Origin of the sequence: Gemmiger formicilis, from assembly GCF_018784445.1 — a bacterium.
Taxonomy (GTDB): domain Bacteria; phylum Bacillota; class Clostridia; order Oscillospirales; family Ruminococcaceae; genus Gemmiger.
This window is the reverse complement of sequence record NZ_WQOH01000100.1, coordinates 1-115,343: the sequence shown is the minus strand read 5'-3', so window position 1 is coordinate 115,343 and position 115,343 is coordinate 1. Positions and strand designations below refer to the sequence as shown.

The 115,343-nt window shown below is 57.3% G+C and carries 93 protein-coding genes and 1 pseudogene; 54 read left to right on the top strand and 40 right to left on the bottom strand.

The features are described 5' to 3' along the window. Window positions 1–62 precede the first annotated feature (62 nt). From GPK89_RS15845 to GPK89_RS15825, 5 genes are all read left to right on the top strand, one after another. Window positions 63–275, top strand: a complete 213-nt coding sequence (locus tag GPK89_RS15845) for a helix-turn-helix domain-containing protein (protein WP_176858031.1) — start codon at window positions 63–65, stop codon at window positions 273–275. A gap of 15 nt (window positions 276–290) precedes the next feature. Beyond that, the gene (locus tag GPK89_RS15840) at window positions 291–2,186 is read left to right on the top strand and encodes a Dam family site-specific DNA-(adenine-N6)-methyltransferase (RefSeq protein ID WP_215694639.1); all 1,896 of its coding nucleotides are present in this window, start codon (window positions 291–293) and stop codon (window positions 2,184–2,186) included. A 13-nt stretch (window positions 2,187–2,199) separates the two neighbouring features. After that, entirely contained in the window at window positions 2,200–4,212 is a 2,013-nt protein-coding gene (locus tag GPK89_RS15835; protein ID WP_215694637.1) for an AlwI family type II restriction endonuclease, read from the top strand. 45 nt (window positions 4,213–4,257) lie between these two features. Next, entirely contained in the window at window positions 4,258–5,997 is a 1,740-nt protein-coding gene (locus GPK89_RS15830; RefSeq protein WP_215694635.1) for an AIPR family protein, read from the top strand. Window positions 5,998–6,339: 342 nt separating this feature from the next. Continuing rightward, on the top strand, window positions 6,340–7,470 hold the full coding sequence (locus GPK89_RS15825; protein WP_215694633.1) for a 3D domain-containing protein: 1,131 nt from the start codon (window positions 6,340–6,342) through the stop codon (window positions 7,468–7,470). Between the two features lie 65 nt (window positions 7,471–7,535). Here the strand turns inward: GPK89_RS15825 and upp are convergent, their stop codons facing one another. From upp to tsaE, 4 genes are read right to left on the bottom strand one after another with little or no spacing between them, the layout of a single operon-like run. Then, on the bottom strand, window positions 7,536–8,165 hold the full coding sequence (upp, locus tag GPK89_RS15820; protein WP_147610596.1) for a uracil phosphoribosyltransferase: 630 nt from the start codon (window positions 8,163–8,165) through the stop codon (window positions 7,536–7,538). Between the two features lie 55 nt (window positions 8,166–8,220). Continuing rightward, window positions 8,221–8,673: a ribose 5-phosphate isomerase B gene (gene rpiB / locus GPK89_RS15815; protein ID WP_215694631.1), complete on the bottom strand. Its 453-nt coding sequence runs from the start codon at window positions 8,671–8,673 to the stop codon at window positions 8,221–8,223. Beyond that, a complete protein-coding gene (gene tsaB / locus GPK89_RS15810) occupies window positions 8,663–9,373 on the bottom strand; it encodes a tRNA (adenosine(37)-N6)-threonylcarbamoyltransferase complex dimerization subunit type 1 TsaB (RefSeq protein WP_215694629.1) in 711 nt (236 codons plus the stop codon). The genes rpiB and tsaB overlap by 11 nt, the downstream gene beginning before the upstream one ends. A 16-nt stretch (window positions 9,374–9,389) precedes the next feature. After that, window positions 9,390–9,803 (bottom strand): tRNA (adenosine(37)-N6)-threonylcarbamoyltransferase complex ATPase subunit type 1 TsaE, encoded by a 414-nt coding sequence (gene tsaE, locus GPK89_RS15805; RefSeq protein WP_215694627.1) that lies wholly within the window; start codon window positions 9,801–9,803, stop codon window positions 9,390–9,392. Window positions 9,804–9,957: 154 nt separating this feature from the next. On the opposite strand from tsaE, the gene GPK89_RS15800 reads away from it, so the two are divergent. Then, entirely contained in the window at window positions 9,958–11,121 is a 1,164-nt protein-coding gene (locus GPK89_RS15800; protein ID WP_215694625.1) for an FtsW/RodA/SpoVE family cell cycle protein, read from the top strand. 37 nt (window positions 11,122–11,158) lie between these two features. On the opposite strand, the gene GPK89_RS15795 is transcribed toward GPK89_RS15800, so the two are convergent. The 8 genes from GPK89_RS15795 to GPK89_RS15760 all read right to left on the bottom strand — a co-directional run bounded on the left by GPK89_RS15795 (window position 11,159) and on the right by GPK89_RS15760 (window position 18,489). Next, on the bottom strand, window positions 11,159–11,368 hold the full coding sequence (locus GPK89_RS15795) for a DUF378 domain-containing protein (protein ID WP_215694624.1): 210 nt from the start codon (window positions 11,366–11,368) through the stop codon (window positions 11,159–11,161). A gap of 324 nt (window positions 11,369–11,692) precedes the next feature. Continuing rightward, window positions 11,693–11,884, bottom strand: a complete 192-nt coding sequence (locus GPK89_RS15790) for a hypothetical protein (protein ID WP_016147249.1) — start codon at window positions 11,882–11,884, stop codon at window positions 11,693–11,695. Window positions 11,885–11,942: 58 nt separating this feature from the next. Then, on the bottom strand, window positions 11,943–12,755 hold the full coding sequence (locus GPK89_RS15785; protein ID WP_215694622.1) for an alpha/beta fold hydrolase: 813 nt from the start codon (window positions 12,753–12,755) through the stop codon (window positions 11,943–11,945). 93 nt (window positions 12,756–12,848) lie between these two features. Continuing rightward, window positions 12,849–14,216: a PFL family protein gene (locus GPK89_RS15780; RefSeq protein ID WP_215694620.1), complete on the bottom strand. Its 1,368-nt coding sequence runs from the start codon at window positions 14,214–14,216 to the stop codon at window positions 12,849–12,851. Between the two features lie 12 nt (window positions 14,217–14,228). After that, on the bottom strand, window positions 14,229–14,498 hold the full coding sequence (locus GPK89_RS15775) for an ACT domain-containing protein (RefSeq protein WP_215694618.1): 270 nt from the start codon (window positions 14,496–14,498) through the stop codon (window positions 14,229–14,231). A 236-nt stretch (window positions 14,499–14,734) separates the two neighbouring features. Then, on the bottom strand, window positions 14,735–16,270 hold the full coding sequence (locus tag GPK89_RS15770; RefSeq protein WP_215694617.1) for an ATP-binding protein: 1,536 nt from the start codon (window positions 16,268–16,270) through the stop codon (window positions 14,735–14,737). A gap of 3 nt (window positions 16,271–16,273) precedes the next feature. Then, window positions 16,274–17,587 carry a vWA domain-containing protein gene (locus tag GPK89_RS15765; RefSeq protein WP_215694614.1) on the bottom strand — a complete coding sequence of 438 codons (1,314 nt, stop codon included), beginning with the start codon at window positions 17,585–17,587 and terminating at the stop codon, window positions 16,274–16,276. A 2-nt stretch (window positions 17,588–17,589) separates the two neighbouring features. Beyond that, entirely contained in the window at window positions 17,590–18,489 is a 900-nt protein-coding gene (locus GPK89_RS15760; RefSeq protein WP_215694612.1) for a leucine-rich repeat protein, read from the bottom strand. A gap of 75 nt (window positions 18,490–18,564) precedes the next feature. On the opposite strand from GPK89_RS15760, the gene GPK89_RS15755 reads away from it, so the two are divergent. Beyond that, window positions 18,565–19,929 (top strand): MATE family efflux transporter, encoded by a 1,365-nt coding sequence (locus GPK89_RS15755; protein ID WP_215694610.1) that lies wholly within the window; start codon window positions 18,565–18,567, stop codon window positions 19,927–19,929. Between the two features lie 36 nt (window positions 19,930–19,965). Here the strand turns inward: GPK89_RS15755 and GPK89_RS15750 are convergent, their stop codons facing one another. Then, window positions 19,966–21,132 (bottom strand): S8 family serine peptidase, encoded by a 1,167-nt coding sequence (locus tag GPK89_RS15750; protein WP_215694608.1) that lies wholly within the window; start codon window positions 21,130–21,132, stop codon window positions 19,966–19,968. 164 nt (window positions 21,133–21,296) lie between these two features. After that, a complete protein-coding gene (locus tag GPK89_RS15745) occupies window positions 21,297–22,958 on the bottom strand; it encodes a glutamine--tRNA ligase/YqeY domain fusion protein (protein ID WP_215694606.1) in 1,662 nt (553 codons plus the stop codon). A gap of 226 nt (window positions 22,959–23,184) precedes the next feature. Here GPK89_RS15745 and GPK89_RS15740 point away from each other — a divergent pair, with 226 nt between their 5' ends. The 8 genes from GPK89_RS15740 to GPK89_RS15705 all read left to right on the top strand — a co-directional run bounded on the left by GPK89_RS15740 (window position 23,185) and on the right by GPK89_RS15705 (window position 33,428). Next, the gene (locus GPK89_RS15740; protein WP_215694604.1) at window positions 23,185–24,342 is read left to right on the top strand and encodes a GDSL-type esterase/lipase family protein; all 1,158 of its coding nucleotides are present in this window, start codon (window positions 23,185–23,187) and stop codon (window positions 24,340–24,342) included. A gap of 11 nt (window positions 24,343–24,353) precedes the next feature. Next, window positions 24,354–25,619 carry a 5-bromo-4-chloroindolyl phosphate hydrolysis family protein gene (locus tag GPK89_RS15735; RefSeq protein WP_215694602.1) on the top strand — a complete coding sequence of 422 codons (1,266 nt, stop codon included), beginning with the start codon at window positions 24,354–24,356 and terminating at the stop codon, window positions 25,617–25,619. A gap of 65 nt (window positions 25,620–25,684) precedes the next feature. After that, window positions 25,685–26,482, top strand: coding sequence for an ABC transporter permease (locus GPK89_RS15730; RefSeq protein ID WP_215694601.1), 798 nt, complete (start codon window positions 25,685–25,687; stop codon window positions 26,480–26,482). Between the two features lie 12 nt (window positions 26,483–26,494). Then, complete coding sequence (locus GPK89_RS15725) at window positions 26,495–27,235, top strand: ABC transporter ATP-binding protein (RefSeq protein WP_215694599.1); 741 nt, start codon at window positions 26,495–26,497, stop codon at window positions 27,233–27,235. A 50-nt stretch (window positions 27,236–27,285) separates the two neighbouring features. Continuing rightward, a complete protein-coding gene (locus tag GPK89_RS15720) occupies window positions 27,286–29,070 on the top strand; it encodes a hypothetical protein (protein ID WP_215694597.1) in 1,785 nt (594 codons plus the stop codon). A gap of 3 nt (window positions 29,071–29,073) precedes the next feature. Then, window positions 29,074–30,828 carry a hypothetical protein gene (locus GPK89_RS15715; protein ID WP_215694595.1) on the top strand — a complete coding sequence of 585 codons (1,755 nt, stop codon included), beginning with the start codon at window positions 29,074–29,076 and terminating at the stop codon, window positions 30,826–30,828. A gap of 177 nt (window positions 30,829–31,005) precedes the next feature. Then, the gene (locus GPK89_RS15710; RefSeq protein ID WP_215694593.1) at window positions 31,006–32,229 is read left to right on the top strand and encodes a hypothetical protein; all 1,224 of its coding nucleotides are present in this window, start codon (window positions 31,006–31,008) and stop codon (window positions 32,227–32,229) included. Beyond that, a complete protein-coding gene (locus tag GPK89_RS15705; protein WP_215694591.1) occupies window positions 32,226–33,428 on the top strand; it encodes a hypothetical protein in 1,203 nt (400 codons plus the stop codon). Before GPK89_RS15710 ends, GPK89_RS15705 begins: the two co-directional genes overlap by 4 nt. 144 nt (window positions 33,429–33,572) lie before the next feature. On the opposite strand, the gene GPK89_RS15700 is transcribed toward GPK89_RS15705, so the two are convergent. The 10 genes from GPK89_RS15700 to GPK89_RS15655 all read right to left on the bottom strand — a co-directional run bounded on the left by GPK89_RS15700 (window position 33,573) and on the right by GPK89_RS15655 (window position 42,925). Then, a complete protein-coding gene (locus GPK89_RS15700) occupies window positions 33,573–34,034 on the bottom strand; it encodes a threonine/serine exporter family protein (RefSeq protein ID WP_215694589.1) in 462 nt (153 codons plus the stop codon). Continuing rightward, window positions 34,034–34,807, bottom strand: a complete 774-nt coding sequence (locus GPK89_RS15695) for a threonine/serine exporter family protein (protein ID WP_346344868.1) — start codon at window positions 34,805–34,807, stop codon at window positions 34,034–34,036. Before GPK89_RS15695 ends, GPK89_RS15700 begins: the two co-directional genes overlap by 1 nt. After that, complete coding sequence (locus GPK89_RS15690) at window positions 34,800–35,561, bottom strand: cytidylyltransferase domain-containing protein (RefSeq protein ID WP_215694587.1); 762 nt, start codon at window positions 35,559–35,561, stop codon at window positions 34,800–34,802. Before GPK89_RS15690 ends, GPK89_RS15695 begins: the two co-directional genes overlap by 8 nt. Window position 35,562: 1 nt before the next feature. Beyond that, a complete protein-coding gene (locus GPK89_RS15685; protein ID WP_215694585.1) occupies window positions 35,563–36,513 on the bottom strand; it encodes a Gfo/Idh/MocA family protein in 951 nt (316 codons plus the stop codon). Window positions 36,514–36,577: 64 nt separating this feature from the next. Then, a complete protein-coding gene (locus GPK89_RS15680) occupies window positions 36,578–37,555 on the bottom strand; it encodes a Gfo/Idh/MocA family protein (RefSeq protein ID WP_215694583.1) in 978 nt (325 codons plus the stop codon). Continuing rightward, the gene (gene neuC, locus GPK89_RS15675; RefSeq protein ID WP_252261719.1) at window positions 37,552–38,751 is read right to left on the bottom strand and encodes a UDP-N-acetylglucosamine 2-epimerase; all 1,200 of its coding nucleotides are present in this window, start codon (window positions 38,749–38,751) and stop codon (window positions 37,552–37,554) included. Before neuC ends, GPK89_RS15680 begins: the two co-directional genes overlap by 4 nt. Further along, on the bottom strand, window positions 38,741–39,736 hold the full coding sequence (gene neuB, locus GPK89_RS15670) for an N-acetylneuraminate synthase (protein WP_215694581.1): 996 nt from the start codon (window positions 39,734–39,736) through the stop codon (window positions 38,741–38,743). Before neuB ends, neuC begins: the two co-directional genes overlap by 11 nt. A gap of 136 nt (window positions 39,737–39,872) precedes the next feature. After that, the gene (locus tag GPK89_RS15665; protein ID WP_215694579.1) at window positions 39,873–40,922 is read right to left on the bottom strand and encodes a nucleotidyltransferase family protein; all 1,050 of its coding nucleotides are present in this window, start codon (window positions 40,920–40,922) and stop codon (window positions 39,873–39,875) included. 206 nt (window positions 40,923–41,128) lie between these two features. Next, on the bottom strand, window positions 41,129–42,292 hold the full coding sequence (locus GPK89_RS15660) for a LegC family aminotransferase (RefSeq protein ID WP_215694577.1): 1,164 nt from the start codon (window positions 42,290–42,292) through the stop codon (window positions 41,129–41,131). Window positions 42,293–42,436: 144 nt separating this feature from the next. After that, on the bottom strand, window positions 42,437–42,925 hold the full coding sequence (locus GPK89_RS15655; protein WP_215694575.1) for a hypothetical protein: 489 nt from the start codon (window positions 42,923–42,925) through the stop codon (window positions 42,437–42,439). On the opposite strand from GPK89_RS15655, the gene GPK89_RS15650 reads away from it, so the two are divergent. Beyond that, a complete protein-coding gene (locus tag GPK89_RS15650) occupies window positions 42,893–43,981 on the top strand; it encodes a DUF3810 domain-containing protein (RefSeq protein WP_215694573.1) in 1,089 nt (362 codons plus the stop codon). The genes GPK89_RS15655 and GPK89_RS15650 overlap by 33 nt on opposite strands. A 195-nt stretch (window positions 43,982–44,176) precedes the next feature. Then, window positions 44,177–46,297, top strand: a complete 2,121-nt coding sequence (locus tag GPK89_RS15645) for a GH25 family lysozyme (RefSeq protein ID WP_215694571.1) — start codon at window positions 44,177–44,179, stop codon at window positions 46,295–46,297. Window positions 46,298–46,405: 108 nt separating this feature from the next. Here the strand turns inward: GPK89_RS15645 and GPK89_RS15640 are convergent, their stop codons facing one another. The 3 genes from GPK89_RS15640 to proC are packed head-to-tail and all read right to left on the bottom strand — an operon-like array spanning window position 46,406 to window position 49,285. Beyond that, window positions 46,406–47,698 carry a glutamate-5-semialdehyde dehydrogenase gene (locus tag GPK89_RS15640; RefSeq protein WP_215694569.1) on the bottom strand — a complete coding sequence of 431 codons (1,293 nt, stop codon included), beginning with the start codon at window positions 47,696–47,698 and terminating at the stop codon, window positions 46,406–46,408. A gap of 12 nt (window positions 47,699–47,710) precedes the next feature. After that, window positions 47,711–48,475, bottom strand: coding sequence for a glutamate 5-kinase (gene proB, locus GPK89_RS15635; protein WP_215694567.1), 765 nt, complete (start codon window positions 48,473–48,475; stop codon window positions 47,711–47,713). 3 nt (window positions 48,476–48,478) lie between these two features. Continuing rightward, on the bottom strand, window positions 48,479–49,285 hold the full coding sequence (gene proC / locus GPK89_RS15630; protein WP_215694565.1) for a pyrroline-5-carboxylate reductase: 807 nt from the start codon (window positions 49,283–49,285) through the stop codon (window positions 48,479–48,481). A gap of 202 nt (window positions 49,286–49,487) precedes the next feature. Between proC and GPK89_RS15625 the strand changes: the two genes are divergently transcribed. The 5 genes from GPK89_RS15625 to GPK89_RS15605 all read left to right on the top strand — a co-directional run bounded on the left by GPK89_RS15625 (window position 49,488) and on the right by GPK89_RS15605 (window position 58,171). Beyond that, window positions 49,488–50,501: an aldo/keto reductase gene (locus tag GPK89_RS15625; protein WP_215694563.1), complete on the top strand. Its 1,014-nt coding sequence runs from the start codon at window positions 49,488–49,490 to the stop codon at window positions 50,499–50,501. 231 nt (window positions 50,502–50,732) lie between these two features. Further along, on the top strand, window positions 50,733–51,890 hold the full coding sequence (locus GPK89_RS15620) for a cysteine desulfurase family protein (RefSeq protein ID WP_215694561.1): 1,158 nt from the start codon (window positions 50,733–50,735) through the stop codon (window positions 51,888–51,890). A 211-nt stretch (window positions 51,891–52,101) separates the two neighbouring features. Then, on the top strand, window positions 52,102–53,295 hold the full coding sequence (thiI, locus tag GPK89_RS15615; RefSeq protein WP_215694559.1) for a tRNA uracil 4-sulfurtransferase ThiI: 1,194 nt from the start codon (window positions 52,102–52,104) through the stop codon (window positions 53,293–53,295). Then, complete coding sequence (locus tag GPK89_RS15610; protein WP_215694557.1) at window positions 53,292–54,593, top strand: competence/damage-inducible protein A; 1,302 nt, start codon at window positions 53,292–53,294, stop codon at window positions 54,591–54,593. Before thiI ends, GPK89_RS15610 begins: the two co-directional genes overlap by 4 nt. A gap of 20 nt (window positions 54,594–54,613) precedes the next feature. Then, entirely contained in the window at window positions 54,614–58,171 is a 3,558-nt protein-coding gene (locus GPK89_RS15605; RefSeq protein ID WP_215694555.1) for a SpoIID/LytB domain-containing protein, read from the top strand. Window positions 58,172–58,360: 189 nt separating this feature from the next. Here GPK89_RS15605 and GPK89_RS15600 read toward each other — a convergent pair whose 3' ends face one another. After that, window positions 58,361–58,834 carry an NUDIX hydrolase gene (locus GPK89_RS15600; protein ID WP_215694553.1) on the bottom strand — a complete coding sequence of 158 codons (474 nt, stop codon included), beginning with the start codon at window positions 58,832–58,834 and terminating at the stop codon, window positions 58,361–58,363. 67 nt (window positions 58,835–58,901) lie between these two features. Here GPK89_RS15600 and GPK89_RS15595 point away from each other — a divergent pair, with 67 nt between their 5' ends. The 5 genes from GPK89_RS15595 to dnaJ all read left to right on the top strand — a co-directional run bounded on the left by GPK89_RS15595 (window position 58,902) and on the right by dnaJ (window position 64,688). Beyond that, entirely contained in the window at window positions 58,902–59,435 is a 534-nt protein-coding gene (locus GPK89_RS15595) for a stage V sporulation T C-terminal domain-containing protein (protein ID WP_215694551.1), read from the top strand. Between the two features lie 279 nt (window positions 59,436–59,714). Continuing rightward, window positions 59,715–60,728 carry a heat-inducible transcriptional repressor HrcA gene (gene hrcA, locus GPK89_RS15590; RefSeq protein ID WP_252261718.1) on the top strand — a complete coding sequence of 338 codons (1,014 nt, stop codon included), beginning with the start codon at window positions 59,715–59,717 and terminating at the stop codon, window positions 60,726–60,728. Window positions 60,729–60,749: 21 nt separating this feature from the next. After that, the gene (locus GPK89_RS15585) at window positions 60,750–61,343 is read left to right on the top strand and encodes a nucleotide exchange factor GrpE (RefSeq protein ID WP_215694549.1); all 594 of its coding nucleotides are present in this window, start codon (window positions 60,750–60,752) and stop codon (window positions 61,341–61,343) included. A gap of 81 nt (window positions 61,344–61,424) precedes the next feature. After that, complete coding sequence (gene dnaK / locus GPK89_RS15580; protein WP_215694547.1) at window positions 61,425–63,257, top strand: molecular chaperone DnaK; 1,833 nt, start codon at window positions 61,425–61,427, stop codon at window positions 63,255–63,257. A 252-nt stretch (window positions 63,258–63,509) separates the two neighbouring features. Beyond that, window positions 63,510–64,688 (top strand): molecular chaperone DnaJ, encoded by a 1,179-nt coding sequence (dnaJ, locus tag GPK89_RS15575; protein ID WP_215694545.1) that lies wholly within the window; start codon window positions 63,510–63,512, stop codon window positions 64,686–64,688. Window positions 64,689–64,947: 259 nt separating this feature from the next. On the opposite strand, the gene GPK89_RS15570 is transcribed toward dnaJ, so the two are convergent. From GPK89_RS15570 to GPK89_RS15540, 7 genes are all read right to left on the bottom strand, one after another. After that, on the bottom strand, window positions 64,948–66,165 hold the full coding sequence (locus tag GPK89_RS15570) for a hypothetical protein (protein WP_215694543.1): 1,218 nt from the start codon (window positions 66,163–66,165) through the stop codon (window positions 64,948–64,950). 378 nt (window positions 66,166–66,543) lie between these two features. Then, entirely contained in the window at window positions 66,544–67,947 is a 1,404-nt protein-coding gene (locus GPK89_RS15565) for an NAD(P)/FAD-dependent oxidoreductase (protein WP_215694541.1), read from the bottom strand. A gap of 168 nt (window positions 67,948–68,115) precedes the next feature. After that, window positions 68,116–68,793 (bottom strand): HdeD family acid-resistance protein, encoded by a 678-nt coding sequence (locus GPK89_RS15560; protein ID WP_215694539.1) that lies wholly within the window; start codon window positions 68,791–68,793, stop codon window positions 68,116–68,118. Between the two features lie 22 nt (window positions 68,794–68,815). Further along, on the bottom strand, window positions 68,816–69,424 hold the full coding sequence (locus GPK89_RS15555) for an AAA family ATPase (RefSeq protein WP_215694537.1): 609 nt from the start codon (window positions 69,422–69,424) through the stop codon (window positions 68,816–68,818). A gap of 200 nt (window positions 69,425–69,624) precedes the next feature. Beyond that, the gene (locus GPK89_RS15550; protein ID WP_215694536.1) at window positions 69,625–70,518 is read right to left on the bottom strand and encodes an SPFH domain-containing protein; all 894 of its coding nucleotides are present in this window, start codon (window positions 70,516–70,518) and stop codon (window positions 69,625–69,627) included. A gap of 27 nt (window positions 70,519–70,545) precedes the next feature. After that, window positions 70,546–70,995 (bottom strand): NfeD family protein, encoded by a 450-nt coding sequence (locus tag GPK89_RS15545; RefSeq protein ID WP_215694535.1) that lies wholly within the window; start codon window positions 70,993–70,995, stop codon window positions 70,546–70,548. A gap of 108 nt (window positions 70,996–71,103) precedes the next feature. Further along, complete coding sequence (locus tag GPK89_RS15540) at window positions 71,104–71,547, bottom strand: DUF523 domain-containing protein (protein ID WP_215694533.1); 444 nt, start codon at window positions 71,545–71,547, stop codon at window positions 71,104–71,106. Between the two features lie 213 nt (window positions 71,548–71,760). Between GPK89_RS15540 and GPK89_RS15535 the strand changes: the two genes are divergently transcribed. Beyond that, window positions 71,761–72,918, top strand: coding sequence for an AI-2E family transporter (locus GPK89_RS15535; protein WP_215694531.1), 1,158 nt, complete (start codon window positions 71,761–71,763; stop codon window positions 72,916–72,918). Between the two features lie 73 nt (window positions 72,919–72,991). After that, entirely contained in the window at window positions 72,992–74,170 is a 1,179-nt protein-coding gene (locus tag GPK89_RS15530; RefSeq protein WP_215694529.1) for an AI-2E family transporter, read from the top strand. Between the two features lie 136 nt (window positions 74,171–74,306). Here the strand turns inward: GPK89_RS15530 and mfd are convergent, their stop codons facing one another. The 4 genes from mfd to GPK89_RS15510 all read right to left on the bottom strand — a co-directional run bounded on the left by mfd (window position 74,307) and on the right by GPK89_RS15510 (window position 79,684). Then, the gene (mfd, locus tag GPK89_RS15525) at window positions 74,307–77,747 is read right to left on the bottom strand and encodes a transcription-repair coupling factor (protein ID WP_215694527.1); all 3,441 of its coding nucleotides are present in this window, start codon (window positions 77,745–77,747) and stop codon (window positions 74,307–74,309) included. A gap of 6 nt (window positions 77,748–77,753) precedes the next feature. Continuing rightward, window positions 77,754–78,281: an SH3 domain-containing protein gene (locus GPK89_RS15520; protein ID WP_215694525.1), complete on the bottom strand. Its 528-nt coding sequence runs from the start codon at window positions 78,279–78,281 to the stop codon at window positions 77,754–77,756. A 14-nt stretch (window positions 78,282–78,295) separates the two neighbouring features. Further along, on the bottom strand, window positions 78,296–78,883 hold the full coding sequence (gene pth / locus GPK89_RS15515; RefSeq protein ID WP_252261717.1) for an aminoacyl-tRNA hydrolase: 588 nt from the start codon (window positions 78,881–78,883) through the stop codon (window positions 78,296–78,298). Between the two features lie 66 nt (window positions 78,884–78,949). Beyond that, window positions 78,950–79,684 (bottom strand): UDP-N-acetylglucosamine diphosphorylase, encoded by a 735-nt coding sequence (locus GPK89_RS15510; RefSeq protein ID WP_215694523.1) that lies wholly within the window; start codon window positions 79,682–79,684, stop codon window positions 78,950–78,952. 270 nt (window positions 79,685–79,954) lie between these two features. Between GPK89_RS15510 and GPK89_RS15505 the strand changes: the two genes are divergently transcribed. The 8 genes and pseudogenes from GPK89_RS15505 to GPK89_RS15470 all read left to right on the top strand — a co-directional run bounded on the left by GPK89_RS15505 (window position 79,955) and on the right by GPK89_RS15470 (window position 88,781). Continuing rightward, the gene (locus GPK89_RS15505; RefSeq protein WP_215694521.1) at window positions 79,955–80,269 is read left to right on the top strand and encodes a hypothetical protein; all 315 of its coding nucleotides are present in this window, start codon (window positions 79,955–79,957) and stop codon (window positions 80,267–80,269) included. A gap of 269 nt (window positions 80,270–80,538) precedes the next feature. Then, complete coding sequence (ppdK, locus tag GPK89_RS15500; RefSeq protein WP_215694519.1) at window positions 80,539–83,205, top strand: pyruvate, phosphate dikinase; 2,667 nt, start codon at window positions 80,539–80,541, stop codon at window positions 83,203–83,205. Window positions 83,206–83,491: 286 nt separating this feature from the next. After that, window positions 83,492–84,391: a ParB/RepB/Spo0J family partition protein gene (locus GPK89_RS15495; protein WP_215694517.1), complete on the top strand. Its 900-nt coding sequence runs from the start codon at window positions 83,492–83,494 to the stop codon at window positions 84,389–84,391. 85 nt (window positions 84,392–84,476) lie between these two features. Continuing rightward, window positions 84,477–84,860 (top strand): annotated as a pseudogene (locus GPK89_RS15490) (replication initiator protein A); the annotation flags it as partial. Between the two features lie 128 nt (window positions 84,861–84,988). Further along, window positions 84,989–85,966 carry a DUF3991 and toprim domain-containing protein gene (locus GPK89_RS15485; protein WP_215694513.1) on the top strand — a complete coding sequence of 326 codons (978 nt, stop codon included), beginning with the start codon at window positions 84,989–84,991 and terminating at the stop codon, window positions 85,964–85,966. Then, complete coding sequence (locus GPK89_RS15480; protein WP_215694511.1) at window positions 85,963–86,802, top strand: ParA family protein; 840 nt, start codon at window positions 85,963–85,965, stop codon at window positions 86,800–86,802. Before GPK89_RS15485 ends, GPK89_RS15480 begins: the two co-directional genes overlap by 4 nt. Next, window positions 86,750–87,715 carry a ParB/RepB/Spo0J family partition protein gene (locus GPK89_RS15475; RefSeq protein WP_252261716.1) on the top strand — a complete coding sequence of 322 codons (966 nt, stop codon included), beginning with the start codon at window positions 86,750–86,752 and terminating at the stop codon, window positions 87,713–87,715. Before GPK89_RS15480 ends, GPK89_RS15475 begins: the two co-directional genes overlap by 53 nt. Window position 87,716: 1 nt before the next feature. Next, window positions 87,717–88,781: a YodL domain-containing protein gene (locus GPK89_RS15470; protein ID WP_215694509.1), complete on the top strand. Its 1,065-nt coding sequence runs from the start codon at window positions 87,717–87,719 to the stop codon at window positions 88,779–88,781. A gap of 64 nt (window positions 88,782–88,845) precedes the next feature. Here the strand turns inward: GPK89_RS15470 and GPK89_RS15465 are convergent, their stop codons facing one another. Continuing rightward, window positions 88,846–89,523: a hypothetical protein gene (locus GPK89_RS15465; protein ID WP_215694507.1), complete on the bottom strand. Its 678-nt coding sequence runs from the start codon at window positions 89,521–89,523 to the stop codon at window positions 88,846–88,848. Window positions 89,524–89,578: 55 nt separating this feature from the next. Here GPK89_RS15465 and GPK89_RS15460 point away from each other — a divergent pair, with 55 nt between their 5' ends. From GPK89_RS15460 to GPK89_RS15385, 17 genes are all read left to right on the top strand, one after another. Beyond that, window positions 89,579–89,917: a TnpV protein gene (locus GPK89_RS15460; protein WP_215694506.1), complete on the top strand. Its 339-nt coding sequence runs from the start codon at window positions 89,579–89,581 to the stop codon at window positions 89,915–89,917. Between the two features lie 50 nt (window positions 89,918–89,967). Beyond that, complete coding sequence (locus GPK89_RS15455; RefSeq protein WP_252261715.1) at window positions 89,968–96,321, top strand: DEAD/DEAH box helicase family protein; 6,354 nt, start codon at window positions 89,968–89,970, stop codon at window positions 96,319–96,321. 57 nt (window positions 96,322–96,378) lie between these two features. Next, the gene (locus GPK89_RS15450) at window positions 96,379–96,702 is read left to right on the top strand and encodes a hypothetical protein (RefSeq protein WP_215694503.1); all 324 of its coding nucleotides are present in this window, start codon (window positions 96,379–96,381) and stop codon (window positions 96,700–96,702) included. Between the two features lie 38 nt (window positions 96,703–96,740). Then, window positions 96,741–97,430, top strand: a complete 690-nt coding sequence (locus tag GPK89_RS15445; protein ID WP_215694501.1) for a CAP domain-containing protein — start codon at window positions 96,741–96,743, stop codon at window positions 97,428–97,430. A gap of 10 nt (window positions 97,431–97,440) precedes the next feature. After that, the gene (locus GPK89_RS15440) at window positions 97,441–97,770 is read left to right on the top strand and encodes a BlaI/MecI/CopY family transcriptional regulator (RefSeq protein ID WP_215694499.1); all 330 of its coding nucleotides are present in this window, start codon (window positions 97,441–97,443) and stop codon (window positions 97,768–97,770) included. Between the two features lie 126 nt (window positions 97,771–97,896). After that, window positions 97,897–103,959, top strand: coding sequence for an MSCRAMM family protein (locus GPK89_RS15435; protein ID WP_215694497.1), 6,063 nt, complete (start codon window positions 97,897–97,899; stop codon window positions 103,957–103,959). A gap of 82 nt (window positions 103,960–104,041) precedes the next feature. Next, window positions 104,042–104,446 carry a recombinase family protein gene (locus GPK89_RS15430; protein ID WP_215694495.1) on the top strand — a complete coding sequence of 135 codons (405 nt, stop codon included), beginning with the start codon at window positions 104,042–104,044 and terminating at the stop codon, window positions 104,444–104,446. A gap of 65 nt (window positions 104,447–104,511) precedes the next feature. After that, window positions 104,512–104,958, top strand: coding sequence for a PcfB family protein (locus GPK89_RS15425; protein ID WP_215694493.1), 447 nt, complete (start codon window positions 104,512–104,514; stop codon window positions 104,956–104,958). Beyond that, window positions 104,955–106,745, top strand: a complete 1,791-nt coding sequence (locus GPK89_RS15420) for a VirD4-like conjugal transfer protein, CD1115 family (RefSeq protein WP_215694491.1) — start codon at window positions 104,955–104,957, stop codon at window positions 106,743–106,745. The genes GPK89_RS15425 and GPK89_RS15420 overlap by 4 nt, the downstream gene beginning before the upstream one ends. Before the next feature lie 15 nt (window positions 106,746–106,760). After that, a complete protein-coding gene (locus GPK89_RS15415) occupies window positions 106,761–106,967 on the top strand; it encodes a hypothetical protein (RefSeq protein ID WP_215694489.1) in 207 nt (68 codons plus the stop codon). A 41-nt stretch (window positions 106,968–107,008) separates the two neighbouring features. Further along, a complete protein-coding gene (locus tag GPK89_RS15410; RefSeq protein ID WP_215694487.1) occupies window positions 107,009–107,806 on the top strand; it encodes a VirB6/TrbL-like conjugal transfer protein, CD1112 family in 798 nt (265 codons plus the stop codon). Between the two features lie 23 nt (window positions 107,807–107,829). Beyond that, window positions 107,830–108,303 carry a PrgI family protein gene (locus GPK89_RS16435; protein ID WP_252261714.1) on the top strand — a complete coding sequence of 158 codons (474 nt, stop codon included), beginning with the start codon at window positions 107,830–107,832 and terminating at the stop codon, window positions 108,301–108,303. Then, complete coding sequence (locus GPK89_RS16710) at window positions 108,188–110,629, top strand: VirB4-like conjugal transfer ATPase, CD1110 family (RefSeq protein WP_346344869.1); 2,442 nt, start codon at window positions 108,188–108,190, stop codon at window positions 110,627–110,629. Before GPK89_RS16435 ends, GPK89_RS16710 begins: the two co-directional genes overlap by 116 nt. Window positions 110,630–110,652: 23 nt before the next feature. Beyond that, window positions 110,653–113,313, top strand: a complete 2,661-nt coding sequence (locus GPK89_RS15400; RefSeq protein WP_215694483.1) for an NlpC/P60 family protein — start codon at window positions 110,653–110,655, stop codon at window positions 113,311–113,313. 12 nt (window positions 113,314–113,325) lie between these two features. Then, window positions 113,326–114,291, top strand: a complete 966-nt coding sequence (locus GPK89_RS15395) for a hypothetical protein (RefSeq protein WP_215694481.1) — start codon at window positions 113,326–113,328, stop codon at window positions 114,289–114,291. A 129-nt stretch (window positions 114,292–114,420) separates the two neighbouring features. Next, on the top strand, window positions 114,421–114,762 hold the full coding sequence (locus tag GPK89_RS15390; RefSeq protein WP_215694479.1) for a plasmid mobilization protein: 342 nt from the start codon (window positions 114,421–114,423) through the stop codon (window positions 114,760–114,762). Between the two features lie 16 nt (window positions 114,763–114,778). Further along, a complete protein-coding gene (locus GPK89_RS15385; protein ID WP_215694477.1) occupies window positions 114,779–115,213 on the top strand; it encodes a DUF3846 domain-containing protein in 435 nt (144 codons plus the stop codon). Window positions 115,214–115,343 lie beyond the last annotated feature (130 nt).

Below are 115,343 nucleotides of genomic sequence, written 5' to 3'. Positions count from 1 at the left end.
ATCAGCGATCGCTGAAATAAATTCACAGATGAGAGATTTTGTATAAATCATAAGGGTGTAAAATGGCTGTAAGTTATAAAAAGCTATGGAAACTGCTAATTGACCATGATATGAAAAAGAAAGATTTGTGTATGGCTGCCGGAATTAGCCATGCATCAATGGCAAAACTTGGGAAAAATGAAAATGTCACTACCGATGTTCTGGTGAAAATATGCACAGCATTACACTGTGACATTGGAGATATTATGGAATTGGTTCCTGAGACGCAGCAGTAAAGGAGGTGTGAGTATATGGCAGAATTAGCACTTAAAGAAGAAATCCTTCCAAAAGCAAAACCTATTTTGAAATGGGCCGGTGGAAAAACGCAAATGTTAGGCGATCTGCTTCCTAAAGTTCCGCGTTCATATGGCCGTTATATAGAACCATTCTTCGGTGGTGGGGCAATGTTTTTTGCTCTTGAGCCTGAGAACGCTATCATTGCAGATAGCAATCCGGAACTGATCAACATGTATCGACAAATTGCAAACAATGTTGAAGAAGTAATTGAATATTTGCAACAGTATAAAAATACAAGTGAAATGTTCTATGAGGTGCGTGGTTTGGAATGGACCACTTTGCCAAAAGCGGAGGCAGCGGCGCGGACGATTTTTTTGAACAGAACATGCTTTAATGGTCTTTACCGTGTTAATAAGCAAGGCAAATTTAATGTGCCTTATGGAAAATATAAGAATCCAAAGATTTGTGATGAAGAAAATCTTAGAGCAGCATCAAAAGTGTTGAAAAATGCTGAAATCTTATGTGGAGATTATTTGCTGATCTTGGAACATTATGCACAACCGGGAGACTTTGTTTTTTTAGATCCACCGTATTTGCCTATATCCGAATATTCCGATTTTAAGCGGTATACAAAAGAACAGTTTTACGAAGAAGATCATGTGGAACTGGCAAAAATGGTTATGACATTGCATGAACGGGGATGTTATGTCATTTTGACAAATTCTAACCATCCGTTGGTGCATGAACTGTATGCACCATTTACCATTGATGTGGTGCAGACAAAAAGGCACATTTCATGCAATGGAAAGACCAGAAAAGGTGAGGATGTTATTGTTACGGTTCCGCCTAAGCAACAAACTTTGATTAGATTGGCACCGAAGCCATTACCGGAGCAAGTGTCACTATACCCGCCAACGAGATTTATGGGGTCAAAGAGTAAACTACTCTCTGAAATATGGTCCGTTGCCTCACAGTTTGAGGTTGATACGGTAGTAGACTTGTTTTCTGGATCTGGCATTGTGGGTTATATGTTTAAGACACAAGGCAAAGCTGTTATTAGTAACGACTATATGACAATGTCGGCAACATTTACCAAAGCGATGGTTGAAAACAATAATGTCACATTGCCTATGAGCGAGGCAAAGAAGCTACTAGAAAAGAAAAAGGAGTCGGATCATTTTGTTGAAACTACTTTTGAGGGACTTTATTATTCTGACGAAGAAAATGTTCTAATTGATACATTGCGTACTAATATTGCCTCAATTCGTGATCCGTACAAACATGCTATTGCAATGAGTGCGTTAATCAGAGCGTGTACAAAGAAACGACCGCGAGGAATTTTTACGTACACCGGGCATCGATACGATGACGGAAGAAAAGATTTACAAAAATCTCTTTCGCAGCAGTTTTTAGAGGCGGTTGAAGCAGTAAATCGTGCAGTTTTTGATAACGGCAAAAGAAATAGCTCAAAAAATGGGGATGCAATGGATTTGCGGGTGGATCATGCAGACATGGTGTATATCGATCCGCCGTATTACTCGCCGCTTTCTGATAATGAGTATGTGCGGCGCTATCACTTTGTAGAAGGCTTGGCACGAGATTGGAAAGGCGTAGAGATCCAAGAGCATACGCAAACAAAAAAATTCAAATCGTATCCGACACCATTTTCTACAAGAAAAGGCGCTGCGGATGCGTTTGATAAACTCTTTAAGAAATTTGCCAATAGCATCCTGATTGTATCTTATTCGTCAAACAGTTTGCCTACACAGGATGAAATGGTGGCAATCATGGCTAAGTATAAAGAACATGTTGAAGTGATTCCAATAGATTATAGATACTCATTCGGAAATCAAAATGAGGCGAAAACACACAGAAATTCTGTTCAAGAATATCTGTTTGTTGGATACTGATTGAAGGTGTGATATGAAAGAGCAGATCGATATCTGGTTGGTAGGCAATACAGGTTTGCGCAATCCCAATCGTATTCAAGATGGTTTCAAAGTTTTTGCAGGTTCTCCATTTGTAGGCAATCTCCATGGAAAAGATAATGAGATCGGCTTTATGAATCTTTTGAATGAAAAAGGTATTATTCAAAATGAAGAAGGCAAAGATGAATCAGGAAGCCATGCAAGAAAATGGAGATTGATGTTTGCCAAAAACGGATTTATTTATCCACAGATAAAGAAGAAAGATGGAATGCAAGAGGATCTTGGCCCGGTGGATAACATTACGCCATTTGGGAGAATGTTCCTAAAAGCAGATACCTATGCAGCAGTACAAGAATGCTATTTGCGAGCAATGAGCGTAGAACAGTTTCCAATGCCGGATGGAAAGCGCTATTTCTCACCGTTAAGATGGCTGCTTGCGATTATGCTTGAGCTTGAAAAGCGTACAGGTTCATCTGAACTTAGCAGAATAGAATTTGCACTATGGGGGCATACAACAAATCCGAGCTATAATCTTTCGGAAGTTGTCGATCATATTCTTGATCTTAGAAGACGCAGATCTGTTGCTACTGCGAAACGCACTTTTGATCGAAAAGAAATTGTTGAACGCGGAAAATATTATGACAAAAAGTCTGACAATTTCTTGGATTACAGTGACATGAATATGCGTTATCTTCGCATTTCAGGCGTTCTCCAGCGTAAAGGGCGTGGGCTGATTATTGTACCTGCAAAACACGTATTGGCGGAAAAATTAGCAAAGAGTACGGCCAGTGCAGAAGTGCTTATTGAACAGTATAAGATACTTTGCAAAGGTGCGCCGCTTCCAACAGACGATATTACAATAGCACGAACAATTTTGGATGACCTTATCAAACAGATGAAAGATCGGCATATTGTGTTTGATATTTCGGATTTGCCATTAACCACACCCACAGAGGTTAATATAGCAAGGCAACGACTGGAAAGTATCCTTGCACAAACCGATGAAATTCAATATGCAGCTGATCAATGCAACCAGTGGAAAGAAATTTCTGATTATATGGAATTGCTCATTAAGGGCGGTGGTAAAACCGTTTATGATGAGGATAGTGCTATTGAAGTACCAAAAGATGAAACGCCAGTCTATCTTGAATGGACACTATGGCGCGCTGCACTTGCAATTGATCATATGTTGAACAAACCTTATGAGGTTAGAGGATTTAAGCTGGATTCTGACTTTATGCCGGTTTCTGCTGCGGGAGGCGGTCGAGGTGATCTTTATTGTGAATTTAATGATTTTACAATTTTGACAGAGGTTACGATGTCTACTTCGTCACGCCAAGAGGCTATGGAAGGTGAGCCGGTCAGACGCCATGTATCAGATGCTGTTTTGAAGTACAATAAGCCGGTATATGGTATGTTTATTGCCATTAAGATTGACACTAATACGGCGGAGACGTTCCGCCATGGCATTTGGTATGCAAAAGGGGATGTAAAGCAGCGGCTTGATATCGTTCCGCTGACATTGGAACAGTTTAAGAGCTACTTTGTGGCAATGTTTGAAAAACAACAGGCTAAACCGGAGCATCTGCGTGATCTAATTTTGGAATGCGAAACGAAGAGAGATGTTTTGAATGCACCAGATTGGAAACAGTATATCAATGCAGTTGTGATGCAAAGGGAACAAGAAATTCGAGCAAAGAAAATGAATATAAAATCCCACATGGCACCAGTTGTTTCAGCAGGGGCAATTGTTAAGCATATTGCTTTTGGCAATGGCCAAGTCGTTGGAATAGAGGCATCATTTCCGGAAAAATATAAGGGAACCATAAAGATACCATATCTGGTTGGATTGCCGGATGAAATCTCTATGGATCCTAATGGGAAGACATTACATCATATGCGTTTTGGCAAAGGTGAAATTTATGCCTATATAGTTGTCTTTGAAAAGATGATTATGGAAATATCCTATCCAAAATTCTTTTTGGACGGAACAATCAATGTCGAATGAGCGTGATATGAAAGTGAAAATAGCGATCAAGGGAGGAAACTGTTAGTGAATTATATAGCGGATTTTCAAGCAAGAACAGATTTGACTGAACGGTATGGAAATAACGCATTACTGCTCTATGCTCTACAGCTTAGATTTGAAATTACAGATATTATATCTGTGGCAAGCGATGCATTAACTGATGGTGGCGATGATAAAAAGTGTGATTTAATCTATATCGATCCAGATACAGGCGTGGCAGTAATTGCACAAGGTTATATGAAGCAAAGTCCAGCAGAAACGGATTTGGCTCCATCTAATAAGGCAAGTGATCTAAATACAGCTGCGGCGTGGGTGTTTACGCAAAATCCGGAAGATGTTCCAGAACGGATTCGAGAGCAAGTGCAATCAATACAATCAGCCATTGAGAATAACTCCGTGAGTGCTATTTATTTCTGGTATGTACATAACCTAAATGAACGGAATGGCTCTCAAGTCAAAGAGGAGTTAGGGGCGGTGCAAGCGACAGCAAGGACACTTCTAAAAACTCTTTATCCTCAAAATGATGTTGAATTGTTTGCGATTGAGGTTGGAAATGAAACGATTGAAAAGTGGTATAATGCGTCCAGTAAACGAATCTCGATAACAGATAGACTTGAAGTGGACACACCTCTTGTTGGCTACGAACTTGTTGAAGAAAAGTGGAAAGCATATGTCACAGCTGTCTCGGCAAAATGGCTACAGCAAAAGTATATTACATATAAGGATGACATTTTTTCTGGAAATCCGCGAACATATCTTGGATCAGGCAAGAAAAAGAATAAAATCAACTTAGGCATTAAAGAAACCATCGATCAACAACCGAAAAATTTTTGGACATATAACAATGGAATAACAGCACTAGTAAATAATTATGAAATTACGAAGAAAGAAGGAAAAGAAAACTTATCAATCGATGGAATTACGATTATTAATGGGGCTCAAACAACAGGAGCAATTAGCAGTGTGGAAACGCTAAAAGATGCGTGGGTACCAATTCGCTTTATTGTTTGCAATGATGCACAAATTATTGACGATATAATCAATAATAACAACAAACAGAATGAGATATTGCCATCTGATTTGCGGAGCAATGATAAAACACAAAATAGGCTAAGAGAAGAATTTAAGCCGTATACGGGGCTCTACTACAGTGGCGGCCGAAGGGGCGATGTTAGACCTTCGCGCAGCAAAGAAATTTTGGATCCTTACGTTGTAGCACAAGCGCTTTTGGCATTTCATGGAGACTGCGTTACGGCATACAACTCAAAAAACGAGTTGTGGAGTAATGACCATTTATATAGTGTGATATTCCCAGAAAACTTGACTGCCGAACATATAATTTTCACATATGCACTTTCCAGAGCAATTGATAATTATAAATTAGAACTTCAAAAAAAGGGCGATAATCGAACGGACAATGAAGAAAGGCAGCATAAGTATTTATCCAAGCGTGGTTCTAAAATGCTCCTACTTTATGCGATTTCCAAATGTATGGAAGTTATTGTCGGAAGAAAGGTGCATGATAGCTGGGCATTTTCGTTCAAGAATAATACAGATTTTGATGAATTAGCAAACCTATGGAATAGCGTTATTAAAGCGATCCTTCCGGTTGCGTGTGCACCGCTAGAAGAAGCGCTAAAAGATGGATTGAAAAATAAGGAATTGGCTGAAAAGGCATCAAATACGGTAAGTGGTCTTTTGACTTCAGTACAGGATATGCTGCAAGGACAACTTCGCCCGTTTGTTGGAGCGGCAAATGTGTAGGAAAATGTAGAAGTCCTCCCGAAGTAAAAATGAGCCTTGCCGTCTTTGCTTGTTGCCCACAGCCCTGAGCTGCCATGGGTAAGAAGCACAAAAGAAGCAAGGCACATAGTCGATTTTTGTTACAAGTGCGGCTATTTTGTCAAAAGACTTGCAAAACTTACGATTTTGTGTTATTATTTCAATCCGAAAACGCAAAGACTGAAATATCAATAACACATCATCTGCGCCGCATAAGTTCAGCAAGCGCTGATTACCCGCTGCGCAGCGAAAGCCTTATCCCACAGCAAAACTGGCGCTGGTCCTTGTGGGCCGGCGCCTTTTCTATAGCAAAAAGGAGAACCCATGGCCTTATCCGTAAAAACGAAAGAGCATATCCGCCGCTGGGCGGCGCGGGTGCTGCCCAAGTGGGGCGCACTGGCGTGCGGGGGCGCCGCATTGGCGGCGGCCATCGCGTTTACCGGCACGGCGCTGCACTTTACCACCGTCAACGACACCCACGGCGGCAGCGTGCGCATCCTGACGGCATCCACCGACTTGGACACCGTGCTGGAGCAGGCCGACACCCCGCAGCTGCGGGAGCATGACCGCGCCGTCTGGACGCACACCGACGACGGTGAACAGCTCGACGTTCTGCGCGCTTACACCGTGCCCATCACGGCGGATGGCACCACGCAGGAGATCATCACCACCGGGGCAACGACGGCGGAATTGCTGGCCCAGGCCGGGCTGGCCTGGACCGAGGACGATATCCTGAGCAGCGGCCCCGACGAGATCACCCCCGAGGGCGGCAGTATCACACTGCAGCGGGTCAGCTATGTGGAGTACACCCAGGACGAGGTCATCCCCGCTGCGGTGGAGGATATCCCCACCAGCCTGTTCTACCGCAAGCAGGACAAGACGATGACCCTGCAGGAGGGCGTGGACGGCCTGGACACCGTGACCTACCGCGAGACCTGGATCGACGGCCAGTGGACAGCCACCGATGAAATCGACCGTGTGACCCAGGCTGGCATGGTGCCCACCATGGAGAAGGTCTACGGCGAGGGCGCGCCTGTGTCGCAGTTCGTTGGGCCGGAGATCGTGGACGGCGTCCCCGCTGAAGGTGTGGCTGAGGCCTACACGAACCAGCGTTCCACCGGCTACTCGGCATCGGAAACGGCCAAAGGTGCCAGCGGCCGCCGCCTGACCTACGGTACGGTGGCCATCAATCCCAACATCATTCCTTACGGCTCGCTGATGTACATTACCAGCGCCGACGGCAAGTTCGTCTACGGCTATGCCTACGCCGCCGACACCGGCACGGCCATGATGGCAGGCTCGGCCTTCATCGATCTGTACTACGAGACCTATGACGAGTCCGTGATGAGTGCGGTCATCCCGGTGAACGTCTACGTGCTGGACGACGAGACCGCCGCCAAGTACAAAGAGCAGAACGATGCGATCCTCGCGGCTGACACGGTGGTCGGCAGATAAAGCAGCAGACAAAAAATAACAGGGTCGTGAACCGCTGCGGTTCACGACCCTGTTATTGTACAATTTTACTTCGTGCCGAAAATACGGTCGCCGGCGTCGCCCAGGCCGGGGACGATGTAGCCGTTGTCGTTCAGCTTCTCGTCCAGGGCACCGACATAGATGTCTACATCGGGGTGGGCCTCATGCAGGGCCTTCAGGCCCTGGGGCGCGGCCACCAGGCCGATGAACTTAATGTGCTTGGCACCGCGCTTTTTGATCTGGCCGATGGCGTCACAGGCACTGCCGCCGGTGGCCAGCATCGGGTCCAGAACAAAGACCTCGCGCTCGTTGATGTCGTTGGGCAGCTTGCAGTAGTACTCGACCGGCTCCAGCGTCTCCTCGTTGCGGTACATACCGATGTGGCCGACCTTGGCGGCGGGGATCAGGTTCAGCATACCGTCCACCATGCCCAGGCCTGCGCGCAGGATGGGCACCAGGGCCAGCTTACGGCCGGCCAGGACCTTGGTGCGGGCCAGGGCAACGGGGGTCTCGACCTCGACTTCCTCGGTGGGCAGGTCGCGGGTGGCCTCATAGCAGAGCAGCATCGCGATCTCGCTTACCAGGTCACGGAACTCCTTGGTGCCGGTGTTGCGGTCGCGCAGCAGGCTGATTTTGTGCTGGATCAGGGGATGGTCAACAATTTCAACAACGCTCATGGTATGATCTCCTTGCAATTCAAAAATATTCAGCCTGCCGTGCAGGCAACGAAACTTAGTGATTTTCCAGTGCCATCATCTTGTCGATGCGCTGCTGGTGGCGGCCGCCCTCGAACGCAGCGTTCAGGAAAGCGTCCACGATCTGGCAGGCCAGTCCCGCACCCACCACGCGGCCGCCCAGGCACAGGGCGTTGGCGTTGTTGTGGCGGCGGGTGAACTCCGCGCTGAAGGTGTCGCTGCAGCAGCAGGCACGGATGCCCTGCATCTTGTTGGCGCACATCGACATACCCACGCCGGTGCCGCAGCACAGGATGACCAGCGCACAGCTGCCGTCCTGTACGGCCTTGCAGCCCTTGGCGGCATAGTCGGGGTAGTCCACGCTGGCGGTGGAGTCGGTGCCAAAGTCGGTGTAGGCAATGCCCAGCTCGTTCAGGTGTGCCTTGATGGCCTCTTTCAGCTCATAGCCGCCGTGGTCGGCAGCCAGTGCGATCGGTTTGTCAAACTTCATTTTGTTTCCCCTCTGTTTTTTCACGTTCCGCGCGCTCCCGCTCGGCCTGGCTCAGCCGGTGGTAATCCGGCAGCAGGGCGGCGGGGGGCACACATTCGCCCTTTTCCCACATGGCCTTAGAGGCCAGCGCTACGCCCGCACCGCGCAGAACCTGCAGCGGCTGCGGCACAGCGGCCACGCCCGGAACGCTCTTATATGTATTGTAACACAAAGTTGCGCCGTCGCCAACAAAAAACAAAGGTTTTTTACAGCTTTGTACAAAATTTTCCAGCGCAGTGACCGGCTCGGCGGCGTCTGGGGTCAGGCGGTCATGACTGGCAAGGTCAAACGCGCCCCAATACACCTGCCCGCGGCGGGCGTCCTGTGCGCCGATGACGGTGCCTTCGCCCGAAAGGCCGTAGGCCAGTGCGGCCATCGTGGAGACGCCCGCGCAGGGGATCTGTTTGGGCAGGGCCAGCCCCTTGACGACGGCCAGCCCGATGCGCAGCCCGGTAAAGCTGCCGGGGCCGTTGGTCACACCCAGCACGTCCAAATCGTCCACGGTCAGGCCGCAGGCTTTCAGCGCGGTATCGATCATGGGCAGCAGTGTCTCACTGTGGGTCAGGCCGTTGTTGCACTGGGCCTCGTACAGCAGGGTATCGTCCCGCAGCACCGCCACAGCCGCCGTTTTGCCGGCGGTGTCCAAAGCCAATAAATTCATTGAAATCACCTATTTATCATTCAATCGTAATCTTCCGCGTCGTCTCATCCACACGCTCAATGTGGATTTTGATGGGATTTTCCAGCGCCAGCAACTCCGTGCAGTTCTCGCTCCACTCGCAGGCAACGACGGCTCCCATGTCGAGGTAGTCATAGAACCCGGCGGCGGCCAGGTCGTTTTCGGTGTGGATGCGGTACAAGTCAAAATGTGCGAACGGCCGCGGGCCGCGGTAGTAGTTGACAATGGCAAATGTCGGGCTGGATACCGGGTCGGTGCAGCCCAAGCCCTCGGCCAGGCCCTGGCAGAAGGCGGTCTTGCCCGCGCCCAGGCCCCCGGTGAACGCGATCAGCGCCCCCGACGGCAGCGTCTTGGCAAAATCCCGCCCGGCGGCGACGGTTTCTTCCCGCGAATGGGTCGTAAATTCCTGCATAGGCAAACTCCCTGCCTGCGGCCGAATAGAACAGTGGCCGCACTCGTATATATTATAGTACACAAAAACCGATTTGTAAAATTTAATCTGTAACTTGGCAAAAACCGTCGAAATGCGGTATAATACAAATACTATCAGGGGAAGGAGTCCGCCCATGTATCCGCTTATCCGCCGGTATCTGCGCCGGGTCGATGTGTTCTATCTGCTGCTCTGCGCGGCGTGCTCGGCGCTCAGCGTCGTGGTGCTGGTGTCCATCGGCCAGACGCAGCTGGGATCCAACAACAAGGCGTCGGTGCAGCTTATCGCCAGCCTGCTGGGGCTGATGCTGGCGGTGGTGTTCTCCACTGCGGATTACCACGCGCTGGCCCGGGCCTGGCCGCTGCATGCCGTGGTGGCCTGGGGGCTGGTGCTGCCCACCCTGTTTTTGCACAACGTCAATACGGGACTTGTCACGATCGGGTACGACGCGGGCGGCACCTCCAATTACAGCTGGTACCGCGTCGGCGGCATGACGTTCCAACCCGCCGAGCTGGCAAAAATCAGCTTTATTTTGACATTGGCGCTGCATTTGAGCAACGTGCGCGGCCAGGTCAATAAGCCGAAAAATTTGTTGCTGCTCCTGCTGCACATCGGGCTGCCTGCGGCGGCCATCCATGTACAGGGCGACGACGGCACGGCACTGGTGTTTTTAGGGATAGGCCTCGTCATGCTCTTTGCGGGCGGGCTGTCCCACTGGCTGGTGGCGGGCGGCCTGGCGGCGGGGGCTGTGGGCGGTGCGGCGCTGCTGGTGCTGCGGCCCGGCATTTTAAAAGGCTACCAGTTCAAGCGCATTCTGGCCGTGCTTACGCCCGACGACCCCGCGCTGGCGGACATCACCTACCAGCAGAACAAGGGTGCCATGGCCATCGGAACCGGCGGGCTGACTGGGCAGGGGCTGTTTTCCGGTGAACACATCTTTGTGCCCAACGCCTGGAACGATTTTATCTTTGCGTACCTCGCCAACGTGCTGGGCTTTATCGGTGCGGCGGTGGTGCTGTTGCTGTTGCTGGCGCTCTGCCTGCGCACGCTGCAAACCGGTCTGCGCTGCCCTGACGCGCTGGGGTGCAATATCTGCGTGGGCATTTTTGCGGCGCTGTTTTTGCAGTGTGTCATCAACCTGGGCATGAATTTGCAGGTGCTGCCGGTCATCGGCGTGACGCTGCCGTTCTTCTCGGCGGGCGGGTCCAGCGTCGTGATGATGTATCTCTGCGTCGGCATTGTGCTGAGCGTCGGCATGAACACCCGCCGCAGCAAGCTGGATATGCAGCGGATCATATAAGTAAAACGGGAGCGGCGGAAAGCTGCTCCCGTTTTTATCATTCTGCGGTTTTGGGGTCGGGCATGAACAGCCCGGGGATCAGGCAGACCGCCGACGCACCGACGATGATGAACACGGTGCGGGACAGCCAGCTCATGCTGCCGCCCAACAGCCACCCCACAGCGTTAAAGCCCCAGATGCCGTAGATGCCCCAGTTGATGCCGCCGATAATGGCCAGCAAAAGTAAAAGTTTTTTGAAACAAGACATGGATGATACCCTCCTTTGTGGGAGAGTATGTGCGGGGATGTGGGAGTTTATGCGCGGCTGAAGCGGGACCCGCGACTTACCGCCGCATCCCTTTCACGGTTCATCCGCAGGGAAAAAGCCTGCCCCTCTCGCGGGGCGTCGAGGACGCCGCCCTCTACATTCCTTGTCGTAAACCTTCCGCCTATTTGTAGGGGCCGCATACAGGCGGCCCGCCAACCTTAACGCCATATCCGGCTTACGCATCGCCACTCTGTAGGGGCCGGGCATGCCCGGCCCGCAGTTTTGCCATAAGTACCCGCTTATCCTTACAAACTGGAATTTCACTTACTTAGATAATGGCAATGTCAATTTTCCTGATAATAAAAAATACAGCAGAAGTAAACCAACTATAATTAGAATACCGCCAACCACTTTAATGCCAATTCGATTAACCTTGTTATTTTTTATAATTTTATTTGCAAAAACCAATAGTAGCGCACCAACTACTATAATAAAAACAGATATTAACGGATACATGAGTTTTCTCCTTTCAAATTCCGATTTTGCGATTACATAATCTGGGAGTTGTCTGTTATTAAATACCTGCGGCAAATTCTTCTATTAAACTGTTTATCAATTCCGGTTTATCTGTATTAGAATTATGTCCAGCTCCTTCAATCCACTTCAAAGGAATTTTGCTCTTTTGGTGCCATGCTTTGTTATACCTTATACATGAACCAGCATGGTCTTGAGTTCCACATATTAACAGAGATGGGCACTTCAGTTCATATGGCAGATTCTTTTCCATTGCCTCTGCCAAAATACGAAAACCATGCCCAGCAATTTGCGCATAACGCTTTTGGTCACCATCATAGACCAGCATCATTTCACGCATTAGATTTCTGCCATAATCAGACGTGGCAACTCCTTCCGTCCCCGATTTCAAAAGCAATTTCCACGGATAATGAGCATATACTGGTTCCATTCGCTTCAGAAGCCAGAGTTCAACCGCAGTCACATAGTTTCGTTGCAACGGTGCAGAGTCAATGGAGACAAAACCTGTTAATCGGTTTGGATAGAGCTGTGCATAAGCCTGCCCAACATATCCGCCCATAGACTGCCCAACAATGACCGGTTTGGCAATTTTATCTTGATTTAAAATATCGTTCAGCCATTTTGCCTTATCGAACAAATCGAAATCAAACCGAAACGGCCATGAAGCGGCGTGTGCCGGTGCATCCCATACCACAACATTATACTTCTCCTTGAAATGTTGAATCTGCTTATCAAACAATCTATGATCGGCAGTCAATCCGGGCAGAAAAACAAGGGTAATTTCATCCGGGTGTGAAACGTTTGTCCAATAGTGGATTGTTCCGCAAGGAGTCTGATATGTTTTTTCTTCCATTAATTTTCTCTCCAAAACTTCCGATTTGTCCTCCTAATCATATCACAAAAAGCGCCCATGCCAAAACCCGGCATGGGCGCTGCCTTTACTGCTTTAGTTTTTCAGTGCCTGCATCGGGGCGGGGATGCGGCCGCCGCGGTGGATCATGACCGCAGGGCTGAACTTGCTGATGGGCATGATGGGCGCGTGGCCCAGCAGGCCGCCAAAGTCCAGCACATCGCCGGCCTTGTGGCCGATGGCGGGGATGACGCGCACCGCCGTCGTCTTGCTGTTCACCATGCCGATGGCAGCTTCATCCGCAATCAGGGCACTGATGACCTCGGCGGTGGTATCGCCGGGGATGACCACCATGTCGATACCGACCGAGCAGACCGCCGTCATGGCTTCGAGCTTTTCCAGCGTCAGGCTGCCGCAGTTGGCGGCGTTGATCATGCCGTCGTCCTCCGACACCGGGATGAACGCGCCGGACAGGCCGCCGACATGGTTGGACGCCATGACGCCGCCCTTCTTGACCGCGTCGTTCAGCAGGGCCAGGCAGGCCGTGGTGCCGCAGCAGCCGCAGCTTTCCAGGCCCATCTCTTCCAGAATGTTCGCAACGCTGTCGCCGATGGCGGGCGTCGGGGCCAGCGACAGGTCGATGATGCCCGCAGGCACGCCGAGACGCTCGCTGGCGAGGTTTGCCACCAGCTGGCCCAAGCGGGTAATTTTGAACGCCGTGCGCTTGACCAGCTCGGCCACCTCGTCCATCGGGGCGTCCTTCGGCAGCTTGGCCAGCGCGGCACGCACCGCACCGGGGCCGGAAACGCCGACGTGGATCTCGCAGTCCGGCTCGCCCGCGCCGTGGAACGCGCCCGCCATGAAGGGGTTGTCCTCAGGCGCATTGCAGAACACGACGAGTTTTGCGTCGCCCATGCACATATTGTCCTTGGTCAGCTCGGCGGTCTCGCGCACGACCTGGCCCATCAGTTTGACGGCGTCCATATTGATGCCGGACTTGGTGGAGCCGATATTGACGCTGGAACATACAATATCGGTCTCGGCCAGCGCACGGGGGATAGCCTCGATCAGGCGCTTGTCGCCCGCCGAAAAGCCCTTGTGTACCAGCGCGCCGAAGCCGCCGATGAAGTTGACCCCCACGGCCTTGGCCGCGCGGTCCAGCGCCTTGGCGTACTGCACCGGGTCGGCATCAGGCGCAGCGCCCAGCAACATGGCAATCGGCGTGACGCTGATGCGCTTGTTGACGATAGGGATGCCGTACTCGGCGCTGATGCCGTCCACGACCGGGACGAGATTGCCCGCCAGACGGACGATCTTGTTGTAGATCTTTTCGCAGGCTTTGTCGCCGTCCGGGTCGATGCAGTCCAACAGACTGATGCCCATGGTGACGGTGCGCACATCGAGATTTTCTGCGGTGAGCATCTCGATGGTTTCCATAATGTCGCGGCTGTTGATGATTCTCATACTGCCGCCCCCTTAAATGGTGTGCATGGCGTCAAAGACTTCCTGGCGGGTCACAGTGACCTGCATCTTCATCTCTTTGCCCAGCTCGGCGAAGCGGTCGCGCACAGCGGCGGCCTCGGCGGTCGATTTGCTCAGATCCACCAGCATGATCATGCAGAACATCTCCTGCATGATGGACTGGGAGACGTCCTCAATGTTGATATTCAGCTCGGCACACACCGCGCTGACCTTGGCAACGACACCCACGGTGTCCCGCCCAATGACCGTGATAACTGCTTTCATAGTATGACCCCCTCAAAATGTCCGGTGATAAACGGAATACTGCCATTATAACAAAATTCTGCAAAAGAGTAAAGAATTTAACGAAAAGTGATACTTTTTCAAATGGGCGAACAGCCAACAAGCTGCCGCTTTGCAGGGGCCGCACAGGTGTGGCCCGCAACTGTACGGCGGACATCCGCTTGCCTTTCACGCGCGGGCCGGCCATGCCCGGCGGCCCCCACAGGGCGTCGGAAATGTCAAAACTCCGCCGAATGTTCCGCGCCGCGCACATCATCCCGCTGCAATTCGGCCAGCAGTTCATCCTCGCCGCCGTGGAGCAGCAGCTTCTCGCTGTACTGCTCAAACCGCTCACACTCGTTCTCGGCCAAGAACGGCGCGGAGTCGGGGCCGAGGGCCAACTCGTTGACAAACACGACCATCTCCTGGCCGTCTTCAAACGCCTGCTCCATAAAGTCAAAGGCGCATTCCAGCGCGTCGCCCGCAGTGGAAACCGCTTCCTCCCGGCGGCGCACCTGTGCATTGAACGCCCCGCGCACCGTGTCAAAGGCGTCGTCAGCATTCAGGGCGCTGTCCAGGTGCCTGCTCCATTCTTCCAGCAGGGCCAGCGTGCGGGTGCGGGCGGCGGCTTCATCGGGCAGCAGTGCCCCGGCAGCCTTGTCGGTGTCCAGCCGGGAGCGGTAATTCTCGCACTGGGCGGCAAACAGCGCAGCGGGGTCGGCGTCATCCTGCTGGGTCAGTGTGCGCTTAAAGCTGCGCAGCTGCTGGTAGCAGGCATCCGTCACCGCACCGGTGGCCGTGGCGGCGGCAAAGCGGGTGTTCAGCCCCGCCAGCAACAGGCTGACCAGGCTGATGCGCTCGTCAAAGCTCGCGTTCATGGCGCGGGCCACCACCGTGTCAAAGGGCTTGCCCTGCAGGATATCCTCGACGCCGTAGTCCTGGTGGTACTTGCGATAGAGCACCCAGTAGGCCGCAAAATCCCGCGCGACCTCCGGGTGGCGCAGGTATTGCCCGATGACGCCCTCGTCGATGGGCAGATTCAGCTTGTCCGCCGCCTGCAAGAAGGCGGACAGATCCTCCCACCCGCGGGCGGTCACAAACTGTACGCCGTCCACATCGTTCTCGATTTTGTAAAAGTGCTGGGGGCGCAGTTCCAGATAGGCCGTCACGGCGGGGTGCAGCCGGTGGGCGCGGGCGTAGTCCTGCCAGACGCTCAGCTTCGGCTCAACGTCGATGCGCCGCACGCGGTCCAGCGTGACGAGGTCAAATTCCCGCACACTCTTGTTGTACTCCGGCGGGTTGCCCGCCGCCACAATGACCCAGCCTTCCGGCACGGCCTGGTTGCCGAAGGTCTTGCACTGCAAAAATTGCAGCATCGTCGGGGCCAGCGTCTCGCTGACGCAGTTGATCTCGTCGATGAACAGGATACCGTTTTTCTTGCCGGTGCGCTCCATGGCCGCGTAGACGCTGGCGATGATCTCACTCATCGTGTACTCGGTCACGCTGCGGGTCTTGCCGCCAAAATCCCGCTCCCGGATGAAGGGCAGGCCCACGGCACTCTGCCGCGTGTGGTGGGTGATGGTATAGGCCACCAGCGCAATGTCGCATTCCTGCGCAATCTGCTCCATAATTTGGGTTTTGCCTACGCCCGGCGGGCCCATCAGCAAAATGGGGCGCTGGCGGATGGGCGGTATCAGCGGGCGGCCAATATCGTCTGTGGCAAGGTAGGCTTGCACAGAACGCTTGATTTCCTCTTTGGCACGTTGAATATCCATGGTTCATCGTCCTTTCGGGTCAAATTCTTCCGGCTGCAAAACAAGGCGCATGGCCCAGGGCGGCACATCGGGCGGGGCGGTGCCGTCCTCCAGAAACAAAAACGCAACATCGAACGCCGGGCGGCGTGTGGGATAGACACCCTTGCCGTCGGTGAAGTATAAAACACCCTGCAAGTCTCGCAGTGCGCCGTCCTGGCGCAGTTCTTCAATGCGGGCGAATGCGGGGCGGAAGTCCGTTCCGCCGCCGCCCACCAGTGTAAACTGGGCCGTGTAGCGGTCGAGGGCGTCCAAATCGTTCAGCCAGGTTTCGTCCCGCACGGCGTTGTCCGCCTGCATGACCAAAATGCGGCACTGGCGGAAAAAGCTGTCCTGGCTTTTTAACAAGGTGAAGGTCTCTTTCAAAAACGCCTTGACCAGCTCGCCCGCGGTGGACTCGCTGGTGTCCACCACAATGACGAAGTCGCGGATCTTTTTCACCTCGCGGCTTTCCAGCGGCTCAATTAAGGGCATATTGCCGTAGGTGCGCAGGCCGTAGCTGTAAAAGCCCAGGTCAAATTCCTCGGGGTCAAGGTGCGGCTCCTCATGCCAGACGGCGAAGCGGCGCAGAAAGTCGCGGTAGGTGCGGCGGCTGCGCCCGGCCTGCACCTGGGCCTGTAAAGCCTGGGCGGCGGTGTCCTGCCCAGCGCGCTGGCCGTTTTCCTCCATGCTCAATTCGGTCTGGCGGCCCAGGTTTTCCCACTGCTTGCCGCGCATCTGGGCCTCGGGGCTGGTAGGGTCGGCAGGCCACAGGCGGTGGCTGTCGGTGTAAAACTCCCGCTGCCACTTGTTCAACGTTTCGGCGTCGGTCTTAGTCAGCACACGGTAGATTGGCCCGGCGGCCAGAAATTTGCATGACTGCCGCAGTTGTGTATAACATTGCTGCCGCACCCAGCCCACCGGGCGCTTCGTGGCGGCGGTGTTCAGGGTGTCCAGCGTGCTTTCCACGGCAATGTCACAGGCCAGGCCCCACAGGTCGGGGTCGCGCTTGTCCCGCAGCCACAGGTGGCGGAAGATGCAGTGGAACAAACTGTGCAGATAGGCCCGGGGCAGGTAGCGGCGGTTTTTGCGGTAGGTGTCCAGCACCCAGGGCGCAGGGTAGTAGAGCGCCCCGCCGTCGGTGGCAAAGCTGCCGCCGCTCTCCGTCTGTGCGGCGGGCAGTGCCCCCAGCGCCGCCGTCAGGTAGCGCTGGTCCAGATACAACTCCCCGCGCAGCTGTTCCATGACCCGGCGGGCCATCGTCTGTTCCCATTCGGTTTGGGTTTGGATGTGTTTGGGCATTTTTACAAATCCTCAAAATCATAGGTCTTTTTCACCCGCCTGGGGCGGCCCAACAAAATGGCTGCCCCGGCGCTCCAACCGGCGCGGGAACAATAGACGGCGGCGTCGGCGGTGGGCAGGCCTAGGCCCACCAGCAGCCGCAGCGCGGCTTCGTCCCGGGTGTCGATGGCCAACTTGAACGCATCCGCCGGGTGGGCGGTCAGATACAATTCATAGTCTGCGCGGGCGTTGTCGCTAAGGCCGAACGGCTGCACCAGCCGCCCCAGCGCCAGGCGGCAGAGCGTATCTGCGCTCTCGCCGACGCAGGCCTGCGTGAACGATGCGTCAAACGCCGCGTAATCTACTGCGCCGCCGGGCGTAAAGCACTGCCGCATCCGGTAGCCCTCGCCCTCAATGCTGTGATTGAAAATATGCGCGGGGGTGTTCTCGTCCAAAAACTCCGAATACTCGGGGTAAAACAGCCGCGCACCATCCAATTCTGCCGTGATATCGGCGCTGACGGCCCCCAGCAGCTTTTTCAGCCCGGTGGGGGCGTCCGCTGCGGCCCGCAGCGTAAACACCCGTAACTGGTGGCAGTTCGTGAACAAATCGCTGCCCAAGGATTCCACCCCGGCCCCCAGCGTGACCCGGCGCAGCTTGCGGCAGTTGTAAAATGCCGCGCTGTGCAAGACCCGCACCGTGTCCGGCAGAGTGACTTCCTCCACAAAATTGCCGGTGATCTCGTGGGTGTCGGTGCCGGTGCATTGCGCCCCGGGCCTGACAGGCCTTTCCGCAAAGCAGTAGGGGCCGATCTCCACAACGGGCAGACCGCCAATAACGCCGGGCACGGCGGGGCAGGGGGTATCCCCCAGCAGGCGCAGCACCCGTACGCCGCCCGCGCATGGCTCCCAGAAAACCGTCACAAAAAAGCCCCCTTTACATTACCGCCATTATAGCATAAAATAGGGACGCGAGAAACAGAAAAGTGAGAGAAATCTATGAGAAGTGTCAAGCAAACGGATATTTTGACCGGCAGCATCCCCAAACAGCTGCTGCTGTTCTTTCTGCCCATCTGGTTCGGTACGCTGTTCCAGCAGCTGTACAACACGGCAGATACTCTGATCGTCGGCAACTTTGTGGGCACCAACGCGCTGGCAGCGGTGGGCGCAACCAGCTCTTTTGTCAATCTGTTGGTGGGCCTGTTCGTCGGCCTGTGCAGCGGCGCGGGCGTTGTCATTGCCCAAAGCTGGGGCGCCCACGATGCCGACGCCGTTGACCGCCAGGTACACACGGCGCTGGTGCTCAGCGTGGCCATCGGTGCGCTGCTGACGGTGCTGGGCCTGCTGACCGCTGAGCCGATGATGCGCCTGATGGGTACGCCTGCGGAAATACTGGACGATGCAGCGCTGTATCTGCGCATCTACTTTTTGGGCATGATCCCCCAGATGCTCTACAACATGGGCACAAATATTCTGCGTGCCATCGGCGATTCCAAGCGGCCGCTGTACTTTTTGATGGCGGCGTCGCTCGTCAATATCGCGCTGGACGTTGTGTTTATCGCGGTGTTCGGCTGGGGCGTGGCGGGCGCGGCGTGGGCCACGGTACTCAGCCAGGTAGCCAGCGCGGCGCTGACGCTGCGGTGCATCGTCGGCTCCCAGGGGATGCCCTGGCACGTCCGGCCCGAAAAACTGCGGCTGCACGGCGATGTGTTCGCGGCCATCTGCACCATCGGCGTGCCCGCTGCAGCCCAAAGCGCCATGTACAACATCAGCAACATTTTCATCCAGAGCAGCATGAACAGCTTCGGCACCAGCACGATTGCGGCGTGGGGTGTCTACGGCAAGATCGATTTTGTGTTCTGGATGACGATCAACTCGCTGGGCATCGCCATCACGACCTTTGCGGGGCAGAACTTTGGCGCACGGCAGTACGACCGCGTGCGGCGCGGCGTGCGGGTCTGCCTTGCTATGGCGGCGGGCATCACGCTGTTCATCAGCGTTACGTTCTACAACCTGGCGGAGCCGCTGTTCCGGCTGTTCAGTCAGGACGATGCGGTCGTTGCGGTGGGCGTGGGCATGATGCATGTGCTGACGCCGGTCTACATTACCTATATCAGCATTGAGGTGCTTTCCGGTGCGCTGCGCGGCTGCGGCGATGTGCGGGTGCCGACGCTGATCACGGTGTTCTTTGTCTGCGGCTTGCGTGTGTTATGGCTGACCCTGATGGTGCCGCGGTATCATACCATTGCCACGGTGGAGCTTAGCTACCCGCTGACATGGACGCTGGCCTCGCTGCTTTTTATCCTTTACTACAAGCGCGGCGGCTGGCTAAACCGCTGCAAGGCAGCGAAGGGACTGGAGTAAGTAAAACAGCCGACCTCTTTGTGGGGTCGGCTGTTGTTATGCGCCGCGCTCGGTCTGCAGCGTTTGGATAAACTGCACCGGGTCAATGATGCGGCTGCCGTCGGTGCCGGTGGCGGCGGTGGAGAGCAGATACTGCATCATTTCCTCGCCCGTCAGGGTGGGGTCCACCTGCCAGCCCAGCGCCATGACCCCGGCGCAATAGGGGATGCCCCAGCTCAGGCCGCCGTGCCCATCGTGGGTGTAGCCGTACTGCCCGGCGGTGTATTCCTCGGCCACCGTGCGGTAGGAGCAGGGCAGCGCAAGGGTGTTGCTGCCGGTTTCTGTGCGCTCGTCACTGTCCGCAAGGCCGGTCCGGCAGGCGGCGGGGTTGTCCCGGTCATTCCGGGCAAGGACGGCAGGGTAAGGTATAAAGCAGGTCTTTTCCACGCCTGCGCCCTCCACGGTCAGGACCAGAAGCCCGGCCTGCTCGGCTCGCGCCACGGCGGCGTCCCAGAGGTCGGCGTTTTGGAACATCTCTGCGTTGCCCGGCGCGGCGGAAACCGAAACGACCCGGATCTTCTCGCCGTCGGGCAGCGCTTCGTTCTGCGCAACCACCCAGTCCAGCGCCTCGGCGGCATAGCGGCTGTCCATCAGCCAGGAGGGCCAGGCTGCATAGTAAAGGGTCGTGTCCGGCGCAATGCCGATGGATTCGCCTGCGAACAGGCTGGCCACGGCCGGGCCGTGCATCGAGGCGGTCTGCCCCTCGCAGCCGGTATCATAGTAGGCGGCGATGCGCCCGGCCAATTCGGGGTGGTCGGTCAGCAGCGGCTGGTCGATAATGGCAGCACGCACGCCCTTGCCGGTGATGCCCTGCGCCTGCAGGCCGCGCACCCCCAGCCCGGGGTCCTTATCTTCCTCCAGAAGTGCGGCGGCCTCGTCCTCGGCCCCCGCAAAGACGGTGCCGGTGTTGTAGGTGTAGGTATACAGGTCCTCGGCCGTGTATTCGCCCGGCTGGTAGGTTTGTTGGGCGTACTCGTCCAGCCAGGGCAGATAGCGCAGGTCGCTGTACGGCGCAGCCGGTTCGGCGGGCGGGGCGGGGGTTTCGGCGGGTGTCGGCTCCGGCGCAGCGGTGGGCGCGGCGGCAGGGGCTGCTGACTCGGCAGTGCCGCAGGCCGTCAGCCACAGTGCCAGCAGGCAGAGCGGCAGCATTGCGGTGCGGTTCATGGTGTGACCTCCTTCTATACGCAGGCTGCAAAAAACTTTCCCGGAAAATGCGCTGCTGCGCAAGGGTGGCGGGCGGCCAATGGCCGCCCCTACAAGTTCTGTTTGTTGCAAAAAGCCCGGTCTGCTCCCGGAAAGCGGGGGCAGACCGGGCTTTATTACAGGGCTTACAGCTTGAAGCTGTCCTTCAGCGTGACAATGCGGTTGTACACGCCCTCGTGCTTGCTGTCCGGCGTAAAGTAGCCGTTGCGCACGAACTGGAAGCGGTCGCCGGGCTTGGCGTCCTTCAAACTCTCCTCGAGCTTCGCACCCTGCAGTACCTTGACGCTGTCCGGGTTCAGGTAATCCTTGAAGTCGGCATCGTCGGGGATGCTGTTCATGTTGGACTCGGTGAACAGTTTGTCGTACAGCTCAACCTCGGCATCCAGGCAATGGGCGCAGCTGACCCAGTGGATGGTGCCGCGCACTTTGCGGCCGTCGGCGGGGTTGCCGTTGCGGGTCTCCAGGTCAGCCTCGGCGTGGATCGCCACGACCTTGCCGTTCTCATCCTTGTCCACGCCGGTGCAGCGGACCAGGTACGCACCCATCAGGCGGACTTCGCTGCCCAGGGTCAGGCGCTTGAACTTCGGCGGCGGCACCTCAAAGAAGTCGCTGTTCTCGATCCACAGCTCCTTGGTGAAGGCGACCTTGCGGGTCGTCGAGTCGTTGGCATCGCGGTTCGGGTTGTTGGGCAGGTCAAAATACTCGCACTGGTCGGCGGGGTAGTTGTCGATGATGAGCTTGACGGGGTCCAGCACGGCCACGCGGCGCTGGGCGTTCAGCTCCAGCTCGGCACGCAGCACGGCCTCCAGCTGGCGCATATCGACGAGGTTGTCCGCCTTGGAGATACCAGCCTCTTTGACAAACGTGAAGATGCTCGTCGGCGTGTAGCCGCGGCGGCGCAGGCCAGACAGGGTGGGCATACGGGGATCGTCCCAGCCGTCCACGATGTTTTTCTCCACCAGCTCACGCAGGTAGCGTTTGCTCATGACGGTGTTCGTCACGTTCAGGCGGGCAAATTCGCGCTGCTTCGGGAACTCTTTGCCGAACAGGTTGGTGATGACCCACTCATACAGGGGACGGTGGTTCTCAAATTCCAGGCTGCACAGGCTGAAGGTGATACCCTCGATGGCGTCCTGGATCGGGTGTGCGAAGTCGTACATCGGATAGATGCACCACTTGTCGCCCTGGCGGTGATGCTCGACGTGCTTGATGCGGTAGATGGTCGGGTCGCGCATATTCATGTTCGGGCTTGCCAGGTCGATCTTGGCGCGCAGCGTCTTTTCGCCGTCGGCAAACTCGCCCGCGCGCATACGGCGGAAGAGGTCGAGGTTTTCTTCCGGCGTGCGGTCGCGGTAGGGACTGGGGCGGCTGGGCTTGCCGGCGTCGTTGCCGCGGTACTCCTGCATCTGCTCGCGGGTCAGGTCGTCCACATAGGCCTTGCCCTCCTTGATGAGCTGCTCGGCGTACTCGTAGCAGCGCTCAAAATAATCACTGCCGTAGAAAATGCCGCCGTTCGGCTCAGCACCCAGCCATTTCAGGTCCTGCAGGATACTCTGCACGTACTCGTCACCCTCGCGGGCGGGGTTCGTGTCGTCAAAGCGCAGGTTGAACAGGCCGCCGTAGTGCTTGGCGATGGTATAGTTGATGAAGATCGCCTTGGCGGAACCGATGTGCAGGTAGCCGTTCGGCTCCGGCGGGAAGCGGGTATGCACAACATCGACCTTGCCCTCAGCGAGGTCGGCGTCGATGATATCCGTCAAAAAGTTGGAAAATTTTTCGTCTGCCATGATTACACCCCAAATTATATGCCGCAGCGCCACACCGCAGGGGCGGATGCTCGCATCGACCCCCACAAGCGCCTGGCAATGCTATTTTTAACTATTTTACTATTATACCGTGTACAACTGCATTTAGCAAGGGGCAAAAACTTCTGCGCGCCTACTGTTATTTATAAAAGGTTTGTGCTATAATCAATACTGATTTACTATGTTGCCATGAAAGGGGGCATCCGCTATGCCGACCCCGCAAAACAGGGAGCCGGGCCGCCGCCCGCGCAACCCCGATACAGAACGCTACACGATGCAGGGCGATTGGGCTGTGCCCAACCAGCACCTCACGGCCCCGCCCCAGCGGCGCGCCCCCACGCAGGAACAGCGCCGCGCCGCCGCCCGCCGACGGCGGGAAATTCGCCGCCGACGCCGCAGGCTGGCCGTGCTGGGCACGGTGGGCGGCGTGCTGGTGCTGTCCGGCATCATCACGGTGCTGCTGCCCAAAAGCATGAAGGGCGAGACCGAAGCCGCGCCCCTGCCTACCGCAGACCCCGCAGGCACCCGCCTGGTGGCCCCGCTGCCCTACGCCGGGGCGGGGGACAGCGGCAGCCAGAACGCTCAGACGCTGAACTGGGGCACCGTTGGCCCGCAGCGCCAGACCGCTGATACCGGCTACACCTACACGGCGCTGCCCGCAAAGCCCGCCGCCCTGCCGGAGTTTGGCCGGGTGGATACCAGCTGGTTCGCCGACGCAGCCTTCCTGGGTGACTCGCTCACCGCTGGCTTCTGCGCCAATGAGTACAACATTGATGTGGGTGGTGCGCTGATCTGTGGGTATGAGGGCATCAGCCCCAACACCGTTGTCAACCGCACCACCGTTACCAGCCCCGACCGGGGCGAGGAAGTCCCGCTGGATGTGCTGGCCGCCGCCCAACCCGCCAAGCTGTATATTTTGATCGGTACAAACGCCCTCGTCCAGCCCGGCAACGATGACAGCTTTTTGGCCTACTACGGAAAAATGCTGGACGACCTGCGCACGGCGCTGCCTGACACGACGTTCTATGTGCAGTCGGTGCTGACTGCCACACAGGAAAAGGTCAGCGACAGCCTCCCGGGCCTGGCACCGGATCGGCTGGCGGTCATCAACGCGGCCATCCAGCAGCTTTGCGCCGAGCGCGGCTGTTATTACCTCGACCTGAACGCAGAGTTCGCCGACGATGCCGGGTATTTGCAGACCGATTTTTCTCAGCCTGACGGCGTACACCTGACGGTGTCCGGGTACAGCAAGTGGGTCAGCTACCTGTGTACCCACGTCCCATACAGCAAGAACAACCCCTACCAGGCCGGAAGCACCTACTATTTAAGTGATGATATGAAGAATTTGCTGAACGATATTCCGTAAAGGAGCCACCCATGCCCAACGAAAACGAACATCCGCGCTACACGGACCCGGATCATCCCTACTCCGGCAGCGGCCTGCGCTACCAGAACAACTACAACCGCAATGAATACCACGCCGGGGACGGCCCGTTCCAGTTCCCCTGGTGGGCCATCGTCATTGGCTTTGTGGTGTGGTGGCCGCTGGGCTTTATCTTCATCGGCCTGAATGCCGCTATGAAAAACGGTAAGCTGGGCAGCTTTGAGCAGAAAGCCCGAACCCGGACCCAGAGCTACCGCAGCGGCCCATCGGTGCAGGAGGGACAGTTCCGTCCTATCTACGCCCAGCAGGATCAGGAGAGCGCGGGCAAAACTGCCGCCGCACCTCGGGATGCCGAGAAAAAGCGCAAGGGCATGGCCCTTGCCAACGGCTTGACCGCGGCGGGCGTTTTGCTGCTGCTGACCGCACTGGTGGCGCTGCCCGGAGGTACCTACTGGCTGCCCGACGCCCTGACGGGGGATCTCGAGTACATCCGCTGGTTCTTGGCGGATATGATGCCTGTGTTTGTCTCGGCCACGGCGGGCGTGGGCTGCCTGTTTGGCGCGCACCACATCCGCACCGGCCGCCGCTTGCGCAAAAAGATCGACAATATTGTCGGTGATGCGCAGTATATGTACATTCGGGATATCGCCGACGCCATCCCGTGCAGCTATGAAAAATGCTGCAAGCACCTGGAAAACTGCATCGACGACGGCGTGTTCGGCCCCGAAGCCTACCTGGATATGCGCCGCAAATGTCTCGTCGTGACCGGCAAGCCCCCCGAGCCGACCCCGAAAAAGGCGAAGAAACCCAAGGTCGAAAAAGCAGATCCGATGCCCGAGAAGGATCAGTACCAGAAAATCCTCGACGAGCTGCGCCGGGTCAACGACGCCATCCCCGACGAGGAGATGACCGACAAGATCAGCCGTCTGGAAGCGGTCTCGGCCAAAATTTTTGAGCAGGCCAAGTCCGACCCCGACAAGCTGCCCCAGATGCGCAAGTTCATGGATTATTACCTTCCTACGTCGTTAAAGCTGCTGAACACCTACGCTGAGCTGGACCACCAGGGCGTGGAAGGTGAGAACATTTCGGAGTCGAAGCGCCGCATTGAGCTGACGATGGATACGCTGGTCAAAGCGTTTGAAAACCAGCTCGACCGCCTGTTCGCCAGCGACGCCCTCGACGTCAGCGCCGACATCGATGTGATGCAGAATATGCTGCGGGCCGACGGCCTGACCGATGATGCACCGTTTAAGATGTAACCACCAAAAGCCTCCCTTGTCAAAGGGAGACATTATCCCCATACTACTAAGGAGCCAATATCCCTATGCAAAAATCCACCGGCCAGTTCCATAACAGCTGGCGCAACTTTTCCAAATATCGGCCACTCATCCGGGAGCTGGTCACACGCGACCTCAAGGTCAAATACCGCCGCAGCGTGCTCGGCTATGTGTGGAGCATCTTAAACCCGCTGCTCATGATGCTGCTGCAGACCCTCGTTTTCTCCTATATGTTCCGGTTCGATATCCCGAACTTCCCGCTTTACCTCATCTGCGGCAACACTCTGTTCAACTTTTTTAACGAGAGCACGAACATGGGCATGGGCAGCGTGCTGGGAAATTCGTCCCTTATCAAAAAGGTGTACGTGCCCAAGTTTATTTTCCCCATCAGCCGCGTGGTGTCCAGCTTTGTCAACCTGCTGTTCAGCCTGGCGGCCATTATCCTGGTCATGCTCATCACCCGGTCGCCGTTTTACTGGACGATTCTGCTCGTCTGGGCGCCGCTTTTGCTGCTGCTGGCGTTCTGCTGCGGCATGGCCGTACTGCTCTCGGCGCTGGCTGTCTACTTCCGCGATTTGCAGTATCTCTACGGCATCGTGACGATGGCCTGGATGTACGCGACGCCGCTGTTTTACCCGATCTCGGCGCTGCCGCCGTTTTTGATCCCCATCATTAAGCTGAACCCGCTGTACCACTACATCAACTGTATGCGGTGCCTGGTCATGTACGGCACCGTGCCCGGCCCCAACACCTGGATTGCCTGCATCGGCAGCGCTGCCGTCATGCTGGCTGTAGGCCTGGCGGCGTTCCGCAAATTGCAGCGCAACTTTATTCTGTATCTGTAAGGAGTTTCCCCCATGCCCATCATTCAGGTGGAGGATGTCTCGATGCGCTTTAACCTAGCGCAGGAGAAAACCGAGACCCTCAAGGAATATACCGTCAAGCTGCTGAAACATCAGCTTTTTTTCAATGAATTTTATGCGCTGCAAGACGTCTCGTTCAGCATCGAACCTGGCGAATCCGTAGCGCTGATTGGCCGCAACGGCAGCGGCAAAAGCACGATGCTCAAACTTATTGCGGGCGTCATGTACCCAACCAGGGGTACCGTCGCCGTCAACGGCGAAATTGCGCCGCTGATCGAGCTGGGCGCGGGCTTTGACCTCGATTTGACCGCGCGGGAAAACGTGTTTTTGAACGGTGCGGTGCTGGGCCACGACCGCACTTATATGGAAGAGCACTTCAAAAATATCATCGACTTTGCTGAACTGTGGGATTTTGTCGATGTGCCGGTGAAAAACTATTCCAGCGGCATGATCGCGCGGCTGGGATTCTCCATTGCGACCGAGGTCAAGGCGGATATCTTGGCCTGCGATGAGATTCTGTCGGTGGGTGACTTTATGTTCCAGCAAAAGTGCCACCAGCGGATGGAACAGATGTTATCCGGCGGTACAACGCTGCTTTTTGTCAGCCATGATATCAACCAGGTCAAGCAGCTCTGCAAACGCGCCATCTGGATAGACCATGGCCACATCCGCGGCGACGGCCCGGCGGAGGAAGTCTGCAACGCCTATGTGGAGGCTATGCAGAGAGGGGAATGACCCCAAAGGTTTCCCCCAAGGGGGAAGGCAGAACTTTTAAAGGAGACCCCATGCCAAAATCAAAACAAAACCTGGCCAGGGAAACTCTGACCGTCGCGCTGCTGCTGGCGGCGGTGGCGGCCAGCGAATACTGGTTTTTCCAGCTGTGGCGGCTCGATTGGTCGGTGCCCATGCTCTACGGCGGCGACGGCATCTACTGGGTGGGCCAGGTGCAGCGCAGCTACGGCGAGTTGTCCGGCTCCCTGGGCTGGCCGTTCTATGAGGTCGCGGGCAAATATGACCCGAACTACGACCTGATTTATGATATCTTCGTCTGGTTCGTTGGCCTGTTTACGAAAGACACCGGCATCGTGTTCAACCTGTATGTGCTGGTCATCCCCTTTGCCAACGCGCTGGCGGCCTACGCTGTGTTCCGCATGGTGGGCATGCGCCGCTGGCTCAGCTTTGCCTTTGGCATCACCTTTGGTATGACGCCCTACGTGCAGCAGCGGATGGCCGGGCATATGATGCTGGCCGCCTGCGAGTTCGTACCCTTCTCGGTGCTGCTCTGCCTCTGGTGTGCCGAGGATGAAGGCTTCAACCGCCCGGGCAAGGGCTTTTTCAAGAATAAGCGCAACTGGCTGGCCCTGGCTATGGCCTGGGGCATCGCCAACAACGGCGCGGCCTATTATCCCTATTTCACCTGCTTTTTCCTCTGCGTCACGGCGCTCTGCCTGATTTTGCGCGGCCACAAGTGGAGCGTGGGTGTGCCCTGCCTGGTCACGATCGCGGAGATCGTCGCCTGGATGATACCCGATTTCTTCCCCATGGTGCTGGGCATCCTCAGCGGCCAGGGCAGCACCCTGACCAACGGCGTCTACCGCAGCCCGGTCGGCGCGGACATTTACAGCCTGCGCATCAGCAGCCTGCTGTTGTCGCCCAACGGTTTCGGCCTGCAAAAGCTCGCCAACTGGATGGGCCGCTACTTCCACATCCTGGCTACCGATGAAGGCCCGATGTACAACGAGAACGGCTACGGCTATCTCGGCGTCGTGGGCATTTTCGGATTTTTGGCGCTGCTGCTCATGCTGCTGCGCAACTGGGACTGGAAGGCCGGCCGCACCGAGAAGCCGCAGCTGGGCGACCGCCTCTGGCTGCTGAGCCGTCTGAACGTCATGGCGCTGCTGTTAGCCAGCATGGCCGGCTTTGGCAGCATCATCGGTATCTTTGTGCGGTTCATCCGCGGGTACAACCGCATCAGCCCTTACATTGCGTTCTTCGCACTGCTGGCCGTCGGCCTGACGGCGGAAATGCGGCTGACCCGGCGCGCCGGAAAAGACCGCAAAAAGCTCATCCTCGTTATGGTGGTGCTGCTGGCCTACGGCTACTGGGAGCAGCAGGGCCTTTTCAGCCCGAAATATGAGGAAGTGCAAAAGACCTGGCACCAGGACGCGGCCTTTATGGCCGAGGTCGAGGACGCGGCAGGGGAGGGGGCTATGCTCTTCCAGCTGCCGTACATGAAAAACTTTGAGAACGGCCCGCTGAACAATATGTGGGACTATACGCTGCTGCGCGGCCCACTGCACAGCAAGACGCTGAAATTCAGCTACGGCGCGGGCTACGGCACCGAGAATGACGCCTGGTATCAGGCCACAAGCGAGTTGGAGCCGGACGCCATGGTGGCCGAGCTGCGCACCCAGGGCATGGCGGGCATCTACCTGGATCTGGACGGCTACACCGAGGACGAGCAGCAGCCCACCCTGGCAGCGCTGATTCAGGCGGCGGGCTGTGCCGAGGACGACGTCATCATCAGCGAGAGCGGCAAGCTCTGCTATATCCCGCTGGGGCAGGAGTGAGCAATGAAACTGCAAAAACTGACGGAAAAACGATGGTTCTGGCCGCTGGTCTGCGCTGTGTCGGTCGTGTTCGGCTGGTGGTATCTCAGCATCGTGACCTGTGCGCCCCTGGGCGGCGACGATGAACTCATCAACCTGCAAAACTACTATTATATTACCCACACATCCTTTGGGCAAAGCGTGCTGGATTATATCGGCGACCTGTGGACCCAGTTCAGCTTGCAGCAGGGGCGGTTCCGGCCCTTCTCCTCGCCGCCGGTGCGCGGGCTGACGAGCTGGTTTTTGGGTGATCTGGTGGGCTATCGGCTCTACATCCTGGCCTGGACCTACACGGATATCCTGCTGACCGGCTGGCTCGTGGGCAAGGCCAGCCACAACAAAAAGCTGGGCATCGCCTGTATCTGCCTGCTGCCCATGATGTTCAGTGTCTGGCAGGACTCCACCGGCAACAGCCTGTATTCCTACGGCGCGCTGGTGCAAAGTACGCTGCTGCCCGCACTGGTGGCAGGGCTGGCTGTGCTGCGTTTGCAGGATACCGGGCACAAGCGGTGGGCCGTGTTGGCGGGGTACTGCGCGTTCCAGTGCTGCGCCACGTTTGAAATTGGTTTTACCTATATTGTGCCGATTTTCGGCCTGGCCTGGCTCTACACCGACAAGGCCCGCGACGCCCTGCGGCTGAGCATTCCGGTGTTTGTGGGCGAGTGCGTGACGCTGGCCTTCAACCTGGGGGCGCGGCTCGTCAACACCTTGCAGGAGATGGGCATTCTGGCCGGGGATGCCCAGCCAATCGGCGGTGTATCGCCGAACTTTGACATCCCGGCGGTGCTCAAGACCTGGGCCATGCAGATGTCGGCGGGCTTCCCGCTCAATGCACTGTTCGCGGGCAAGGTCCGCCCCGGCACGATCTACCCGGTGGATATCCTCTGCGGCGTCATGGTGGCCGGGGCTGCGGTGGCGGCGCTGACTGCCCTGCACGAGCTGCCAAACCGCAAGCAAAACCTGCTGCTGTTCTTGACCGGCCTTGCCATGCTGTCCGCACCGTCGCTGCTCATCGGGCTTTCGCCTAAATATCAGCAGGCGGGGCAGATCGATTGGCGGCACGGCTACATCCCGCAGACGGTGGAAAGCTACGGCGTTGGCCTGATGGCCCTGGCGCTGCTGGTGCTGCTGCTGCGCTGGGCACGGAGCAAAACCTGGTGGCCCAAGAACCGCGCGGTGCTCTACTGCCTGCTGGCTGTCGGCATGGCGGGCACGGTGGTCTGGCAGCGCGCCGCGACCCGCTCAGCCTACGCCGAGGGTGGCCGCGCCTACACGGTCTTTGGCGAGACGGTAGCCGCCGGTGCGGCTGACGCCGCAGGGACCGAGATGCCCGTTGTGACGGATTACATGATTTGGGGCGGCAACGAGGTCGCCGAGAACGCGTTCTTCCTGCGCTATGGAGAGCAGGACGCCGACGCCCACGCCTTGCAGGTCTGGCGCACCGGGGACCACGCCGATGAGACTGCCTACCGCCTGGGCTTTACCCTGGGCCAGACCAGCCGCTATGACATCGGCTGGTGCGGCCTTGGCAGCGGCAATGCGCTGGATGAGCTGACGGATGTGGTCGTATGCCTGCCCGCAGGTACGGCGCAGCAGGCCACGCTTTACTACACCACAGCGGACGGCGAAGAAGTACGAACCGAGGTATACGCCGAAAAAACCGCCACCCTGGTGCAGTTGGAAGGCACAGTGCTGGCGGAGAGTATTCGGCTGGAGTAATTTCTTTGCCTTCCCCTTTTGGGGGAAGGTGGCGCCGCAGCGCCGGATGAGGGGCGCGTGTGCCACAGCAACCCGTGAACGGTCTGCATCGGCAAGGCCGCCCCTCATCAGTCAGCGGTCAAGCCGCTGACAGCTTCCCCCATGGGGGAAGCCATTACACACCAAGGAGGTGCCGCTTTGGCACAAAACAAGAAACAGCGGCTGCTGTGGGGCCTGGGGCTGTTGGGCACAGCGGTCTTTACCCTGCTGATGGGCTGGCTGCACTACCAACAGCTGCTCTCCACCGGGTACTATTACTCTGATATCCCGGCCCACATGGCGGGCCATGCCATGGGCAATACCGGCTTTTCGCTGGTCACGGTCCTGCTGCAGGGCGTGTTCGCCATCGGCGGCAACCTGGGCACGGCGGTGTTTTTGGCTGTCGTCAACCTGCTGACGCTGCTGATATTTGCCTGGGCCATCCGTAAGGCTGTGCCGCAGGTCTGCCCTGGCGCAGCGCTGCTCTGGTCGCTGGCTGCAAACCTCTGTCAGGCGGTCTGGATGCCAAACGGCGGCTACTGGTACTTTGGTGCCATCACCGGCACGATCTACCACAACACTACCTACATTATGCTGCAACCGTTGGCGCTTATCGCGTTTTTCCTCTTCCTCTCGCTGGCAGAGCACCATGGTCAGCTGCAATGGCGCAGTTGGGCCGCGTTGGCGGTGCTGCTTACGGTGGCAACGGCTATCAAGCCCAGCTACCTTTTCGCCTTTGCCCCAGCCCTGCTTGTGGCGCTGGTCGTTGACCTGATCCGCACCCACGGCAAGGCCCTCCAATGGGAAGTCTGGCTCGGCTGTACGGTGCTGCCGGGCATTCTGCTCTGCATCATTCAAGCTAAGGTGCTGTTCACCGGCGGGGATGATTCCGGCATGGCACTGATCTTCACCACCGACTTCGACCCCGAAAAAGTGCTGTGGGGTGTCTTTAATTACAGCGCCAAGCACGGCCTGGTGCGCTCACTGGTGTTCGTGGGTGCGGTGGTTTTGCTGCTGTTCCGGCAGTGGCGCGGCGCTTACGCCTATAAGTTCAGCCTGCTTCTGTTTGCCATCTCGCTGGCCGAGGGCATCTGCCTGACCGAGACCGGCAGCCGTATGTACGACGGCAACCTGTGGTGGGGCGCGTTCATCTGCTATGACATCCTGCTGCTGGAATCGCTGATTCAGCTGCTGCGCCGCCTGCATAAAAAGCCGCGCACCCCGGTGGAGACCGGCACGTCGGTTTTGTGCTGCGGGGCGCTGGCCTGGCATATTGCCAGCGGCATTGTGTTCCTGGGGCTGATGCTGGCCGGTATCTCCTATGCGGTCATGATCGGCACCGAAAGCTACCTGCTGCAAGAAATGTGGGGCATTGTACTGTGACGAAGAACAAGCAACAGAAAAACGCCCTGCTGACGATTTTATGCGTGCTGGCGCTGGCGGCGTTCGGCGCAGCCATGGTGTGGCTGCACTACCAGCAGCTTTGCTCGCCCGGCGGCGGGGATGACCCCTACACATCGGATTTAGGGCAGCATCTGGCGTTTGCCCAGCGGGGCATGGTCTACTCGACCGTGTCGCTGCTCATCGGCCCGGCGTACAATCTGGCTGGGCGCATGGGGATCGCCGTGCTGTTGGCGGTGTTCCACTTGGCGGCGGTGGCGGTGTTTGCCTGCGGCCTGGGGGCCGCGCTGTCGGACGCCCCGCGCCCGATGCGGCTGCTGGTCAGCCTGGTGGTCAACCTGGCAACGGCAGTCTGGATGCCCAGGGGCGGCTACTGGTACCAGGGCACCATCGGCGGCACGATCTACCACAACACCACCTACATTATGCTAGCCCCCTTTGCGCTGCTGGCAATGCTGGCGTTCTACCGTGTCTGGCCCACAATGCGGGGCAAGCTGGACCTGCGTGCCTACGCGGTCTATACGGTGCTGCTGACGGTGGCGACGAGCTTTAAGGCCAGCCTGATTTTCGCCTTTGCCCCGGCGCTGCTGGTGCTGCTGATTGTGGATTTTGTGGGCACCCGCGCGAAAAATCTAAAAAATGAGATCATTATGGGGTGCAGTGTATTCCCCGGCGTGGCGCTCTGCGTCATCCAGGCCAGCGTTTTGTTTGCCGAGGACGACTCCGGCGTCAAACTGATTTTCACCGTGCCCTTTGACCACCACCGTATGCTGTGGGGCCCCTTCAACGAGGCCGGTGCGCTGGGGCTGGCGCGGTCATTCGTCTTTGTGGCGGCGGTGGGGCTGTTGCTGGGGCGCGCCGCGTGGCAGAGCTTTCGCTATCGGTTCAGCCTGTTTACCTTTGCCGTCTCGCTGGCCGAGGCGCTGTTGCTGGTGGAAAGCGGTGAGCGGCTGTACCATGCCAATCTCTGGTGGGGGCCGTTCATCTGCTTCTGGGTGCTCTGGCTGGAATCCGTCAGCGTGTTTTTGCAGCAGCTGCGGGCGAAAGCCGCCCCGTGCTGGCGGCTGGTTTTGTGTGCCGCCGCGCTGGCGTGGCATGTTATCAGCGGCGTGTGTTTCCTGGTCATGCTGATGCGGGGCGTAAGCTACAACGTGCCGATTTTGACGTATAATTTGTGGTAAAAACTAAAAAAGGCTTCCCCCACGGGGGAAGCTGTCTGCGAAGCGGACTGATGAGGGGCGGGCTGGCCGTTACTGCGCTTTAACGTGCAATAACGGCTGACCCGCCCCTCATCCGGCCATCGCTTCGCTCGGCCACCTTCTCCCTCAGGGAGAAGGCCTTTTTATTTTCTCATGCCCGCCCGGCAGCGGCAAGCTGCATATCAGCGCAATGCCCAGGGCCAGCGCCAGGGCAACCTTGAACGTCTCGCCGCCTTTGCTGGCAAACAATTCCTGCTCGCCCTGCAAAAAATAGTAGGCCGTGTAGTAGATGCCCGCGCCGGGCACAAGCGGGAAGATACCCGGCAGCAGAAAAATCGTCACCGGGGCTTTGTGCGTGATGGAAAAGAACCGCGCACACCCGGTCAGCGGCAGGGTAGCCACCAGCGTGGCGATGGCCGGGCTCATGCCCAGAAGCTCCACGCCGAAGATGTAGACCATCCAGCCCACCGCGCCGGTGATGCCGGCGGCCAGGTAATGCCGCCGCGGTACCTGAAACGTGATGCCAAAGGCGATCGTGGCGATGACCGTCACCACAAAATGTGCGAAATAATGTGTCCAGACCGGCATCAGGCCACCCCCAATCCGCGGGCGACGATCCAGCCCAGCACTACGCCGCCCGCAATGCTGCCCGCAATCAGCAGCGCGTCCAGCAGGCGGATGGAGCCGGACAGGTAGTCGCCGTTTAAAATGTCACGCACGCCCATCGTCAGGGCGACGCCGGGGGTCAGCACCATCAGCGCACCGATGATGGCCGCGTTGGCGCTGACGGCAGGCACCACGGCCTGCACCGCAATGGCCCAGACCGTGCAGCAGAACGCCGCCACGATATCCGTAAACATCCGGTTGATGCTGTGGCGGCCAAAATGCAGGCAGACGAGCGCTTCCAACAGGCCCGCCACGGCGGCTACCGGCACGTCGGCCAGTGTGCCGCCGAACAGATAGGCGAACCCCGCCGCCCCGGCGATGCAGGCCAGCACCTCCCGCCGGGGCGTGACCCGGGGCAGTGCACGGGCTGCCGCCAGCTTTTGTTCGGCTTCGACGACGCCGAGCTTGCCGGCAGCCAATTCGCGGGAAAGCTCGTTCACAGCCTCGACCCGGCCCAGATGGATGGATACGGTGGGCACGTGCCGCACCAGCGTGACAGACTCCCCGCCGGGCAGGTGGGCCGATGCAAAAATGCCGTTGGTCAGCACATAGACGTGAAAATCCTGCACACCAAGGCTGGCGGCCATAATTTCCATCGTCTGCTGCACGCGGAACACCTCGCCGCCGTTGGCAAGCAGGGTCTGCCCGCCGTCCATCACCAGCTCCAGCGCACGGTCAAACAGGTCCTCAGTCACGAATATTCTCCCGCACAGCGTTAAATTCCGGGTAATGGGCGTAGAGGTGCTGCGCGATGGCCTCCATCAGCAGATAGTCATGCTCGGAGTCGATATCGATGATGCCGGTGTCCATCATGACGCTGACACCGAACTTGGAATGCCACAGGATGGGATCCGGGTTGTCCACCAAAAATGCGCGGCGGATAACATAAATCGACGCATTGACGTCGTAAACCTCGGGCGCTTGCTGGCGGCCGGTGAATTGGCTCTCCATGACCATTTCGGCGTGGTCGCCCACGATTTTAAACATATTGAACCACGGGTTGCGGCGGGCCTCGCAGACGCTGAAGATGATTTGCAGGTCCTCGCGCTCCTGCGCCTTGGCAAAGGCGTTCTCAATGTCCTGCTCGGTGCGCAGCGGGCTGGTGATATCCAGGTCGATCATGGCGTCGTAGGGCTTGCCGGTGCGCGCTTCCATGCGGGCGAAGCTGTCCTTGTAGACCTCGACCTTCGGTACACGGTCGCCGCCCAGCTCGGCCCCGCGGGGCAGGTAGATGACCTCTGGGTATTCTGCGGCCACGAGCTTGGCCAGATCCTCGCTGTCGGTGTTCAGCGCAATGTCCACTTCCAGCTCGGGGTGGTTCCTGATGAAGAGCTCGGCGGCGCTCAAAGAGTAGTAAACCAACGGTTTGCCGCAGAAATTTTTCAAATTCTTGTTTTTGAAGCCCTTGCTGCCTGCGCGGCCGCAGATGGTGATGAGCAGACGTTTCATGTTACACATTCTCCCCCAGTGTTAATTTCAGCACCTTCAGTGCCAGTGCGGGCGGGTTGCAGCTCTCGCCGCTGCCCGTCAGCGCGTAGTCCACAAAATATTCCATCTCCCGCTCATAGCGGCGGTTGACGTCCTCCTCGTAATGCTGCACGGTGCCGTCGGGCAGGGTCAGCGTGCCCGCGCCAAAGTCGGCCAGATAGCTGCCGTCATGGCAGAAAAGCTCGATAGAACGGCGATATCCGCGCCCAAAGTAGTCGAGGTGCACCTCGGCCAGCAGCGTAGGATACTTGGCGATGTAGACCGAGAGATCGTCGGAATCGATTTCCAAATCCGAGTAGGTCCCTTTGAAATTGTACAGCTTTTCCGGCACGCCGAACAGCTCCACCAGATAGTCCCACTCGTGAATCAGGTCGATGGTGACGCCGCCGCCCAGTGCCTTGTGGGCGCTGTACACGGTACGGTAGTCCACGCCGGGCCGCCAGTCAGGCAGATAGCTCGAGCAGATGACCCGGGCGCAGTAGGGGTGCAGGGCGGGCAGGCGGTCTTTCAGCGCCAGCATCACACCGCACCACCGCATGGGCGCGGCCACGTAGGCCTTTTGCCCGGCGGGCAGATAGTTGGCTAAAGCAAGACCGGTTTGCTCGGCGGAAAAAATCGGCTTTTCGATGAAAAGCGCCTTGCCGCGGCCCTTGACCTGGGTCAATGCGTCGGCGTGCAGGCTCGTTGGGTTCGTGATAAAGACCAGATCGTAGTGCGCGGGCGCGTCGGCCATGTCGGTGTACTGGGCGTGCAGCAGCTCGGCCACACCATCCCGCAGCGGGCGGGAAAGGTCGCTGCGCAGTGCGTCGGCCTGCAAGGCCCAACCGCGGTCAGCGCATAGGTTAGCAAGATTTTTCAAATGGCGCGTGCCGATGGAGCCCAGCCCCACAAACAGCGCGGTGATGGTACGCATAGGCGTTCCCCTTTGTCTTGATTTAGATGCAATGTAGGGGTCGGGTATGCCCGGCCCTACCGGGTTACGAATTTTCAATCTGGTCCATCAATGCAATGGCCTTCAAATCCTTCTCAAAGCTCCACTTAGGGCTTTCCTCGCCCTTCAGAACGCCGAAAAAGTTCGTCAGTTCGTCCACATAGGCGTTCTCGACGATGTTGTCACTGTATCGGCTGTCATGCTCAAAGCTGGCGTAGGTGTCCACCGGCTGCTTGTCGCCATCGCGGAACTCATACAGTGCCTTGGGGTTGCCCTCCCAGAAAAGGTGGATGCCGTCACCGAAGCACTCAAAGCTGCGGACGGCCTTGCGGCTGACCACGTCGGCGGCCAGCACGCCCTGCACGCCGCCCTTATGGCGCAGCAGCAGCGTCACGCTGTCGGGGTAGGGGAGCCTTAAGTCACTCAAGGTGTCCTTCTGCACGGTGACGGATTCCACATCGCCGAAGGCATCCAGCAGCCAGGGCAGGTCGATGCCGAAAATCTCCCGCACGCCGCCGGTGCGGGCGTTGCCAACGAAGAAATTCTTATAGTTCTCCCACGGGTGCCAGTCGGGCAGGTACTGCCCGATGTGGTAGATATAGTGGACAGGCTTGCCAAATTCAGTGACCTGACGTTTAATATACTGCGTCTCGCGGCGGTACAGCATCGTCGAGGAGAGAAACAGCGGCAGGTTTTTGGCGGCGGCCTTTGCCATGTTCTCGGCGTAGCCGTCGCTGACCAGGTTCAGTTCGGTAAAGACCGGCAGATCATTGTCCAGCAGCTCGCCGATGACGGCGGCGTGGGACAGCGGTGCGGTGCAGACCAGCGCGGCGTCGGGGTGCTCGGAGGCAACGGCCTCGGCGATCGTCGCATAGGCGGCGTCCGCCAGGCCCAGGTTCTTGGCCTCGTCGCGGCGGCCCTCGGCGGTGTCCACGCCGACGATCTGGATGGCGTCGTCGATGCCCTTGGTCAGCCGGGCGCGGCGTTTGCCCATGCTGCCTAAACCGACGATGAGAAGTTTCATACCAAAACGCTCCTTTGGGGGTCAAATTCCGGCACAGGGCCGTCATAAAAAACCTTGGATTTTGTAAAGTCAAAATGCTGCAATACAGCGCAGATTTTTCCGCTGGTGTCGCCGCCGCCGTAAGGGCTGACGGCGCTTGCCGCCACCGGGGCGAAGGCGGGGGAGAGGGCTTTGCGCATCGTGGCCTCGATGGCCGCCGCGTCGGGGGCGCAGCAGAGGACGTTCGCGCAGACCATGCGCCCGGCCTGCCGCTTGCCGATGTTGACGGTGGGCACCTTAAAGGTCGGTGTCTCGACGACGCCCGATGACGAGTTGCCCGCCACCAGGGCGGCGCAGTCCATGGCGGAAAGATACCGCCGCAGGCCCAGGCTTTGCACAAAGCCCGCGCGGCCCGGGTGCGAGGCGGCGAACGCCTGCATCATTTCGGTGCAGACCTGCCCGCCTGCGTCGGCGTTCGACCCGGTGATTAGCCAGAACACGCTGTCCACCTTGTCCATGGCGCTGCACAGCGCTTGCACCTGCACGGCGGGCGACCCGGCGTCGGGGGCAGTCTCGGGGTGGTAGGTCACAAGCGCGAAGGGCTGCATCAAATCAAACCCGGTGGATTTGCACAATTCTTCGCGGCTCATTTTGGGCAAGGTGCGGATGTTTTCATCCCCCAGCCCGCCGACGCAGAACACGGTGTCGGGCGCTTCGCCCATGCGCACGAGCCGCGCGGCGCTGTCGGCGCAGGACGGAAAATGCACCGCCGCCATTTTGGAAATGCAGTGGCGGTAGTATTCGTCGGCTGCGCCCAAGGTCACGTCGCCGCCCGAAATGTGGGCAATGGGAATATGCCGCGCGGCGGCTGTCGTGGCCACAGCGAAAATTTCAAAGCGGTCGCCCAGCAGCAGCACCGCGTCGGGGCGGTGGACGGCAAAATAGCTGTCAAAAACGTTGATGGTGCGTGCAATCGTGCAGGCAACCGGCTCGTCGGCGTCGTCGGTAAAAATTGGCAGGCGTGCGGCGATGGGAAAACCGTCGTTTTCGATTTCGTGTACGGTTTCGCCCAGCCGCGGGCAGAGGTGCGCGCCCGTCACGACAAGCTGCAAGTCGAGTTCGTCGGACGCCGCGACCTTCTGCACGACAGGCCGCAGCAGCCCATATTCCGCCCGCGTGGCGGTAACGATGCAGATGGTGCGCATATCACACCTCAATTTTTTCATCCTCCGCAAAATCGCGCTTGGCGGTCTGGCCCAGCACTTCATGCCAGCGCATGGGGGAAATGCCATCTCCCGGGCGCTTGGTGGTCAGGTTGTCCTCGGTGAAGACCTCGCCCGCCTTGATTTCCCGCGCGGCGACGATGCTCTTGCGGGCAATGGCCTTGTTGGGGGCCTCGCTGGCGGTCAGGTGCTTGTGGCCGTCACCCAGGGCGGCCTCCACATGGCGCACGGCGTTCACCATGGCCTTGAACTCTGCCGGGTCCAGGCTGGCCTTCTGGTCGGGGCCGGGCAGGGATTTGTCCAGCGTGAAGTGTTTTTCAATGACCTGCGCACCCAGCACGGCGGCGGCCACGTCGCACTCCCAGCCCGGCGTATGGTCGGACAGGCCCACCGGCAGACCAAACTGCTCGTACAGTTCTAGCATGGCGGTCAGGTTGGCATCCTCGTAGGGGGTGGGGTACTGGGTGTTGCAGTGCAGCACCGTTACCTCGGGGCAGCCGCCGTCGTCCAACACGCCCAGTGCATCGGTGATTTCATCCAGCGTGCTCATGCCGGTGGAAAGCAGCACAGGTGTGTGTAATTTCGCCATTTCTTCCAGGTACGGCAGGTTCGTGATCTCGCCCGACGGCATCTTGATGAGCGGCAGGCCCAGCGTGCCCAAAAACCGCACGCTGGGAATATCGAACGGTGCGGACAGATACTGGATGCCGATGGAATCACAGTATTCTTTCAGCTCCTTGTGCTCCTCAAACGAGAAATGCAGCTTGCGGATCATTTCCAGCTGGCTCTCGGCGGCGTCGGTGGTCTGCTTCTGATACTCGGCCTTCTCTGCAAATTTGCTCACGACCAGCTCGGGCACGGCGGTCTGGTACTTGACGATATCCGCGCCGCACTCCTTGGCAGCGCGGGCCATTTCCTTGGCCATTTCCAGGCTGCCGTTGTGGTTGACCCCGGCCTCGGCAATGATGGTTACAGGCATTTTAAAACTCCTTCCGCAGTGGCTTCTCCCCTTGGGGAGAAGCTGTCCGCAAAGCAGACTGATGAGGGGGCCTTCCGGCAGGCTGCCCCTCATCCGGCGCTGCGCGCCACCTTCCCCCAAAGGGGAAGGCTTTTATTTACTGCTGATTTTCCAACTTTCGTCTCATTTTCTCCAGTTCCTCCAGCTGGCCCATGTCCATCCAGCTGCTCTCGCTGATGGGATAGACGCCGACCTTCTCCCCGGCCCGGCGGTAGCGCTCGATCACGTCGGGGAAGCCGATGAACTCACCGTCGTGCATTTCCTCCACCACGCGCGGCTCCACCACGTAAACGCCGGTGTTCGTCAAAAAGTCCAACTCGGGCTTCTCGCGCATGGCGGCAATGCTGCCGTCCTCGCCCAGCTCCACCACGCCGTAGGGCACGGTGTAATGCTTGAACGCGCAGATCATCGTGACAAGATTTCTGTGAGACTTATGGTACTCGTAAATATCGCCGAAGTCCACATCCAGCAGCGTGTCACAGTTGGTGAAAAAGAACGGCGTGTCGATTTTTCCTTTCAGCAGGCACAGCCCGCCGCCGGTACCCATGAACACATTCTCATCGGCAAAATCCACGCGGTAATCCTTTTCCAGCTCGCCGAAATAGGACTTGATCATGCCCTTTTTGTAGTTCACGATCATTGTGAACTCGTGGCAGCCGAAGTCCCGGAACCGATCCATGATAAGCTCCGCAATGGGCTGCTCGCCCACCGGAATCAGCGGCTTGGGCAGGATTTTGGTGTAGGGGTACAGCCGCGTGCCCAGGCCGCCCGCCATCATCACGACCGGGATATCGACCTGCTTGCGGTTGTCCACATTCAGCCCGTGGGCAAAGATGATATCGGTGATGACGCCGCGCTTATTTAAAACCGGCAGTGCGTCGATGCAGTTTTTTTGCAGAATCTCCCGCGCCCGGCCGCGCTCAGCTATCGGCACGCTCAGCGGGTGGTAGTTGGCAGCGTGGTCAACGGTCTGGTCGGGCGTGCCGCCGCGCAGAAAAAACTTGCGGATATCGCCGTCGGTGATGACGGCTTTCAGCTTGCCCTCCGGCGCAATGAACAAAATGCGCTGGCCGGTCACGTCCAGCTTGCGCAGCGTTTCCAGCACCGTGGCGGTCGGCTCAATAAAGAGTTCTTCTACTTGTATCAAGGGTGGATCCCCCTTTTACGTTTATTTAAAGCCTTCCCCCTCGGGGGAAGGTGGCCCAAAGGGCCGGATGAGGGGCGGATGTGCCGCAGCAGACCGTGGATGGGAAATAGCGGCAAGGCTGCCCCTCATCAGTTACCTTCGGTGACAGCTTCTCCCAAAGGGAGAAGCCTTGGCGGGGCGTTGAGGATGCGCCCCTACAAAACGTCTTACAGCCCCAGCACCGCTTCGATCACGCGGTCGCAGTCCTCAAAGCTCAAGTTGGTGGAGCAGGGCAGATTGACAATATACTTGCGGTAGGCCAGGGCCTTGTCCAGACCGTAAGCCTCGTTGCGGGGGTAGTCGGCCTGCTCGTGGATCAGCGCCCACACCGGGCGGGTCTGAATCTGCTGGGCCTGCAATTTCTCAATGACGGTGTCGCGGTCCAGGCCGGAATCTTCCAGATACAGGCTGAAGAACCAATGGTTGGAGCGGCATTCCTCCTCACGGAAAGGCAGAATGCGCAGCCCCTTCACGCCGTCCAGTGCGGCTGCATAGCGGTCATACAGCGCCTTTTTGTGGGCGATAAAATCTTCCAAACGCTCCAGCTGGGCCAGGCCCAGGCAGGCCTGCACGTTGGTCATGCGGTAGTTGTAGCCCACCTCATCGTGCAAAAATTGCAGTACGTCGGCCTTGGCCTGGGTGGACAGATGCTTGGCGTGCTCGGCCCAGTCCGGGTGGTTGGAGACGACCGCACCGCCCGCACCGGTGGTGATGATCTTGTTGCCGTTGAAGCTGTAACAGCCGATATCGCCGATGGTGCCCGCAAACTTGCCGACAAACGGCCCGGTGGTGCAGCGGGTACCCAGGGCCTCGGTGGCATCCTCGATCAGAATCAGGTGATAACGCTTGGCAATGGCCGCCAGGCGGGGCATATCGGCCATGTTGCCGAAAACATGGACGACTTCCAGCGCCTTGACGTGGGCACCGGTCTTTTTGTTGTACAGCTTATCGCCGCGCAGCTCGCAGTGGTTCGCACAGAAATCCTCCACCGCGTCGGGGTCAATGCACAGGCTGTCGTCGCAGCCGATGAAGACCGGCTCCGCGCCGACATAGCGGGTCAGCGGGTTGACGGCGGCGATGAAGGTCAGCGTCGGGACGATTACCTCATCCCCGCGGGTGATGCCGACGGCCATAGCGGCCAGATGCAGCGCGCTGGTACCGGCGTTGCAGGCCACGGCGCGGGGCATGCCCACGTAAGCGGCCAGCGCTTCCTCAAACTCCGTGACTTTGCCGCCGCTGGTGGAGACCCACCCCGACGTGATGGCCTGTCCGGCCAGCTCGGCCTCGCGCACGCCGAAATTCGGAACAGAAAGAGGAATAAATCCAGACATAACAATGCCTCCATAATACAGCAGTCGCACCGGAATTGCCCGGCGGACAGAATTCTACAAATATTCTATTTTATTATACCGCTTTTACGGGGAGAGAGCAAGAAGAAAATGGGCTGGAAAAGCCTCCCTTGCCAAAGGGAGGCTTTAAAACGCAGCCGCCCCATGCGTGGGTGTGCATGGGGCGGCAGTCTTGGCGGAAGAAGCGGTCGGGGTGTAGGTGCCTTCCAGCTTTTGGCCGTTCGCCGCCTTGTCGTACAGTTCCTTGGTCAGGGTCGTGTAAACGCCCTCAATGCCCTTGAAGGAAACGCCCTTCCAATCGCAGTAATCCTTCTTGGCAATCTCAAAGCCCTTGCCGATATCTGCGGCGCTGAGCGCGTATTCCTTGCCATCGATGGTGACAGTAACGGTCTTGTTTGCCATAACGGTAAACTCACTGAAACCGTCGGGGTTGACGAAGGTGATGGTCTTGACGATGCCGTTCTCGGTTTTCGTCTCGGCCTCATAATAGTAGACAGTGCCGTCCTCTTGAACACAAAAAGACGCCTTGCACCCGGCAATGCTTTCCTTTATAATGGGTACAAAAACCAGGGGGCGTTCTGCATGAAAAAAATCTGCCGCTGGGCCTGCCGCCACCGCGCGGGCCTGCTGGCCCTTGCCGTGGGCTTCGCGACGTGGGGGCTGTTCTATATCGCCCACCGCAGCACCGCCGCTATGGACTGGTGGCTCGCGTATGTTTCGATGCCCGTCAAGCGCGGCTTTTCCTTTATAGTAGACCCGCTCCCGTTCAGCACGTGCGAGCTGGGCGCAACGGTGCTCATCGTCGGGGCGCTGGTGCTGCTGGCCCGCGCCGTGCGCCGCCGCAGGCTGGCGGCCTGGGCGCTGCATATGGCCGTGCTGCTGGTCTGGGGGTACGCGGGGGTCTGCGCACTGTGGGGCACGCAGTATTATGGCACGAATTTTGCCGCCCGCGCGGGCATGGCCGCCCCGCCCGTCAGCACCGGGGAACTGGCCGCTGTGACCGACTACTTTGCCGACAAGGTCAACGCGGCGGCCCCGCTGGTGCAGCGGGATGAAAGCGGCGTGTTTGCCACCGACAAAACCGAAATTTTTGCCGGGTGCGCCCATCTGTACGACCCGCTGACCGAGCGCTGGCCGTTTTTGGCCGGGCCGGAGCGCCGCCCCAAGCCCGCCATCTACTCCAAACTCATGAGCGCCTGGGGCTTCACCGGATATCTCTGCCCGCTGGTGGGGGAGAGCACCCTCAACGTGGACAGCCCGGCGGTGTTCCTGCCGGTGACGATTGCCCACGAGCTGGCCCACCAGCGCGGCGTAGCGGCCGAGCAGGAGGCAAACTTCGTCGGCGTCATGGCGGCCACGGCCAGCGCCAACGCCGACTACGCCTACTCCGGCTGGCTGTTCGGCTACCTGCACCTGTCCAACGCGCTGTACGAGGCTGACCCCGCGCTGGCAGCGGCCAGCTACCAGACCCTTTGCGCAGAGGCACGCGCCGACCTGGCCGCCAACAACGCCTACTGGAAGCAGTGGGAAGGCCCGGTCAAGCAGACGGGCGAAAAAGTCTACACGACCTTTTTGCAGGGGTACGGCCAGGACCTGGGTATGCGCAGCTATGGCGCATGCGTGGATCTGCTTGTGGAAGAATTTTTGACCAATACAACTTCTTGCGATTGACAGTGCCCCGCACCGCTAGATGCCCGGAAAGTTGTTTCCACAATATCACAATTCTTAACAAACAGCCCACCCGGATGTTGAAAATTTCGGCGTTTTTCAGCGCCTTTTTCGTCCCTCGCCCTCTTGCGGCGGGGGCTTTTTCATGGTACGATTTATGGTGTAGGAATTTAGAATTTTCAACTGTGAGGAACAGGAATGTTTAATAAAAAGAATCCCATGCGGTATTTCTCCGGCAGCACGTTTGCGCGGCTGCCACTGTATAAGCTGGCGGCGGGCGGCACGGCTGTCGCGCTGACGGCCAGCATCGGCCTGGGCGCGTTCGCGGCGGGCGTTACGCCGTTCAACCTGCCCACGGCCACCCCGGCCCCGGTCGTGACCGCCACACCGGAAACGGCAGCCACGCCCACGCCGTCGCCGTCCCCCACGCCCAGCCCTACGCCGGTGCCGGACCGCACCCTGACCATGGAGGCCACCGTCGTGCAGCAGGACGTCGGCGTGACGCTCTACGTGGACCCGCTGCCCGAAGCCACAGCAACGCCGGAACCCACGGCTCTGCCGTCTGCGTCGCCCAAGGCTGGCGCGTCGGCGGCGTCCGGGGCTAAACCCACGGCCACGCCAAAGGCGACCGCCACCCCGACCCCGACGCCTACCGCTGCTCCGACCAAGGACGACGAGCAGGAAAAGACACCTCTGCTGGGCGTTGAGGGCACCATCACCCTGACCGACGCCAAGGGCAACGCCACCGACTACGCGCTTGACCCCGAGACCGGCACCGCCCTGGCCGAGGACGTGGAACCCGGCGACTACACGCTGGCCCTGCAGCCCATCGAAGGCTACACCACCCCCGAAGCCCAGACCGTAACTGTGAAGGAAAAGGTCGTCTACAAGGCGGATGTACAGGCTGTCAAGGAAAAGATCGTTCAGGCAAGCCAGGTCAACGAGAGTGCCGAGGACTCCGGCGTCAGCAACGCAGGTTCCGCGCCCATCGTCGAGGAAGTGACTGACACGGTTACCTATGCCGAGAGCGACAAGACCGAGACCGGCACCAAAACTACTTACACGGCCAAGTTGAGCAGCAGCGGCCACCTGCTGCTGGCCGACGGCACCGAGACCCCCTATCTGCCCGTCTACCAGGACGGCACGCGGGATCTGATCGGCGCGACCCGCGACCCGAACTACGCGGCCAACACGAACACTTCTGCCTGGCTGCCCGGCGCAGCGGATTCCATTCAGCTGCTGGGCGCGGCCAACACCCGCATGGCGTGGGCACACCGCGCCGATGAACCCGCCGTGCAGGAGGGGGATGAGGCGGCCTCCATCGCCGAGGAGACGCCCGCTCCCACCGAGGCTCCCACTCCGGAACCGACGGCAGAGCCTACTGCCGAGCCCACCGCAGAGCCGACGGCAGAACCAACCGCCGAGCCTACACCGGAAGTGACGGCGACGCCCGAACCGACGGTCGCCCCCACGAACACCCCGGCCCCGACCGAGGCCCCCACCGCCACGCCGGATCCCACGGCGGGCTGGCCTGACAATATCGAGGCCAAGGATCTGGCGAGCTACGGTTTTGACGTGACCAGTTCCGACGACACCGTGTACCAGTACACCGGATGGCAGGAAATTGACGGCGTGACGTACTATTATGACCCGACGACCCACCAGCCCGTCACCGGACAGCAGGTCATCCAGGGCGACGTTTACACCTTTGGGGCGGACGGTGCGCTGAACCGCACGGCCCGCGGCATCGACGTTTCCAAGTTCCAGGGCAGCATTGATTGGAACGCCGTCAAGGCCGACGGCATCACGTTTGCCATCATCCGCTGCGGCTACCGCGGCTACGGCAGCGGCGCACTGGTCGAGGATTCGACCTACCGCGCCAACATCCAGGGCGCTATCAACGCGGGCCTGAAAGTCGGCGTCTACTTTTACAGCCAGGCCATCAACGAGCAGGAAGCCGTTGAGGAGGCCAGCATGGTGTTGAGCCTGGTGGGCGGGTACAGCCTGCCGTTGGGCGTCTACTACGACACCGAGAGCGTTGCGGGCGGCCGCGCCAACGCCATCAGCGCCGCCGAGCGCACGGCCTGCGCCGTCGCTTTCTGCGAGACGATCCGCAACTCCGGGTACAGCGCGGGCGTTTACTCCTACGCAAGCTGGTTCTACAACGCGCTGAACTTTGCGAACATCAGCAAGTACAACATTTGGATCGCCCAGTACCGTGACACGCTGAGCTTCAGCTACAAGTACAACATCTGGCAGTACACCGGCTCCGGCAGTGTCAAGGGTATCTCCCGGCCAGTGGATATGAACATTGGATAAAACCAAATAGAATAGAACTTCCCCCTGCTTGCGCAGCACTGCGCAAGCAGGGGGAAGTTCTTTGATAAACGGATCGCCCTTGCGTTTGTGATGAACGCAAGGGTATTTTTACTTTGTGTAGCAGCTCATCTTTGCGCTGCTGCCGCCTCTTGTCTGGCCGCTGCCGTGGATGATGTACTTGTAGGTACACAGCTCCGCCAACCCCATGGGGCCGCGGGCGTGCAGCTTTTGGGTGCTGATGCCCATTTCGCAGCCCAGACCAAACTCGCCGCCGTCGGTAAAGCGGGTGCTGGCGTTCACGTAGACCGCTGCGCTGTCCACACAGGCCGTGAACCGCGCCGCTGCCTCGGCGTCCGCTGTGATGATGGCCTCGCTGTGGTGGGTGGAATGCCTGGCAATGTGCAAAATCGCTGCGTCCACGTCGTCCACCACGGCTACGCTCAGCTTGTAGTCCAGATATTCCGTGTCAAAATCCTGCGGCGCGGCGGGCACACCGTCGATGATGGCGGCGGCCTGGGCGTCCAGGTGCAGCTCCACCGGCGTTAAGCCGGCGGCGGCGCGGCCGTCCACCAGGCGGGTCTTTAACATCGGCAAGAACTGCGCTGCAACGTCCTTGTGAACCAGCAGCGTTTCCTCGGCGTTGCAGACGCTGGGGCGGCTGGTCTTGGCGTTTTCCACGATGTCCACCGCCATTTCCAGGTCAGCGGCTTTGTCCACGTAGACGTGGCAGATGCCGGTGCCGGTCTGGATACAGGGCACCGTCGCGTTCTCAACACAGGCGCGGATCAGCCCCGCGCCGCCGCGGGGAATCAGCAAATCGACCAGGCCGTCGGCAGTCATCAGCTCGTTGGCGCTGGCGTGGGAGGTGTCCGACAGCAGGCTTACCGCACACTCCGGCAGGCGGGCTTTGCGCAGGCCCGCGCGCAGGGCCTCCACGATGGCGTGGCAGCTGGCCCAGGCGTCGCGGCCGCAGCGCAAAATGCAGGCGCTGCCCGCCTTGATAGCCAGGGCGGCGGCGTCGCTGGTGACGTTGGGGCGGCTCTCGTAAATAATGGCGATAACGCCCATCGGCACAGCAGTCTTTTCAATAATAAGACCGTTGGGACGCACAATTTTGCGCAGCACCGCGCCCACCGGATCCGGCAGGGCGGCGACCTCGCGCATGCCCTTTGCCATGTCGGTCAGACGGCTGGGGGTCAGGGCCAGGCGGTCCAGCATTACGTCGCTCACGCGGCCCCGGGCAGCGTCCAGGTCGCGCTGGTTTGCCTCCAAAATCTTGTCACTGGCGGCGATCAGCGCCACGGCCATGGCCTCCAGCGCGGCGTTTTTCGTGTCGGCATCGGCCAGCGCCAGCGGCATTTTTGCGCCCTGGGCGGCCTGCAAAATTTCCTGTGTGGTCATGGGGAACCTCCCTTACTTGTGGCCTGCAAAGCGAGTGCCCACCGGCTTGCCCTCAACGATATCGTACAGCACCTCGGCGTGGGCGCCGTTGGTGATGATCATGTCCACGCCCGCGGCGGTGGCACGCTTGGCAGCGGTGACTTTTGTCAGCATGCCGCCGGTGCCCAGGGACGAACCTGCGCCGCCCGCCAGCATTTCAATTTCGGGGGTGATTTCTTCCACCACCGGGATGAGCTTCGCGTCGGGGTGGGTGTGGGGGTCGGCGGTGTACAGGCCGTCGATGTCGGACATCAGCACGACCAGGTCGGCGTGGATGCACGTTGCTACCAGTGCGGCCAGTGTGTCATTGTCGCCCAGGGAATATTCCTCGCAGGCGATGGGGTCGTTCTCGTTGATGATGGGGATTGTGTGCAGCTGCAAAAGACGTTCCAGCGTGTTTTGCAGGTTGCGCAGGCGGTTTTCGTGGTCGAAATCCTCCCAGGTCAGCAGCATCTGCGCCACGGTGTGGTTGTACTGGCCGAACAGCCGGTCGTAGGTGTACATCAGCTCGCACTGGCCCACGGCTGCGGCGGCCTGCTTGGTAATGATGTCGCTGGGCTTTTCGATTTGCAGTTTGCCGACGCCCAGGCCGGTAGCCGCCGACGACACGACAATAAGCTGATGCCCGGCGTTCTGGATATCGCTCCACACCTTGACCAAATCCTCGGTGTGGCGGATGTTGAGCAGCCCGCTGGGGTGTGCCAGCGTGCTGGTGCCTACTTTAACGACGATACGCATAATTTACTTCTTCCCCAAATCCTTCGTTTTCTCATACGCTGCCAAAACGGCGTCGGTCACGGCGCCGCGGAAGGCGCGTTCCTCCAACAGGCGCACGCCCTGGATGGTCGACCCGCCGGGGCTGCACACGGCGTCTTTCAGCTCGCCGGGGTGCTTGCCGGTTTCCAGCACCATGCGGGCGCTGCCCAAAAGCATCTGGGCGGCGTACTCCTGCGCCTTGGCGCGGGGCAGACCAGCCGCCACGCCGCCGTCAGCCAGGGCTTCAATGAACTGGTACGCCCAGGCCGGGCCGCAGCCGGACACCGCGCTGGCGGCGTCGATCAGGCTTTCCGGGACGGCGTCCAAACGGCCCGCGGGGGCCATGGCGGTGAGCCATTCGTTCAGCTTGTCCGGCTCCACATCGTCAGAGCAATACTGGATCATGCCGTCGCCCAGCGCCACGGGGGTGTTGGGCATCATGCGGATGATGGGGTAGCCGCTGCCGGCCATCATGCGGATCTGCTGCATCGACAGCCCCGCCGCCATCGTGACCAGCACAAAGGGACGGCTCTCGGCGCGGGCTTCCAGTGCGGGGGCCAGCTCGTCCAGCATGTCGGCCATCATCTGGGGCTTCACCCCCAGAAAGATGAAATCGCAGATGCTGGCGACTTCCTCATTTGTGCCGCAGGCACAGCCGAGTTCCTCGGCCAATGCCTGTGCCTTGGCGGGCGTGCGGTTGGCCAGCAGCACATCCCCGGCACCGGCACCCTTGCAGACCGCGCGTGCCACGGCCCCGCCCATGTTGCCGCAGCCGATAAAACCGTATTTCATAAAGAACCCCCCATACCTTATTTTATATACAGTATAATGGTAGTACAGCGGGGGCATTTTGTCAACGGAAAAAAGGCTTCTCTCCCTTTGAGGAAGGCTTTAGGTCTGGATTTTTGCGGCAGATTTGCTATAATGTGGGTAACGGAGAATTTGTAGGGGGCGGCGTCCTCAACGCCCCGCAACAGAGCAAAAGGAGCACACTATGCAATACGTCAACTTTGGTCAAACCGGCCTGAAAATTTCTCGCCTGGGGTTTGGCGGCATCCCTATCCAGCGCATCGACCAGCCCGGCACGCGGGAACTGCTCATCGCTGCCCATAAGGTGGGCGTCAACTACATCGACACTGCCCGCGCCTACACGGTCAGCGAGGAATGGATCGGCCAATCGCTGGAAGAAGCGGGCCTGCGGGATGACTTCATCCTGGCCACCAAATGCCGCGCCCTGACCAAGGCCGACATGGAGGCCGAGATCGCCACCAGCCTGAAAAACCTGCGCACCGACCACATCGAACTGTTCCAGTTCCACAACCCCAGCATGGAGGGCCTGCAAACCATCCTGGCCCCCGGCGGCGCAATGGAAGCCCTGCTGGAAGCCAAGACCAAGGGCGTAGTGGGGCACATCGGCATCACGGCGCACCTGGCCGCCGTGTTTGAGGCCGCGCTGGACATCCCGGAAATCGAGACGATCATGTTCCCCTATAACATCGTCGAGCAGCAGGGCAAGGAGCTGATCGACCGCTGTGCGGCGGCGGGCAAGGGCTTTATCGATATGAAACCCCTCGCGGGCGGGGCCATCGAGGATGGCCGCCTGGCGCTGCGGTACGTGCTGTCCAACCCGGCGGTGACGGTGGCGATCCCCGGTATGGCGACGGTGGACGAGCTGAACGCCAACGTGGCGGGCGCGGCGAACATCGACCCGCTGACCCCCGAGGAAGAAGCAGCCTGCCAGGCCGTGCGCGACGCGCTGGGCACGCAGTTCTGTCGCCGCTGCAACTACTGCGCCCCCTGCACGGTGGGTATTTCCATCCCCAGCGTGTTTTTGTTCCAGGGGTATCTGAACCGCTATGGCTTGCAGCAGTGGGGCCGCGAGCGCTACGCCACCCTGCAAACCAAGGCCGGGGCCTGCATCCGGTGCGGCGCGTGCGAACCCCGCTGCCCCTATAACCTGCCCATCCGCCAGATGATGAAAAAAGCCGCCGAGGACTTTGGAGAGTAAAAGCCCTGGCCTTCCCACGAAGCGGAAGGATTCCTGCCCAGGCTGCGGGTGTAGCGGCGTGCAAGGCAAAGCCCATCGGAATCCCTCCGGCTGTCTTCGGCGTCCACCTCCCCTCAAGAGGGGAGGCTTTTTTGTTATCTCACTTTTTTCCCCGAAAATATTGTTTTTTCGGGGGCGAACGTGTATAATTTAACCTGTATAACTTTGTGTAAAATGTGAGGAATGAGTGTTATGCTTTCCGACCCCCAGCTGCATTATCTGGACAACGCTGCTACCTCCCGGGTGGATCCGGCGGTGGCGCAGGCCATCACCACGGCCATGGTGGAACACTGGGCCAACCCCAGCAGCCTGTATGACCCCGCCGTGGCCGCGCAGGACGCCATTATGACCGCCCGCGCCCGGGTGGCCAAGACCCTGCACTGCCGCAGCGACGAAATCTACTTTACCGCCTGCGGCAGCGAGGGCAACAACATGGCCGTCTACGGCGCGGCCCGCCCGCGCAAGCACTGGGGCAACAAAATCGTCGTGACCGGGTTCGAGCACCCCAGCGTGCAGCGCCCCATCCGCGCCCTGAAGGACGAGGGCTTCACCGTTGTTGAGGTTCTGCCCGGCCCGGATGGCCGCATCGACACGCAAAAATTTTTGGCCGAGATCGACAAAAGCACCGTCCTTGCCGCCTGCATGGCCGTCAACAATGAGACCGGCGCGGTGCAGGATATCGCCGCTTTGGGCAAGGGCATCAAGACCCGCAACAGCCGCACCCACTTCCATGTGGACGCCGTGCAGGCGTGGCTGCGTATGCCTATTGACCTGCAAAAATGGCGTGAGGTCGATAGTTTGTCTGTCTCCGGCCACAAGGTACACGCGCCCAAGGGCGTGGGGGCGCTGTTTGTGCGGGACAGCCAGCGCCAGAACCTCAAGCCGCCCTACATCGGCGGCCACCAGGAGCGCGGCCTGCGCCCCGGCACCGAGAACACGCCCTACATCGTGGGCTTGGGCGTGGCGGCGGCCCAGGGTCAGCAAAAGCTGCGCACCCGCGCCGCCCACATTGCTGCGCTGAACCAACAGCTGCGCGCGGGCCTGGCCGCGCTGGACGGCATCACGCTGAACTCGCCCGAGGACGCGGTGGGGGAGATCGTGAACTTCTCCACCAACTGCATCAACAGTCAAACTTTTATCAACTATCTGAACACCCGCGCGGTGTATGTCTCGGGCGGATCCGCCTGCGATAAGGGCGAGCCGAGCCACACCCTGCAGGCCATGGGCTGCGCCGATTTGACCGTGCGTACTGCCCTGCGCGTGAGCTTCTGCGCCGACAACACCGCCGAGGACGTGGACGCACTGCTGGATGGGGTAAGAGATGGGTTGAAGGAATTGCAGCATATTTGAACGGCTGCTGGCGGCGGCCTGAGAGCAGGCCGCCCTACGAACCCCTTTTCGGGCAAATCGTAGGGCGGGGTGCCCTCACCCTGCCGCAGACAGTAGGGGCGAGGCATGCCTCGCCCTCCGCCTTCCCGTTACAGTGCGTCTGCCGTAGAGCCGAGGGTCGGGCATACCCGACCCCTACCGTGCAGTCGCATATTTTGAAAGGAACTACAGAATGAAAGAAATCATCCTCGCCTATCAGGGCGAAATGACGCTGAAGGGCCTGAACCGCGGCAAGTTTGAAGCGCGGCTGGCAAAAATCATCCGCTGGCGTCTGGAGCCACTGGGCAAGTTCAAGGTCTACCAGGCCCAGAGCACCGTTTTTATCGAGCCAAAAGAGGACGGCCTTGATATGGACGAGGCATTCCGCCGCGTGTCCCATGTGTTCGGCATCGTCAAACTCAGCCGCGCTGTCGAGTGCCCCAAGGATTTTGATGCCATCTGCGAAACCGCCGAGGCCTACCTGGGCGAGACGCTGCGCGGTCTGCGCACCTTCAAGGTCGAGGCCAAGCGCGCCGACAAGGCCTACCCGATGAAAAGCCCCGAAATCTGCCGCGAGTTGGGTGCCTACCTGCTGGACAAGCACCACCACCTGCGCGTGGATGTGCACAACCCCCAGCTGGAAATCATGGTCGAGATTCGTGACCACGCCGCCTACGTCCACGGCCCCAAGGTCGAGGCTGCGGGCGGTCTGCCGGTGGGCACCAGCGGCCGCGCACTGAACCTGCTGTCCGGCGGCATTGACAGCCCCGTCGCTGCCTGGTGTATGGCCCGCCGCGGCCTGGCGCTGCACCACATCCACTTTGCCAGCCCGCCGTACACCAGCCTGCGCGCCAAGCTGAAAGTGCGCGATCTGGCGCGGGAAATCGTCGAGTACACCGGCAACTGCACGCTGTTTGTCGTGCCCTACACCAAGCCTCAGGAGTACATCCGCGACCACGCGCCCGACGTGCTGTTCACGGTTTTGATGCGCCGCAGTATGCTGCGCATTGCCAACCAGGTGGCGAAAAAGCTGGAATTGCAGGCCCTCATCACCGGCGAGAGCCTGGCCCAGGTCGCCAGCCAGACCATGGCCGCGCTGGCCTGCACCGACCAGGCCCAGGATCTGCCTGTGCTGCGCCCCTGCATCGGCATGGATAAAATCGAGATCATCAATATTTCGCGTAAGATCGGCACGTTTGAGACGTCCATTGAGCCGTATGAGGACTGCTGCACGATCTTTACCCCGCCGCACCCCAAGACGAACCCGACACTGGACGAAATTCTGGCTGCCGAGGCCGCTATGCCCGCTCTGGCCGCGCTGGAAGCCGAGGCCGCCGAGAATGTTGAAAAGATCTACATCCGCATGGGAGATGACGAACTGCTGTGACAGCTGAAATTATATGCGTAGGTACGGAACTTTTGCTGGGAGATATCCTGAACACCAATGCCCAGTTTTTAAGCCGCGAACTGGCCGAGCTGGGCATCAGCGTACTGCACCAGCACGTCATCGGCGACAATCCCGCCCGGCTGAAAGAGCTGGTTTTGCAGGCAAAAAGCCGCAGCGACCTGTTGATTTTTTCCGGCGGGCTTGGCCCCACCGAGGACGACCTGACCAAGGAGACGGTGGCCGAGGCCTTCGGCGATACGTTGGCATTTGACGAGACAGAGTGGCAAAAGATACTTGACTTTTTCGCCCGCACGAATCGCCGTCCGACGGAGAACAACCGCAAGCAGGCCATGTGCCCGACCAAGGGCCACAAGCTCATCAACGACCACGGCACCGCCCCCGGTGCTTGGTTCGAGGATGAGAACGGCCACTGCGCCGCGCTGATGCCCGGCGTGCCCCGTGAGATGAAGGCCATGTGGGCTGAGCAGGTGCGCCCGATTTTGCTGCACCGCCAGAACTGCACGATCCACAGCCGCACGCTGCGGGTGCTGGGCGGCGAGAGCGCCATCGCCAGCAAGGTCGCACCGCTGTTTGAGGCAGCCAACCCCACCGCCGCCATCTACTGCAAGACTGGCGAGTGTGAGATTCGCGTGACCGCCCGCGAGGCTACCGAGCAGGCCGCCGAGGCCGCCTGCAATGCCCGCATTGCGGAGTTTAAAGAGATTCTGGGCGCAGCGGCCTATGACGTTGACGTGCCTGCACTGGAATACACGGTGGTACGCGCTTTGCGCGAGCATCACCTCCACGCTGCCACGGCGGAGAGCTGCACCGGCGGCATGATCGCCGAGCGGCTGACCAACGTGCCCGGCAGCAGCGAGGTGTTCGGCTTCGGCTTTGTCACCTACGCCGAGGCCGCCAAGCAAAAGCTGCTGGGTGTGGACGCCGCCGTGATTGAAAAGTACAACGTTGTCTCCGGGCCTGTGGCCGCTGCCATGGCCTTTGGTGCTGCGCGGAAATCCGGCGCGGAGCTGGCTGTGGGCATCACCGGCCTGGCCGGGCCGGGCGGTGCGCTGCCCGGCAAGCCGGTGGGCACGGTCTACCTGGCTGGTGCCGACACCCGCACGAACACCGGGTATTTGATGCGCCTGACGCTGGGCGGCTACCAGGACCGCGCCATCATCCGCACCCGCGCCGCGCTCTACGCCCTGGATATGCTGCGCCGCATGGCGCTGGGCCTGGATGTGCCGGAGAGCATACTGTTTACTCCGCAGACCCCCAACAGCGATTTGGATATATAAAGCAATAGAAAGGTTCCACCATGGTCAACACTCAACTGAAAATTCTGCGTGTTTTCGGGCCTACGGGCGCGGAGGTGTCCAGCGTACTGCGGCAGATCCGCGACGATGGCTGCCCCGGCCTGCGCCTGTTGGAGCGCGACGGCGAATTTGCCATCTGCGTGCAGGTCAGCGCCCCCAACCGCGCCATGGCGGAGCAATACTGTGACAAATGGGCCGCGCGGCTGCGGGCCAAGTTCGGCGACGATGTCTTTGCCGAGGGCGAAACGAGCTTGGCCCAGGCCACGCTGGATGCCTTGCTGGACAAGCGCAAGCTGCTGGTGGCCGTGGACGAGACGACAGGCCGCCTGCTGGGTGCGCTTTTGCAGCCGTTGGCCCACAGCGAGGCCGTGTTCGACTTTGGCACCGAGAGCTACGCCGACCCGCAGAAAGCCCGCCGTATCGCCGTGCCGGAACAGCTGTTGAAGCGGTTCCCCGGCGATGTAGTGCAGGCCGCTGCAGGCCGCGCCCTGGCCGCCATGCAGGTGACCGGCGCGGACTACGCGGCTGCCTATATGCCCGCCAGCGTGGGCCAGTGCCCCTTTGTGCTGGTGTGCGACCGCCGCGGCGCGGTGGCCTGCGCCCTGCCGCCCGATATGAACGACACGTTCATCGCCAACCAGATTTTGGATCTGCTGCGCCGCCGCCTGTTCGGCTTGCAGCTGACCGACTCCTGTATCACCTTCCGCCCCGGGCACGACCGGCCGCTGCTTGTCGTGTCGGAGGCCGCCAAGAGCCGCGGCAATACGGTCCGGTTCTCGCTGCGCCGCCGCACGCCGCCCACCCGCGACGCCGACCATACGGCGGATTTTGAGCCGATGCTGGACTTTGACCGCCCGGTGGCCCCGCCGAAATTTGCCGCCCCTGCGCAGGAAGTGGAAGCAGCCGCGCCGGAGACGGACTCCGCCCCGCAGCACCGCACGCTGCGCCGCCACGAAGCCGTGCCCACCCCGCCGCCTGCGGCCCCGGCTGTGCCTGACCACGAGCCGACCGGTGTCATCCAATTCGAGAGCGACGACGCCCCGGCCCCGGCGATGCCTGACCCGCTGGCAGTCCAGACGGCTGGCCCCGAAAATGCCCGCCATGCCCGCATCCGCCGCGCCCGGCCTGTGACCGCTGACCCGGCCCCCAGCGTGCCGCTGATGCCGGTAGACCTGCCGGACTTTTCGGAAAATTCGCCGGAGACCGAGCCGCAGGCTGCGCCGCGCTCGGTGCTGGACGATGATATCCCTGATTTCTCCGCTGACCTTGACCCCGCCGCCATTGCCGCCGCCCAGGCTGCCGATGACGCCGCCGAGGCCGCAGGCAAGAGCGCCAGCGTTGAGGACTTTACCCGCGCGGCGACCCAGCTGTTTGACGCCAGCGCCATTGAGGAGGCTGCCCGGGAAAAAGCAAAGCCCCGCAAAAAGCGCAAAAAGAACGCAGATTCGGACGCCGACCTGCCTCCGAAGCAGCCCGCACCGCCCAGCATCAAAAACCGCAGTTTGGAAATTATTGAAAAGAGCGAGCGCCGCCGCAGACGCACGGTCACGCTGATCCTGGTCGTGCTGTTGCTGGCTGTGCTGGCCGGTGCCGGGGCGCTGTGGGTGTTCTTCCGCAATGATCTGGGTGCCAGCCCTGCCGCCAAAAGCTACGGCACGGCGCTGTACGATTCCACCGCTGAGAGCTATCTTGACAAGGCGCTGGACCGCCGCGTAGGCGTGGTGGCCTACCTGGGCTGGCCCGGCTTTGATGGCGCGTTGGTCTACTCTGCCGACACGCCCACGCCCGAAACGCCGGAATCCGGCGCAGAGCCGGGGTCCATCGTCCGTTTTGCCACCCCCAGCGCCCTGGACGCCGCCACCCCCGGCAACACCGTGTTGGAATGCACCGGTGACGACTACAAGGCGCTGGCCGACCAGGACACACTGAAACAGAACGGCGGCTTCACGCTGTATACGGCAGACCGCACCTACCGCTTCAAAGCGCTGGCGGTCTACTACTACGATCCCGCCGAGCAGGGCGAAGGCGCGTTTGACCTGTATGGCAGCACCGACCTGTCCAACTATTACGACTACCTGACCTTTGTGGCGGGCATCCAAGCCCGCAGCCTGTTTGACACCGGGGTGGAGGTGGGTGACGAGTCCCACTTCCTGACCGTGACGACCCAGAGCGGCGAGAACGGTGCGCTGCTCTGCATCACGGGCCGCCTGGTCGAGGACGGCGAGGCCGAGGTGCTGAACACCGCTGCCTTTACCGCCGCAGAGGGGCCGCTGCTGACGGCGGCCCAGTACCAGAGCAAGGGCCAGCCGATGCCCACGGTCAGCGCCCTGATGCGGACCAGCGTGGAGCGCTATGCCCAGCAGAGCGCCGCCACCCAGGCCGCCCGCAAGAGCAGCGGCACGGCCCGGGACGACACCACCGACGCCGCCGATCTGGCCCAGCGCGCCGACGAATTGCAGAACATCACCGACAGCCTGCTGGCCAGCACCGACAAGATGCTCAAGGGCCTGACCGATGTGGCAGGCTCGACGAACGCTGTGGAGACGGACCTGAACAAGGGTGCCGAGGGCACGCTGCCCGAGCAGACGGTCACAGTGGATCAAATCAAGGTGACGGCCACGCCGGCCCCTACCGACGCCCCGACGCCCGAACCTACCGAGGCCCCGGCGTCGGACGCCAACAGCGAACCGACCCCGACTGAAGCGCCGACCCAGGCCCCGCAGCCCGACAACAGCACCGGCACCGAGGGCGAGACCATCAACGTGACGATGAACGGCACGGCCCAGACGATGGACCTGGTGCGCTGCCTGGCGATGGTGGCCCAGAACGAACTTGGCCCCAACGCCCCCGCCGAAGCCTACAAAGCCCAGTGTGTGGCGACCCACTGCTGGATTTTAAGCCAGTCGGGCTATCCGTCGGTGCGGGGTGCAGAGCCGGGCGCAGCTGCGCTGGCCGCTGCCCAGGAGGTTGCCCATGTGCTGGTGACTTACAATGGGCAGGTCTGCTTCACGCCGTATTTCGCCTCTGCCAGCACGGGTACAGCCTCGTCTGCCGAGGTCTGGGGCGGTGAACGCGCCTGGCTGCAGGCCGTGGACAGCCCCTACGATCAGCAGGTTTCCAGCAACTGGAACACCAACGGCAATTCCAGCGGCACGGCCCGCTTCTCCCGCGAGACGCTGGAGAACCGCATCCGCGACGAGCTGGGCATCGACCTGGCAGGCGTGGACCCCAACAGCTGGTTCACCATCAAGAACGCCAACCAGTACGGCTGGGTCGCCAAGATTCAGGTCGGCCCCGATGGCAACAGCGAGACGGTCAGCGGCCGCTGGTTCCGGGAAAACCTGCTGGCCCGCCAGAGTGTGGATGGCCGCAGCCTGCGCAGCCAGTGCTTCACGGTCAGCTATGACGCCAATCTGGATTGCTTTATCTTTGATGTGTACGGTTACGGCCACGGCTGTGGCATGAGCCAATGGGGTGCCATCGGTTACGCCCGCAACGGCTGGAACTATCAGGATATTTTGACGCATTATTTCGTTGGGACGACGATTACGACGTATTGATAGTACAGAAAAAGAGCGTGTGCAAGAAATGGCACACGCTCTTTTTTGGCAGTAACATCCACCGCACGGCGGGAATCCCTCCGAACTCGCTTCGCTCGGCCGCCTTCCTTTGACAAGGGAGGCTTTAAAGGCCCCCTTGTTAAAGGGGGCTGTCACCGAAGGTGACTGGGGGATTCCGCCGCGCGGTGGTTATAGCAACTCCTCCCCATCCAGCACCGCTTTCACCAGCACGTCCCCCTCATACGTCAATTCCAGATGGAAAAACGGCGCATCCTCAGCCAGCAGCTTAAAGAAAATTTTATCCCCCTGCCAAATCGGCAAATCCTGCACAGCATTCTTGTCCACCCACTCTAAACACCCCTCGTCGCAGTCTGTCATCACGCCGGAAAAATCCGTGCAGGTGTACAGGTGCATCCGCTCGGCAGGCCAGGGGTCACAGTAAAAATCCACGATGCCGCGATAGACAGGCGTGTGCATCGTCAGGCCGGTCTCTTCGCGCACCTCGCGCAGGGCGCAAGTCAGCGCATCCTCGCCCGGCTCAAACTTGCCGCCGACGCCGACCCACTTGTCGTGGTTGACGTCGTTTTTCTTTTTGACGCGGTGCAGCATCAGGTACGCGCCGTCTTTTTCGAGATAGCAAAGGGTGGTTTGCAGTAAATCCATAGGGAACTCCTTACATATTTTGTATGAATCCGCAGATACTACCATAAAAAACCAGGGAGGATTCTGTATGAGAGCGACAGGAATTGTGCGGCGCATCGATGAATTGGGCCGGGTGGTCATCCCGAAGGAGATACGCCGTACCCAGCGCATCCACTCGGGCGACGCACTGGAAATTTTTACCGATGGTAAAGGGGAAGTTGTCTTTAAAAAGTATTCGCCGCTGGCAGAGCTGGGCGAGCCGGCCGCCGCCTACGCCGATGTGCTGGCCCGGCGGCTGGGCTGTGGTGTGGCTGTCTGTGACCGGGAAAAGATCGTGGCCGCCGCCGGGGCGGGCAGAAGTGAGCTGCTGGGCGAGCCGCTGCCGCCTGAGTTGGACGCCCTGCTGGCCCGCCGCAAGCTGTACACCGCACCGGAAGAGCCGCTGCACCGGGTCGCGTTGGGCAGGCGCTGGCTGCTGTGCGCCGCGCCGGTTTTGGTGCATGGCGATATCGAGGGCGGCGTGCTGCTGCCGGGGATGCGCCGGGATGCCGTACCCGACCCCGAGACCATCCGCGCCGCCGCCACCGCCGCCGAGTTTTTAGCGCGATGGATGGGGGAGTGACGGGGTGTCTGAATGTACACCGCCATGTAGGGGCCGGGCATGCCCGGCCCTCAGCTTTCCCGCAAGCGACCGTTTTCCGTACAAGTGCAGGCCGGGCATAACCGGCCCCTACATATATAATAGGTAAGAACCCTGCCGTGATTGTGACGAAACTGTTAAACTTACAAAAAAATCGGAAAAACCCCTTGACAGTTTGCAAAACGGGAATATAATTAACTTAGCACTCAGAGATAAAGAGTGCTAAACAAAACCGAAAGCAAACCAAAGGAGATGAGCAGCATGGCCATGGACGCGCGCAAGCAGCGTATACTGGAAGCCATTGTTGCCCTGTATGCCAACGGCGGCGAACCGGTCGGTTCGGGCCTGCTGGCAAACTACTTTGACATGGCACTGTCCAGTGCAACGCTGCGCAACGAGATGGCGGCGCTGACTAAGCTGGGCCTGCTGGAACAGCCCCACACCAGTGCAGGCCGTGTGCCCAGTGCCCAAGGCTATCGCTACTACCTCGACCACCTGATCGATGCGCCGAAGGCCAGCGCCCTGCCGGATGCCGACCGCCGCCACATCGATGACCTGTTCGCCGCCATGGATGCCGAGCCGGAAAAGCTCGTGCCCGCTGCAGCCCGCAGTTTGGCTGATTTGACTGGCTGCGCCGCTGCCGCCACCACGCCCCAGGCCCCGGATCTCTGCATCGCCCACTTTGAGGTTGTGCAGGTCGGGCGGTACAGCGCGGCGGTGCTGGCAGTCACCAGCGCAGGCGGGGTGCGTACCCGCGTGGCCCGCGTCGATACCGGCCTGTCCCGGGACGACGCCGCCAACATCGCGCAGCTGCTCAACCGGGGGCTTACGTTTGTAGCCCCGCAGGACCTCAGCCCCATGCTGATGGCCAGCCTGGTGCTGGCCGCAGGTGAGCGGCTCAGCCCCGTGATCATGGCCGCGCAGGCACTTGTCACCACCGGCCCGCAGGCCTGCCTGGAAGGCGCACAATACCTGGCAAAGATGCCAGATGTCCGCCAGAACCTAGGCACGCTGCTGGAGATTTTCTCCGACAACGAGGCCGCTACCGAGTTGATCCGCCCCGAGGGAAGCCGCGTTACGGCCACCCTGGGCTGCGATCTGGATCCGGCCATGCCGGGCTGCTGCATCGTCAGCAAGCGGTATCTGGCGGGTGGCGGGCTGACAGGCTCGGTGGCGCTCATCGGTTCCACCCGCATGGAATATGAGCGGCTGCTGCCGATCCTCGACTACTTTGCCGCAAAGCTAGGGCAGAGTATGGCCGGGCAGGGCCAATAATTGGAAAGAAGGAGACCCGCAATGAGCCACGAAAAAGAAACCAAGCAGACGCCCGCCGCAGAGACCAAGGCGCCTGAGACCGAGGCCAAGGCCCCTGAGCAGGAGGCCCCCAAGGCCGAGAAGCCCGAGGCAAAGCACGAGGGTAAGCACCACCACGAGACAGCGGCCTTGCAGGCTAAGCTGGACGAGGCGGAGAAAAAGAACGAGGAGCTGAAAAACCAGCTGCTGCGCACCGCCGCCGAGTATGATAACTACCGCAAGCGCAGCCAGCGCGAGGCCGACCAGAAGTTCAACGACGGTGTGTCCCACGCTGTGACCCAGATTTTGGGCATCCTGGATACGCTGGATATGGCTGCCAACGCCGCCTGCACCGACGAGAACTACAAGAAGGGCGTCATGATGACGCTGGACAAGGCCGCCAAGGCCCTGGAAACGCTGAACATTACCGAAATCGAAGCGCTGAATCAGCCGTTTGACCCCAACTTCATGAACGCCGTTTCGCAGGCCCCCGCCGCCGAGGGCCAGGAGAGCGGCAGCGTCACGCAGGTTTTCCAGAAGGGCTACAAGATCGGTGACAAGATCATCCGCCACGCGATGGTCGTCGTCGCAGAATAAGGCGAACCGAATCAAAAGATTCGTTTCCATATAAATTGACATTCACTACTGTTCAAAGCAAATTTGAAGGGAGTTTTTATTATGAGCAAAATCATCGGTATTGACCTTGGTACTACCAATAGCTGCGTCGCTGTTATGGAAGGCGGCGAGCCTGTCGTCATCGCGAACGCCGAGGGCGCCCGCACCACCCCGTCTGTCGTCGGCTTCACCAAGACCGGCGAGCGTCTGGTTGGCCAGGTCGCAAAGCGACAGGCCATCACCAACCCCGAGAATACCATCTCCTCCATCAAGCGTAAGATGGGCACCGCCGAGAAGGTCCACGCCGGCGGCAAGGACTACACCCCCGAAGAGATCAGCGCTATGATCCTGAGCAAGCTGAAGGCTGACGCCGAGGCTTACCTGGGCGAGCCTGTCACCGAGGCCGTCATCACCGTCCCCGCCTACTTCAACGACAGCCAGCGTCAGGCCACCAAGAACGCAGGTACCATTGCCGGCCTGAACGTCAAGCGTATCATCAACGAGCCGACCGCTGCTTCTCTGGCCTACGGCATCGATAAGGAAGCCGACCAGAAGATCATGGTCTACGACTTGGGCGGCGGTACCTTCGATGTCTCCATCATCGAGATGGGCGACGGCGTTACCGAGGTTCTGGCCACCAACGGTGATACCCATCTGGGCGGCGATGACTTCGATGAGCGCATCATCAACTGGATGGCCGAGGACTTCCAGCGCGAGAACAACATCGACCTGCGCAAGGATAAGATGGCTGCCCAGCGTTTGAAGGAAGCCGCTGAGAAGGCTAAGATCGAGCTGTCCAGCGCCACCACCACCAACATCAACCTGCCCTTCATCACCGCCGATGCCAACGGCCCCAAGCACCTGGATATGACGCTGACCCGCGCCAAGTTCAACGAGCTGACCGCTGACCTGGTCGAGCGCACCATGACCCCCGTCCGCAAGGCTCTGGCCGACGCCGGCCTGAAGGCTTCTGACTTGGCCAAGGTCCTGATGGTCGGCGGCTCCACCCGTATCCCCGCCGTCTACGACGCTGTCAAGAAGGAACTGGGCTGCGAGCCGTTCAAGGGCATCAACCCCGATGAGTGCGTTGCTGTCGGCGCTTCCATTCAGGGCGGCGTTCTGCAGGGCGATGTCAAGGGCCTGCTGCTGCTGGATGTCACCCCGCTGAGCCTGGGCATTGAGACCCTGGGCGGCGTCTGCACCAAGATCATCGACCGCAACACCACCATCCCCACCAAGAAGAGCCAGATCTTCTCCACCGCTGCGGACAACCAGCCCAGCGTTGAGGTCAACGTCCTGCAGGGCGAGCGTGAGTTTGCCCGCGACAACAAGAGCCTGGGAACCTTCCATCTGGATGGCATCGCTCCGGCTCCCCGTGGTGTGCCGCAGATCGAAGTTACCTTTGATATCGACGCGAACGGCATCGTCCACGTCAGCGCGAAGGACCTGGGTACCGGCAAGGAGCAGAGCATCACGATCACTGCTTCCACCAACATGAGCAAGGACGACATCGACAAGGCTGTCAAGGACGCCGAGCAGTATGCCGCTGAGGATAAGAAGCGCCGCGAGGAAGTCGATGTGCGCAACAACGCCGACCAGATGGTGTTCCAGACCGAGAAGGCCCTGGGCGAGTTTGGCGACAAGGTCTCCGCTGAGGAGAAGAGCGAAGTCGAGACGAAGCTCTCCGCCCTGAAAGAGGCCCTGAAGTCCGGCAGCATCGATGACATCAAGGCAAAGCAGGATGACCTGCAGAAGGCTTTCTACGCCATCAGCGAGAAGGTCTACCAGCAGGCCGCCCAGGCACAGGGCCAGCAGCCCGGTGCCCAGCCCGGCCCCGACGCCGGTAGCCAGCCCAAGGATGACGGTGCCGTTGACGCCGACTTCCACGAGGTTTGATGCGTAACTAACCCATAATAAGGCCGCCGCTGGGCTACCCCGGCGGCGGCCCTTGGGGGTTATAGAGAAAGTTAAAATAAAGCCTTCCCCCCTCGGGGGAAGGTGGCCGCAGGCCGGATGAGGGGCGGCGCTGCCGTGGCAGCCTGTTTATGGGCAATCGCCGGCAGTTCCCACCTCATCAGTCCGCTGCGCGGACAGCTTCCCCTCAGCGGGAAGCCTTTTCACAACCCATAAATAGAGGGGATAGATTCTATGGCAGAAAAACGTGATTACTACGAGGTGCTGGGGATCGGCAAAAACGCCACCGATGCCGAGATCAAAAGCGCCTACCGCAAGCTGGCCAAAAAGTACCACCCCGACTTGAACCCCGGCGATAAGGACGCCGAGGAAAAGTTCAAGGAGGTCAACGAGGCCAACGATGTTCTTTCCGACCCGGACAAGCGCAAGCGCTATGACCAGTTCGGTTTCGCTGGGGTCGATCCCAACTATGGGGCCGGCCAGCCCGGCGGCGGCTTCGGTGGCGGCTTTGGCGGCGGTTTCGGCGCAGGCGGTGTTGACCTGGGCGATATCTTCGGCGATTTGTTCGGCGGCGGTGGCTTTGGCGGTTTCGGCGGTTCCAGCCGCGCCAACCCCAACGCCCCGCGCAAGGGCCACGATATCCAGGCCAACGTCATCCTGACCTTTGAGGAAGCGGCCCACGGCTGCGCCAAAAAGGTGACGCTGAACCGCCAGCAGACCTGCCCGGACTGCAACGGCAACGGCTGTGCCCCCGGCACCAGCCCCGAGACCTGCACCGAATGCGGCGGCCGCGGCTATGTCGTGACCCAGCAGCGCACGCCCTTTGGCGTGATGCAGAGCCAGCAGCCCTGCCCGCACTGCGGCGGCCGCGGCACCATCATCAAGAACCCCTGCAAGACCTGCCGCGGCACCGGTAAGACCAGCGCCCGCAAGACGCTGGAAGTCAAGATTCCCGCCGGTATCGACGACGACCAGAACATCGCGCTGCGCGGTCAGGGCGACGCAGGCACCAACGGCGGCCCCGCCGGTGACGTGATCGTCCATGTGACGGTCAAGCCCGACGCCGTGTTTGAGCGCGACGGCTACGACGTTTACGTCCGCGTGCCGATTACCTACTCCCAGGCCGTCCTGGGCGCTGAAATTGAAGTGCCCACTGTGGACGGCAAGGTCGCCCAGAAGATTCCCGAGGGCACCCAGAGCGGCACGAAGTTCCGCCTGCGCGGCCAGGGCATCCAATATCTGAACGGCCGCGGCCACGGTGACCAGTATGTCATCGTGGATGTGGAGATTCCCAAAAAGCTGAACCGCACCCAGCGCGAAGCCCTGAAGGCATTTGAGGACAGCTTGAAGGACGAGAACTATGAGAAGCGCAAGAACTTCTTCAAGAACCTGAAAGACCGGTTCATGTCCTGAATTTTATACAGCCCCGCCCCGGCAATGTGGAAAACATTTCCGGGGCGGGGCTTTATTTTATGAATGGCATGTTGTAGGGCGGCCAGTCCTCTGGCCGCCGCAGCTGCGCCCACCGTTGCAGGGGTCGGCGTCCCCGACGACCCGGGAACTTTGCGGCAGCGGAAACGTGCCCGGCGGCATGAGGGCATGCCGCCCTACGGCCCACCGTACCGTAACTTGTAGGGCGGGGTGCCCTCACCCCGCCGCAGGGGGGTGCCCTTTACCCCACAAACTTCATCTCGGTATACTCGGTGCTGCCGTTCAAAAAGGCGTCGGCGTCGATGGTGGCGTACCGGGTCATGTAGTCGTGGTCGAGATCATAGCCAATGAGCAACAGAATACGCCCGTCATCCAGCATGGAAAGGGGATAGTACGACTCCACCCCGGCGGGCGGGTTCACCTGCGCAATTTGCGTACCTTGCAGGTCGTATACCGTGATGGTGCCCGGATTGCTGCTCATTGCGAAAAGCCACTGGAGCTCTCCATTTTGGCGCAATTCGCGAAGCGACACGTTGACCATAAGTCCTAAATCCTCCTGCGTGCCGTCGCTGCCCACACGCAGAACAGACATTTTAATGCCCTCCTCCTCCGAGCGGGAGTGCTCGCCGGTGAAGTAGAAATCGTCTCCGGATTTCCCAAGGTAGGTGTAATAGACATAGCCGCTGCCGTCGTCAGCCCCCTTATACGGAAATTTCGCAATTTTCGCAGTGGGCTTTCCGGTTGCAGCATCCATCAGATCGTACTCGAGCAGAGAGTTTTGCAAAAGGGCGTCGGAAATTTCCGGGTCACTCGTGAAGGGAACAGGGTGGTCTGAAATGAGCCGTGCGGTTACGGCAAAATCACCGGCGGCGTCCGGTGTGGCGGCTGTCTCGGCGGGTAAGTCCCAGGGCGTTGTCTCGCCGGTCTGCAAGTCAAGGCGGAAGCCGCTTGCCGTGTTATAGGGGGCAAGACCGCCCACGCAATAGAAATAGCGGTCACTATATAAAGCGATAGATGCGGCGTATGGGTCAAAGGGAATCTCATGCGTTTTGGTGCCGTCATGGGACAGGGCAATGATTTTGTTGTCGCGGTCTCTGTTGTAGGTGAGCAGGTACACCGCGTCGCTCGTCACATAGGGTTCAGCGTTGCACAAGTCGTCACAACTGTAAAACAGCGAAACCTGCCCGGCGTTCAGGTCGTTTTTGTAAACGTTCGTTCCGATGTGGTCCGACTGGTCATTAAAGGCAGGCATGACATCATAGACAACGCTTTGCGAGTAGCGGGAAGTCATGCCGTAGAGCGGGCCTGTTTCGGCAGCGGGTTCCGCTGTTGGTTCAGCGGTGATTTCCGGCGTAGCGGTGGGTTCCGCAGTGGGCGTAGTGTCCGCCACCGGGGCGCAGGCGGTCAAGGCGAACACGGCGGCGGTGACAAGCAGGGGCAGGCGGGTGTGGTTTTTCATGGGTGATAACTCCTTTCATTTGTGGTTTGTCGTCATTCTACACCCCAGTTGTGTCCTACTTGTCACACGGAGGGCGGTTTTTGAAAATTTTTGTAAAAAATTTTGGGGAAGGGGGCGGCCGCAGGGGAGGCCCCGCTTGAGGAAACACCGCCCGGGGCGTCGGCCGCTTGGCGGCGCACAACGAGCGCCGCCAGTTTGCTGCGCAAACCCGCTCGTGCGGTTGTTCGTCCCATGGGACGAACATTGCTCGCTCCCCGGTTTCGCACGCTCAACCGTGGGCCCACGCTCGCAACCCCGCAACGCCGCCCCCCTGCAACAGCGGCTGCATAAAAACAGGGGAGAGCACCCACGTCGGGCGCTCTCCCCTTATCGTATCCGTTAAAATCCGTGCTTCTCCATCAGCTTGCGGCCCATCAGGACGCCCATGACGGAGGCCATCATCAGGCCGCGCGTCCAGCCGGAGGAATCACCCAGGCAGTGCAGACCCGCGATGTTCGTCTCCAAGTCGGTGTCCATCTTGACCTTGTTGGAGTAGAACTTCAGCTCGGGGCTGTACAGCAGCGTTTCGGGGCTGGCAAAACCGGGAACGACCTCGTCCATCATCTTGATGAACTCAATGATGTTGACCATGGCGCGGTAGGGCATGGCGGCGGTGATATCACCGGCCACAGCGTCCTTCAACGTCGGGCGGACGTTGGTGCGGGCCAGCTCTTTGGCCCAGGTGCGCTTGCCGTCCAGGATATCACCGTAGCGCTGCACCAGAATGTGGCCCGCGCCCAGCATATTCGTCAGCTCGCCGACCTTCTGCGCGTAGGCAATGGGCTGGTTGAACGGCTCGGTAAAATTATGGCTGACGAGAATCGCCAGGTTGGTGTTGTTGCTCTTTTTCTCTTTGAAGCTGTGGCCGTTGACGACCGCCAGATCATTGTCGTAGTTCTCCTGCGCGACAAAGCCGCCGGGGTTCTGGCAGAAGGTGCGCACCTTGTTGTGCCACGGGGCCGGGTAGCCGATCAGCTTGCCCTCGTACAGGACCTGATTAATCTTCTCCATGACCTCGTTGCGGCACTCGACGCGGACGCCGATGTCAACGGTGCCGGGCTTGTGGGCGATGTTGTGCTCGGCGCAGAGTTTCTCCAGCCAGTCCGCGCCGCGGCGGCCCGTGGCAATGACGACCTGCTTCGCCAGCACGTCGCGGGTGCCGTCCTTCTCGCGCAGGCGGACGCCCTTGCAGACAGAATCCTCCAGGATGATGTTCTCGCACTCGGTGTTGAACAGCATCTCGACGCCCGCGTCGGCCAGATAGTTCTGGATGTTTAAATAGAGCTGCTGGGCCTTCTCGGTGCCCAGATGGCGGATGGGGCAGTCAACCAGCTGCAGGCCCGCCTGGATGGCGCGCTTGCGGATGTCCTTGATATCGGGGCCTTCGTAAACGCCCTCAACCTTGGGGTCAGCGCCGAACTCAAGGTAGATTTTGTCGGTGTAGTCGATGAGTTCCTGGGCAAAATCCTCACCGATCAGGTCGGGCAGTTCGCCGCCGACCTGGTAGGACAGGGACAGCTTGCCGTCCGAGAATGCGCCCGCGCCGGAAAAGCCGGTGGTAATGGCACAGGTCGGCTTGCAGTTTACGCAGACGCCGGTTTTATCCTTGGGGCAGTGGCGCTTTTCCACAGGTTTGCCCTTTTCGACGAGCAGGATCTTGTGGGGGTTGCAGCTTTTGCGCAGCAGCTCCAGCGCGGTGAAAATACCGGCAGGGCCGGCACCTACGATGATAAGGTCATACATGGATGGGGGTTCTCTCCTTTAAAAATAACTCGCGAACGTTCGCGCGGGAAACAAAATAAGGGCAAACGGAGCTTGTAGGGGCGGATTCTATATCCGCCCGTGCCCGTTTGCTGATGGCACGGCGCTGCGGGCGCATATAGAATGCGCCCCTACGGTGTCACGGAACGGTTATTCACCGTCCTCCGACACATCCTTGCTCTCGGCGTCGTAAACGACCGGGGTGTCGGCGGGGGACTCGGCGGCTTCGGCTTCGTCCAGGGCGTCACCGATGGCGGACATGGCAGCGTTGGCGGCAGCAGTCGCCATGCGGTCCAGTGTGCGCAGCTCCATGGCAGCATACAGAATGCAACCTAAGTTCATCGCACCTTCGACGATCAGCAGAATACCGCACACCATCACGACGCTGACAGCCGCACCAAACGGATGCAGCACCAGCAGTATGCCCAGCGCAACAGAGACGATGCTGAGCAGCAGCAGCACCCACCATTTCTGTCCCTTGCGCTTGGCAAGGTCGATGGCGCTGCCGATGCGGCTCAAACCGTCCACAACGATGAAGATGCCGAACACGATGGGGAGAAAGCTCGCCACCACCTGCGGTTTCGCCAGCGTAAAGATGCCCAGCCCCGCCGTGATGACGCCGCCCACCAGCATGAACGGCGCAGTAAAGCCTGTGCCGCGGATGCGGGCGTACTGGATCAGGCAGACGATGCCGGTGATGAGCACGACGGCCCCGAAAGCGTAGCAGATCCAGAGCAGGCTGGTCTGGGGCATGATGAGCAGCATCATACCGATGACGATATAGGCGATGCTCAACAGCATCATTCCGCTTTTGACATAGCGCAGCATGGCGGGTGGCTCCTTCCGGTTTTTACTTGTTGGCCGCTTGCATGGCCTTGGCCGCCGCGACGATCAGGTCAGCGCAGGCTTCGCGGCCCAGGGTGGCATTCAAGCACAGGTCGTAGTTTTTGGCCTCGCCCCAGCGGTTCTCGGTGTAGTAGTTGTAGTAGCTCGCGCGGGCGCGGTCATGCTTGGCCAGCTGGGTCTCCCACAGGCGGTCGGGCATATCCTTGGCGTCGGGGCGGCTCTTGGCGAACCCGATGCGGGCATCCAGCGGTGCATAGACAAAGGTGCGCAGCACATTCGGGCGCTCCCGCAGGACATAGTCGCCGCAGCGGCCCAGAATGACGCAGGGACCCTGGGCGGCCAGCTCTTTAATGACGTTGCTCTGCAAAATATAGACCTGGTCGGCCAGGGGCATGGTGTTGCCCATCATGTACAGGCTGTAAATCAGGCTGCCGCTGCGCTGGTTCTCGCTGGCGGCGATGGCCTCCTCGGTCAGGCCGCTTTTTTTGGCGGCAAGGGTGATCAGCTCCTTATTGTACAGGGGGATACCCAGCTTATCTGCGACGGCCTGTGCGATTTCGCTGCCGCCGGATGCGTACTCACGCGCCATAGTAATGACCATAGGTTCCTTCATACTGATACACCTCACAATTATTTTTGTATAGTTTGCGCAAAATGGCATACTAATCTGCTTATATTATAACCTGATTTTGTGGAAAACGCAAGAAGATTTGGTGGGATTTTTACTGTGCAGGGCGGATGCGTGCATCGACCACCACAACAAAAGCTGCCCGCGGCAAAACACCGCGGGCAGGGAAAACAGAATGCTGAATTTTATTCGGTCACTTCGCCGGAAATCTCCTTGATGGCGGAGACGGTGGCGGCCAGGTTCTGCATATCGCTGGGCACGATCAGCTTCGTGGCCTTGCCGTCGGCAACCTTCTCCATGGCTTCCATGCTGCGCAGGGCCAGGTAGTTGTGGTTAGGGTTCGCCTCGTTGATCATGCGGATGGCGTCGGCCTGAGCTTTCTGCACGGTCAGCAGGGCCTCGGCTTCACCTTCGGCCTCGCGGATGCGCTGCTGCTTGACAGCCTCGGCGCGCAGGATGGCGGACTCCTTTTCGCCCTCGGCACGGGTGATGGCGGCCTGCTTTTCGCCCTCGGCCAGCAGGATCGAGGCGCGCTTCTCGCGGTCGGCCTTCATCTGCTTTTCCATAGCCTGGCGGATTTCCACCGGAGGCTCGATGTTTTTCAGCTCAACGCGGTTGACCTTGATGCCCCAGCGGTCGGTGGCTTCGTCCAGGCTGGCGGTGATCTTTGTGTTGATGAGGTCGCGGCTGGTCAGTGTCTCGTCCAGCGTCATCGAGCCGATGATGTCACGCAGAGTCGTGGCGGACAGGTTCTCGATGGCCTGGATCGGGCGGTTGACGCCGTAGGCGTACATCTTGGCGTCAAACACCTGGAAGAAAACGACGGTGTCGATCATCATGGTGACGTTGTCGCGGGTGATGACGGGCTGCGGGGGGAAGTCGGCGGCTTCCTCCTTCAGGGAAACTTTGCGGGAGATGCGCTCAACAAACGGCGTGCGGATGTGCAGGCCTGCGCCCCAGGTGTCCTTATAGACGCCGAGCCACTCGGTGACGTAGGCGTTGGACTGGGGAACAATGACGATGCAGCGCACCAAAACTACCAGAATAATAATCAGCAGAATGGCAAAAATCAACAGCATGGGGATTCCTCCTTTTTCTTTTGAAACTTACTCTGCGGCCGCGTTGACGGTCACAGGGACTACGATGAGAATGGCACCGTCCACGGCCACGACCTTGCAGCGCTCGCCTTTTGGCAGCGGCGTTTCGGCGCGGGCCTGCCAATCCAGGCCGTCCACCCGCACGCGGCCGAGGGTGCCCGGCTCAATATCCACCAGCACAACGCCCTGTTTGCCGATGGTCAGCGGGGAACCGTTGGTGACAGGGGCTTTGTGCTCACCTCGGCGGCTGGCAAGGGTGGGAATCATCAGCGCCAGCGTAATGGCCGATACGACGGCAAAAACAAGCGCCTGCCAGCCGAAGCCAATGTTGAAAAAGCTCGCTGCCATGGCCGCTGCCGCGCCCACCGCGAACCACACCGACACAAGGGCGGTGGTGGCGGCTTCCACGGCGATAAAAGCAACAATGGCGACAAGCCAGAGGATCGTATCAAACCACATGGCGGTACTCCTTTCGGCAGGAAAAATGTATTTATCACTACTTTAACATTCTGCCGCTGCGCTGTCAAGAATTAGTTGCGGGGTAAAAATGTAAATGGTTGCGCAAGACTATACATAACGCAATAATTCGCTGAAATTATCCTCGTTGTAAACGCAAAGCCCGTGCGCTTGCAGCAATTCCGCCGTCACCCCATCCCCGGCAATTTTGCGGTGCCGGAATGTGCCGTCGTAGATCGTGCCGCAGCCGCAGCTGGGGCTGTTGGCTTTTAAGATGGCCGCCTCGCACCCGGTCAGCCGGGCCAGCTGCAAGGCGGCCTCGGCACCGCGCTGATATTGCGCAGTCACGTCAGTGCCGGTTTCGGTCAGCACGCAGTCCCCGGTGCGCTCGGCCGGCGGGCGCGGCGTGGGCAGGCCGCCATAGACCTCGGGGCAGATGGGGATAAAGGTATGGCCGCTGTGCTGCACGGCATTCAGCAGGGCGGGGCAGACGTTGTCGCCGCCGGAATATTTACAGGCGACGCCAAGCAGACAGGCGCTGACGAGGATTTTCATGAAAACCACCGACTTTCCGTAAATTGTGCGGTAAAACCAGTGTAGCATAAAAGGAAAGAAACCACAATGAAAAAATATTTTGACCGCCCACCCATGGACACATATAATTAACAGGTTAGCGCTTGCAATGTACGCCCGCAGCACTTACAATACTACTAACTTTCCGCAAATTGTGCGGTAAACCCAGTGCAGCATAAAAGAGGAGGAACCACAATGAAAAAATATTTTGACCGCCCGCCGAGCACGATGGGGGATTGGCTGGTGCTGGCGGCGGGGACGGCGCTGCTGTTTGCCGCTGTGGCACGGCTGCCCGCGGCCCTGATGGCGCTGGGCGGTCTGCTGGCGCTGCTGGCACCCTTCGGCTGGGGGCTGGTGCTGGCCTACGTGCTCGACATTCCTACGCGCTTTTTTGCACAAAAACTGTTTGGCGGGCGGCGCGGCTGGGCGATGGGGGCCAGCTACGCGCTGTTCTTCGGCGTGCTGGCACTGCTGGCGGCGTTGGTCGTGCCCCAGCTGGTGCAAAGCATCACCGCCTTTGCCGGACGGTTGGCCGCCTATGAGGAAACCATCCGTCAACTCTTGCTCTGGGTGCAGGCGACCTTCGGCATCGACATGGCTACGGCGGAACAGCTGGTGCAGGCCGTGGGGAGTGAGCTGCAAGGCTGGTTCGCGTCGCTCTCCCGCCAGGCGGCCCAGGCGGCGGCCCGCGCGGCGGGGGATGCTGCAGGCGCCGCCGCCAATGCCTTTGTGGCGCTGGCGGTCAGTATCTACCTGCTCTCCGGCAAAGAAAATCTGCTGCACGCCGCGCACACCTGCCTGCGGGCAGCGCTGCCGCCCCGGGCGGCGGGCAGTGTGCTGGCTGTATGCACACTGGCAAACCGGATCTTCAGCGGCTATCTGGGCGGGCAGCTTGTGGATGCCCTGCTGGTGGGCGGGGAAACCTTCGCCCTCATGTCGATTTTTGGGCTGGAGTACGCCCCGTTGCTGGCAGTGCTGGTGGGCGTGACGAACATTGTGCCGGTGCTGGGGCCGTTCCTCGGCGCGGTGCCGGGTATTGTCATCCTGCTGCTGGAATCGCCCTGGAAAGCGGCAGAATTTGCCATTATCATTTTGGTAGTGCAGCAGGTGGACGGCAACTTCATTGCGCCGCGCATCCTGGGCGGGGCCACCGGTCTGCCGGGGCTGGGTGTGCTGCTGGCCATTGTGGTGGGCGGTGCTTGGTTTGGCATCCCGGGCATGGCGCTGGGCGTGCCCACGCTGGCCGTGGTGGCGGCACTGCTCAAGCAGGCAGTGGGGGCCGGGCTGGCAGCCCGCGGCCTGGACGCAGATGCCCTCGACCGGGATTTCCCGCCCATGGACACACAAAATTAACAGGTTATCTCTTGCAATGTACGCCCGCAGCGCTTACAATACTACTAATATGGTATAAAAAGGGGCGGAGCGCTTGAAAGACGAACATATCTGGTCCAAAAAGCCAGAGACGATATTGGATTGGTTCTGCGTGGTCGGGGCCTGTATCGCATTTTATCTGATTTTAAACAACCTCGGGTATTTCCTGGGCAAAATCGGCTTCTTTATCGGGATTCTGTCGCCGTTTGCGGGCGGCGTGGTCATTGCCTACATCCTGGATCCGATGGTGAAATTCTTTTACCACAAGCTGTTCAAGGAAAAAAACAAGACACGCGGCATTGCTATTCTGATGGCCTATGCCGTGGCGATCCTGTTGATCGTGCTGCTGGCATGGCTGGTCATCCCGCAGATCGTGAACAGTATCGTCATGCTGTTTACGAACTTCCCCAGCTACATACAGGGCGTGCAGGATCTACTGGTCATGATGCAGGATCGCTACGGCATCGACTTGCAGCAGGCTATCAAAATGCTGGACGATTCTGAGACCATGGTCAAGGAAGTGTACAGCCTGGCGACCGCCGCCATGCCGCAGATCGTGGACAGCATCGGCAGCGTGGCGTCCAACTTTGTGGGCATCTTTACTTCGGTGGCGGCCAGTATCTATATGTTGGCGGATAAAGAGCATCTGCTCCACCAGCTGCGCACGCTGACCCACGCCTTTTTGCCGGAGAAAGCGGCTGACAACACGCTGCGCATCTGCCATTACGCCAACGTGAACTTTACCGGGTTCTTCGTCGGCAAGATCATCGACTCGGCCATCATCGGCGTCATCACCTTTGTGGCAATGACGATCCTGCGGCTGGACTTTGCACTGCTCATCAGTGTGTTTATCGGCATCACGAACATCATCCCGGTGTTCGGCCCCTTCATCGGCGCAATTCCCAGCATCTTTATCCTGCTGCTGGTCGACCCCATCCAGGCGGTTATTTTCGGTGTGCTCATCCTTGTCATCCAGCAGCTGGACGGCAACTTCATCGGCCCGAAGATCTTAGGCTCGTCCATCGGTATTTCTGCCCTGTGGATTTTGTTCTCCATCGTGGTGGGCGGCGATTTGTTCGGCATCGTCGGTATGGTCGTCGGTGTGCCGGTGTTCGCCACGCTCTACGGCCTGGCCCAGGAGTTCGTGCATTACACGCTGGATAAGCGAGGCATCGACGCTGAGGGCAACCCAAGGGAACAAACGGCCGAGGATAAGGAAAACGTGTTTGAGTAAAGGGGCTTTGCCCGCTTGCCGCAAAAAATAAGCCACGGTTTACAGAACGAGCCTGTAAACCGTGGCTATTTCTATTTTGTTTAAAATTCTTTTCGGTTCTTTTTCTTTTAAGAAAAGGAATAAAACCCCCGCAAACTCATGCCCCCGGCAGCAGCGTGACCACATCCCGCAGCAGTACCAGCGGGTTCTCGCCCTTCTGGACACGCAGGCTGAAATAGGGGCGGCCCAGGGCGTTGTACAGGACCCGGTGCGGGTACTGCGCCATGACCTGCTCCAACTGGCGCGGACCGACGATATCACTATACAAGATCAGCTGGTCGCCGCGCTGTACGATCTCCGCAATGCCAACGCGGGCCGCCGTCACGCGGATGAGAGATACATCCACCAACCCCTGCACGCTCTTGGGCGGGCTGCCGTAACGGTCGATGAGTTCGTCCAGCACATCCTCTGCGTCGGTGGTCGTCTCGATGGCCGCAATGCGCTTGTAGGCCTCGATGCGCCCGGCGGCGTCCGGAATGTAGTCCTCCGGCAGGAAGGCGTCCACCGTGATATCCACAAGGCAGTCGCTCTTGTCCGGGGCCGGGGCCTCGCCGCGGGCCGTGGCAATGGCCTGGCCCAGCATCTTTACGTACAGATCGTAGCCCACGGCCTCCATATGGCCGTGCTGGCTGTGGCCCAAAAGGCTGCCCGCACCGCGTATCTGCAAATCGCGCATAGCGATGCGGAAGCCCGAGCCGAAGGAGGTGAACTCCCGGATGGCCGAAAGCCGCTTGGCGGCAATTTCTGTCAGCACTTTATCGCGCGTAAACGTGAAATACGCATACGCCTTGCGGGAGGAACGTCCCACGCGGCCGCGTATCTGGTACAGCTGCGACAGGCCCATCCGGTCTGCATTCTCAATGATCAGCGTGTTGCAGTTGCGCACATCGACGCCGGTCTCGATCAGCGTTGTGCAGACAAGAACATCGATCTCATTGTCCAGTAATTGCTGCCACACCGACGAAATCTGTTCTTCCGTCATCTTGCCGTGGGCAATGCCGATGCGCGCGCCCGGTATCAGCTTGCCGATGCGGGCCGCGCACTCGTCGATGGTATCCACACGGTTGTGCAGGTAGTAGACCTGCCCGCCGCGGGCCAGCTCTTTGCGAATGGCCTCCGAGACGATGCCCTCGTCGTATTCCAGCACATAAGTCTCGATGGGCTGACGCTCGAACGGCGGCTGTTCAATCGTGGACATATCGCGGATGCCGGACAGCGCCATGTTCAGCGTGCGGGGGATCGGCGTGGCCGACAGGGTCAGCATATCGACACCGATGAAGTTTTCTTTGAGTTTCTCTTTATGCTTGACGCCGAAGCGCTGCTCCTCGTCGATGATGACAAGGCCAAGATCGTGGAACTTTACATCGTTGGACAGCAGCCGGTGCGTGCCCACAACGATATCCACCGTGCCGTCTTTTAAACCGCGCAGCGTCTCTTTTTGCTCCTTCGGCGTGCGGTAGCGGGACAACAGCCCGATACGGATGGGGAAGGACTCCATCCGGGTCAGCGCCGTGTTAAAGTGCTGCCACGCCAAAATTGTGGTGGGGGCAAGGATGGCGCACTGCTTGCCGCCCATCACGCACTTGAACGCCGCCCGCAGCGCAACCTCGGTTTTGCCGACGCCGACATCGCCGCAGAGCAGGCGGTCCATCGGCCACGGCTCCTCCATATCGTGCTTGATGTCCGCCGCGCAGGTCAGCTGGTCGGGCGTTTCCTCGTAGGCAAAGCGCTGTTCAAAATCGCCCTGCCAGGTGTCGTCGGAAGGGAAGGCGTAGCCGTGGGCCTGCTTGCGGCGGGCGTACAGCTCAATCAGCTCTTTCGCCATCAGCTCCGTGGCGGCCTTGACCTTTTTGCGGGTCTTGGCCCAGTCATTGCCGCCCAGGCGGCTCAACTTCACATTGTCGCTGTCGCCCGGTGCGGTGTAGCGGGACAGCAGATCCAGCTGGGTAACAGGCACATAGAGCACGTCCTTTTTGTCGTACTCAATGCGCAGGTAATCTTTGGTGACGCCCTGCACGGCCATCCGCTGGATGCCCGCATACCGGCCAATGCCGTGGTTCTGGTGTACGACCAGGTCGCCCACCGAGATTTCGCTCAGACTGTTCAGCGCATCTTTGCTGCGCTTTTTCTTTTTCTGTGCGCCGCTCACGCCGAAGGCCCGCGCCGTGAAGAGTGCGAACTTGGCAAAGGGCAGGCTGCACCCGGCGGAGAGCTGCCCCGGCAGGATCTGCACCATCCCGGCGGATGGATCGGCCTCCGCGTCGGTGGTGACGTTCAGCCCCTTGGTGCGCAGGTCCGCTGCCAGGCCCGCCGCCGCGCGGGGCGTGCCAGCCATGATCGTGACTGCCGCGCCGCCGCTGCAAAGCGGCTGGATGTCCTCCAGCAGTGCTGCAACCTCGCCGCCCCAGGTGGGCAGCGTGTGGGCGGGCGCGTTGACGATGGCTTTCAAGGGCACATCGGGCATACTGCGGGCAAAATTCTCGGCACAGAGCGTACGGTGGGTACTCGTCTGCGTCCAGAGCCAGCTGCTCTCGGCGTAGAGCTTATCCAGCCCGGGGGCCAGCACGCCGTCCTCCAGCAGGGCGGAAAACTCCTCGCTGCGGCGGTAGACGGTGGCACGTTCGGCCTCCCGCAGGGACGCGGGTTCTTCCAGAATCAGAAGCGGGTCGTCGAAATAGTCAAAAATCGTTGCAGGCTCGGGGTAGCGCAGCGACAGATATTTGTCCATGTTCACCGGCATCGCGCCGCCGTCCAGCTGGGCCAGGTCGCTGGCCGTGCAGCTTTCCAGTGCAGTGCGCCGCTTGCCGCGGGCTTTTTTGATGGTCGCGCGGATCAGCTCGGCGGCCTCGCCGGGCAAACCGAACAGTACCTCCCGGGCGGGGGAGACGTAGATTTTTTCGATTGGTTCATCCCGGCGCTGGGTGGCCAGGTCAAAGCTGTGCATCGTGTCGATCTCGTCGCCCCAGAACTCGAGACGCGCGGGTTGTTTCATATCGGGCGCGTAGATATCCACAATGTCGCCGCGGATGGAAAACTGGCCCGGCCCGTCCACCTGGTCGCGCCGGGTGTAGCCTGCGCCGTAGAGCAGCGCCGTCAGGTCGGCGCGGGGCAGGGTATCGCCGGGGTGCAGCGTGCGGGTGTTGGCGCAGAACTCGGCCCGGGGCGTCGTGTACTGGGTCAGCCCCTCGTCCGGCACACAGACGGCCTGCAGACGGCCACCGACCAGATCGCCCAGCACGGCCAGGCGGCGGTACTCGTACTCGCGGGCTGTACCCTCAATGGGGCGCAGCACATAGTCGCGGGCGGGGAACACCGCCGCCGCCACGCCCAGCGCGTTCAGGTCGCCCGCAAAGCGGGTGGCCTCGGCCTCGCCGGGGGTCACGATGCAGAGCGGCCTGTCCAGTGCCTGGGAAAGCGCGGCGTAGACCAGCGCCCGCCCTGCCCCGGGAATGCCAAATAAGGCGCAAGCCCCCGGTCCCCCGAGCGCCTGCGCCAGTTTTGCGTATTCTTCGGTTTTGGTAAAAAGTGCGTTGAACATAGCTTATCAGCTCAAAAATTCGGTCTTGAGCCAGCCGTATTTGCCGTCGTAGTTGACCACGACCCAGCTGCCGTCCTCGTTGGTGCCCAGGGCGGTCACGCCGGTCCCGGCGGGCACGCTGGTCACTTTGTCGTAGTCGGTGCCGGGGCCTGCACGCAGGTTCATGCCGGAATCACCGGGGGTGGTGTAGCTGGGCTGCTCGCCCTCATTGTAATAGGTGGTGGGCTGCACGCTCAGGCCGTCAAAGGTGGGCACGGGGGTCGGCTCCGGGGTAGGCTCAGGCTCAGCGGGCTGCTCCTCGGCAGGGGGTTCGGCGGTGTCGCCGGTGGCCTCTGCGGTGAAGCTGTCGGCAGTCGGGTCATTCACGCCTGCTGCGGCAGAGGTGGTGTCGCTCGTCGCAGGGGCCGCGTCACCGCTGTCGGTCTTGCCGTCAAAAGTGCCGGTGAGCAGCAGCACACTGAAAATGATGCTGGCAACCAGGGCCACCGCACAGATGGCCAGGCGGGTCATGGCTTTTTTGCGTAATTCACTCATGGTTAAACGTCCCCTTAGTGGTTGAACTTGTTTTGGGCGTACTGCAAATTGCCGTCCATCAGCAGCTTGCAGGCGTCCTCAATGTCCGGGTAGCGGTCGGTCATGGCTTTGCGGTCCGCGGGGGGCAGCTTGCCCAGCACCCAGGCGGCCAGATCGTACTGCGGGTTTGGCTTGGCCCCGATGCCGATGCGGATGCGGTTGAAGTTCTCGGTGTCCAGGCTGGCAATGATGCTTTTCAGCCCATTGTGCCCGCCCGCCGAGCCGTGGGGCCGGATGCGCAGATGCCCCGGCTCCTGGGTGATATCGTCGCACAGGACGATGACGTGGTCAGCGGGGATTTTGTAAAAGTTTGCAGCGGGGGCAATGCTCTGGCCGCTGAGGTTCATATAGGTCAGCGGTTTGAGCAGCACGACCTTGTGCTGCCCCACCTGGGCGGTGCCGTACAGGCCCTGCCACTTGGCTTTTGTGATGCTGCACCCCCACTGAGCGGCCAGATAATCCAGCGCTTCAAACCCGGCGTTGTGGCGTGTGCCGTCGTATTTCGGTTCGGGGTTGCCCAGCCCGGCAATCAGCCAGTCTGCCCCAGAGGTCATTCCTAACATAGTGTGTCCTTTGTCGTGTTGGTACGCTTTGCCGCGGGGCGTCGAGGACGCTGCCCCCCTGCAATATTATTTCGCTTTCTTTTCCGCTTCCAGCTTCTGCTTTTTGGCGATGTACTTTTCCAGCTTCTTCTCGCCCCAGCCCTCGATCTCGGCCTGCTTGGCGCGCTCAATGCTCAACGCACCGGCGGGCACGTCGTGGCCGATGGTGGAACCGGCGGCGGTGAAGGCGTGGTCGCCTACCGTGACCGGCGCAACAAGGTTCGTGTTGCAGCCGATGAAGGCATAGTCGCCGATGGTGGTGTGGAACTTGCCCTCGCCATCATAGTTGCAGGTGACGGTGCCGCAGCCGAAGTTGCAGTACTTGCCCACGGTGGCGTCGCCGATGTAGGTCAGGTGGCTGACGGTGTTGCCCTCGGCAAAGTCGGCGTTCTTCGTCTCGACATAAGCGCCCAGGTGGCAGCCCTCGGCAGTCTTGGTGCCGGTGCGTACATGGGTGAAGGGCCCGATCTTGTTGTTGGGGCCGATGTGGCTGTCATAGCACTGGCTGGCGTTGATGGTGGAGCCTGCGTCCACGACGGTATTCTCCAGCAGGGTGTTGGGGCCGATGACGCAGTCCGCGTCAATGACGGTCTTGCCGCGCAGGATGCAGCCGGGCAGGATGGTGGCACCGGGGGCAATGACGACCTCCGGCTCAATATAGACATCGCGGCTGATGAAATTCACGCCGTTATCCAGGTGGCGCTCAAAGGTGGCAGCGTAGCGCTGCTGCGTCAGTTCAAATTTCTCTTTTGCGGTAGACATGAGCATCTTCCTTTATATACGGTATATACGGTTTGCAGGCAGGGGCGGGCCGCTGTGCCCGCGAAACTCTGATACCCATATATTGTATAACACCCGGCGGATTTTAGCAAGCCGAAAAACGCCTTTCGACGCAATTTCCCAGAAAAAGTTCTGTGAAAGGGAAAGAATCATGAAAAAGTACATCTTTTTCATAAGAAAATTTATTATGCTTTGCAGCGGGAAATGTTATACTGTGGCCGTAAGATGCAATAGAAGAAGGAGAAAACCCCCATGAAAACCCGAAACACCCTGATGCAGAGAATCGCAGCGCTGGCCCTGGCCGCCCTGGCGGTGAGCGGCGGCGCTGTCTACGCCGATGAGGCCGCCCAGCCCGGCTTTGCTATGCTGACGATGCCGCAGAGCGCCCCGGAGGTGTCGATGCGGGATGCGGATGATACGGCTGCGGCGTATGACGTGTGGTTCGATGGGACGATTGGGTTAAAACAGGTTTTAGAGAATATGGGGCGCTCGCAAGTCAGTACCTATTTCACCTGGGCAAGCGACACCCATATGGCGGTAACATACTACAAAAAGAAAACCAGATGAAAAAAGGGAACGGACACCGCATCCGTTCCCTTTTGTATTTGCCGCAAAAACAAGGAATTGAAAAATATTTCAAACTTCCCACCCATTATAGCTTACACGATTTTTGTGCAAATTGCAATAGGCAAACCGAAAAAGTTTGTCTACTTTTCGGCGAAACTATTGAGCATTTTTTTAACAATCTACTGGAAATCTGTCTTTCGGTCTGTTATAATGGACTATGCAAACATGATTTATGTGATGCAAACACGTCACCAATTTGGGAGGTAACTATGAGCAAGAAATTCTTGTACCTGTTCAAAGAGGGCCATGACGCCTTCGGCGGCGACCAGACCACCATGAAGAACACTCTGGGTGGTAAGGGCGCCGGCCTGGCCGAGATGACCCACGCCGGTATGCCGGTTCCGCAGGGCTTCACCATCACCACCGAGGCCTGCACCCAGTACTACGCCGACAACCGCGAAATCAACGATGAGATCAAGGCGGATATCTTCAAATACATGGGCATCCTTGAGGAGCAGACCGGTAAGACCTTCGGCTCCATCGAGAACCCCCTGCTGGTTTCCGTCCGTTCCGGCGCACGTCAGTCCATGCCCGGCATGATGGACACCATCCTGAACCTGGGCCTGAACGACCAGGCTGTTGAAGGCCTGGCCAAGAAGACCAACAACCCCCGCTTTGCATATGACTGCTACCGCCGCTTCATCCAGATGTACTCTGACGTCGTCATGGAGCTGGGCAAGAGCTTCTTTGAGGAGCGCATCGACGCCATGAAGGAGCGCAAGGGCGTGAAGCAGGACGTTGAGCTGGACGCCAACGACCTGAAGGAACTGGTCAAGGAATTCAAGCAGATTTACCTGGAGAAGCAGGGCGAAGAGTTCCCCCAGGACCCCAAAGAGCAGCTGATCGGCGCTGTCAAGGCCGTCTTCCGTTCTTGGGACAACCCCCGCGCCAACGTTTATCGTAAGATGAACGAGATCCCCTACGAGTGGGGCACCGCTGTCAACGTGCAGCAGATGGCCTTCGGTAACTCCGGTATGCGTTCCGGCACCGGCGTTGCCTTCACCCGTAACCCCGCCACCGGCGAGAAGAAGCTGATGGGCGAGTACCTGATCAATGCCCAGGGCGAGGATGTCGTCGCTGGTATCCGTACTCCCTCTCCCATCAGCAAGCTGCATGAGGAGATGCCCGAGGTCTACGATCAGTTCGTTGAGATCGCAACCCGCCTCGAGAACTACTACAAGGATATGCAGGACATGGAGTTCACCATCGAGGATGGCAAGCTCTTCATGCTGCAGACCCGTAACGGCAAACGTACCGCCCAGGCTGCTCTGCAGATTGCCTGCGACCTGGTCGACGAAGGCGTTATCGACGAAAAGACCGCTGTTCTGCGCGTCGAGCCCAAGCAGCTGGACACCCTGCTGCACCCGCAGTTTGACGCTGCCGCTCTGAAGGCTGCCGAGGCTATCGGCAAGGGCCTGGCTGCTTCTCCGGGATCTGCCTGCGGCCGCGTTGTCTTCTCTGCTGAGGATGCAGAGGAGAAGGTCAAGGACGACGCTTGGAAGAAGGTCGTTCTGGTCCGTCTCGAGACCTCTCCCGAGGATATCGTCGGTATGCAGGTTTCTCAGGGCATCCTGACCGTCCGCGGCGGTATGACCAGCCACGCTGCTGTTGTCGCCCGCGGCATGGGCACCTGCTGCGTCTCCGGCTGCGGCAATGACAACGACGTCGCCATCGACTACGACGCCAAGGTCATCACCATCAACGGCCACACCTTCCATGAGGGTGACTGGATGAGCATTGACGGCTCCACCGGCAACATCTACGAGGGCCAGATTGCTACTGTCGCTTCCACCGAGAACGCTAACTTCAAGCGCTTCATGGGCTGGGCTGACGCCAACCGCCAGATGAAGGTCATGACCAACGCCGACAACCCGCGCGACGCCCAGAACGCCGTTGACATGGGTGCTGAGGGCATCGGTCTGTGCCGTACCGAGCATATGTTCTTCGCCGAGGACCGCATCGCCGCTGTCCGTGAGATGATTTGCGCCCGTACCGTTGAGGAGCGCAAGACCGCTCTGGCCAAGGTTGAGCCGTTCCAGGAGGCCGACTTCACCGCTATGTACCGCATCATGGGCGACCGTCCGATGACCATTCGTTATCTGGATCCGCCGCTGCATGAGTTCCTGCCCACCAAGCCCGAGGACATCGCTGCTCTGGCCAAGGATATGGGCATGACCACCGATGAACTGAACAATGTCGTTGTCAGCCTGCACGAGTTCAACCCCATGATGGGCCACCGTGGCTGCCGTTTGGCCGTCACCTACCCGGAGATTGCCGAGATGCAGACCAATGCTGTCATCAAGGCTGCCCTGAAGGTTTCTGCCGAGACTGGCAAGATGATCACCCCGCACATCATGGTTCCTCTGGTTGGCGAGGTCAAGGAGCTGAAGTACGTCAAGGACGTCATCGTCAAGACTGCTGATGCCCTGATCGCTGCCGCTGGCGTCGACATGAAGTACGAGGTCGGCACCATGATCGAGATTCCTCGCGCTGCCCTGACCGCAGGCGAGATCGCCAAGGAAGCTGACTTCTTCAGCTTCGGCACCAACGACCTGACCCAGATGACCTTCGGCTTCAGCCGTGACGACGCTGCCAAGTTCCTGACTGCTTACTACGACAACAAGATCTACGAGAGCGATCCGTTCCAGCACCTGGATCAGATCGGCGTCGGCAAGCTGGTCAAGATGGCTGCTGCTGATGGCCGCGCCACCAACCCGAACCTGGGTCTGGGCATCTGCGGCGAGCACGGCGGCGACCCCAGCAGTGTTGAGTTCTGCCACAATGTTGGTCTGGACTACGTCAGCTGCTCTCCCTACCGTGTTCCCATCGCCCGCCTGGCCGCTGCGCAGGCAGCAATTAAAAATCCACGCGCTTAAGTCACGTAGATTTTTACAATTAAATGTGGATTACGATAAGGCTCGTTCTTATCGAAATTCGCGTGGCTGCGTGCTTTGGCCGAAGCAATGGAAAGACCTGACAGTTAAGGTCGCTCTATAAATCATAGCAAGCCCCTAATCGCTGTACTACAGTGGTTAGGGGCTTTTTTTATGCAAAAATCCCCTTTGGGTACATTTTCAGCAAAAAGTATACGATTTTTGGGTACATTTTTGGGGTCAAATCGGGGTACTTAAGAGCTATCAAAAAACCGCAGGAGTACGCAGCATGACGAGGAAAACATCGCCTGCTTACAGAGCAAGCAAAGAGGAAACTATTCCAATAAATAAGTTGCATCCATTCTCCAATCATCCGTTCCGTATCCGCCATGATCTGGAATTCAGTGAATTGGTAGACAGCATTTCAGAGAGCGGCATCATTACGCCCATCATCGTCAGACCAAAGGTTGGTGTCGGCTATGAAGTGATAAGCGGACATCGCAGGTGGGAGGCTTGTAAAGAACTCGGCATCGAAAGCATCCCTGCCAGAGTGGAATACATAGACGATGACGAAGCCACGATTCTGATGGTCAACAGCAATATCCAGCGTGAGCATGTGCTGCCAAGTGAGAAGGCGTTTGCTTATAAAATGCGCATGGAAGCGTTGAAACATCAAGGACGAGCAACTTTGGGACAAGTTGTCCCAAAGTTAAAGTACAATAGGTCGGAAGCGGTAATTGGCGAAGAAGTAGGGGAAAGCTACAAGCAAGTACAACGCTATATTCGATTGACCTACCTGATTCCATCTATTTTGCAAATGGTCGATGACGGTCGCATTGCATTCAACCCAGCGGTCGAAATCTCCTATATGACAGGGGAACATCAGACATGGCTCAAAGAAGAAATGGAGATGTGTGATGCTACACCGTCTTTGGTTCAGTCTCGAACACTAAAAGACATGAGCCGAAATGGAACGCTGACGGAGAATTACCTGCATACCCTACTGACAGAAGAAAAGCCGAACCAACGGCAAAAGTTCTTTCTGAATCAGTCTGATGTGCAGCAGTACTTCCCATCCAACTATACACCGCAGCAGATGCAGAATGTCATCATTTCGCTGCTGCGGAATTGGGAGCACAAGCGCTCCAGCCGCCAGCGCCCACAGCGTGAGGACGAACTGGAAAGATAAATAAAGAGTACAATATGTAATAGCTTACGAAATGTAGTTTTGTGGGCTTTCTTAGCTGCACCCATTTTTAGGCAGGAGAAGTGAGATGCAATACGAATATTTTTACGGCGCTCAAGCCGAGCAGTTCTCTTTTTACCGCATACCCAAAGCGCTATTTACAGAGCCGAACTTCAGGGAGCTGTCCACCGATGCCAAGGTACTGTATGGGATTCTGCTGGATCGAATGAGTTTGTCGCTGAAAAATCAATGGTTAGATGCACAGAACAAGGTTTACATTATCTTCACTGTGGAGGAAATCATGGATGCACTGAACTGTGCCAACCAGAAAGCCACGCGCCTGATGGTGGAACTGGAAAAGCAGGCAGGGCTTATCGAGCGTAAGCGACAGGGGCTTGGTAGACCGAATTTGATTTATGTAAAAAACTTCGCAGCAACGATAAATGATAAGAGCTGTGAAAAAGGTGATTCTTGATATGTGATTTTCACACTTCTGGATTCTTGAAAATCACACGGAACTAATACTGATAATAATTAGACTGATTATAGTGATACTGAGAATATAAATTACAGTTAGGAAAACAGAATAGGTGGTAGAGTATGCCCGGTGTAACAGAGCAGGAAATCGCCCTAGCGAAGCAGATGAATCTGTACCAGTATATGCAGCTGTGTGAGCCGGACAACTTCAAACCGGAAGGACCCGGACAATTCCGCCACAAAGGGCACAGTTCGTTGACCTTCGCAGAGGATGGTTCGTGGACGTACTTTAAAACGAAAGCTACCGGCCGCACAGCGCTGAACTATCTCATAGCGGTTGAAGGTGTTCCGTTTGTAGAAGCGGTGCGGGAAATCAATCGGATACAGGGCGGTGTCCGTCCTTCTTTCCAACCTGTAAAAGCACCCCCACCCCCTGCCGAGAAGAAACCGGCAAAGGAATTCAGGCTGCCGAAGCCAGATAAGAACAACTACGCTGCTACTGCCTATCTTCGCAAGCGCTGCATCCACCCCAACGTGCTGACGCTCTGCAAGCAGAAAAGAATCCTGTATCAGACGAGCTTCAAGGATCATCCGAACTGTGTATTTGTCGGGCGCGATGGAAACGGTGAACCTAAAGGTGGCAGCTTGCGCGGTTGTTCGCAAATTCAGTTTCGCCGCGATATTCCCGGCAGTAAAAAGATATATCCGTTTTACATCGAAGCTGCTGCCGCTGCCGACACGGTGGAAGTGTACGAAGCGCCCATAGATGCCATGTCAGGTGCCTCGCTGAAAATTATGCAGCACACTGGAAATTGGCGCGGTATTCACTATCTGGCGCTGGGCGGTACGGATTACGCTGCACTGGATGCGTTTCTTACATACTACCCGAACATAACCCACATTGTCCTGTGCCTTGATAATGACGAAGCCGGTAGAACCAGAACGCAGGACATTATCAAGCACTTGGAGGGCAGCGGCAAAACCGTGGAAAATCGTCCGCCGCCTATCGGCAAGGACTATAACGACAGGCTGGTGCAGGTCACACAGGAATATCAGAAGCACTGTATCAGCTTGGATGATATTTTGGAGGAAACCAGATGAAAACTATTGCTATCGCAAATCAGAAAGGCGGCACCGGCAAAACGACTACCGCGTACAACCTGGGCATTGCCCTTACCCAGCAGGGCTACCGTGTACTCATGGTAGATTTTGACCCGCAAGGCAATCTGTCCTGCTACTGCGGTATCCCGCCTGAACAGGACCTTGAGCAGACAATCACAGAGCTGCTGATGAAAGTTGCCTATGAAAAGCCCCTCTCCCACAGAGAGTGCGTTTATCAGAGCAAGCGCACGGATGACTCTGCACCACAGGTGGATTTCATTCCATCCAATCTCCGGCTGGCCAGCTTTGAGCTGGCAATGGGCACCATGATGTGTCGTGAGGTGCTGCTGAAAACCTGTCTGGAGCAGTACAGCAACCAGTATGATTACTGCATCATTGATTGTTCCCCCTCCGTGGGGCTTCTGCTGACAAACGCGCTGTCCGCTGCCAACGAGGTCATCATCCCGATGCAGGCGCAGCCGTTCTCGGTAGTTGGTATGTCGCAGCTGACAAATTCGATTTCCAACGTGCAGCGCAAAATCAACCCAGGACTGCATATCAGGGGCATTTTGCTGACGATGACCCAGCATACGAAAGTCTCAGAGCATTATGCCCATGATGTCCGCGCCAAGTATGGGAGAACGCTCCGTGTATTTACTACGGAGATCCCCTATAACGTCAAAGTGCAGGAAAGTCAGGCGTTTGCAGCACCCACTATCCTGTACGAACCCAAAAGCAGCAGCGCAAGAGCATACGTTGAATTTACGCAGGAGGTATTAGGTCATGGCCGCGAAGAACAAGTTTATGAACGCGATGAAGATGCCCGCGATCGCTGATATGTTTTCCTCAGAGGCTGACCGCCAACGAGAAAGCGGCGACCTAGTAACGGAAGTACCGCTTTCTGAACTGCATCCTTTCGTCAATCACCCTTTCGAGGTGCGAGACGATGAAGATATGCAGAAGCTGGTGGACAGCATCAAGGAAAACGGCGTACTTACAAACCTGACCGTGCGCCCCCGCGCCGAGGGTGGCTATGAAATCATCTCCGGGCATCGGCGCTTCCATGCAGCGCAGCTTGCAGGGCTGGATAAAATCAAGGTGCAGGTGCGGAATGTTGATGACGACCAAGCCATCATCGACATGGTCGATGCTAATATCCAGCGGGAACATATCAGTCCGATGGAAAAGGCGCGAGCGCTGAAAATGAAAAATGAAGCGATGAAACGATCTGCCGGGCGGCGAAAAGAAAATGGGTGTCAACTTGACACCCATTTCCCTGAAGCAAAAACCGCGACACAAATCGGTGCAGATGTTGGAGAAAGTCCTAAGCAAATTTTCCGCTACATCCGTCTCAACGAGCTAATCCCTGAACTCCAGAAAAAGGTCGATTCCAACACCCTGAAATTCAACCCTGCAGTTGAGCTATCCTACCTGACCCCGGACGAGCAGCAGAGTTTCCTCGACTATGCCGAGGCGCAGGACTGCACCCCATCCCTCTCACAAGCACAGAAATTGAAAGTAGCCAGCAAAGAAGGAACCCTAACACTGGACAAGTTGGAAGAAATCATGTCGGCACAGAAACCGAGCGTTGCGCCGCGTGAACCGGTGCTGAACATCAACGTCAGCAAGGTGGCGCAGTATTTTCCGACCGGCTGCACCAAGCAGCAGATGGAAAACCGCATCTTGAAAATTCTGGAAAGCTATTTTCGACAGATGGCGCATGAGCAAGCACATGAGGAGGAGCGCTGATATGGCAGAGTATCGGTATTACTTGATTCCGGATGCTATGACCCGTGCGTTTCCGGAAAAATTTGAAAAGCAAACACCCACGGAATTTTTTGATAATATCGCAGATTTGGAAAAACGTTATCACCAACTGCGTGAAATGCCCTATAACAACGAGCGCACTTGGAATGAACGGGCAAGATTCCCTTATGCACGATTGGTGGTAGGTGTTGATCGTCAGAATCCGGACGGAGCGGTTGCAATCATACAGGTGCGAAATGGTGTCAATTACCTGTGCGATGATTATCGCGGCCCCTACGCAGACGGTAATGATGCACAAATCCCCAAAATGGCTAAGAAACTTGTAGAAGTAATCGGCGTGGACAGGGTCCGCCCGCATACCTATACCCAGCGGGATGGTTATACATGGGTACAGGTGGAAAAGGATATGCACATTACAGAATGGCTTTACGCACATGAGCTATGCAGCGGGTTGCAATTCACGCGGTTCTTTAACCGAGATGGGCGGGAACTATTTCAGGTGCGTGACGGGCAGCGCGTGATTGAGACAAATGCGGACGGAACCAAATGGCTCAGAGAGGTAAAGAACATTGACGTAACCCATGCCTATGTCGGGCACTATGGCTGCCATATCCAGCAGTATGCAGACGCAAATTTTAAATTCGGTTGTTACGTTACTCCTGAGCACCCCCAACCGGGCGACAATCTGGATAAGCTCCAAATCTATCAAATTACAAAGGGCGGCTGCGAATATCGCTTTATGAATTATGCCTATTCCGAAAGCCGCATCCATGCAGCCGATTACAGCAGCGTCTACATAGCAAACCTTCCTGCGGATTACGATTTGGACAGATGCTTTCAGGAGTTCAATGCCCCGAATCGTCCGCTGCGCTATCATATGTGTTCTCTTTCAACCAGTGATATTGTGGTCACAACGAAAAACGGAAAAGAGACTGCCTACTATGTGGACAGTATTGGCTTCAAGGATGTGAGCCACCTACTGCCGGAACTGCATGAAGTCGAAGCCCAGCGCCAAAAAGAACAGGTTCAGGACGAACCGGAAAGGTGAAGCAATGCCAAATCCACAAGATATTTTCCAACTGGCACAGCAGACCGCTACACAGGTCACAGCCTCACCGGAAAACTGGCGGCGGTTCTTGTATACGGCAGCGCATAACTACCACACCACCTACCTCAACCAGCTGCTGATCCACGCCCAGCGCCCCGATGCCACCGCCTGCGCTACCATGCAGTACTGGAATGAACAGGCACACCGCAAGGTCATGTACGGCAGTAAAAGCATCATCATCCTGCAACGCCATCAGGGTGTGCCCACTGCCAAACGAGTGTTCTCCATGACAGATACTGTTCTTACCGGCGACAAAGCTGCTGCCCCATGGGAAGTGACAGATGCCATCCGGCCACTTCTTATGCAGGTCAACTCCGTGGGCAGCCTGATGGATCGGGCAACCGAGCAAGTCATTTCCCTGTCGGAACGCGCCAATCGTGTCATGGCAGGCTCCATTGAGGACAGCACACTGAATTGGAGCCACCCGGAAGATCAGCGGTTCATCTTGCAGGAACTCGCTGCACAAAGCACCCTGTACATGATCTGCATCCGTTTGGGTATCCCGGTGCGGGAAGAAGATTTTCCGGCTTTCCAGAATGTCACCCAGTTTGATACCAGCCGAATCTCCCTCTGCTTGGGCGGCTATGTGCAGGCAGCAGCAGAACCTTTGCTGGATGAACTTGGGCACGAAGTTATGCAGCTTGCCCGCGACAGTGTTGCAATTCAGGCTGAACCAGTGCATAATACAGATACTCAATCACCCACACAAACGACCAGTCGAGAGGAGGCTGTCACAGATGATGTACACGAACGTGATCGGATACCAGATTCCGAACCTGAGCTTGCCGAAAGCCAAGAAAACCAACCTGAACCGGTACGGCAGAATGCGGCTGGACTACTTGGAGCAGAACGAGCCGAACCTGTGCGACCAGATGATGCTGGAGGGAACGCTGCTGCCGAGCTGCCGCAAGATGGGGCTGGACGCACAGCAGATGGTGGACAAGACGCTGCACGACCTGATGCAGAAAGCGCAGATGCCCGACCGCAAGACAAACCCGCTGGGCTGGGCGCAGATGTGCAACAGCCTGAAGCAGCAGGCGGAGGAAATGATCCTTCCGATGCTGTACGAAGAATAACGGAAGAACCCGCAGCTGCGGAGAGCGAACCATCGCCCTCCGCTTTTTCTTTGCCCGAATTTCCGGCAGGACTGCTGCCGTCCCTGCTGAAAGCAGACACGACCTCGCGCGCTTCCAATACGGACATCCTTTCATTTTTCAGTAAAACACCGCTGCTGATCGACCGGCTGCGGTATATCCGCGATAGTTACAAGGTCGTGTTTACGGAGCTTCTGCTGGAAGATGATACCCGCGTTGGATTCTATAAAGAAAGCAATGGTCTGCTTGTCTGGCAGGGGTCCTACCTGACCCGCAGCGCGGAATCGCATCTGTCGTGGCATAGCGTTACTGCTGCTATCTCTGCACTGGTCGATAACCACGAACTTATCGCAGCCATTGGCCCGAAAAAAGCTATCAGTCAGGACGAGCAGCTGTCCTTTGACCTGCCGGAAAATGCTTCTCGCGGCGATGAAGTGGGCACGTTGGAAGTGGACGACATCTATTCCGAGGAAGAACAGGATGCGAAAATCAAAGCGACCCTGCCCACTTACCACTACAAAGAACCCCAGCCGGACGCTGGCAGTTACATAACGGAAGATGATATGAATGTCATCATTACAAGAGGCAGCGTCTTTGAGGGCGGCAAATACCGCATCTATAACCATTTCCAGCAGAAGAAAACGGAAAAGGAAACCGTAGCTTTCCTCAAAAAAGAGTACGGCATTGGTGGTTTCTCTTGGACGTTTGCTGACGGTGGAAGCGGCTTCGTGAACTTTGACAGTAAAGGATTCAGCATCCTTTACGATTGCAAGGATGACCTCCGGTATGAGAAAAAGCTTAAGTGGAAGGATGTCGGCAAGCGGCTGGAATATCTTGTCAGAATGGACCGCTACCTGACGGATGCAGAGCGCGAGAAGATGCCTGCATGGATAAGCAGGCAGACAGAGTCGAAGCCCCTGCCGCCACCCATCCCTGACAAGAAACCTGTCTGCGAAGTGGGTAGCACCGTTTACCTTGAAAATGACCAGCGGTTCACCGTAGAAAGTATCGGACGATTCGATGTTCACCTGCGCAATGAAGATTTCCCGCTGGTAGGCCGCGCCGTCAGCCGAGAACAGTTCCAACAGCTGTTGGACGCCAATCCCCGCAACGGCGGCATGGTGCTATCCGAACAGCAGCGTGAATCTCTGGTGCAGGAGCAGCGTGAGCAGGCCCTCTCCTATATCGAGGACTACCTCAAGGATGAGTTTGAAATCACAGAGCCGGACTTCTCCAATCTTACCCAAATCGGTCTGGGCTATACCACCACCGAGGACGAGCAGCATACGATTCAGGTCAATGCGGATCTGGAGCATTGCACCATCAGCAAGTTTGTGGACGATACCCTGTATGCACAAGAGAAGTTTTCTTCTTTGGAAGAAATGAACAGAAAATTTCTCTCAATACTCGATTTTGATTCCCTGATGGAAGTGGACATCAACGAAATCGAGGAACAGGAACCCGAAATCAGCGCAGACGAACCGGAGGAATCCACCTTTGTATCGCAGGTCATGCAGGATGTGGACCGTCTTGCCGCGCATGAGGAACCTGCCGAGTATGACCGCACGAATTACCTTGCACCGTATGAACCTGCCATCCCGGAAGGCGCAAAAGCAAAGTTCGCTGCCAATGTGCAGGCCATCCGCACGCTGAAAGAAATCGAGCAGCGCATGGCATCCGGTGGTGCCCCCGCAACCGAGCAGGAACAGGACATTCTGGCTGGCTATCTTGGCTGGGGCGGTCTGGCAGATGCCTTTGACCCCGGCAAGGATAACTGGCATACCGAATATGAGCAGCTGAAAACCCTACTGACCGAGGACGAATACGGCGCTGCACGGGAATCTACCCTGACTGCCTTTTACACGCCGCCTACGGTCATTCACGCTATGTACCGCGCCTTGGAGCATATCGGCTGCGTGGGCGGTAATGTGCTGGAGCCCAGCATGGGTGTCGGCGCGTTCTTCGGCCATCGGCACAGCAAATTCGATACCCACAATGCCAAGCTGTACGGCGTGGAGCTGGATAGCCTGTCCGGTCGTATCGCGCAGCAGCTTTACCAGAAAGCGAAAATTCAAATTACAGGGTATGAAAAAGCCGACCTGCCGGATAACTTCTTTGACCTTGCCATCGGCAATGTGCCGTTTGGACAATATCAGGTCAGCGACCGCCGGTATGATAAGCTGCATTTTCAAATTCACGATTACTTCCTTGCCAAGACGGTAGATAAACTGCGTGTTGGCGGCATTATGGCGTTCATCACCACTTCCGGTACGCTGGATAAGAAATCCGAGGATGTTCGAAAGTATCTTGCCGCGCGGTGTGACCTGATTGGCGCGGTACGCCTGCCCAATACCACGTTCAAGAGCAATGCCGGTACGGAAGTGACCTCCGACATTCTGTTTCTGCAAAAACGCGGCAGAGTCTTGGAGCAGGACGCACCGTGGATACATGTTGGAGAAACAGAAAACGGAATCCCGCTGAACCAGTATTTCATTGACCACCCGGAAATGATCTGCGGTGAGATGCAGATGGTCAGCGGTCCCTACGGAATGCGCTCCACCTGTATGCCGAATGAGCAAAGCCCGCTGGCGGAGCAGCTGGATGCAGCGCTTTCTACCCTACACGCCGAGTACACATTGGTGGACGAACGGGAATATGCCGAAGAAGAAAGTGGCACCATTGATGCCGACCCTAATGTGCGCAATTTCAGCTATACCGTAAAGGATGACGTCATTTACTACCGCGAGAACTCCAAGATGCGAGTGGTAAAGGGCGGAGATACTACGCTGGCCCGCATCCGCGCACTGGTGCCCCTGCGGGATACCTGCCGTGAGCTGATTGACGCCCAGCTGGAAAACTTTCCGGATGAGTATATTGAAAAGCTGCAAGCCCGTCTGAACGACCAATACGATGCCTACCGCAAGAAATACGGTCTTATCAACAGCCGTGGCACAGCATCCGCGTTCCGTGAGGATTCCGGCTACTTCCTGCTTTGCTCCTTGGAAGATCTGGACGATGAGGGAAACTTCAAAGGCAAGACGGATATGTTCACCAAGCGGACGATCCGCCCCGCACAAGCAGTCGATCATGTAGATACCGCCGAGGAATCGCTGGCGCTCAGTCTCTCCGAGCAGGGACACGTTGACTTGGGTTATATGTCCAAGCTGACCGGAAAAACCACAGAAGCCATCATCAACGATCTGACCGGCATTATCTTCCGTGACCCCGTAAAGGTCGATACCGATGGCAACCCTATCTACCTCCCTGCAGATGAATACCTGTCCGGGAACGTCCGTGAAAAATTGCAGGCAGCAAAAGCGGTGGCGACGAATGATCCTCAGTTTCAAGTCAATGTGGCAGCACTTGAAAAAGTACAGCCCAAGGACTTGGAAGCCAGTGAAATCAGCGTCCGTCTGGGCGCTACTTGGATTCCCGCTGAGTATGTGCAGCAGTTTTTGGAGGAACTTCTGGATGCCCCCTACTACACGCGGCGGATGGTCAAAGTGGAATTCGCTGCGTATACCGGCAGCTGGACCATTACCAACAAGAAATTTGGTGACGGCAATATCAAAGCAACGGTGACCTACGGTACGAACCGCGCCAACGCCTACCTGATTGCGGAGAACGCCCTGAACCTGCGTTCTACCCAAATTCGGGATAAAGTTACGGCGGCTGACGGAAGCGTTTCTTGGGTGCTGAATAAGGAGGCAACGCAGGCTGCACAGGAAAAGCAGCGCCAGATTTGTGAGCAGTTCCAAGACTGGATTTTCAAGGAGCCGGAACGCCGCCAGCGATTGGTCGCCATCTACAATGAAAAGTTCAATGCACTGCGTCCCCGCGAGTACGATGGCAGTCACCTGAAATTTCCTGGCATGAACCCGGAAATCACCCTTCGCCCGCACCAGCTGAACGCCATTGCTCATGTGCTGTACGGCAACAATGTTCTGCTGGCGCACGAAGTGGGGGCCGGCAAGACGTATGAAATGGTGGCCAGCGCCATGGAGAAAAAGCGACTGGGGCTTTGCAATAAAACGCTGATCGTTGTTCCCAACCATTTGACCGAACAGATGGCATCCGAAGCGCTCCTGCTCTATCCGAACGCGGAAATTCTGGTAGCAAAGAAAACCGATTTCAAAAAGGAAAACCGCAAGAAATTCTGCGCCCGCATTGCGACCGGCAACTATGACATCATCGTGATCGGGCACAGCCAGTTCGAGAAGATCCCACTTTCGGCGGAACGCCAACAGATGTACCTGCAAAGGCAGATCGACGATGTTATTGACCAAATCGCACTTTTGAAAAGCTCTCGTGCTGAGAATTTCACCATCAAACAGATGGAGAGGACACGGAAGCAGCTCAAGAAAAAGCTGGACAAGCTCAACGACCAGCAGCGCAAGGATGACGTCGTCACCTTTGAGGATCTGGGCGTGGACAGCCTGATGGTGGATGAGGCACATTATTTCAAAAACGCCATGATTGCCACCAAAATGCGCAATGTTGCGGGCATTTCCCAGACAGAAAGCCAGAAAAGCAGTGATATGCTGATGAAGTGTATGTATCTTGATGAGGTGACCGGTGGGCATGGTATCGTGTTTGCGACCGGTACACCCATATCTAACTCCATGACGGAAATGTACGTCATGATGCGCTATCTGCAAAGGGGCTTGTTGGAAAAAGAGGGCTTGCTCAACTTCGATTCGTGGGCATCGACCTTTGGGGAAAGCATTACAGCGATTGAGCTTAACCCAACTGGTACAGGATACCGCACAAAAACCAGATTCGCGCGATTTTATAATCTGCCGGAACTCATGAGCCTTTTTAAGATGTCTGCGGACATTCAGACCGCCGATATGCTGCATCTGCCGGTGCCGGAACTGGTGGGCGGCAAGCCCACCAATGTGGTGTTACAGCCAAGTGAAGTCCAGAAAAGAATGGTCAAAGGCTTGGCAGACCGCGCTGAAAAGGTCCGAAGCGGAAAAGTGCAGCCCACGGAAGATAATATGCTGCGCATCACCAATGACGGCAGAAAACTTGCACTGGACCAGCGGCTCATGAACCCTTTATTGCCGGATGACCCCGGCAGCAAGGCCAACGCCTGTGTGGATAAGGTATATGAGATATGGGAAAAAACCAAGGAGCAGCGCTCCACTCAGATGATTTTCTGCGACCTCAGCACCCCCAAGGAGGACGGCTTTGACGTATACAACGATGTGCGCGATAAGCTGGTTGCCAAGGGCATCCCCAAAGAGGAAGTGCAGTTCATCCATGATGCGGATACCGAAACAAAAAAAGCTGAACTATTTGGAAAAGTCAGAAATGGCACTGTGCGCGTCCTGATGGGCAGCACCCAGAAGATGGGCGCTGGTACCAACGTACAGACACGGCTTATTGCGTTGCACCATCTGGACTGCCCATGGCGACCTGCTGATATTGCCCAGCGCAACGGACGCATGGTCCGCCAAGGCAACCTGAACAAGGAAGTTTCTATATTTATTTACGTTACAGAGTCAACTTTTGATTCGTACAGTTGGCAGCTTGTCGAGAATAAACAGAAGTTTATTTCGCAAATTATGACGTCAAAATCCCCAGCCCGCAGCTGCGAGGATCTGGACGAAGCTGCGCTCACCTATGCCGAAGTCAAGGCTTTGGCAGCGGGTAACCCCATGATCAAGGAAAAGATGGACTTGGACATTCAAGTGGCGCGGCTGCGGACCCTGAAAGCTGCCTACACCAGCCAGCATTACCGATTGGAAGATGCGATAGCCGTGGCTTTCCCGCGCCAAATCAAAGGAACCGAGCATCGAATCCGTGCATTTGAGCAGGATATTCAGACAGCAAAAGAACACCAGTCTTATGATGCCGATAAAAAGCTCGTCTTTTCTATCGAGTTGGACGGGAAAACCTACGATAAGCGCGAGGATGCAGGTAAGGCGCTGCTGGGGCTTGTCGGTGCAGCAGTGCGGGCAACGAAACCTGTGCCGGTAGGTCACTATGCAGGCTTTGAAATCACAGTCGAATATAAACCGCTGGAAAAGGTATTCCATGCCCACCTTGTTGGCGAGGCAACGCACACGACAGAACTGGGTAATGATGCTGCCGGCAACATGATTCGCTTCCAAAATGTAGTTTCTGCTCTGCCACAGGACCTGAACCGACTGCATGGCAGTCTGGAACAGCTTACAAAACAGCTTACCAATGCAGAGGAAGAACTGAAGCAGCCGTTCTTGCAGGAGCAGGAACTGAGCGATAAAAGTGCCCGCCTTGCCGAGCTGGATGCCCTGCTGAATGTGGGTAATGATGCACCCATCATTGAGGGCGAAGCGGAAGAATTGGAAGAAGAACCGGAGGATGCACTGATTCAATCGGATGATGAATTGGAACGGTAAACCGACAGCCTTGCAAAATAAAATCATTCCTGTATGATGAGGGTGGAGGTGGAAATCATGCTGATTCAACTTAGAAAAAATGTCGCTTTACTTTGGATTCTCAGGATCCTTGCGGTGCCGGTCGTTCTGGTGCTCTTTGCAGCGGGCTTTCTCCTCAATCTCCTGTACGGAGTTGTGGGAGCCTTTGGCGGGTTGTTGTCTCTCCTCGGCGGTGTTGCTGCTATGCTGGCGCTGCTGGATGGCTGCTATGGGGAAGCAGCAGCTTCTGCCGCCGTTGCATTCCTGATCAGCCCGATTGCGCTGCCGCAGTTGGTTATGTGGGCGGGCAATCTCCTGATTTGCGCCGCGTCCGCGCTGTACACTTACCTTTATAGATTGTGAGGAATCCCATGAAAAAATCTATGCTGATTTTGACCCTTATGGTTGCTGCTCTATGCGGATGCGCCGCGCAGCAGCCGACAAACCTTGAAACACCCGAAAGCAGCGTGCTGGTGGAGGTCACGCCGGAAACCAGCAGCGAAGCAACGCCGACTGCCACTCCTGCGCCAACGCCTGATCCGACGCCGGTACCAACGGCAGAGCCTACCGCAACACCGACCCCCACCGCAGCCCCGACTGCGAAACCTACCCCAGCTCCTACTGAGGCTCCTGCGACAACTGTTGCTCCTGTGCAGCAGACGGAAGCATCTCAGCAGGTCAATATGAGCTATGGTGCCGTTCCCTTTGACCTTGCAGCAGGGAGCGACCAGTGGTGGAGCATTGACAGTTCAGATTCGGCGTATTGGGCAGTGGCGGAAAACATCAACGCAATGCGCGCTGCAGTTGGTTTGCCTGCGCTTACCGTAGATGGTGGCTTAAGTTCTATTGCAAACTCCCGTTGTGACAGCTTTGCATCTGGCGGCTCGTTTGACCATTCCGGTGCCGTCTGCGGTGAAATCATTGCTGCCGGTCCGTTCGCATCCGCAAGCAGCGTTTGTGCTGCATGGCAAAGCAGCCCCGACCACTACGCCAGCATCGTGTCGCCCAACTATTCCAGCATGGGAATCGGATGCTGGTTTTGCAGCACGGAAGCAGGACAGTATACCTATTGGGCAGTAACTTTTCAGTGAGGTCATAAACATGGAACGAAAAAAGACAAGGCTGAACGAGTCCGAAATGAAAGTTATGCAGATTATCTGGAACGCCGGGCAACCCATTACAGGGCAGCAGGTTCTAGGCCAGATCACCGAGCAATACAAAGGTTCGTGGCATCCGCGAACGATTTACCCTCTGATGAGGAAACTAAGCGAAAAAGGGATGATCCGTGATGTCGGCAGTGCCCGCGTAGGCAAAGTCTATGCGCGGCAGTTCCTGCCTGCAATCAGTCGCCCGGAGTACATGGCGCTGAGAATCATGGAAACACTGCCGGAAGCAGAACTTCCGCAGTTTCTCAGCTACTTTTCCTACTAAGTGACAATTCGTATAATAGCTTTTCCCGGCAGCAATGCCGGGACTTTTTATTGGCTTTCCAGCGTCTGTACCAACAGACGCTGTTTTTATATAGATGAATTTTGACAAAGAAAGGACTTGTGTGCAATGAATCACAAATTCAAAATGAGGCAGCGCGTTACAGCCCTTTGCATGGCGGCGATGATGTGCTGCGGTATGCTCCCCTATGGGGCACTGGCGGAGGACAGCGCAAGACCGGTTGTGGTCGCAACGCCGGAACAGGCGGCAACGCAGGAAGCAAAATCCGAAAGCGATGCCAACAGTACCGCAACCCCGGAAACAGCCGATGAATCCCCGGATGAGGATGCTCCACAACAGGAACCTGAAACCGAGGGCGACACTGGCGGCAGTGACGAACTGTACGAAATCTGGCATAAGATGTACCCAAGCTTGACGCAGGAGCCGACCGGATATTATCTGGACTCCTATGGCCTGCCGGTACTGGTTGGTGAAACCAAAATCAGCATTGAGGGCTGGGGCAATGAAGATTACAGCAGCGTCAGTGATGATTCTTTCCAGCAGGTGGCGCTTGATGCTGCACTTCTGGATGCGGACAGCACGACTGCTGCGTTCCCGCACATGGATGGCGAGGACTACGCCATCGTGCCTATCAGTATGCAGGTTATGTACCCCGCCAACGGCAGCAGCGCGGACATTGCGCTGCCCGATAACGTCGAGCTACTGGGATATAGCTTTACCAGCGGCGATTTGACCCCGGCAACCGAGGAAGAACGCCAGAGCCAGCTGCATTATGAATTCTCTGAAATTTCCGCAAGCGTGGCGGGTATCTATGTGAAAGCCAGTGAGGATTTCAGCGTCACCATGACTTACACGGATGCAACGCAGACACTGACGAAAACCGTCCATGTTACGCTGGACGATTCCGCACCGGTGCCGGGTATTTTGCAGGATCGCTTTGCACAGGAAATGCAGGTTGCAATGTGTTCAGCGGATGAAGGTATTGCAACTTACGCCGGATTGCAGGTTACCCAGTGCGTGAATACCTCGGTTGGTTGGATGAACTATTTGGGCGGTCAGCCTGCCCTCTGCGGTGATCGCGGCAAGTGGGCATGGGGACCCGGTGCCACCTATAAGAACAAATATCCACCGGTAGCCAATTATACCCCCGCTGGTCAGGTGTGGGTCGAAGCTGAATACTTCAACAAAGGCTGGGTGCCGGATCAGGCCACTTTGTGGTCGAAAGGCTTCAATAACGGTGCGCCTGCGGTTGCGAGTCTTGCCTTAGATGCAGCAGATAACGCAACAGACAATTACCTCGCACTGCTGTCTTGGCAGGCAGAACAGTATCCTGACAGCATCGCTGCCGAGATCGTCAATGCACCGGAAGCCTATGCGGCACCGACCGGCAAGACCGTGTATGTGGGCACGCTGTATACGCCCAGCAATGCTGCATGGCAGCGCTTTGTGGTTCTGAACTATACCCCGGTTGTGCTTAGCGGCGACAGCGAGATTCCCGGCTTTGAAACCGGTGGCGAATCGGTGGATAAGCCGTGGAGCGCCAGCTATGAGCGCAGCGAGTCCTTGGATTTTTCCTATACGGTCAATACCGACAAAATCCAACTGGACACATTGGAAAAAGTGGATGGCGCAGGCATTGAAATTGCACCGATCCTTGATGGCATCCCTGCCGACATTGACGGCGGCAGCTGGACAATTACACCGGATGGGATGCAGTCCGTCACGACCAGCGGACATACGGCAGATGACAATTACCACCTGAACGGCGGCGATGGTTCTGTAACATGGACGGTGCATTTCAGCGTCAGCAAGTCGGCCTCCCAGAGCGGCAGCATTACCGCCAACAGTGAGCAGGACGCCGATGCACAGGCATCCGCCGCACAGTCTGCTGCACAGAGCGCCTGCGAAGGTCAGGTCAACGGGGAAATTGAAGCTGCACTTTCTGCTGCGCATAACTACTTTGACAACCTGAAATTCTCCTACAACGAGGTGACGGTGCCCCACGGCTTTGATGCTTTCGGCGGCGACCTTGGCAGCAGCCAGACCATTACCGTGCCTGCCAACAGCAGCAACGATTACCTCATGAAAAACGATGAGTGGTCCGTCAAAGTTGCCATCGACAAAATTGACAGCGAAACCAAACAGCGTATCAAGGGTGATGCAGCGTTCAAGATTTATGAATGGGATACCGTGCTCCAGCGCTATATCCCCGCAGGTGGCTATAACCAGTATGCGGTGGAACGCCAGCCGGACGGCACCTACAAAGTCATCAACCATAGCAGCTATGCCAACGGTTCGGATAACATCTACTATACTCAGCGCAACGAGGGCCGTTTTGTGGTTGTGGAGAGCCGTGCCCCCAGTGGCTACTATGGCGACTGGACGGATGTAACGAACCCCGGTGCGGCAGGTTCCGTTTTGGGCAAGCGGGCCTATGCCTTTGAAATCACCAAGGCGCTGGATGGGCAAACTCTTTGGCTCGGCAATGCAGACTATAATGCCGATATTACCACCACCAACAACGGCGGCACTCTGATCGACACCGGTGAGGCCATCGTCACGATTGCGTTTGGCGACCGCGCAACCGACAAAACCTACGACACAGACCCTACTGGCATTGCCAACAATGAAAAATCCTACACCATGCACGCTGATGGCGACAAAATGCAGAACGACCGCGTTCTCGGCAGTATTTTGCTGACCAAAGTCGATTTGGATGCAGCGCGGTATCTGGCTGCGGGCAGCAACGGTGATACCACCTTGGAGGGAGCCGTCTACGACCTGTATGCAGCGGATACAATCACACACCCGGATGGCGTCACCGGCACAGTGGATTATTCCAAAATTTTGGATGCCAACGGTAACCCCATCTGGCACACCACTGTGCTTACCAACGGCGGCTGGGATACCGATTACCTGCCCATTTTGCAGAAAGACAGACTGGTTGCCTCTGCTGCCATCAAGGACGGGAAACTTGCTTTTTCCAACCTATATATGGGGCGCTACTACCTTGTCGAGCGTGCCACAGGTTTGGTGCTGCCCATTGACAGCAACGGCAAACTGTATACGACCGGCAAATACCCGCAGCTGAATAAAAAGCTGGAGCTCACTGGAAAGTATGCTACCCTTGCCACCAAGGACGGCGAGTACACTGACTACCTCTATAAGAATCAGTACTCTGCCGTAGCCGAAAGCCGCAAGCTGGACGGCAGCAAGGCATGGGATGGCTATTATCTCTCCTATGCTACCGGTTATCTCTGCGATGAGGTCAACAACTACAAAACACTGACCTATGCAGATGAATCCAGCTACCATATCAGCGCTGAGCAGGAAAGCCAAGATGAAGTCCTCAAATCCGGCTTCTCGCTGAATAAGCTGGTTTCTACCACCGGTCAGCCCTCCCCGGCGCTGAAGCTGGAGGGTGCGGGCTTTACCGTCTATCGCATTTCCAAGCTGAGCAAGGAAGCGCAGTTCACCACAAACCCGGATGGCAGCTACAATGCACAAAGTATTTTGGACGTTTACCGCAAAGACAACTACGATAATTTGACGCTCAAGTACGATTTCACTGCCGAGGGGCAGGCTGTTGCCAATATGTATGAGAGCAACACCGCCATGGTAGAAGCCTACAATGCCACCCTGACCGCAGATGGTGACTACGCCAACGGCAAAGGTAATGGCTGGGTTCCCACTGATCAGGATGCAGAGTACCGGTTGACAGAACTATATACGAACGAGGAAGGTGTCATCCGCTTTGAGGGACTTCCGTATGGGCAGTACCTTGTTGTCGAGACTACGATCCCCAAGGACGTTTTCCAATGTGATCCCTTTATCGTAACAGTCAGCAAGGACAGCCCGCAGAGCCGTTTTACGGTTCCTGCCGGCAGCGTCACCACCGCCACCAACAACTACATGGCCTATAACGTGTTGGATGAAGAACTGGAAGGTTACTTGCAGCTCGTCAAGACCGATACCGAAACCGGCAAGGCGGTCAAGATTGCGAACACTGCTTTTGCACTGTACAAGTTGGATGATAAAGGCAACAAGACCCGTATCTCGATGATTGATCCTGCCAGCGGCAACGCCACCAAGAAAACCGATGTGTTCTACACCGATGCGGATGGCCTGATGAAAACGCCGGAAAAACTCCCGCTTGGTCGCTATCTCATTGAGGAATTGCAGGGACCCGAAGGCTACTACAATGATCCTGCCTACTCTGTAGAATTTGAAATCACCTCCGAGCGTGTCTGGCAGGTCGTGGGCAACGCCACCAATGACATGGACGAGTACATTGTAGAAGAAAAGTATTTCAACCATGAAACCCTCGGACAGTTGACCATCCGCAAGCTGGGCAATGTCCTGACCGATTACAAAGACGGGCAGTTCATCTACACGCAGGATAATTTGGCAGGGGCAACCTACGAAATCCACGCGGACGGCGATATTGCCACGCTCGACCGCCAGGGCACTTATTGGTATAAGGATGGTGACCTTGTTGCCACTGTTACCACAGGTGCGGCAGGTCAGGTCGATGAGGTGAAATTTGCCCCCAATCGTACACAGGCCACCTATGATTTCCTCACCATCTCCCATGACGGCACCAAAGGTGAAGTGACCGTGACCCTGCCCTTGGGCAAGTACACCATCACCGAGGTCAAAGCACCCTATGGCTTTGTGCTGACGCAGCAAAGCTACAGTGTGGGATTCGGCTGGGACAACCAGCGCAATGATATTGTGCTGGCGAAAACTATCGTCAGCCACGAGCAGGATGGCGACAAAGAGTCTTCATACGGCATTGTCAATGTTAAAGATGCTTTGGATGCCCATAAGACCGCACAAATCCTTGTCTTTGAAAATGCGCGTGTGCTGCCGGTTCCCGAAAAGCCCGATGACAAGGTCAGCAAAATCGGCGTTGGCATCTATAAGCAGGACCGCGAAACACTGACCTATCTGCCCGGTGCTGTGTATGAACTGTACACGGTGGACGATATTTTCGCAGCAGATGGCACGAAGCTGGTGGACGCCGGTGCAAAGCTGGCAACCAGTGACCCAACCAACGACAGCGGTTTTACTTGGTTTGATGTGGATGTGCCCATTCGCGCCGAAACCTATCCGGACTCCGGCAATAGCGGTAAATACCGCATTGTCGAAATCACCGCCCCTGCTGGGTATCTTCTTGATAACAGCCCCATCGAGGTCGAGTTCACCTATGCCGGTCAAGAAGTGGCATGGCAGGTAGTGGATGGCACAAACACCAATTTGCGCACTACGGTGAACATCTCCAAACAGGATGTCACCAACGGCAAAGAGCTGCCCGGTGCCAAGCTGGAGATCCACGAGGCAGATGGCAAGCTGATAGAAAGCTGGACCTCTGCCAAGACACCCCATACCGTTCGCGGTCTGGAGCTGGACAAGGAGTACACCATCATTGAAAAGCGCGCTCCTGAAACCTATGCAGAAGCCGAAAACATTGTGTTTAAGCTGGTACAGGTTGGAAACGAGCAGGAAAACGAAGTCTATGTAAAGACCGGCGACACTTGGGAAAAGCTGGACGACACCACCGTAGTCATGCAGGACGCACCTGTATTGGATATTGACAAGGTGGACGCAGGCGGCACCTTGCTGCCCGGCGCAACGCTGACCATCCGTGATGAAGATAAAAACGTCATCGACACATGGGTAACCGACTCCAATACGCATCATGTTCCGATTTCGGAAGATGGTATCCACCTTTCTGACGGGAAAACCGAGCATATCTACACCCTGACGGAAGATGCCGCGCCTGCCGGTTATGAGGTGGCAAGTTCTGTTCAGTTCAAAGTCGAGCTGGTAGACGAGACGGTCTGTTTGTATCTGCGCACAGATGAAAAGGCAGACTGGGAACGAGCCGATAAGCGTCTTATCACGATGGTCGATAAGGCTACCCCGCACCATGAAGATACGCCAGAACCTACCCCTGCACCTACTCCGGCTCCCACACCTGCCCCAACACCGGTGCAGACCCCCGCACCGACTTCCACCCCCGCGCCGCAGCTGACGATCCCCCAGACCGGCGACACATTCCCGATGACCTTGTTGGTCATTGTTGTGTTCGGCTCCATTGTTGCCATCGGTGTGTTGACCTATAAGCGCCGCAAGGCTGAAGTTGATACCGAGGAGGACGACCAGTGATATGATTTATACCTGCATCGCAGACGGAATTCGCAGTCCGCCTGCGTTTTTTCTTAAAAACAAGTAAAGGAAACGATGAAAAATGCAAAATGAAAACACAAAACGCGCATGGCTGTATGCGCGAATTCCCGGTAATGATGGCGAAACACTTCGCTGCATCCGTGAGTGTGCAGCGAAAGCACAGCAGGACAACTGCAATATTGTCGGCACCAGCACGGACGAAAGACCCGGCTGGTTGCTACGCCTCGGCTACCATGAAATGATGCGGCAGGTCAAGGCCGGGGAAATTGACTGCATTTATGTTTACCGTATGCGCCAGATCAGCGGCAAGGAACAGCATCTATTTCGCTTTTTCCAACAGGTCATGCAGCATGGCATCAAGGTTGTAACGCTGGAATACAGTCTGCGCGACAGACTGCATGAGTACAGGTTGGGAATGAAAATTGAAAACTATGCAGCGCGGCACAAACTGCCCTTTCCATGGTAAATTGCGAAAAATGTCGCAGACTAAGCCTGAAAAGTGCGGAAAAATGTCGCAAGAAGGGATGAACTATGATTGAAGAAACCGCAGTTCGCGTGGAAATCAGCGCTGCGCGGTTCGCTAGTCAGAGTATTTTTGATATACTCCGGCTGACGGTGCAGGCAATGAGCAGCCAGAATTATGGGCAGCAAAGCCTGAGCGCGCTCAACCGGCAGGAACGTCCGCTGGCATCGGTGGACGTGAATAAAAAGACGCTGCCCTACATCCGCAGGCAGCTGAAGCAATATTCCGTAGATTTCTCTGTCACAAAAGACCGAGACACCGGTCAGATGTATTTGTGGTTTAAGGGGCAGGATGTGGATCGTATTCAGACTGCGTTGGAAAACTGCATTGCAGAGCGCGGCAAAGAACGCCCAATTCCGGAACTGAGAGACCTATGCGACAGCGCCGCGCAGCGGGTCAAAGAGATGAACCAGTCCCGCCCTGTACCTCCGCCGGAACATGGAGAACGCCTATGAACCAGCCGAAAAGAAACTTGAAAATTTGGGTGCCGATTGCAGCGGTTTTATGCTTTTGGCTGGGTGACTGGATGGGTTACACATACGAACTCACCGAGGGAACTACTACGCACCGGCTGGCGGATGCACTGAACCTGAACAGCCTACTGCTGCACCCGTTCAGGCTCTCGGCTGACGCCTTTTCGCTTGGCTGCGGTATTGCCGCAGCGCTCATGGCAGGGCTTATTTGCCTTTGTGTGAAGTACAGCAAGCACCGCCTGATGCCTCAGAAAGAGTACGGCAGCGCCCGCTGGGGAGGCCCGGAAGATATTGCCCCTTTTCTGGATGAAAACGCGCAGAACAATCTGCCGCTTACGGCATCGGAAAGCCTGAGTCTTTCTCCAAAAATGAAGGTGACGGCAAACGACAACTATAACCGCAATAAGAATGTGATCGTGTTTGGCCCGTCCGGTTCCGGCAAGAGCTACAGCGTTGCTGGCCCGCAGCTATTGCAGTTTAACAGTAACTATGTGCTCAGTGATCCGAAGGGAGAGTTGCTTCAGGAATATGGCAATGTCCTACTCTCTCAAGGATACAAAGTGAAAGTGTTCAACCTGAAAGACCGGGATAAATCCGACCATTATAACCTTTTCACCTACATAAAAAATGAGGATGATATTCTGGTCGTCACCAAGAACCTTGTCAAAAACCTGAAGGAAGATCCCACCGCCAAGAGCACCGCCGACCCGATATGGGAGGAAGGCATGACGGCACTGCTGGAGGCACTGATTGGCTATGTGTTCTACGAATTGGAGCCGGAAGAGCGGAACATGAACAGCGTCATGACGCTGCTCCTTATGCTGGAATCGCAGGGGGATGGTCCTAACAGCGTAAGCCAGCTGGACCTGCTGTTTGATGACCTGAGCATCAACAAGCCGAACTCCTTTGCTGCAAAGCAGTATAAGCTCTATAAGATGGCTCCCGGCAAGACCGCACAGAGCATCAATGTGTCGCTGGGGCTGCGCATGAGCGCATTCAACATTCCGTCCATTGCCAATATCTGCGCGGACGATACGATTGACCTGCGGGAACTGGGAAGTGAGAAAAAAGTGGCGCTCTTTGTTGTTACGCCCGACACAACAACTGCTTACAATTTCTTGGCGGCAGTTATGTTCCAGCAGTGCTTTCAAATTCTGGTGGATATTGCAGACCATCGCCCGGATAAGCGCCTGCCACGGCATCTGCGGTTCCTCTTGGATGAATTTCCGAACATCGGCATGATACCGGATTTTCAAATCCTTATCAGTACGATTCGCAGTCGTGACATTGCCTGCACCCTGATTTACCAGTCGTTGAACCAGCTGAAAAGCCAGTACAAAGACGACTGGGCAACCATCTACGAAAACTGCGATTCTATGATCGTTCTTGGTGCAGGCGGCAACCCGGAAAATTTGGAGTTCTTCTCCAAGGCGTTAGGCAAGGCGACCATCGAAGTGATGAACACATCGGAAAACAAAGGCAGCCAAGGCTCGTATACGAAGTCCTATCAGGCGCTAGGGCGCGAGCTGATGACCCCAGAGGAAATCCGAACGATGCCCCGCAACTGGTGCCTGCTGATGATTTCCGGTGTGGCACCCTTTTATTCACGCAAATACAATCTGAAAGACCACCCCAATTACCATTTGGTAGAAGCGGAAGGCGGCAAGCCTTTCGATTATGACAGGCGCGCAGAGCAGTCTTTTGCGGACTTTATCAGTGATGTAAAGGACGTAAAGACTGTAAAGCTCTGTGCCGAAAATAACAACTGAACGGAGAAATGAACAATGGAAATGGTATCTACGATTACGACCCTCATCTCGAATGTCGTCACCTTTGCCGGTGGCCTCCTGCTGCTGTTCGGCGCGGTAACGCTGGGCACCAACCTGAAGGACCACAACGGTCCCGGTATCAGCAGTGGTGCATGGGCAATGGCAGGCGGTGTGCTGATTATTGCGGTTGCCACCTACTTTGGCACGCTGACAGTCGGGTAAAGGAGGGCTGCGCTATTTTTGAAGATACAATACGCAGCCAGTTGGAGGGCATTTCTGCCACGGTCAACTCTATGGGGCAAAATTCCGGTTTACTCAGCAGCCTGACAGACTGGAACAGCACCTTGGCGGGCTATGCCGACAGCATAAGCACCGGCGTGGTCATGCCGGTGGCGCTGACCCTGCTGGCGCTTTTTATGATTCTGGAGTTGTACAATGCCACCCAGCGCATTGCCATGAACGGCAGCAACAACGCTTTTACGATCCAGCAGATTGCGCTGGTCATGCTGAAAATTGTTGTTTGCCGGTGGGCGGTAGTACATACAACGGAAATCCTGAACGCACTCTTTGAAATCGCATCCACCGTGACTACGGGCATATCCGGTTATGTCGGCAGTGGCGAGGTCAATACGACCGTTGACATTGAAAATGCCATCGCCGCGCTGCCGGGCGGCATTGGCAACATGCCGGTGGCGTTGGAGCTGATGGTCGTGGGCTGGATGCTGCGCATTGTGAACATCGTGGTCAACACCATTGTGGCTGCGCGGTTTATAGAGTTGTATGTCTACAATGCGATGGCATCGCTGTCCATAGCCACACTCTGCTATCAGGAGCTGCACGGTATTGCAGTGAACTTCCTCAAATCCTACCTCGCGGTTGCCTTGCAGGGCGCGGTGCTGTATCTGGTTATTGGCTTTTATCCAGCACTGGCCGGTTCGCTGGGCACCGGTGGCAGCATCACGGAGCAAGCGTGGGCAATGCTGGGGCAGTCGGTGATCCTGCTGGTGGCAGTGTTTATGAGCGGAAAGTTCACGAAAGCCATTACCAATGCAATGACCTAATACCATTTGGAGATTGAAAAGCTATGATTGCCACAAAAACAAACCTCGAAATCACAGAGTACAGAGAAAAGTTCTTCTTGGGGCTATCTCTCCGCCAGCTGGCCTGCTTTGCTGCGGCTGCGGTGCTGGCGATTGCGACCTGCTTTGTCTGTCTGCACTGGCTGCGGATGGATATGCAGGTCGTTTCTTATATCGTCATGGTGGAGGTGCTGCCTTTTTTGGGGTTGGGCTTTATCCACCGTGACGGTTATCCGTTTGAAAAGCTCGTGAAAATTTACTGGGCATGGCACAGCGAAAATGCAGCGGTGCCGATCCGCCCCTATAAGGAGAGTCGAAATGTTCAAAAGAAAAGAACTCGCAGAAGTGTCGAATGTGAAACCTATTGCCGCCGAGACGAAAAAGCAGCGCGCAAAGGAAGGAAAGCAGCGGTCAAAGCAGCTGCGCAGATCCGCAAAACAATCCGAAATGAATGCCGCGCAGAGCGCCCGCAGCATTAAGAAGCGCCGTGCGCCTGAGAAGGCTGCGGACTGTCTGCAATATGAGCGTATGTACGAAAGCGGCATCTGTGAGGTGGAACCGGGGCTTTTCTCCATGACAATGGCATTCACGGATGTCAATTTTCAGCTGGCGCGGCAGGAGGAGCAGAAAAGTCTTTTTACCCAATACAGTGAATTCCTGAACTATTTTGACCCAGACACGCATCTGCAAATCAGTCTTGTGACCCGGCGCGTGGATGAAGCGGAGTTCCGCCGCGACACGTTTCTGCCGCTGCGTGGTGACAGCCGCGACCGGTACAGCGAGGAAATGAACCGCGTCATATCGGAAAAAGCGCTGCAAGGGCAAAACGGACTGATCCGGGAAAAGTACATTACCATTAGTTTGCATGAGGATGATTACCGAAAAGCGCAGGTTCGACTCCTCAAACGCGCCGAGGACATCCAAAACCTGTTCAAGCGCATGGGCAGCACTGTACGCAGGCTCTCCGGTATCGAGCGCCTGAACCTGCTGCATGGTATTACCCGCCCGGAAGAGGTTATGGGATTTTCTTATGATTGGCTGCTGGCAGAAGATTCCCTTACGACAAAGGATTTTATTGCGCCCAGTGGTTACAACTGGAAGCCGGAGCATGATGATTCCCGTGCTGTGTACAATGACCGCTACCAGTTTGGCGAGTATTATGGCAAGGTGCTGTATCTGCGGGATATTGCCCCGCAGATGAAAGACAACCTGCTTTCGCTGCTCAGTGACTTAGACTTTGATAATGCAATTTCCATTCATGTAGATGCCGTCGAGCAGCGCGAAGCCGTCGAACAGGTTCAAAAGCAGTTGGCTTATATGCAGAAAGAAAAGGGCGATGGCATGGTCAATGCTGTGCGCATGAACCTGCCCGCCTACATGGGCGTGCGATATGAACTGACCAACCAAATCGAGGATGCCGAGGAGCTGCTGGATAACCTACACAATTATAACCAAAAGATTTTCAAGGTCTGCATCCTGATCCACACCTATGGCCGCAACAATGCCGAACTGGACGAGCGTGTGCAGCAAATCTGCAATACTGTGCAGCAGCAGACGTGCCGGTTCAGCCCGATTCCCTTTGAGCAGTGCGCTGCCATGAACAGCGTTTTACCACTTGGAAAGAAATGGCTGGCGCTGGAGCGCACTCTCCTGACAGTGAATACCGCTATCTATGTGCCGTTTACTACGCAGGAACTGTTCCAACCCGGTGGACTGTATGAGGGCACCAACGCCCGCAGTAAAAATCTGATTATGGTCAACCGAAAACTGCTGCCTGCTCCGGCTGGTATGGTGCTGGGCATGACCGGCTTCGGCAAATCCTTTGCTGTTATGCAGATGATGGCAGGTATCATGCTGCGCTGGCCGGAGGACGATCTGGTTATCATCGACCCGGAAAATGAATATGCGCGGCTGGTCGAGGCTTTTGGCGGTGAAGTGATTGAAATCTCGGCATCGAGCAAATCTCATATCAATCCGATGGATATTTCGGAAGATTACGGCGATGAAGGTAATCCTATCCAGCTGAAAAGCCAGTTCCTGCGGGATTTCTGCCAACTGGTTTTGAACAGCAAAGAGCTGAGCGCCCAAGAGTGCAGTCTTGTGGACCGCGCAGCGCTGATTACCTACCAGAAATATTTGCTGCATCCGGAGCGTGAGCAGATGCCCTCGCTGCATGATTTTTACAATAATTTGTCTTTGCAGGGCCCGCAGGCAAAAGCGCTTACGATGGCGTTGAGTATGTATGTGGATGGCACAATGGACCTGTTTGCCCACCAGACAAACGTGGATTTGCAGAACCACTGCATCTGTTTTAATAACGTGAAACTGGGCAAAAGTATGCAGTCCATCGGCATGATGACGGTACTGGACCAGATTTGGAACCGCATCACCCGAAACCGCGTGCTGGGACGCCGCACTTGGATTTTCACCGATGAGTTCCAGCTCCTGCTGGGCAACAGCGCCTGCACGAACTACTACTTCGAGCTTTCCAGCCGTGCCCGTAAGTGGGGTGCCATCCTGACTTCCATTACCCAACACGTTCGCTCTGTGCTGAACAACGAGGATGCTCGGCGTATGCTGTCCGACTGCGGCTATATCAAGCTGCTGAATCAGGCCCCGGACGATGCGAACGACATTGCACGGCTGCTTCATATCTCCGATGAAGAAAAGCGGTATATTGAAAATGCCGAGGTTGGCAGCGGTCTGCTGATTGCAGATAAAGTAGTGGTGCCTTTCAACAATACTTTCCCGCAGGACACTGAGCTGTTCCGTCTGATGGATACGAATCCTAACCGCAAGAAATAAGCCGGGATTGTAGGGGTTATGAAATGTCAGAACTATTCACGCAAACGAATAAGCAGAAGGAACTCTTTCGAACAGAAGAGGATATTGTAGCGAACATTCAGACTCAATTCGGTATGCCGCATACGGGAAAAGACCTTCTGCTTGATGCAAAAATGGGGCCAAATAAAGACCAGTCCAGTCGTCTGGACTCTGAACCAGACGCGCTATCTGATACAGGAATGTCCGATGATGTCGGTGCCGGTGACACATCCGGAATCCTGCATGATTCTGCTGGAGGTAATAAGAATACTATCACCGGCACAAACACACCGCGCTCCAGTCGTACAAGCGCCTATTATGATTTGCTGCGCAGCCAGCACAAGAACGGTCACTATAAAGCTCCTGCATACCGGGTTGTGGATAAAATAGAAAGTCCGCTGCAAGCCGGAGCCAGCGCTTTGAATTATCACGATGACTTCGATACGGATGCCGTTCAAAATGCAGGGCTGCACATGGCAGTAGAGCAGACTGTTGTGGAAGGTAATATCATGGCCGCAGCAGCGGACAGCGCTTTTGTAATCGGCAAACAAGCTGGCAATATCCTGAAAGACCTGAAAGATGAAACGATCAATGCGAAGGAAGCATTGAAAGCCGGTGGGCAGGTACTGCGCCTGCAAGGAGGAAAATCTGTTGTAAAAATTGGTGGTGCTACCCTACGCAGTACAGAGCAGTACCTATCTTCATTTCAGGTTTCAACGGATGATTTCACCAGCAGTGTTCCGGGAAAGGTCAAAGAGGCTGCTACCAATACCGGGAATGTTCTGAAAAAGATAACCAAAGTGGTTCTGCACCCACTGCGAAATCTGATTGCTATGGGAAAAGTAATCCTGATTAGTGCGGTTATTTTACTGTTCCTGATTATTGTGAGCCTGTTGGGTCAGATGAGCGGCACAACGTCTACCTCTGTGTTTGGCGCGAATCGTATTGAGGACGTTCAGACGCTTGTGCAGAAAATCAACGATTACCGAAATGCAGCGGTTACCGAGGGCGTCTATCAGGCATTCCAGAATGATGTTGACCCCAATGGCAATCCCTATGGGTACGATTCCCTCACCGGGCAGCGCAGCAATAATTTGCAGCATGGTGTTACTTGGAACTATGCAAACGGTATCTACAATGACACGGCGGAGATTATTTCCTTGGCGACAGTATATTACCAGCAGGATTGGCCGCGTTCGGAGCTTGTGTCTGCTTTCAGCGACAATGTGCCCTTTACAAAATTCTGCCGTGCTTTGACAGAATATGGTCTGGATGTGACTGCACGAGAGTCGGCTCCTTATTCCTGCATGAGCTATGGCGGCTGCGTGAACGGTTACCGCAGCGAAGGCGAGGTAGTTTCCATCAAGGATTATCGCCTTGAAACCCATACTTGCAGTGAGGGTGACGATGCCTGCGGGCAGTACGATGCCGCCGCAGAGTGGCACTGGAATGAGGGTCATGCAGAAAATAAGAGCTATTCTATATGGAAAGAGGACGGCACACATGATGTGACCGTCTTTTTTCCGCTCATTTTCCCGGATGGTGCAACAGGTTCTGAACTTTCCGATTTACCGGAAGAATACCATGCTGTTGTTGATGGGATAATCAATGCGGCAGACTGCACCGGCAATATTGTGCTGGATGATAGCGCTAATTTGTACAAGGGCGAACTGAACGACTGGTTTTATACTCCGGACGAGCTGACGGTTACTTTTACTGTTGTGACCGGTGAGGGAGAGGATGCCGTGTCCGATGATTACGAGGTTACTTTCTCCAATGCAACCGCTATACCTTGGTGTCCCGGAGAGTTGAACGATGGGCAGTACGGCCACTACGATCTCGACTGCACGATTTATCTGACAGGATATGACCGCTACACAGACCCGGAAACTCAGGCCCCGAACGGTGCTGATGGCGGAACAGGAAATCTCGAAGCGCTGGCTGAAAGCTGCGATGCAGGAACTTTGACCCGGACAATCATTAAGCAGGATCAGTACGGTAATGAGTATGCCGGTAATGCGGTATCCGCCCGATATACAAAAACGATCACGCTACCCAACGGCGCGAGCGGATTTCAGGGGTGGTATAAGGATGGTGAAGATGCTTATGGAAATGTGGAATGGGCATCGCTTCTGTATCGCATGGACTGGGAAGAACTGTATGGGATTGTGGACGGCATAAAATGCCGCGCCACCGGCAGTGGCATGACCGAGGAAGAACTGCGGCAGCTATTTGCCAGCCTGAATATCGACGCCACGACCGCACGCGGTCAGGTGGTCGCCTTTGCGTTAAGCTGCCAAGGAAAGTTTGTCTATGCCCAGCCATCTTCGCTGCGCGGCGGGCCGGGCAATCCAAGCGTGGGCATCAATCTGGATTGTTCGAGCTTTGTCCAATATTGCTATTGGGCGCAGAACCTGCCTTTTTCCGCAGGCAGCACAGCCGCCTATCGGAACGCAGCAGACCTAGTAAGTATTTCCCCGTCTGAAGTCCAGCCGGGAGATCTGCGCGTGGTATATGCCTCTGGCGGCGAACAGGGGCACGTTCAGATGGCACTTGGCAGCGGTGTGTGGATCGAGTGCTGCTATGGCTATGGCGTTGCAGTGAATATGTCCAACGCATGGATGGAGAGCAGACCATGCTATTATTTCCGCTATGCGGGATTCTGAAAGGTGTTTTTTATGAGAAAATTTCTCGCATTACTTTTTGCGCTTTTACTTTGTACAGCAACAAAAGTCTATGCAGAAGATGCTGCTACTGTAACGGTGGAGGTCAAGGATTTGCCGCAACAATTGCAGAACCGCACTGTGATTGTCACACTTGGCAATGGCCCATCTGATACAGAATCAACAGTTATTGTTCTGGATGGGCTGAACAACTACACGGCAACGGTGACGGTTGCACCGTCAGAATATTACTGCGCGGCTGCTGTGCAGTATGATACCTTGGGGGATTATCCCTTGCAGGAAATCAACCAAACGACATTTTTGCAAGTGGAAGATGGAAACCACTACGATCTGATTTATACCCTGGCAGGCAGCAGCTGGTATGAGAGCGTGACCGGCCAGCAACGTCACTACACATTGCAACCGCTGGAAACGCCACCAGAGAACTATGAGCCAAAACCGGCGCAAGTAGGAGCATACCTGACCGCACCGGTTGGCTTTTCCCAACACGCGATAGTTTACTTGCAGAATTTGTACACTGATGATGTCTATGATTTGGAGCTTTATGAATCGAATGGGTTAGCCGCTGTTGAACCAAATGCACTGAGCGGAAAATATGCTTTTCTTTCGGCTTATGTTGTTGGTGATGCAGAAAACCGTTACCAATTCAGCTGTGAGCAGAATGAACTCTCTACTGAAAACGGTGTGGACTTTCATTTGACGGTGACGGACACTGCCAATCCAGACCGCGAGATGAACACGCCCAGCCGAGATCAAAACAGCACGGTGCAGGCGGCGAACAGCTTCAACAACAGAAATACGGATGCACCGCAGCAGCCGACCACAGTGCCAGAGATTGTTTCCCAACCTGTAAAGCAGCAGGAAAAGCAGCTTGATCTGCTTTCCTTGCTGCTGGACTTTATGCCGGTGGTGCTTGTGGGGGCGGTGCTCTTTGCAGTGTGCCGCAAGCATCGCCGTTGAGACCCACAGGGGTAACCGGAGCGTGAGCGACGGTTAGCAAGCATTGCATCTGGGTCCCACAGATGCAGATCAGGGACACCCTGAAACCCGTTTTGGGCAAACCCAAGCCCAATAGAGGAAGGTGACTTTATGGCGAATCGCAGACGTCCTATACCGAAGCGCATCTGGTTTACGGAGGAGGAGTGGCACTTAGTTGAAGCAAAGATGGTTGAAGCTGAAATGACAAATTTCTCGGCGTTTGGTTTAGAGATGCTTTTGCATGGAGAGGTACGGCATTATGACTTTTCCAATCTGAAACAATTAAATGCTTCGATGGGTCGCATCGCTGGCAGCATAAACCAAATTGCAAAACGCTGCAATGAAAATAAGTCGGTTCACACCAATGATGTAGAGCAGCTGCGCCGAGAATTTCTTGAACTGAAAGCAGACTATCTGGAACGTGTGGTTAAGCTGTTGAGAAAAATTTATTGAATAGGAGAATGACGATATGAATCAAAATGAAGAAATCCGTGTGTTGTATGTGCAGCCGGGTAAGTACCCAGAGGAAATCAAGATACCTAATACGCTGGAAATTTTTCAAAAATATGTTTGTGGGAGTATAGAAAGCGTAAGATTGGACAGGGATGCCTATATCATCTGTAATGATGAAGGAAAGCTGCTTCCATTACCACCGAACCGCTTATATGGTCCAACGGATTTCTTCGCAGGTCCGTTTCTGATATGCGGAGACGGTGGCGAAGATCTGATAAGTTTAACGGATAGTCAAATTACAAAATATGAGAAAAAATATCACTCACCCCTGATTTTCCTTGAGCTATATCCGAAGCCGATTACTCTCAAATGCACGCCAGAATTGTATGCTAAATGCAGGGGAGAGGAACATCAGCATGATACACAAGAAAATGAACATGATGAGAGATAAGTCCATTTGTATGGAAAATCGTTAAAATGGGCTTTGCTCTTATTGAAAATCATGATATACTATTCTTACATTGTACTGATGTAAGGAGAGCAGCGATGGCAGGCACAGAACGGTATGTTCGTAACAGCAC

Coding starts and splice junctions, on each gene's coding strand:
- GPK89_RS15845 (WP_176858031.1), top strand. CDS start 63: ATGGCTGTAAGTTATAAAAAGCTATGGAAACTGCTAATTGACCATGAT.
- GPK89_RS15840 (WP_215694639.1), top strand. CDS start 291: ATGGCAGAATTAGCACTTAAAGAAGAAATCCTTCCAAAAGCAAAACCT.
- GPK89_RS15835 (WP_215694637.1), top strand. CDS start 2,200: ATGAAAGAGCAGATCGATATCTGGTTGGTAGGCAATACAGGTTTGCGC.
- GPK89_RS15825 (WP_215694633.1), top strand. CDS start 6,340: ATGGCCTTATCCGTAAAAACGAAAGAGCATATCCGCCGCTGGGCGGCG.
- upp (WP_147610596.1), bottom strand. CDS start 8,165: ATGAGCGTTGTTGAAATTGTTGACCATCCCCTGATCCAGCACAAAATC.
- rpiB (WP_215694631.1), bottom strand. CDS start 8,673: ATGAAGTTTGACAAACCGATCGCACTGGCTGCCGACCACGGCGGCTAT.
- tsaB (WP_215694629.1), bottom strand. CDS start 9,373: ATGAATTTATTGGCTTTGGACACCGCCGGCAAAACGGCGGCTGTGGCG.
- tsaE (WP_215694627.1), bottom strand. CDS start 9,803: ATGCAGGAATTTACGACCCATTCGCGGGAAGAAACCGTCGCCGCCGGG.
- GPK89_RS15800 (WP_215694625.1), top strand. CDS start 9,958: ATGTATCCGCTTATCCGCCGGTATCTGCGCCGGGTCGATGTGTTCTAT.
- GPK89_RS15795 (WP_215694624.1), bottom strand. CDS start 11,368: ATGTCTTGTTTCAAAAAACTTTTACTTTTGCTGGCCATTATCGGCGGC.
- GPK89_RS15790 (WP_016147249.1), bottom strand. CDS start 11,884: ATGTATCCGTTAATATCTGTTTTTATTATAGTAGTTGGTGCGCTACTA.
- GPK89_RS15785 (WP_215694622.1), bottom strand. CDS start 12,755: ATGGAAGAAAAAACATATCAGACTCCTTGCGGAACAATCCACTATTGG.
- GPK89_RS15780 (WP_215694620.1), bottom strand. CDS start 14,216: ATGAGAATCATCAACAGCCGCGACATTATGGAAACCATCGAGATGCTC.
- GPK89_RS15775 (WP_215694618.1), bottom strand. CDS start 14,498: ATGAAAGCAGTTATCACGGTCATTGGGCGGGACACCGTGGGTGTCGTT.
- GPK89_RS15770 (WP_215694617.1), bottom strand. CDS start 16,270: ATGGATATTCAACGTGCCAAAGAGGAAATCAAGCGTTCTGTGCAAGCC.
- GPK89_RS15765 (WP_215694614.1), bottom strand. CDS start 17,587: ATGCCCAAACACATCCAAACCCAAACCGAATGGGAACAGACGATGGCC.
- GPK89_RS15755 (WP_215694610.1), top strand. CDS start 18,565: ATGAGAAGTGTCAAGCAAACGGATATTTTGACCGGCAGCATCCCCAAA.
- GPK89_RS15750 (WP_215694608.1), bottom strand. CDS start 21,132: ATGAACCGCACCGCAATGCTGCCGCTCTGCCTGCTGGCACTGTGGCTG.
- GPK89_RS15745 (WP_215694606.1), bottom strand. CDS start 22,958: ATGGCAGACGAAAAATTTTCCAACTTTTTGACGGATATCATCGACGCC.
- GPK89_RS15740 (WP_215694604.1), top strand. CDS start 23,185: ATGCCGACCCCGCAAAACAGGGAGCCGGGCCGCCGCCCGCGCAACCCC.
- GPK89_RS15735 (WP_215694602.1), top strand. CDS start 24,354: ATGCCCAACGAAAACGAACATCCGCGCTACACGGACCCGGATCATCCC.
- GPK89_RS15730 (WP_215694601.1), top strand. CDS start 25,685: ATGCAAAAATCCACCGGCCAGTTCCATAACAGCTGGCGCAACTTTTCC.
- GPK89_RS15725 (WP_215694599.1), top strand. CDS start 26,495: ATGCCCATCATTCAGGTGGAGGATGTCTCGATGCGCTTTAACCTAGCG.
- GPK89_RS15720 (WP_215694597.1), top strand. CDS start 27,286: ATGCCAAAATCAAAACAAAACCTGGCCAGGGAAACTCTGACCGTCGCG.
- GPK89_RS15715 (WP_215694595.1), top strand. CDS start 29,074: ATGAAACTGCAAAAACTGACGGAAAAACGATGGTTCTGGCCGCTGGTC.
- GPK89_RS15700 (WP_215694589.1), bottom strand. CDS start 34,034: ATGCCGGTCTGGACACATTATTTCGCACATTTTGTGGTGACGGTCATC.
- GPK89_RS15690 (WP_215694587.1), bottom strand. CDS start 35,561: ATGAAACGTCTGCTCATCACCATCTGCGGCCGCGCAGGCAGCAAGGGC.
- GPK89_RS15685 (WP_215694585.1), bottom strand. CDS start 36,513: ATGCGTACCATCACCGCGCTGTTTGTGGGGCTGGGCTCCATCGGCACG.
- GPK89_RS15680 (WP_215694583.1), bottom strand. CDS start 37,555: ATGAAACTTCTCATCGTCGGTTTAGGCAGCATGGGCAAACGCCGCGCC.
- neuB (WP_215694581.1), bottom strand. CDS start 39,736: ATGCCTGTAACCATCATTGCCGAGGCCGGGGTCAACCACAACGGCAGC.
- GPK89_RS15660 (WP_215694577.1), bottom strand. CDS start 42,292: ATGTCTGGATTTATTCCTCTTTCTGTTCCGAATTTCGGCGTGCGCGAG.
- GPK89_RS15650 (WP_215694573.1), top strand. CDS start 42,893: ATGAAAAAAATCTGCCGCTGGGCCTGCCGCCACCGCGCGGGCCTGCTG.
- GPK89_RS15645 (WP_215694571.1), top strand. CDS start 44,177: ATGTTTAATAAAAAGAATCCCATGCGGTATTTCTCCGGCAGCACGTTT.
- GPK89_RS15640 (WP_215694569.1), bottom strand. CDS start 47,698: ATGACCACACAGGAAATTTTGCAGGCCGCCCAGGGCGCAAAAATGCCG.
- proB (WP_215694567.1), bottom strand. CDS start 48,475: ATGCGTATCGTCGTTAAAGTAGGCACCAGCACGCTGGCACACCCCAGC.
- proC (WP_215694565.1), bottom strand. CDS start 49,285: ATGAAATACGGTTTTATCGGCTGCGGCAACATGGGCGGGGCCGTGGCA.
- GPK89_RS15625 (WP_215694563.1), top strand. CDS start 49,488: ATGCAATACGTCAACTTTGGTCAAACCGGCCTGAAAATTTCTCGCCTG.
- GPK89_RS15620 (WP_215694561.1), top strand. CDS start 50,733: ATGCTTTCCGACCCCCAGCTGCATTATCTGGACAACGCTGCTACCTCC.
- thiI (WP_215694559.1), top strand. CDS start 52,102: ATGAAAGAAATCATCCTCGCCTATCAGGGCGAAATGACGCTGAAGGGC.
- GPK89_RS15605 (WP_215694555.1), top strand. CDS start 54,614: ATGGTCAACACTCAACTGAAAATTCTGCGTGTTTTCGGGCCTACGGGC.
- GPK89_RS15600 (WP_215694553.1), bottom strand. CDS start 58,834: ATGGATTTACTGCAAACCACCCTTTGCTATCTCGAAAAAGACGGCGCG.
- GPK89_RS15595 (WP_215694551.1), top strand. CDS start 58,902: ATGAGAGCGACAGGAATTGTGCGGCGCATCGATGAATTGGGCCGGGTG.
- hrcA (WP_252261718.1), top strand. CDS start 59,715: ATGGCCATGGACGCGCGCAAGCAGCGTATACTGGAAGCCATTGTTGCC.
- GPK89_RS15585 (WP_215694549.1), top strand. CDS start 60,750: ATGAGCCACGAAAAAGAAACCAAGCAGACGCCCGCCGCAGAGACCAAG.
- dnaK (WP_215694547.1), top strand. CDS start 61,425: ATGAGCAAAATCATCGGTATTGACCTTGGTACTACCAATAGCTGCGTC.
- dnaJ (WP_215694545.1), top strand. CDS start 63,510: ATGGCAGAAAAACGTGATTACTACGAGGTGCTGGGGATCGGCAAAAAC.
- GPK89_RS15570 (WP_215694543.1), bottom strand. CDS start 66,165: ATGAAAAACCACACCCGCCTGCCCCTGCTTGTCACCGCCGCCGTGTTC.
- GPK89_RS15565 (WP_215694541.1), bottom strand. CDS start 67,947: ATGTATGACCTTATCATCGTAGGTGCCGGCCCTGCCGGTATTTTCACC.
- GPK89_RS15560 (WP_215694539.1), bottom strand. CDS start 68,793: ATGCTGCGCTATGTCAAAAGCGGAATGATGCTGTTGAGCATCGCCTAT.
- GPK89_RS15555 (WP_215694537.1), bottom strand. CDS start 69,424: ATGAAGGAACCTATGGTCATTACTATGGCGCGTGAGTACGCATCCGGC.
- GPK89_RS15550 (WP_215694536.1), bottom strand. CDS start 70,518: ATGCTGTTGATTTTTGCCATTCTGCTGATTATTATTCTGGTAGTTTTG.
- GPK89_RS15545 (WP_215694535.1), bottom strand. CDS start 70,995: ATGTGGTTTGATACGATCCTCTGGCTTGTCGCCATTGTTGCTTTTATC.
- GPK89_RS15540 (WP_215694533.1), bottom strand. CDS start 71,547: ATGAAAATCCTCGTCAGCGCCTGTCTGCTTGGCGTCGCCTGTAAATAT.
- GPK89_RS15535 (WP_215694531.1), top strand. CDS start 71,761: ATGAAAAAATATTTTGACCGCCCGCCGAGCACGATGGGGGATTGGCTG.
- mfd (WP_215694527.1), bottom strand. CDS start 77,747: ATGTTCAACGCACTTTTTACCAAAACCGAAGAATACGCAAAACTGGCG.
- GPK89_RS15520 (WP_215694525.1), bottom strand. CDS start 78,281: ATGAGTGAATTACGCAAAAAAGCCATGACCCGCCTGGCCATCTGTGCG.
- pth (WP_252261717.1), bottom strand. CDS start 78,883: ATGTTAGGAATGACCTCTGGGGCAGACTGGCTGATTGCCGGGCTGGGC.
- GPK89_RS15510 (WP_215694523.1), bottom strand. CDS start 79,684: ATGTCTACCGCAAAAGAGAAATTTGAACTGACGCAGCAGCGCTACGCT.
- GPK89_RS15505 (WP_215694521.1), top strand. CDS start 79,955: ATGAAAACCCGAAACACCCTGATGCAGAGAATCGCAGCGCTGGCCCTG.
- ppdK (WP_215694519.1), top strand. CDS start 80,539: ATGAGCAAGAAATTCTTGTACCTGTTCAAAGAGGGCCATGACGCCTTC.
- GPK89_RS15495 (WP_215694517.1), top strand. CDS start 83,492: ATGACGAGGAAAACATCGCCTGCTTACAGAGCAAGCAAAGAGGAAACT.
- GPK89_RS15485 (WP_215694513.1), top strand. CDS start 84,989: ATGCCCGGTGTAACAGAGCAGGAAATCGCCCTAGCGAAGCAGATGAAT.
- GPK89_RS15480 (WP_215694511.1), top strand. CDS start 85,963: ATGAAAACTATTGCTATCGCAAATCAGAAAGGCGGCACCGGCAAAACG.
- GPK89_RS15475 (WP_252261716.1), top strand. CDS start 86,750: ATGGCCGCGAAGAACAAGTTTATGAACGCGATGAAGATGCCCGCGATC.
- GPK89_RS15470 (WP_215694509.1), top strand. CDS start 87,717: ATGGCAGAGTATCGGTATTACTTGATTCCGGATGCTATGACCCGTGCG.
- GPK89_RS15465 (WP_215694507.1), bottom strand. CDS start 89,523: ATGCACTGGTTCAGCCTGAATTGCAACACTGTCGCGGGCAAGCTGCAT.
- GPK89_RS15460 (WP_215694506.1), top strand. CDS start 89,579: ATGATGTACACGAACGTGATCGGATACCAGATTCCGAACCTGAGCTTG.
- GPK89_RS15450 (WP_215694503.1), top strand. CDS start 96,379: ATGCTGATTCAACTTAGAAAAAATGTCGCTTTACTTTGGATTCTCAGG.
- GPK89_RS15445 (WP_215694501.1), top strand. CDS start 96,741: ATGGTTGCTGCTCTATGCGGATGCGCCGCGCAGCAGCCGACAAACCTT.
- GPK89_RS15440 (WP_215694499.1), top strand. CDS start 97,441: ATGGAACGAAAAAAGACAAGGCTGAACGAGTCCGAAATGAAAGTTATG.
- GPK89_RS15435 (WP_215694497.1), top strand. CDS start 97,897: ATGAATCACAAATTCAAAATGAGGCAGCGCGTTACAGCCCTTTGCATG.
- GPK89_RS15430 (WP_215694495.1), top strand. CDS start 104,042: ATGCAAAATGAAAACACAAAACGCGCATGGCTGTATGCGCGAATTCCC.
- GPK89_RS15425 (WP_215694493.1), top strand. CDS start 104,512: ATGATTGAAGAAACCGCAGTTCGCGTGGAAATCAGCGCTGCGCGGTTC.
- GPK89_RS15420 (WP_215694491.1), top strand. CDS start 104,955: ATGAACCAGCCGAAAAGAAACTTGAAAATTTGGGTGCCGATTGCAGCG.
- GPK89_RS15415 (WP_215694489.1), top strand. CDS start 106,761: ATGGAAATGGTATCTACGATTACGACCCTCATCTCGAATGTCGTCACC.
- GPK89_RS16435 (WP_252261714.1), top strand. CDS start 107,830: ATGATTGCCACAAAAACAAACCTCGAAATCACAGAGTACAGAGAAAAG.
- GPK89_RS15400 (WP_215694483.1), top strand. CDS start 110,653: ATGTCAGAACTATTCACGCAAACGAATAAGCAGAAGGAACTCTTTCGA.
- GPK89_RS15395 (WP_215694481.1), top strand. CDS start 113,326: ATGAGAAAATTTCTCGCATTACTTTTTGCGCTTTTACTTTGTACAGCA.
- GPK89_RS15390 (WP_215694479.1), top strand. CDS start 114,421: ATGGCGAATCGCAGACGTCCTATACCGAAGCGCATCTGGTTTACGGAG.
- GPK89_RS15385 (WP_215694477.1), top strand. CDS start 114,779: ATGAATCAAAATGAAGAAATCCGTGTGTTGTATGTGCAGCCGGGTAAG.